Origin of the sequence: Agrobacterium sp. RC10-4-1, assembly GCF_014138475.1 — a bacterium.
GTDB classification, from domain to species: domain Bacteria; phylum Pseudomonadota; class Alphaproteobacteria; order Rhizobiales; family Rhizobiaceae; genus Agrobacterium; species Agrobacterium pusense.
Genome location: NZ_JACJIT010000002.1, coordinates 1 through 114815, shown reverse-complemented (window position 1 = coordinate 114815; position 114815 = coordinate 1). Strand labels below are relative to the sequence as shown.

107 protein-coding genes and 2 tRNA genes (1 of these 109 running past the window's edge) are annotated in these 114815 nt (G+C 60.0%); 61 read left to right on the top strand and 48 right to left on the bottom strand.

Annotated elements, in window-relative coordinates; all coding sequences use genetic code 11:
• Both FHW77_RS04895 and FHW77_RS04890 read right to left on the bottom strand, forming a co-directional pair.
• Window positions 1-763 carry the 5' portion of a TrmH family RNA methyltransferase gene (locus FHW77_RS04895; protein WP_004443382.1) on the bottom strand. The gene continues 92 nt to the left of window position 1, outside the view, so the window shows 763 of its 855 coding nt (coding positions 1-763); its start codon is at window positions 761-763; its stop codon lies off the left edge, out of view.
• On the bottom strand, window positions 753-1145 hold the full coding sequence (locus tag FHW77_RS04890; protein ID WP_004443384.1) for a hypothetical protein: 393 nt from the start codon (window positions 1143-1145) through the stop codon (window positions 753-755). The genes FHW77_RS04895 and FHW77_RS04890 overlap by 11 nt, the downstream gene beginning before the upstream one ends.
• A 38-nt stretch (window positions 1146-1183) precedes the next feature.
• On the opposite strand from FHW77_RS04890, the gene FHW77_RS04885 reads away from it, so the two are divergent.
• From FHW77_RS04885 to rpoH, 3 genes are all read left to right on the top strand, one after another.
• Window positions 1184-2206 (top strand): RluA family pseudouridine synthase, encoded by a 1023-nt coding sequence (locus FHW77_RS04885; RefSeq protein WP_004443388.1) that lies wholly within the window; start codon window positions 1184-1186, stop codon window positions 2204-2206.
• Between the two features lie 222 nt (window positions 2207-2428).
• On the top strand, window positions 2429-3253 hold the full coding sequence (locus FHW77_RS04880; protein ID WP_004443391.1) for a class I SAM-dependent methyltransferase: 825 nt from the start codon (window positions 2429-2431) through the stop codon (window positions 3251-3253).
• A gap of 166 nt (window positions 3254-3419) precedes the next feature.
• A complete protein-coding gene (gene rpoH / locus FHW77_RS04875) occupies window positions 3420-4322 on the top strand; it encodes an RNA polymerase sigma factor RpoH (protein WP_004443393.1) in 903 nt (300 codons plus the stop codon).
• A 430-nt stretch (window positions 4323-4752) separates the two neighbouring features.
• On the opposite strand, the gene FHW77_RS04870 is transcribed toward rpoH, so the two are convergent.
• Together FHW77_RS04870 and FHW77_RS04865 are read right to left on the bottom strand one after the other, a co-directional pair.
• The gene (locus FHW77_RS04870) at window positions 4753-7053 is read right to left on the bottom strand and encodes a hypothetical protein (protein WP_004443396.1); all 2301 of its coding nucleotides are present in this window, start codon (window positions 7051-7053) and stop codon (window positions 4753-4755) included.
• A 70-nt stretch (window positions 7054-7123) separates the two neighbouring features.
• Window positions 7124-8422, bottom strand: a complete 1299-nt coding sequence (locus FHW77_RS04865; RefSeq protein ID WP_004443399.1) for an adenylosuccinate synthase — start codon at window positions 8420-8422, stop codon at window positions 7124-7126.
• Window positions 8423-8664: 242 nt separating this feature from the next.
• On the opposite strand from FHW77_RS04865, the gene FHW77_RS04860 reads away from it, so the two are divergent.
• Window positions 8665-9552 carry a DMT family transporter gene (locus tag FHW77_RS04860; protein ID WP_006700330.1) on the top strand — a complete coding sequence of 296 codons (888 nt, stop codon included), beginning with the start codon at window positions 8665-8667 and terminating at the stop codon, window positions 9550-9552.
• Between the two features lie 51 nt (window positions 9553-9603).
• Here the strand turns inward: FHW77_RS04860 and FHW77_RS04855 are convergent, their stop codons facing one another.
• On the bottom strand, window positions 9604-10137 hold the full coding sequence (locus tag FHW77_RS04855) for a transglutaminase-like cysteine peptidase (RefSeq protein WP_034498831.1): 534 nt from the start codon (window positions 10135-10137) through the stop codon (window positions 9604-9606).
• A gap of 659 nt (window positions 10138-10796) precedes the next feature.
• On the opposite strand from FHW77_RS04855, the gene FHW77_RS04850 reads away from it, so the two are divergent.
• A complete protein-coding gene (locus FHW77_RS04850; RefSeq protein WP_004443407.1) occupies window positions 10797-11381 on the top strand; it encodes a transglycosylase SLT domain-containing protein in 585 nt (194 codons plus the stop codon).
• A gap of 244 nt (window positions 11382-11625) precedes the next feature.
• Here FHW77_RS04850 and FHW77_RS04845 read toward each other — a convergent pair whose 3' ends face one another.
• The 5 genes from FHW77_RS04845 to FHW77_RS04825 form a co-directional block, all read right to left on the bottom strand.
• Entirely contained in the window at window positions 11626-12240 is a 615-nt protein-coding gene (locus FHW77_RS04845) for an alpha/beta hydrolase (RefSeq protein ID WP_004443409.1), read from the bottom strand.
• A gap of 249 nt (window positions 12241-12489) precedes the next feature.
• Window positions 12490-13434 carry a VOC family protein gene (locus FHW77_RS04840; protein ID WP_034498700.1) on the bottom strand — a complete coding sequence of 315 codons (945 nt, stop codon included), beginning with the start codon at window positions 13432-13434 and terminating at the stop codon, window positions 12490-12492.
• A 160-nt stretch (window positions 13435-13594) separates the two neighbouring features.
• Entirely contained in the window at window positions 13595-14671 is a 1077-nt protein-coding gene (locus tag FHW77_RS04835; RefSeq protein ID WP_034498697.1) for a siderophore-interacting protein, read from the bottom strand.
• Between the two features lie 207 nt (window positions 14672-14878).
• On the bottom strand, window positions 14879-15571 hold the full coding sequence (gene ung / locus FHW77_RS04830; protein WP_004443416.1) for a uracil-DNA glycosylase: 693 nt from the start codon (window positions 15569-15571) through the stop codon (window positions 14879-14881).
• Between the two features lie 18 nt (window positions 15572-15589).
• Window positions 15590-15985, bottom strand: coding sequence for a VOC family protein (locus tag FHW77_RS04825; RefSeq protein ID WP_004443419.1), 396 nt, complete (start codon window positions 15983-15985; stop codon window positions 15590-15592).
• 247 nt (window positions 15986-16232) lie between these two features.
• Here FHW77_RS04825 and FHW77_RS04820 point away from each other — a divergent pair, with 247 nt between their 5' ends.
• Window positions 16233-16589 carry a YbaN family protein gene (locus FHW77_RS04820; RefSeq protein WP_004443420.1) on the top strand — a complete coding sequence of 119 codons (357 nt, stop codon included), beginning with the start codon at window positions 16233-16235 and terminating at the stop codon, window positions 16587-16589.
• A gap of 15 nt (window positions 16590-16604) precedes the next feature.
• On the opposite strand, the gene FHW77_RS04815 is transcribed toward FHW77_RS04820, so the two are convergent.
• The 3 genes from FHW77_RS04815 to FHW77_RS04805 are packed head-to-tail and all read right to left on the bottom strand — an operon-like array spanning window position 16605 to window position 19362.
• Entirely contained in the window at window positions 16605-17387 is a 783-nt protein-coding gene (locus FHW77_RS04815) for a heme ABC transporter ATP-binding protein (RefSeq protein ID WP_004443422.1), read from the bottom strand.
• Window positions 17384-18472 (bottom strand): FecCD family ABC transporter permease, encoded by a 1089-nt coding sequence (locus tag FHW77_RS04810; RefSeq protein WP_004443425.1) that lies wholly within the window; start codon window positions 18470-18472, stop codon window positions 17384-17386. The genes FHW77_RS04815 and FHW77_RS04810 overlap by 4 nt, the downstream gene beginning before the upstream one ends.
• Window positions 18469-19362: a heme/hemin ABC transporter substrate-binding protein gene (locus FHW77_RS04805; RefSeq protein ID WP_004443429.1), complete on the bottom strand. Its 894-nt coding sequence runs from the start codon at window positions 19360-19362 to the stop codon at window positions 18469-18471. Before FHW77_RS04805 ends, FHW77_RS04810 begins: the two co-directional genes overlap by 4 nt.
• 186 nt (window positions 19363-19548) lie before the next feature.
• Here FHW77_RS04805 and hmuQ point away from each other — a divergent pair, with 186 nt between their 5' ends.
• From hmuQ to FHW77_RS04775, 6 genes are all read left to right on the top strand, one after another.
• On the top strand, window positions 19549-19896 hold the full coding sequence (gene hmuQ / locus FHW77_RS04800; RefSeq protein ID WP_004429958.1) for a heme-degrading protein HmuQ: 348 nt from the start codon (window positions 19549-19551) through the stop codon (window positions 19894-19896).
• Between the two features lie 9 nt (window positions 19897-19905).
• The gene (hutX, locus tag FHW77_RS04795) at window positions 19906-20430 is read left to right on the top strand and encodes a heme utilization cystosolic carrier protein HutX (RefSeq protein ID WP_004443430.1); all 525 of its coding nucleotides are present in this window, start codon (window positions 19906-19908) and stop codon (window positions 20428-20430) included.
• Between the two features lie 335 nt (window positions 20431-20765).
• Window positions 20766-21542: a YbaY family lipoprotein gene (locus tag FHW77_RS04790; RefSeq protein ID WP_004443433.1), complete on the top strand. Its 777-nt coding sequence runs from the start codon at window positions 20766-20768 to the stop codon at window positions 21540-21542.
• A 207-nt stretch (window positions 21543-21749) separates the two neighbouring features.
• On the top strand, window positions 21750-22634 hold the full coding sequence (gene purU / locus FHW77_RS04785; RefSeq protein WP_006700424.1) for a formyltetrahydrofolate deformylase: 885 nt from the start codon (window positions 21750-21752) through the stop codon (window positions 22632-22634).
• Between the two features lie 45 nt (window positions 22635-22679).
• Window positions 22680-22976 (top strand): type II toxin-antitoxin system RelE/ParE family toxin, encoded by a 297-nt coding sequence (locus FHW77_RS04780; RefSeq protein WP_004443439.1) that lies wholly within the window; start codon window positions 22680-22682, stop codon window positions 22974-22976.
• 4 nt (window positions 22977-22980) lie between these two features.
• Window positions 22981-23286, top strand: a complete 306-nt coding sequence (locus FHW77_RS04775) for an addiction module antidote protein (RefSeq protein ID WP_004443440.1) — start codon at window positions 22981-22983, stop codon at window positions 23284-23286.
• Between the two features lie 11 nt (window positions 23287-23297).
• Here FHW77_RS04775 and FHW77_RS04770 read toward each other — a convergent pair whose 3' ends face one another.
• Complete coding sequence (locus FHW77_RS04770; RefSeq protein WP_004443442.1) at window positions 23298-24692, bottom strand: sensor histidine kinase; 1395 nt, start codon at window positions 24690-24692, stop codon at window positions 23298-23300.
• Window positions 24689-25369 carry a response regulator gene (locus FHW77_RS04765; protein WP_004443444.1) on the bottom strand — a complete coding sequence of 227 codons (681 nt, stop codon included), beginning with the start codon at window positions 25367-25369 and terminating at the stop codon, window positions 24689-24691. Before FHW77_RS04765 ends, FHW77_RS04770 begins: the two co-directional genes overlap by 4 nt.
• A gap of 81 nt (window positions 25370-25450) precedes the next feature.
• Here FHW77_RS04765 and FHW77_RS04760 point away from each other — a divergent pair, with 81 nt between their 5' ends.
• The 10 genes from FHW77_RS04760 (at window position 25451) to dps (ending at window position 35083) form a co-directional block, all read left to right on the top strand.
• A complete protein-coding gene (locus tag FHW77_RS04760; RefSeq protein WP_006700422.1) occupies window positions 25451-26518 on the top strand; it encodes an ABC transporter substrate-binding protein in 1068 nt (355 codons plus the stop codon).
• A gap of 386 nt (window positions 26519-26904) precedes the next feature.
• Window positions 26905-27813: a Bug family tripartite tricarboxylate transporter substrate binding protein gene (locus tag FHW77_RS04755; protein ID WP_153776944.1), complete on the top strand. Its 909-nt coding sequence runs from the start codon at window positions 26905-26907 to the stop codon at window positions 27811-27813.
• Window positions 27810-28304 carry a tripartite tricarboxylate transporter TctB family protein gene (locus FHW77_RS04750; RefSeq protein ID WP_004443450.1) on the top strand — a complete coding sequence of 165 codons (495 nt, stop codon included), beginning with the start codon at window positions 27810-27812 and terminating at the stop codon, window positions 28302-28304. The genes FHW77_RS04755 and FHW77_RS04750 overlap by 4 nt, the downstream gene beginning before the upstream one ends.
• Window positions 28305-28408: 104 nt before the next feature.
• Window positions 28409-29926, top strand: coding sequence for a tripartite tricarboxylate transporter permease (locus tag FHW77_RS04745; RefSeq protein WP_004443452.1), 1518 nt, complete (start codon window positions 28409-28411; stop codon window positions 29924-29926).
• 129 nt (window positions 29927-30055) lie between these two features.
• Window positions 30056-30316, top strand: a complete 261-nt coding sequence (locus FHW77_RS04740) for a hypothetical protein (protein ID WP_004443453.1) — start codon at window positions 30056-30058, stop codon at window positions 30314-30316.
• A 342-nt stretch (window positions 30317-30658) separates the two neighbouring features.
• Complete coding sequence (locus FHW77_RS04735; protein ID WP_004443455.1) at window positions 30659-31597, top strand: siderophore ABC transporter substrate-binding protein; 939 nt, start codon at window positions 30659-30661, stop codon at window positions 31595-31597.
• Window positions 31598-31790: 193 nt separating this feature from the next.
• Window positions 31791-32756 carry an ABC transporter permease gene (locus FHW77_RS04730; protein WP_004443456.1) on the top strand — a complete coding sequence of 322 codons (966 nt, stop codon included), beginning with the start codon at window positions 31791-31793 and terminating at the stop codon, window positions 32754-32756.
• On the top strand, window positions 32749-33717 hold the full coding sequence (locus FHW77_RS04725; RefSeq protein WP_004443457.1) for an iron chelate uptake ABC transporter family permease subunit: 969 nt from the start codon (window positions 32749-32751) through the stop codon (window positions 33715-33717). The genes FHW77_RS04730 and FHW77_RS04725 overlap by 8 nt, the downstream gene beginning before the upstream one ends.
• Window positions 33714-34472: an iron ABC transporter ATP-binding protein gene (locus FHW77_RS04720; RefSeq protein WP_004443460.1), complete on the top strand. Its 759-nt coding sequence runs from the start codon at window positions 33714-33716 to the stop codon at window positions 34470-34472. The genes FHW77_RS04725 and FHW77_RS04720 overlap by 4 nt, the downstream gene beginning before the upstream one ends.
• 122 nt (window positions 34473-34594) lie before the next feature.
• Window positions 34595-35083: a DNA starvation/stationary phase protection protein Dps gene (gene dps / locus FHW77_RS04715; RefSeq protein ID WP_004443462.1), complete on the top strand. Its 489-nt coding sequence runs from the start codon at window positions 34595-34597 to the stop codon at window positions 35081-35083.
• A gap of 66 nt (window positions 35084-35149) precedes the next feature.
• Here dps and FHW77_RS04710 read toward each other — a convergent pair whose 3' ends face one another.
• A complete protein-coding gene (locus FHW77_RS04710) occupies window positions 35150-35371 on the bottom strand; it encodes a hypothetical protein (RefSeq protein WP_004443464.1) in 222 nt (73 codons plus the stop codon).
• Between the two features lie 368 nt (window positions 35372-35739).
• On the opposite strand from FHW77_RS04710, the gene FHW77_RS04705 reads away from it, so the two are divergent.
• Window positions 35740-35814: transfer RNA gene (locus tag FHW77_RS04705), tRNA-Gly, on the top strand.
• A 116-nt stretch (window positions 35815-35930) separates the two neighbouring features.
• Here the strand turns inward: FHW77_RS04705 and FHW77_RS04700 are convergent.
• Window positions 35931-36764, bottom strand: coding sequence for an aldo/keto reductase (locus tag FHW77_RS04700; protein ID WP_004443465.1), 834 nt, complete (start codon window positions 36762-36764; stop codon window positions 35931-35933).
• Window positions 36765-36825: 61 nt separating this feature from the next.
• Window positions 36826-38007 carry an MFS transporter gene (locus tag FHW77_RS04695; RefSeq protein WP_004443466.1) on the bottom strand — a complete coding sequence of 394 codons (1182 nt, stop codon included), beginning with the start codon at window positions 38005-38007 and terminating at the stop codon, window positions 36826-36828.
• Between the two features lie 163 nt (window positions 38008-38170).
• Between FHW77_RS04695 and FHW77_RS04690 the strand changes: the two genes are divergently transcribed.
• Window positions 38171-39070 (top strand): LysR family transcriptional regulator, encoded by a 900-nt coding sequence (locus tag FHW77_RS04690; protein WP_004443467.1) that lies wholly within the window; start codon window positions 38171-38173, stop codon window positions 39068-39070.
• A 3-nt stretch (window positions 39071-39073) separates the two neighbouring features.
• Here FHW77_RS04690 and FHW77_RS04685 read toward each other — a convergent pair whose 3' ends face one another.
• Entirely contained in the window at window positions 39074-39973 is a 900-nt protein-coding gene (locus tag FHW77_RS04685) for a LysR family transcriptional regulator (RefSeq protein WP_004443468.1), read from the bottom strand.
• 135 nt (window positions 39974-40108) lie between these two features.
• Between FHW77_RS04685 and FHW77_RS04680 the strand changes: the two genes are divergently transcribed.
• From FHW77_RS04680 to FHW77_RS04665, 4 genes are all read left to right on the top strand, one after another.
• Window positions 40109-40918, top strand: a complete 810-nt coding sequence (locus FHW77_RS04680; protein WP_004443469.1) for an alpha/beta hydrolase fold domain-containing protein — start codon at window positions 40109-40111, stop codon at window positions 40916-40918.
• A 116-nt stretch (window positions 40919-41034) separates the two neighbouring features.
• Entirely contained in the window at window positions 41035-42225 is a 1191-nt protein-coding gene (locus tag FHW77_RS04675; protein ID WP_004443470.1) for an efflux RND transporter periplasmic adaptor subunit, read from the top strand.
• A gap of 133 nt (window positions 42226-42358) precedes the next feature.
• Window positions 42359-45553, top strand: coding sequence for an efflux RND transporter permease subunit (locus FHW77_RS04670; protein ID WP_004443471.1), 3195 nt, complete (start codon window positions 42359-42361; stop codon window positions 45551-45553).
• Window positions 45554-45841: 288 nt separating this feature from the next.
• Complete coding sequence (locus tag FHW77_RS04665) at window positions 45842-46045, top strand: hypothetical protein (protein ID WP_004443472.1); 204 nt, start codon at window positions 45842-45844, stop codon at window positions 46043-46045.
• Between the two features lie 52 nt (window positions 46046-46097).
• On the opposite strand, the gene FHW77_RS04660 is transcribed toward FHW77_RS04665, so the two are convergent.
• Both FHW77_RS04660 and FHW77_RS04655 read right to left on the bottom strand, forming a co-directional pair.
• A complete protein-coding gene (locus FHW77_RS04660) occupies window positions 46098-46943 on the bottom strand; it encodes an endonuclease/exonuclease/phosphatase family protein (RefSeq protein ID WP_004443473.1) in 846 nt (281 codons plus the stop codon).
• Between the two features lie 13 nt (window positions 46944-46956).
• Window positions 46957-48417 (bottom strand): phospholipase D-like domain-containing protein, encoded by a 1461-nt coding sequence (locus tag FHW77_RS04655; RefSeq protein WP_004443474.1) that lies wholly within the window; start codon window positions 48415-48417, stop codon window positions 46957-46959.
• A gap of 264 nt (window positions 48418-48681) precedes the next feature.
• Between FHW77_RS04655 and pdxY the strand changes: the two genes are divergently transcribed.
• Both pdxY and FHW77_RS04645 read left to right on the top strand, forming a co-directional pair.
• Entirely contained in the window at window positions 48682-49557 is an 876-nt protein-coding gene (gene pdxY, locus FHW77_RS04650) for a pyridoxal kinase PdxY (protein ID WP_004443475.1), read from the top strand.
• Window positions 49558-49731: 174 nt separating this feature from the next.
• Entirely contained in the window at window positions 49732-50373 is a 642-nt protein-coding gene (locus FHW77_RS04645; RefSeq protein ID WP_004443476.1) for a carbonic anhydrase, read from the top strand.
• 177 nt (window positions 50374-50550) lie between these two features.
• On the opposite strand, the gene FHW77_RS04640 is transcribed toward FHW77_RS04645, so the two are convergent.
• Window positions 50551-51366 carry a lytic murein transglycosylase gene (locus FHW77_RS04640; protein ID WP_004443477.1) on the bottom strand — a complete coding sequence of 272 codons (816 nt, stop codon included), beginning with the start codon at window positions 51364-51366 and terminating at the stop codon, window positions 50551-50553.
• Window positions 51367-51587: 221 nt separating this feature from the next.
• Window positions 51588-52622 (bottom strand): aspartate-semialdehyde dehydrogenase, encoded by a 1035-nt coding sequence (locus FHW77_RS04635; protein ID WP_003522626.1) that lies wholly within the window; start codon window positions 52620-52622, stop codon window positions 51588-51590.
• Window positions 52623-53133: 511 nt separating this feature from the next.
• Between FHW77_RS04635 and FHW77_RS04630 the strand changes: the two genes are divergently transcribed.
• The 3 genes from FHW77_RS04630 to FHW77_RS04620 all read left to right on the top strand — a co-directional run bounded on the left by FHW77_RS04630 (window position 53134) and on the right by FHW77_RS04620 (window position 58250).
• On the top strand, window positions 53134-55017 hold the full coding sequence (locus FHW77_RS04630) for an MFS transporter (RefSeq protein WP_004443480.1): 1884 nt from the start codon (window positions 53134-53136) through the stop codon (window positions 55015-55017).
• Between the two features lie 192 nt (window positions 55018-55209).
• Window positions 55210-56784: a Re/Si-specific NAD(P)(+) transhydrogenase subunit alpha gene (locus FHW77_RS04625; protein WP_034498683.1), complete on the top strand. Its 1575-nt coding sequence runs from the start codon at window positions 55210-55212 to the stop codon at window positions 56782-56784.
• A 20-nt stretch (window positions 56785-56804) separates the two neighbouring features.
• Window positions 56805-58250, top strand: coding sequence for an NAD(P)(+) transhydrogenase (Re/Si-specific) subunit beta (locus FHW77_RS04620; RefSeq protein WP_004443482.1), 1446 nt, complete (start codon window positions 56805-56807; stop codon window positions 58248-58250).
• A gap of 144 nt (window positions 58251-58394) precedes the next feature.
• Here the strand turns inward: FHW77_RS04620 and rutF are convergent, their stop codons facing one another.
• The 7 genes from rutF to FHW77_RS04585 all read right to left on the bottom strand — a co-directional run bounded on the left by rutF (window position 58395) and on the right by FHW77_RS04585 (window position 63671).
• A complete protein-coding gene (gene rutF / locus FHW77_RS04615) occupies window positions 58395-58919 on the bottom strand; it encodes an NADH-dependent FMN reductase RutF (protein ID WP_004443483.1) in 525 nt (174 codons plus the stop codon).
• 26 nt (window positions 58920-58945) lie between these two features.
• On the bottom strand, window positions 58946-59536 hold the full coding sequence (locus FHW77_RS04610) for a malonic semialdehyde reductase (RefSeq protein WP_004443484.1): 591 nt from the start codon (window positions 59534-59536) through the stop codon (window positions 58946-58948).
• 17 nt (window positions 59537-59553) lie between these two features.
• Window positions 59554-60345 carry a pyrimidine utilization protein D gene (rutD, locus tag FHW77_RS04605; protein WP_034498679.1) on the bottom strand — a complete coding sequence of 264 codons (792 nt, stop codon included), beginning with the start codon at window positions 60343-60345 and terminating at the stop codon, window positions 59554-59556.
• 13 nt (window positions 60346-60358) lie between these two features.
• On the bottom strand, window positions 60359-60745 hold the full coding sequence (rutC, locus tag FHW77_RS04600; RefSeq protein WP_004443491.1) for a pyrimidine utilization protein C: 387 nt from the start codon (window positions 60743-60745) through the stop codon (window positions 60359-60361).
• A gap of 26 nt (window positions 60746-60771) precedes the next feature.
• Entirely contained in the window at window positions 60772-61512 is a 741-nt protein-coding gene (rutB, locus tag FHW77_RS04595; RefSeq protein ID WP_004443492.1) for a pyrimidine utilization protein B, read from the bottom strand.
• On the bottom strand, window positions 61509-62600 hold the full coding sequence (rutA, locus tag FHW77_RS04590; protein WP_004443493.1) for a pyrimidine utilization protein A: 1092 nt from the start codon (window positions 62598-62600) through the stop codon (window positions 61509-61511). Before rutA ends, rutB begins: the two co-directional genes overlap by 4 nt.
• A 459-nt stretch (window positions 62601-63059) precedes the next feature.
• The gene (locus tag FHW77_RS04585; protein ID WP_004443495.1) at window positions 63060-63671 is read right to left on the bottom strand and encodes a biliverdin-producing heme oxygenase; all 612 of its coding nucleotides are present in this window, start codon (window positions 63669-63671) and stop codon (window positions 63060-63062) included.
• A gap of 294 nt (window positions 63672-63965) precedes the next feature.
• On the opposite strand from FHW77_RS04585, the gene FHW77_RS04580 reads away from it, so the two are divergent.
• From FHW77_RS04580 to FHW77_RS04540, 9 genes are all read left to right on the top strand, one after another.
• Complete coding sequence (locus FHW77_RS04580) at window positions 63966-64850, top strand: dihydrodipicolinate synthase family protein (protein WP_004443496.1); 885 nt, start codon at window positions 63966-63968, stop codon at window positions 64848-64850.
• 20 nt (window positions 64851-64870) lie between these two features.
• Window positions 64871-65527, top strand: coding sequence for a GntR family transcriptional regulator (locus tag FHW77_RS04575; RefSeq protein ID WP_004443498.1), 657 nt, complete (start codon window positions 64871-64873; stop codon window positions 65525-65527).
• 100 nt (window positions 65528-65627) lie between these two features.
• Window positions 65628-66956: an ABC transporter substrate-binding protein gene (locus tag FHW77_RS04570; protein WP_004443500.1), complete on the top strand. Its 1329-nt coding sequence runs from the start codon at window positions 65628-65630 to the stop codon at window positions 66954-66956.
• The gene (locus tag FHW77_RS04565) at window positions 66956-67894 is read left to right on the top strand and encodes a carbohydrate ABC transporter permease (protein ID WP_004443501.1); all 939 of its coding nucleotides are present in this window, start codon (window positions 66956-66958) and stop codon (window positions 67892-67894) included. Before FHW77_RS04570 ends, FHW77_RS04565 begins: the two co-directional genes overlap by 1 nt.
• Before the next feature lie 14 nt (window positions 67895-67908).
• Window positions 67909-68730, top strand: a complete 822-nt coding sequence (locus FHW77_RS04560) for a carbohydrate ABC transporter permease (protein WP_169538611.1) — start codon at window positions 67909-67911, stop codon at window positions 68728-68730.
• 32 nt (window positions 68731-68762) lie between these two features.
• Window positions 68763-69821, top strand: coding sequence for an ABC transporter ATP-binding protein (locus FHW77_RS04555; RefSeq protein WP_004443506.1), 1059 nt, complete (start codon window positions 68763-68765; stop codon window positions 69819-69821).
• A gap of 20 nt (window positions 69822-69841) precedes the next feature.
• The gene (locus FHW77_RS04550) at window positions 69842-70801 is read left to right on the top strand and encodes a sugar kinase (protein WP_004443507.1); all 960 of its coding nucleotides are present in this window, start codon (window positions 69842-69844) and stop codon (window positions 70799-70801) included.
• 143 nt (window positions 70802-70944) lie between these two features.
• Complete coding sequence (locus FHW77_RS04545) at window positions 70945-72003, top strand: DmpA family aminopeptidase (protein ID WP_004443509.1); 1059 nt, start codon at window positions 70945-70947, stop codon at window positions 72001-72003.
• Window positions 72004-72023: 20 nt separating this feature from the next.
• A complete protein-coding gene (locus FHW77_RS04540; protein ID WP_004443511.1) occupies window positions 72024-72890 on the top strand; it encodes a D-amino-acid transaminase in 867 nt (288 codons plus the stop codon).
• A gap of 53 nt (window positions 72891-72943) precedes the next feature.
• Here FHW77_RS04540 and FHW77_RS04535 read toward each other — a convergent pair whose 3' ends face one another.
• From FHW77_RS04535 to FHW77_RS04505, 7 genes are all read right to left on the bottom strand, one after another.
• A complete protein-coding gene (locus FHW77_RS04535; RefSeq protein WP_004443513.1) occupies window positions 72944-73840 on the bottom strand; it encodes a LysR substrate-binding domain-containing protein in 897 nt (298 codons plus the stop codon).
• A 202-nt stretch (window positions 73841-74042) separates the two neighbouring features.
• Window positions 74043-75554, bottom strand: coding sequence for a serine hydrolase domain-containing protein (locus FHW77_RS04530; protein ID WP_004443514.1), 1512 nt, complete (start codon window positions 75552-75554; stop codon window positions 74043-74045).
• Between the two features lie 215 nt (window positions 75555-75769).
• Window positions 75770-76510, bottom strand: a complete 741-nt coding sequence (locus FHW77_RS04525) for an ABC transporter ATP-binding protein (protein ID WP_004443516.1) — start codon at window positions 76508-76510, stop codon at window positions 75770-75772.
• Window positions 76507-77337: an ABC transporter ATP-binding protein gene (locus FHW77_RS04520; protein ID WP_004443518.1), complete on the bottom strand. Its 831-nt coding sequence runs from the start codon at window positions 77335-77337 to the stop codon at window positions 76507-76509. Before FHW77_RS04520 ends, FHW77_RS04525 begins: the two co-directional genes overlap by 4 nt.
• A gap of 3 nt (window positions 77338-77340) precedes the next feature.
• Window positions 77341-78243 (bottom strand): nickel transporter permease, encoded by a 903-nt coding sequence (gene nikC, locus FHW77_RS04515; protein WP_004443520.1) that lies wholly within the window; start codon window positions 78241-78243, stop codon window positions 77341-77343.
• Window positions 78240-79253 (bottom strand): ABC transporter permease, encoded by a 1014-nt coding sequence (locus FHW77_RS04510; protein ID WP_034498671.1) that lies wholly within the window; start codon window positions 79251-79253, stop codon window positions 78240-78242. The genes nikC and FHW77_RS04510 overlap by 4 nt, the downstream gene beginning before the upstream one ends.
• A 2-nt stretch (window positions 79254-79255) precedes the next feature.
• Window positions 79256-80851: an ABC transporter substrate-binding protein gene (locus FHW77_RS04505; protein ID WP_004443523.1), complete on the bottom strand. Its 1596-nt coding sequence runs from the start codon at window positions 80849-80851 to the stop codon at window positions 79256-79258.
• A 231-nt stretch (window positions 80852-81082) separates the two neighbouring features.
• On the opposite strand from FHW77_RS04505, the gene FHW77_RS04500 reads away from it, so the two are divergent.
• Complete coding sequence (locus FHW77_RS04500; protein ID WP_004443525.1) at window positions 81083-82123, top strand: dipeptidase; 1041 nt, start codon at window positions 81083-81085, stop codon at window positions 82121-82123.
• Window positions 82124-82181: 58 nt separating this feature from the next.
• On the opposite strand, the gene FHW77_RS04495 is transcribed toward FHW77_RS04500, so the two are convergent.
• The gene (locus FHW77_RS04495) at window positions 82182-82475 is read right to left on the bottom strand and encodes a hypothetical protein (RefSeq protein WP_004443527.1); all 294 of its coding nucleotides are present in this window, start codon (window positions 82473-82475) and stop codon (window positions 82182-82184) included.
• 276 nt (window positions 82476-82751) lie between these two features.
• Here FHW77_RS04495 and mprF point away from each other — a divergent pair, with 276 nt between their 5' ends.
• The 5 genes from mprF to FHW77_RS04470 all read left to right on the top strand — a co-directional run bounded on the left by mprF (window position 82752) and on the right by FHW77_RS04470 (window position 91694).
• Window positions 82752-85352 carry a bifunctional lysylphosphatidylglycerol flippase/synthetase MprF gene (gene mprF, locus FHW77_RS04490; protein ID WP_004443529.1) on the top strand — a complete coding sequence of 867 codons (2601 nt, stop codon included), beginning with the start codon at window positions 82752-82754 and terminating at the stop codon, window positions 85350-85352.
• Window positions 85353-85363: 11 nt separating this feature from the next.
• Window positions 85364-86734, top strand: coding sequence for a virulence factor (locus tag FHW77_RS04485; RefSeq protein WP_034498668.1), 1371 nt, complete (start codon window positions 85364-85366; stop codon window positions 86732-86734).
• 224 nt (window positions 86735-86958) lie between these two features.
• Window positions 86959-88290: a telomere resolvase TelA gene (telA, locus tag FHW77_RS04480; RefSeq protein WP_182590356.1), complete on the top strand. Its 1332-nt coding sequence runs from the start codon at window positions 86959-86961 to the stop codon at window positions 88288-88290.
• 332 nt (window positions 88291-88622) lie between these two features.
• Entirely contained in the window at window positions 88623-91016 is a 2394-nt protein-coding gene (locus FHW77_RS04475) for a DUF1217 domain-containing protein (protein ID WP_004443534.1), read from the top strand.
• Between the two features lie 288 nt (window positions 91017-91304).
• Entirely contained in the window at window positions 91305-91694 is a 390-nt protein-coding gene (locus tag FHW77_RS04470) for a hypothetical protein (RefSeq protein WP_004443537.1), read from the top strand.
• Window positions 91695-91791: 97 nt separating this feature from the next.
• On the opposite strand, the gene FHW77_RS04465 is transcribed toward FHW77_RS04470, so the two are convergent.
• From FHW77_RS04465 to FHW77_RS04450, 4 genes are all read right to left on the bottom strand, one after another.
• On the bottom strand, window positions 91792-92412 hold the full coding sequence (locus tag FHW77_RS04465) for an outer membrane protein (protein WP_004443540.1): 621 nt from the start codon (window positions 92410-92412) through the stop codon (window positions 91792-91794).
• Window positions 92413-92669: 257 nt separating this feature from the next.
• Window positions 92670-94061 (bottom strand): sensor histidine kinase, encoded by a 1392-nt coding sequence (locus FHW77_RS04460; protein WP_182590434.1) that lies wholly within the window; start codon window positions 94059-94061, stop codon window positions 92670-92672.
• Window positions 94062-94096: 35 nt separating this feature from the next.
• Window positions 94097-94771: a response regulator transcription factor gene (locus FHW77_RS04455; RefSeq protein WP_034498660.1), complete on the bottom strand. Its 675-nt coding sequence runs from the start codon at window positions 94769-94771 to the stop codon at window positions 94097-94099.
• Between the two features lie 195 nt (window positions 94772-94966).
• Window positions 94967-95605 carry a TetR/AcrR family transcriptional regulator gene (locus FHW77_RS04450; RefSeq protein ID WP_004443549.1) on the bottom strand — a complete coding sequence of 213 codons (639 nt, stop codon included), beginning with the start codon at window positions 95603-95605 and terminating at the stop codon, window positions 94967-94969.
• Between the two features lie 143 nt (window positions 95606-95748).
• Between FHW77_RS04450 and FHW77_RS04445 the strand changes: the two genes are divergently transcribed.
• The 9 genes from FHW77_RS04445 to FHW77_RS04405 all read left to right on the top strand — a co-directional run bounded on the left by FHW77_RS04445 (window position 95749) and on the right by FHW77_RS04405 (window position 107388).
• Complete coding sequence (locus tag FHW77_RS04445) at window positions 95749-97785, top strand: NADH:flavin oxidoreductase (protein ID WP_004443552.1); 2037 nt, start codon at window positions 95749-95751, stop codon at window positions 97783-97785.
• Window positions 97786-98201: 416 nt separating this feature from the next.
• Entirely contained in the window at window positions 98202-100079 is a 1878-nt protein-coding gene (locus FHW77_RS04440) for a TRAP transporter large permease (RefSeq protein WP_004443556.1), read from the top strand.
• 65 nt (window positions 100080-100144) lie between these two features.
• A complete protein-coding gene (locus tag FHW77_RS04435; protein ID WP_004443559.1) occupies window positions 100145-101155 on the top strand; it encodes a TRAP transporter substrate-binding protein in 1011 nt (336 codons plus the stop codon).
• Between the two features lie 75 nt (window positions 101156-101230).
• Entirely contained in the window at window positions 101231-102034 is an 804-nt protein-coding gene (locus FHW77_RS04430) for an SDR family NAD(P)-dependent oxidoreductase (RefSeq protein WP_004443560.1), read from the top strand.
• A 1-nt stretch (window position 102035) separates the two neighbouring features.
• On the top strand, window positions 102036-102893 hold the full coding sequence (locus FHW77_RS04425; RefSeq protein ID WP_004443561.1) for an IclR family transcriptional regulator: 858 nt from the start codon (window positions 102036-102038) through the stop codon (window positions 102891-102893).
• The gene (locus tag FHW77_RS04420; RefSeq protein WP_004443563.1) at window positions 102890-104059 is read left to right on the top strand and encodes an acetyl-CoA acetyltransferase; all 1170 of its coding nucleotides are present in this window, start codon (window positions 102890-102892) and stop codon (window positions 104057-104059) included. Before FHW77_RS04425 ends, FHW77_RS04420 begins: the two co-directional genes overlap by 4 nt.
• The gene (locus FHW77_RS04415; RefSeq protein WP_004443566.1) at window positions 104056-105696 is read left to right on the top strand and encodes an acyl-CoA synthetase; all 1641 of its coding nucleotides are present in this window, start codon (window positions 104056-104058) and stop codon (window positions 105694-105696) included. Before FHW77_RS04420 ends, FHW77_RS04415 begins: the two co-directional genes overlap by 4 nt.
• A gap of 31 nt (window positions 105697-105727) precedes the next feature.
• Entirely contained in the window at window positions 105728-106507 is a 780-nt protein-coding gene (locus tag FHW77_RS04410) for an SDR family NAD(P)-dependent oxidoreductase (protein WP_004443568.1), read from the top strand.
• Window positions 106504-107388 carry a PPC domain-containing DNA-binding protein gene (locus FHW77_RS04405; protein ID WP_004443571.1) on the top strand — a complete coding sequence of 295 codons (885 nt, stop codon included), beginning with the start codon at window positions 106504-106506 and terminating at the stop codon, window positions 107386-107388. Before FHW77_RS04410 ends, FHW77_RS04405 begins: the two co-directional genes overlap by 4 nt.
• Window positions 107389-107438: 50 nt before the next feature.
• Here the strand turns inward: FHW77_RS04405 and FHW77_RS04400 are convergent, their stop codons facing one another.
• Window positions 107439-107846, bottom strand: a complete 408-nt coding sequence (locus FHW77_RS04400; protein ID WP_004443574.1) for a PPC domain-containing DNA-binding protein — start codon at window positions 107844-107846, stop codon at window positions 107439-107441.
• Window positions 107833-108399 carry a PPC domain-containing DNA-binding protein gene (locus FHW77_RS04395; protein ID WP_004443577.1) on the bottom strand — a complete coding sequence of 189 codons (567 nt, stop codon included), beginning with the start codon at window positions 108397-108399 and terminating at the stop codon, window positions 107833-107835. Before FHW77_RS04395 ends, FHW77_RS04400 begins: the two co-directional genes overlap by 14 nt.
• Window positions 108400-108560: 161 nt before the next feature.
• Between FHW77_RS04395 and FHW77_RS04390 the strand changes: the two genes are divergently transcribed.
• A complete protein-coding gene (locus FHW77_RS04390) occupies window positions 108561-109052 on the top strand; it encodes an Lrp/AsnC family transcriptional regulator (protein WP_004443579.1) in 492 nt (163 codons plus the stop codon).
• Window positions 109053-109287: 235 nt separating this feature from the next.
• Here FHW77_RS04390 and FHW77_RS04385 read toward each other — a convergent pair whose 3' ends face one another.
• Window positions 109288-109947, bottom strand: coding sequence for a hydrolase (locus FHW77_RS04385; RefSeq protein ID WP_004443583.1), 660 nt, complete (start codon window positions 109945-109947; stop codon window positions 109288-109290).
• Window positions 109948-110098: 151 nt separating this feature from the next.
• Here FHW77_RS04385 and FHW77_RS04380 point away from each other — a divergent pair, with 151 nt between their 5' ends.
• Entirely contained in the window at window positions 110099-110983 is an 885-nt protein-coding gene (locus tag FHW77_RS04380; protein WP_004443585.1) for a LysR family transcriptional regulator, read from the top strand.
• A 24-nt stretch (window positions 110984-111007) separates the two neighbouring features.
• Here the strand turns inward: FHW77_RS04380 and FHW77_RS04375 are convergent, their stop codons facing one another.
• Entirely contained in the window at window positions 111008-111964 is a 957-nt protein-coding gene (locus FHW77_RS04375; protein ID WP_004443587.1) for a quinone oxidoreductase family protein, read from the bottom strand.
• A gap of 165 nt (window positions 111965-112129) precedes the next feature.
• Window positions 112130-112870, bottom strand: a complete 741-nt coding sequence (locus tag FHW77_RS04370) for an SDR family NAD(P)-dependent oxidoreductase (RefSeq protein ID WP_004443589.1) — start codon at window positions 112868-112870, stop codon at window positions 112130-112132.
• A 196-nt stretch (window positions 112871-113066) separates the two neighbouring features.
• Here FHW77_RS04370 and FHW77_RS04365 point away from each other — a divergent pair, with 196 nt between their 5' ends.
• Both FHW77_RS04365 and FHW77_RS04360 read left to right on the top strand, forming a co-directional pair.
• Window positions 113067-113936, top strand: a complete 870-nt coding sequence (locus tag FHW77_RS04365) for an AraC family transcriptional regulator (RefSeq protein ID WP_234794421.1) — start codon at window positions 113067-113069, stop codon at window positions 113934-113936.
• Window positions 113937-114164: 228 nt separating this feature from the next.
• Window positions 114165-114509, top strand: a complete 345-nt coding sequence (locus tag FHW77_RS04360) for a EutQ-related cupin domain-containing protein (RefSeq protein WP_004443592.1) — start codon at window positions 114165-114167, stop codon at window positions 114507-114509.
• A 211-nt stretch (window positions 114510-114720) separates the two neighbouring features.
• Here FHW77_RS04360 and FHW77_RS04355 read toward each other — a convergent pair.
• A tRNA-Met gene (locus FHW77_RS04355) sits at window positions 114721-114797 on the bottom strand.
• Between the last annotated feature and the right edge of the window lie 18 nt (window positions 114798-114815).

The following is a 114815-nucleotide window of genomic DNA, read 5'->3' as shown; positions in this document are numbered from 1 at the left end:
TCCGCGCCGTATGAAACCGCGACAGCACCGATTGCGGCAACCCGTCGCCTTCCGTGCCGATGACGAGCGCCATGCGTTCAGCGCGGGGAATATCGCGGATTTCGGTCTCGCCACCGGGCGAAAGGCTCCAGATCGCAAAACCGGCTGCCGCGAGCCGCTCCAGCATCTCCACTGCCCCGCCGCCGCGATGATAGGGAACCGACAGCACCGACCCCACGGAAACCCGCAGCGCCTTGCGATAGAGCGGGTCGCAGCACGTCTCGTCCAGCAGCACCGCATCGGCATAAAAGGCTGCGGCGTTGCGAAACATCGCGCCGAGATTATCGTGGTTGGAAATGCCGCAGCCAACGAGCACCAGGGAGGACGCAGGAAGTGCTGCCGTCATCTCTTCCAGGCCGTCATCGCGCACCCGCCGCCCGAGCGCCAGAATGCCGCGATGCAGGTGGAAACCGACGATACCATCCAGCACCGGCGCTTCGGCCACATAAACGGGCACATCTTCGGGGAAATCGGAAAGAATATCCGCAACGCCGGAAAGCCGGTTGCGCAGGATCAGGATGCTCTCCGCCGCAAAGGCCCCACCCGCCTTGTGGGCGGCGGCCAGCATGCGCAGCACCACCGTGCCTTCGGCGATGAAACGCCCCTGCCGGCCGGTGAGATCACGCTCGCGAATATCGCGAAAGGCGGCAATGCGCGGATCGGCCGGGTCATCGACCGGAATCAGCGCCCGCCCATCCAGCAGGTTATTGACCTCACTGGCCATCAACAGTCACGTCGGCCAGGAACCGGCCGCTGGCGACGTTGAAGACCAGCGCCTTGCGCGTGCCGTTGGCCAGCCGGCCGTAAAACAGCATGTCACCGCCGGAATAGCTGACATTGTCGATCGTGAAGCCCTGCGGCAGGCTGGCGGTGACGGCCATCGGGCCACTACCAGTGGGAACGGCGAGGTTCGGCGCTTCCGTCTGCGTCTGAACGGCCTTCGACGGCCCCATCGCCTTGTAGACAACCGCACCGAAGACAGCCATAAGGCTGATAAACATCACGGAGCCCGACACGATCTGCAAACGGATCATCTTGCGGCGAACTTTTTCCATGGCCGGATCAAGCGGCTTGTCTTCCTGTTCGTCTTGCTCGATCTGCGTCATCGGGTTCCCTGAAATGCTGATGGATCGGAAAAATAAGAATGAACGACCCCTTTAAACAAGGCGGAGACGCAAGGAAAGTCCTGATTGCCGGGGAAGACGCCGAAGGCCGCCTCGATTCCTGGCTGGCGGGCGAAGTGGGCAGCGACTTCTCCCGCAGCCGCCTGAAGGCGCTGATCGAACAGGGCGCGGTTTCCCTCAACGGCAAGCCGGTGACCGAGCCGAAAAAGAAGGTGCATCCCGGCGACCGTATCGAGATCGTCATGCCCGAGCCGGAAGACCCGGAACCCAAGGGCGAGGACATTCCCCTCAACGTGGAATATGAGGATGAAGACCTGATCGTGCTCGTCAAGCCCGCCGGCCTCGTCGTGCATCCCGGCGCCGGCAACTGGACGGGAACGCTGGTCAACGCCCTCATTCATCATTGCGGCGACAGCCTCTCCGGCATTGGCGGCGTCAAGCGCCCGGGCATCGTACACCGGCTGGACAAGGAAACGTCAGGTGTCATGGTCGTTGCGAAGAACGACAACGCCCACCGGCATCTGGCCGCGCAATTTGCCGACCATGGCCGCACCGGGCCGCTGGAACGCGCCTACAAGGCCATCGTCTGGGGCCGCCCGCGCACGCTGCGTGGCACAATCGACGCAGCGCTCGGCCGCAGCGTCGACCGCACCAAACGCGCCGTCAAGCACGAGGATTCGGATGATGCCCGCGAGGCAATCACCCATTACGAGGTAGTCGAGCGTTATCACGAGCGGCCGGACGCCACCTGTCTCGCCTCGATGGTGGAATGCCGTCTCGAAACGGGCCGCACCCACCAGATCCGCGTGCACATGGCCCATATCGGCCATCCGCTGATCGGCGATCCCGAATATGGCGCGGCCTTCCGTACCAAGGCGAACCTTCTGGAAGAACCGGCAAAGAGCATCGTCGGGCGCTTTCCGCGCCAGGCACTGCATGCCTATCTGCTCGCTTTCGAACACCCCCGCACCGGCGAGGTGATGGAGTTCGAAACCGAGCTTCCAGAAGACATGGAAGCCTTGGTCGCCGCATTGCGTGCCTGAAAACGCCTGGCGCAGTTCCAAAAAACTGCGCCGCACATTTCGCCGGAAGCTTCGGATAACAAAAAAAGATTAGCGGAACGCGATATTCTGCCGACGGTCCTCTTCATAGACCGCCCCAATTTCGCTTTAATCCTCGCACCTCCTTTGCCTCGCAAAGCCTTGAACCGCCGCACGTTCGAACTGCCTTGAACGGAGCCGGCACGATGACGGGATCGCGTGCGCATGACGATTAAAGACCGCCGGTTTATATTCCAGGAGCTGCGCAGCGTCGAAGGTTACATCGACCCGCCGGATGCGCTCGTCTTCAAGGCACTTCTGCAGGCGCAGACGAAAAGCGCCCTTAGTGGCGGCATCGCGGAAATCGGCGTCTATTACGGTCGCTCCTATTTCCTGCTGCGCAAATTCGCGCAGAGCCAGGAAAAGGTGCTGGGCGTCGATCTTTTCGATCTGGACCCGCCGCAAGACGGCAGCCTCGACCAGTATGAACGCCTGATGGAAAACGGCCGCCGGCTGGGTTTCACAATGGATCGGGACCTTATCATCAAGGGTGACAGCACGCGGCTGACACCAGACGACATCACGTCCCGCATCGGTCCGGCACGCTTTTTCAGTATTGATGGTGGCCATCACCTGCATCACGTGCTGGCCGATGCGAAACTGGCCATGGAGGTGATCGCGCCGCACGGCATCATCGTTTTTGATGACACCTTCAACCCCGCCTGGCCGGAAGTGACGGTGGGTGTCGCCGATTTCCTGCGCACCCACGGCCACAGCCTCGTTTGCTTCGGCATGACGAAATACAAGACCTATGTGTGCCACCGCGAATTTCACGCAACCTATGCGCAGGCCATTGCCATCGATCCGGACCTGCAGGCGCTTGCCCATGTCGAGACGCAGTTCCTCGGCGCGAAGGTGGTGCGTCTGCACAATCCGATGCGCAGACGGGTGATGTATGAGCTGATGGTGCGCTCCGGCCTTGGCGGTTTTTCGGAACGAATTTACCGCTCGAAAGTTAAACAGATCAAAGAAGGGGTCGCCTCGACATAACGCATGTGTGAACGCAGCGTTCGCTTGAAACGCGGCGTGAGCGTACATATCTGTCACATGGGTTCGTGCGGGGTCGGTAACGACCCGCAACTTACGGCGCGCCTCCGGCGGGTTATTCGCCGATCAAAGAGGGTGCCGTTCCAGACCATAGATAAGGGGGTGCTTTATGGCCCGCAATAGTTTGCCTACGATTACAGCCGGCGAAGCCGGTCTCAATAGATATCTCGACGAAATCCGCAAATTTCCGATGCTGGAGCCGCAGGAAGAGTACATGCTTGGCAAGCGTTACGCCGAGCATGGCGACCGCGACGCCGCCCACAAGCTCGTCACCAGCCACCTGCGTCTCGTTGCCAAGATCGCCATGGGTTACCGTGGTTACGGCCTGCCGATCGGCGAAGTCGTTTCCGAAGGGAATGTCGGCCTGATGCAGGCGGTGAAGAAATTCGATCCGGAACGCGGATTCCGTCTGGCCACCTATGCAATGTGGTGGATCAAGGCCTCGATCCAGGAATATATCCTGCGCTCGTGGTCGCTGGTGAAGATGGGCACAACCGCCAACCAGAAGCGTCTGTTCTTCAACCTGCGCCGTCTGAAGGGCCGCATCCAGGCCATCGACGATGGCGACCTGAAGCCGGAGCATGTCAAGGAAATCGCGACGAAGCTGCAGGTGTCGGAAGAAGAAGTCATCTCGATGAACCGCCGCCTGCATGGCGACGCATCGCTGAATGCGCCGATCAAGGCGTCCGAAGGCGAGTCCGGCCAATGGCAGGACTGGCTGGTGGATGACCATGACAGCCAGGAAGACGTGCTGATCGAGCAGGACGAACTGGAAACCCGCCGCCGCATGCTGGCGAAAGCCATGGGCGTGCTGAACGACCGCGAACGCCGCATCTTCGAGGCCCGCAGACTTGCCGAGGAGCCGGTGACGCTGGAAGAACTCTCCTCAGAGTTCGACATCAGCCGCGAGCGCGTTCGCCAGATCGAAGTCCGTGCCTTTGAGAAGGTGCAGGAAGCGGTGCAGAAGGAAGCGCTGGAAGCGGCGCGCGCCCTGCGCGTGGTGGATGCGTAAGACAGCCCGCTCATGACGCCAATGCGCTGACCATGAATCATCCTCGGCCTTCGGCCGGGGATTTTTTGTTGGTAAAAGGCGGGCGATAGGAAATGGTCTGCCTCTGAGACCGACGATAGTGCTGGAGGAAAACCGGTAGGAAAAATATCGATGCTTCAGAGGATGCCGCTTACCCCCCTCTGCCCTGCCGGATATCTCCCCCACAGGTGGGGAGATCGGCAAGACGCGCTACCGCCGCTTTATCCTCGGCCGTTGAGTTGGTCGAGACCTCGCGGCATATCGATCTCCCTCCCTGTGGGGGAGATGCCCGGCAGGCAGAGGGGGGGGTGAGCCGCACCCACCAACATCCCCGAAACCCATCACCTGACACAGCAAAGACACCGCCGTAGCCATGTAACGAAAAGGGCGGCCTGAGCCGCCCTTTCAATCCTTATTGACCGCCCGTCGCCGGCGCTGATGCCGCCCATTCGCTGAGCGCCTTGTCGAAAGCGGCGATGCCGTCATTGCCCTTTTGCAGGGTCAGCAGCGCACGGCGGCCATTGCGGTAGGACACCGGAATATCGATCCAGTTGCGGCTCTTCAGAAGCTCCAGATTGGTCTTCATCGCATCCGGGAAGTCGTTGAGCGCGATCATGTGGAAATCGTCGGTGATCTTGGCCGGAACGGCGATCAGCGCGTTGCCGCGATCCTGCTCGGTGCTCTTCATCGCAATACGCTGGACGCTGTCGATCGCGCCGCCTTCAAAGCCGGGCGAAACCGAGAAGACGATTTCGATCAGATGGCTCGCCGGCAGCGACGGATCGGTGTTGCGTTTGAAGGTGATCAGCGCGCTGAGGCCACGGCCGGGAACGGTAATCTGCCCCTGCACGGTAGGCGAAGGCTTGCCTTCGGCATCATTTTCCTGCTGCAGCGACCAGGACACGCTGCCCTGAATCGCGGTCGGAACCGTCTGGCCCAGCACTTCCTCATAAAGGAACATGCGGTCGCCGGAAGCCGCGGCAGCAGGTTGCTGTCCGGCGGGTGCGCCAGCCGGTGTGCCGGCAGGCGCACCTGTATTGCCGGCCGGGCTTTCGCCTGCCGGTGGAGGCGCAACATTCTGCTCGTAGACCGACTGACCTTCCGCCGTGACGGGCTGGCCGTTCGCGCCCGGTGCCTGGCCCTCGTCACGCTCGGTGCCATCGGCCAGAAGCCGCTGGGTGAACTTTGTGCCGGTAACCGAACCGTCATCGCCATGCGACTGGTTCGGGTGGTTGTTTGGTGTGGCCGTCGGTTGCTGCTGGCCGGCCGCAGGCGGCTGCTGGGTCGCGGGCGGCGTGGTGGGCTGCGTCTGCGCCGTCTCCGGCGAAGATGTCTGGGTACCACCGTTCTGGGCAGAATTGACCAGCCCGCCGACCATGTCGTTCAGCGCATCGCGGTTCAGCCAGAAGGCATAACCACCGCCGGCAAGCAGCGCCACGCCCACAAGTGCCAGCACCACGGAGGCATAGTTGCGGCGCGGCTTCTTCTTGACCATGTAGGCAGGCGTTGCCGCAGCCGCGCCGAGGCCGGGCGTTTCATCCGAAGACTGGCGGGTGGTGGACGACGCGCCGTCGTAACCGATCAGCTCGTCCAGATCATCCCAGGGCGTACGCTCCCTGTTGTCCTTCGCCTGCGCCTGATCGCCGAAGGGATCGTTATCGGCACGCGGCAGGACGGGGGCGTCTTTGGCGGGAATGGCGATATCCGCATCCTGAAAATAGGACGAGAAATCTTCCACGACGGCCTTTTTCGGAGTGGCCTCCTCGCTCTGTCGCTGCTCGGACAACTCGTCCCGGGCGCCGAAAGCCGGAGTCTGGCCGAACCGCTGATCCGCATCGTCCCGCCTTTCGGGATCCAGCGTCACTTCCGGTTCCTGATAATGATGCGCGGGATAATCGGCAACGAGCGGATGCTCATCCGCCTCGGCGCGCCTGTCGGCATAATCGTCCGCCGCGCGCAGGTCCTCGTCCCGCGCCTCATCCAGCTTGCGCCAGTCATCTTCATCCACCGGCTGCGCCCAGTGGGCCGGAACGGACGCATCCTCTGCGAGCGGTGCGGTTTCGAATTCACGATCATGCTCGTCGGCCGAACGATAGGCCGGCTCTTCCTCCGCACGGGTGAAATAGGTTTGATGCACCTCGTCGGAAGCGACGGGCGATATCGGCGCCACGGGCGCGGGCGCCTCATAAAGCTCTTCCGGCTCGGCTTCGCCATGCTGTTCTACGCGCGGCTGTGGCTCAGCGTAAACCTGCTCATCCCGCTCGGCTACGGGCGTTTCACGGCCGGGTTCTTCTTCGGTGGCCTGCTCTTCGTAGACCGGCTCGCGCTCGTCGGCCTCGACGGGGGCGGGCTCCTCATAAACCTGCTCCTGCTCTTCGTGCGTAACAGGCTCGGCCGCATGCGCCGCGCGGTCGTCTTCTTCGATTTCGTGCTGGTGGTAAGGCGCAGCCGCGTCTTCGGCGACGGGGGAGAACGCGTCATCCTCCTCCAGCGCCGGAAGCGCCTCGGCATATTCGCTGTCCACCTCGGCAATGGCGGCGTCCAGCTTGGCGATCTGCCGGCGCAACAATTCTTCCGGCGGACGTGGCTTCATATTCTCGAGCTGGCGCACAACCGCACTGCGCGCCTTGTCGTAAACCTTCGCCCGGTTTTCGGGAGTATTGTTCGCCAAGCCATCCACGGCCTTGCGAATGACTGCTACAAAATCCGCCATAAGCACTTTCTCGTCGTGACCGGCGACGTACCGGCCCGATATGGTTTATGAATCTAGATCGCCGAGGACATTAATCCTCAAACGGATCAGTCACAAGTATGGTGTCGTCACGCTCGGGACTTGTCGACAGAAGCGCAACCGGCGCCCCGATCAGTTCCTCCACCTGCCGGACGTATTTGATTGCCTGAGCAGGCAAATCCGCCCATTTTCGGGCACCGACGGTAGATTCTTTCCAGCCTTCCAGCGTGATGTAGATCGGCTCCACACGCGCCTGCGCGCCCTGGCTGGCCGGAAGATGATCGATTTCCTGCCCGTCAAGCTTGTAGCCGACGCAGATTTTCAGCTCATCCAGACCGTCGAGAACGTCAAGCTTGGTGAGCGCAATGCCGGTAATGCCGTTGGTGGCGACCGACTGGCGCACCAGCGCGGCATCGAACCAGCCGCAACGGCGCTTGCGGCCCGTGACGGTGCCGAATTCATGACCCTTTTCACCCAGGAACTGACCGATTTCGTCATTGAGTTCGGTCGGGAACGGGCCTTCGCCAACGCGCGTGGTGTAAGCCTTGGTGATGCCGAGGATATAACCCAGCGAACCAGGACCCATGCCCGAGCCGGCAGCGGCCTGGCCGGCAACCGTGTTGGAAGAGGTCACATAGGGATAGGTGCCGTGGTCGATATCGAGCAGCGAACCCTGCGCGCCTTCAAACAGGATGCGGGCACCGGCGCGGCGCTTCTTGTCGAGCAGCAGCCACACGGTTTCGCTGAACGGCAGGATGCGCTCGGCAATCGAGCCCAGCTCTTCCATGATCGTTTCATGCGAGACTTCGGCCGCACCGAAACCGCGACGAAGTGCGTTGTGATGCGTCAGGATGCGATCGACCTTGGCGGAAAGCGCCTCCATGTCGGCGAGATCCATAACGCGGATAGCGCGGCGGCCAACCTTGTCTTCGTAAGCCGGGCCGATGCCACGGCGTGTGGTGCCGATCTTGGTGCCGCTGTTGGAGGCGGCGTCTTCGCGCATGCCATCCAGTTCACGGTGCAGCGACAGAATGAGCGTGGCATTGTCGGCGATACGCAGGTTTTCCGGGGTAACCTTGACGCCCTGCGCTTCCAGACGGCCGATTTCGGCGATCAGCGCATGCGGGTCAACGACGACACCATTGCCGATGACGGCGAGCTTGCCGGGACGCACGACGCCGGACGGCAGAAGCGAAAGCTTGTAGCTGACACCATCAATGACAAGCGTGTGGCCGGCATTGTGACCGCCCTGGTACCGCACGACGACATCTGCCCGCTCGGACAGCCAGTCAACAATCTTGCCTTTGCCTTCGTCGCCCCATTGCGAGCCGACCACCACAACATTCGTCATTTCTTGCTTTCCTGCTCATGGCGCTTGCACGCCCGATAACCCGATGGGAAACCCAAACCCGCGAATGTATACTGTGTTGTTTTACGGAAAGCGACCCTGTTTCTTATGGAGAATTTTGCTTTTTCCGTGACAAGCCGCGGATTTCCCGCATTATCTCGCCCCGTGGGCGGCCAAGCGCGGGTGCAAGGCCGCCGCTCACCCCTCACCGTTTTCCCGCCCTTATGAAGAAGCGAAACATCAGCGTGCCTTCGAAAGCCTATATCGCCCTCATCATCGCCACGCTCTGCTGGGGCGGCAACACCGTTGCCGGCAAGCTCGCCGTCGGCCACATCAGCCCCATGGCCTTCACCTTCCTGCGCTGGGTCTTCGCCGTCGCCATCATCTTTGCCATTTCAGTGCCGCAGTTGATCAAGGACTGGCCGGTGGTGAAAAAACGCCTGCCCTATTTCTTCGTGCTCGGCAGCGTCGGTTACACGGCCTTCAACGTATTTCTCTACACCGCCCTGCAGCACACCTCGGCCATCAATGCCGCCGTCATACAGGCCGGCATTCCCATGGTCATTTTTGTTCTGAACTTCATCCTGTTCCGTACCCGGGTGCTGTTCGGCCAGATCGCCGGTTTCTGTCTGACCATTGCAGGCGTGGCGCTGCTCGCCTCGCATGGCGATCCGGTCTCGCTGCTGCAACTGGAAATGAATGTCGGCGACGCCGTCATGCTGCTCGCCGTGCTGGTTTATGCCATCTACACCGTCATCCTGCGCTGGAAACCCACGGTCGACTGGCGGACGCTGATGGCCATCCCCGCCTTTTTCGCACTGCTTACGTCTGTACCGCTGGTCTTCTGGGAAATGTCGCGCGACAGCGTCGTCTGGCCGGATCAGAAGGGCTGGGTGCTGGTGGTCTATGCCGCCATTTTTGCGTCACTCATCGCACAGATCCTTTACATCAAGGGCGTCGAACAGATCGGCGCCAATCGCGCCGGCCTGTTCATCAATCTGGTGCCGGTTTTCGGCACGTTGCTGTCGGTCGTCGTGCTCAGTGAGACCCTGCACACCTACCAGATCGCAGCACTCATCATGGCGCTGGCCGGCATTGCCGTGGCGGAACGAAAAAAATCGCCGGCTTCCTGAACCCACAGGGTCAGAAAACCGGCGCAGTCTGGCAGGCATGAAAGGATGGGTTTAAAGCGCGGTTTCGCGCTCGACCGGAGAAAGGGCGGCATTGCCAAGGACGATATCGCCCTTATCGGTGGTGACGATGAGCACTTTTTCGAGCGATCCGTCATTGTTCAGCGAAAAGGCAAGGCGCAACGCACTGGAAGACCAGCCAGCGCCGGCAAGGGCGGCGCGCTTGATCGCGGCGCAGTCACCGCAATCTCCAAGGTTTGCAGAAGGCGTTGCCGGAAGATCGGTTGCGAGACCGGAAAAATAATCGTCGAGCGCGCCCATGGTGGTGTTCACATCGCGGTTGACGCGCAACAGTTCCTCACGGCGCTCGGCCGTCAGCGGCGCCGCGATGGTCGAAACGCATTGACCGGCGGAAAGGACGCAGCCATCGAAACCATCAGGTGCGGAAACACCAATCTGCGTAACGGCGGACTTCTCGACGGCGGCAAAACCGCGGGCAAAACCGGCAGCGCCAGCCGCGTCGGCATGGTTGGACATGGAAGCAACGGCAATTCCGCAGATGGCGGCAGCAATAATCTTCTTCAGCATTTTCATACCCCGTTTTGCGATCCGCCGGCTTGTGCCGGTCTCGATTTAGTTGTGGAGCGTCTCTTTCAAGGGACGCTCTCCGTCTGTGATCCCACAATGGCACAACACTGTTTTCAGCCGCTTTAAGCCGATTGCTACAATTTTACCGGTTTTCATTTTTGTACAGCGGGCGCGATTTATGAACATGCGCCGGTATCGTCGCCGCGGATTCCGCGGCAACGTCGGGAAGAGCAAAAGGGGCCGCATCGCTGCGGGGTATCAAAGGGTGGTAGAGGGTTTTGCAAACGATGCAGCCCCGGCTTCAAACACATGACCCGCCCGCCAAACCGGTTCCTGTTTGGAGGATGGGCATATGCCGGCCGCCCTGACCGTGACATCGGGAAACTCCCCGGTTTAGGCCGCCTGCCCCGCCCATCCTGCGCCGCGCGCACGCCTGATGACCGGTATGGGCAAAGTATAATCTGGCTGGCAGCACCGGGGACGCGCGGGGATGACGCATTCTGAAAAAAGGCGCCGGGAGGCGGCTTCGCCCCATCCCGGCCACAGGAATTTTCAGCGGGTTAACGACCGCCCGATCGGCAGCATTTGAATTAACCTTGTCTTAAAACCCGACGTTAATGGTTAGCAATTTAAGAATAACGGAACGAAAGGGTTCCGTTATGCGTGGCGTATTTGCCGTTGTTTTCCTGATGCTCGTTCTCGCCGGCTGCGCCACCGCACCGTCGCAGGTGACCAATGCCTGTGCGATTTTCGAGCAGCGCAACGGCATCTTCAACAATTGGCGGCGTGATGCGAAAGCGGCAGAACGAGAGTTCGGCGTGCCCGTGCCTGTCATGATGGCGACGATCTATACCGAATCCGCCTTCCGCCCTTATGCGCGGCCTCCGCGCACCAAGCTGCTGGGCTTCATTCCCTGGAAACGGCAATCGACGGCCTATGGCTACGCCCAGGCACTCGACGGCACATGGAGTGTTTACCAGCGAGAAACCGGCCGCTGGTCGGCAAGCCGCACCGATTTCACCGATGCCATCCACTTCGTCGGCTGGTATCACGCCAAGAGCCGCCGCGAAAACGGCATTGCACTGAACGATCCCTATAACCTCTACCTTGCCTATTATTCCGGCCATGCCGGTTATGCGAAGGGCAGCTGGCGCAACAATTCAGCCGTCCAGAAGGCTGCCCGCCGCTCCGCCAACATGGCGTTGCGTTACGAGGCGCAGTTGCAGCAGTGCGGGTATCGTTGAGGCTGGGCGGGACGAGGCTGGTCTAGGGATTACTTGACGGAGCAGTAAATCCCTCCTCCGTCATCCTCGGACTTGACCCGAGGATGACCTTGAGTTTGGGCGAATGCACATCATCCGCGCCCCGTCACCCCGGACTAGATCCGGGGTCCAGTGCCATCAAGTCCTTGATCGCGAAAGACTCTTTTCACGGCACAGACGCGCCGTGGCTGATGCCGGGTCAAGCCCGGCATGACGGAAGACAGCATCACTCCCCGTAAACCGAGAGAAATTCCCGCACGGCATCAATCTCGCTGGAGCGAATTTCATGCCCGCCCGGATGCCATACCGTCTCCGCGGCTCCACCCTGCGCCTTCAGGCTCTGTTCCAGCGCCTTGGTCAGCGGCACCGGGCAGATCGGATCGCGCTCACCCGCCGTGATCAACACCCGGCGCGTGGCTTTGGCAGGGGAAATCTTCGGCTCGAACGGGATGAGCGGATGCATCAGCACTGCGGCATCGAAAAGCCCGGGCTGTTCGATCAGCACATTGGCGAGAATATTTGCGCCATTGGAAAAGCCGAGGCCGATGACCGGACCGGCCTGATAATGTTCCCGGTTGGCCTTGACGAAATCCGCAAGCTTCCCGGTGGCCCGGGCAAGATCGGCCATGTCGTACACGCCCTCGCCGGTGCGGCGGAAAAACCGCGCCGCGCCGTGTTCGGAGACATCACCGACAGGCGAGAGGATGGTTGCCTGCGGCAGGAGACGCGAGCCGAAATCGAAGAACTGGTTTTCATCACCGCCAGTGCCGTGCAGCAGGACGAAAAGCGGTGCACCGACAGCACCGGCGCGGGACTTGTGGAAATAGCTGTCCTTGGTCATCGAAAAATCCTTTCTGGAAGGAGAGGTTCAGTGGCATCCACGCGGCTTTTTCAGCCGAACGGAGCATTCCCATGTGGAGCAAGTGCCGCTTGCTTCTTCTCCCCGAGGGGAGAAGTCCGCGGCAGCGGGATGAGGGGGCGAGGGTGCGGTCTATCGCTGGCGTTGCCCCCCTCATCCGTCCCTTCGGGCCACCTTCTCCCGCAGGGGAGAAGAAAGCGCGGCAACATCCTGCCAAAAGCCATCGAGCGATTAAGCAGCCTTCTCATCCCCCAGCGGCTCCAGATGCTCTTCCAGCACGGAGCGCAGATGCGCATGCTGGGTCGGCAGCTTCAGCGCCTCGCCGAGATGGGCGGTGTCCTCGTCGCGGTCGAAACCCGGCTCGTTGGTGGCAACTTCAAACAGCACGCCGCCCGGCGTGCGGAAATAGATCGCCCAGAAATAATCGCGGTCGATGACGGGTGTCACCTGATAGCCGGTGTCCATCAGCGCCTTGCGCACCTCCAGCTGCTTTTCGCGGTTTTCGACCGCAAAAGCGATGTGGTGCACGGAGCCAGCACCCAGCCGCGCGCCTGATATATTCGGCATGGTTTCGATGTCGATGACATCGGCACCGTTGCCGCCGGGCATACCAAGGCGCAACACGCCGTCCTGACGGTCGACTTCCTGATAACCCATGAATTTCAAAAGCTCGGCCGTCGCACCTTCATCGCGAAGTCGCAGCGACGCACCCTGAAAACCATGGATCGCCTGATCCTGACCGACGCCATTGCCGATCCACTGCGCACGGTTGTCATCCCTGACCTCGACCAGCGCAAAACCGTCACCATCGGGGCCTGCGAAATGCAGGCGCTTGTTTCCAAAGGCGTCGTCGGCCTTCAGGCCATCCACGCCGGCCTTCGAAAGACGCTCCTGCCAGTAGCCGAGCGACCCGTCCGGTACGGAAAACAGCGTCGTGCCCACTTCGCCGGTGCCGGGACGGCCGCGGGCGATATGTGGAAACGGGAAATAGGTCATGACAGAGCCGGGCGTGCCGACTTCATCGCCATAATAGAGATGATAGACATCAGGCGCGTCGAAATTGACCGTCTTCTTTACCCGGCGCAGGCCGAGCGTATCGGTGAAAAAACTGTTGTTCTGGCGCGCGCTCGCCGCCATGGATGTGACGTGGTGCAGGCCCTTGATCTGGTTGAGCATGATAAACCCCTTCTTGCCTGGCGGGCCGCATGGTTGGGCCCGTCCTCTTCATGGCGTAAAGATGGGGTAACAGTACTCTCGGGCATAGAGTGGACAACGGGAACGGATTGTTCCCGAATGGTGAACGATAAAACCGACTGTTCAACGACCGATGAGCCAGTCAATGATCGTCCGCGACACCCAGGCTCCAGTAACCGACCGCGCGCAGAGCAGCTTTCGGCACGGAAATCTCGTCGGTAAGGAAGGATTTTGCCGCCCTCGCCTCGGATTTTTCGCAGGCGACAAAGACGTGCAATCCTTCATGATCCCCGCTCCAGGCATGGTCGCGCAGCGCTTTTTCAATAAGGCCGGCGGTGCCGGCGGCCTTGCCGCGACGATAGAGCCATGTCCACTCGACATTTGCCGCGCAAACGATTTCCTGCCGCTCGGCTTCGTCATCGATCTCGGAATAGACGCTGAGCTTCTTCCCGGCCGGCATTTCGGCCGCCATGCGCAGCATCACCGGCAGCGCCGTCTCATCGCCGGCAAAGACATAACGTTCGGCCTCCGGGCAGACACCGCTCGGGCCGATGATGCCGAGAACATCACCGGGCTTGGCCGTTGCGCCGAATGTCGCGCCCGGCATGTGGTCACCCTCATGCATGACGAAGTCGATATGGACTTCACCGCGCGCGATATCGCCGGAACGGATGGTGTAGACGCGGCGCGTGAGAAGATCCTCGCCCGAGGGCCAGACGATGGCCCCGGTGGGCGCAAGATAAGGCCAGACCGGCGCTCGGGCCTGATCCGGGACCAGAAGCAGCCGCACATGCATGCCGCCCGTCATCAGCCTTTCAATGCCGCTTTCGACGGAAACCACCAGCCGGCGCATATGAGGTGTCAGATTATAGGCGCGGGCAATCTTGCCGACGAAAAGATTGGGCAGTTCGCGCTGCTGCGCGCCATGGCCGCTCCAGCGGAAATCCAGCCCCGTCTCCCCGGAAAACTCGACAATATGCTCGGCCACCATGGCCTTGACCGACATCAATATATGTTCGGAAATGCAGCTGACGCTTGCGGCGAAACGACCGCCTTCTGCGCTGAAACGGCCATGGCCGTATTCGGTCTTGAACCGCACTGTCGCGCCTTCGCGCTCCATCTCCATATGCTCGGAAAAATGATCCTCGAAAGCATCGACGATCGACAGCGGATCGGGCAGCGAGACGGAGGTTTCGGCAGACAGGAGAGACACGGGCATAATCCTTCACTTCATAGTCTAGTATTCTTTAGACCGGAGGTTGCCGCGCGTAAAGACATTTTGGTTTTGAATCCCGTCATGCCGGACATGATCCGGCATCCAGCCAGCCCAAGTCTTTGGGCTGAAAGGACTCTTCTCGCCGCGCAGACGCGCGTCGGCTGGATTCCGGCTCACGGCCGGAATGACGGAAGTATATGCAGGGAGGGCTTACACCGATTCCGGCAATTGCCAGTCGATCGGGTCGCGGCCATGGGAGATGAGAAAGGCATTCGCCTTGGAAAAATGGCCATTACCGAAAAAGCCGTTATGGGCGGAAAGCGGTGACGGGTGCGGCGAGCGCAACACCAGATGTTTGCGCTGGTTCACAAAGGCCGCCTTCTTCTGGGCATACGAACCCCAGAGCAGGAAGACGACATGGTCGCACTCGTCGTTGACGGCGCGGATGACGGCGTCGGTGAATTTTTCCCAGCCCTGCCCCTGATGCGAGGCGGCGCGGGCCTCTTCCACCGTCAGCACGCTGTTGAGCAGAAGCACGCCCTGTTTCGCCCAGCTTTCCAGAAAACCGTGGCCGACCGGGCGAATGCCGAGATCGGCCTGCAATTCCTTGTAGATATTGACGAGCGAGGGCGGGATGCGCACGCCGGGCTGCACGGAAAAGCACAGTCCATGCGCCTGGCCGGCGCCGTGATAGGGGTCCTGCCCCAATATGACGACCTTCACCTCATCGAGCGGTGTCAGATCGAGAGCGCGGAAATAGTCCGCGCCCTTCGGGAAGATACGCTTGCCGGCTGTCTTTTCCGCAAGCAGGAACTCTTTCAGCTTTTGCATGTAGGGGCTGGCGAATTCTGCGGAAAGCACGCGCTTCCAGCTGTCTTCGAGTTTAACGCCTGCCTCTGCCATGCCTGCCTCCATCAGAGCTTATTTGAACCGGTTGCCGCGCTGCAGCACTTCGATCTTGTAACCATCGGGATCGCAAATGAAAAAATATTTTGCGAAAGGCTGGCCCTTGTAATCGGCCTCGATGATCTTGCCGGGGGAAAGCCCGATCTCGTTGAAGCGCTGATGCTCGGCGTCAACATCGGCAACGCTGACGGCGAGATGGCCATAACCGTCGCCCAGCGCATAGGGCACTTCGCGGCCACGGTTGACGGTCAGCTCCAGCTCGAAATCGCCCTCGGCATTGCTGAGATAGATCAGCGTGAAATTCTCGAACTCGGCGCGTTCCGCCACTTCAAGCCCGAAAGCCTGTTTGTAAAATTCCACCGAACGCTTTTCGTCCAGCACCCGGACCATCGAGTGGATCAGCTTGGCCATGGTGTTTTCCTTCTTCTTCCTGTTGACGGCCCGGTTATGCTCCGGGCATCGCGGCCAAGGGGATAAAGACAGTGTGCGGCGCTTTCAACCCTAAAGGCACGACACAGGGCCGGGGAGAACGCAGATCACGGCAAATGTGATGGCAAAAGCTGCCGGTTTCCGGTGCGGTGGAGCCTGCGGCAACGGGACCCATCCTTTTCGGCCCACCGCTCTATCCTGAGTGGTAAAGTCATGATACCGGCTAGGCATGCGCCTTTTATACCTCTGTCTTGGCTGGCTTATGGTCGCGACCGGCATTGTCGGCGCGTTTCTTCCCGTTTTGCCCACCACGCCTTTTCTGCTTCTGGCGCTCTGGTGTTTTTCCCGCTCCTCGCCAAAACTCGAGGCGTGGCTTCTCGCCCATCCCAGATACGGCCCTTCCCTGCGGCGATGGCGCGAACGCGGCGCAATAGCCCGCAAAGCCAAGATCGCGGCGCTTTCGGCCATGTCCGTCAGCTACGCCGCTTTCTGGTTCCTGAGCGAGCCGCCGCCGTTGCGCGCAGCCGTCGTCGCCGCCGTCATGCTGGGCTCCGCGCTCTTCATCGCCACCCGCCCGGAAAATTGAGGCGGAGGACAGCCCCTATCGGTGGCGAGACTGCGGAAGTACGTAGGGAATATGCCGCGCCGGCAGCCGGCCGACGACACCACCAATGCCATAGACCCTTGCAATGGTCTCATCGCTGATCGTTTCCAGCGATGGGCCACTGGCCGTCACCCGGCCGCCATGCATGACGATAAGTTGATCGGCAAATTCCGCGGCCAGATTGAGATCGTGCAGGATGGCGAGAACCAGCCCGCCGCCGCTTGCAAAATCCCGCGCCGTTTCTAGCACGGCGATCTGGTGGCCGATATCGAGACTTGCGGTGGGCTCGTCGAGGAAGAGCGCCCTTGCCTCGCCATTTTCAACCGGGTTCGGTACCTGCGCCAGCGCCCGCGCAAACTGCACCCGCTGCTGCTCGCCGCCTGAGAGCATATTGTAGGACCGCTGTTCGAAACCGCGCAGCCCGGCCTTGGCAAGAGCCCGGCGGGCCTGCTCTTCCGGCGCACGCGACCCCTGCGCGACCGCCCCCATGCGGACGATTTCGAGCGCAGTGAAAGGGAAGGCGAGCTGGGTGCTCTGGGGCAGCACGGCGCGGAGCCGCGCAAGCTGGACCGGCGTGAACACCGGCAGGTCGACATCATTATAGGTCACCAAACCGGCCTCAGCGCGCATCTCGCCCGAGAGAACCTTCATCAGCGTGGATTTGCCGGCACCGTTGGGACCGATGATGACATTGACCTTGCCGGGTTTCAGATCGACGCTGACTTCATCAAGCAACCGACGGCCGGAGCGGATGAGGGTAAGGTTTTCGGCCCGGATCATGACATGTTCCGCATGGAAAAACCGCCGCGTCCCAGCAGCAGGAACAGAAAGACCGGCGCACCGATGAGCGCCGTGACGACGCCGATCGGCAGTTCCGCCGGTGCGGCCACCGTGCGGGCGAAACTGTCGGCCAGCAGCAAAAGCGCCGCCCCGCCAAGGGCGGAGGCCGGCAGCAGGAAACGATGCGACGGGCCGATGGCGAGGCGAAGCAGATGCGGCACGACGATACCGACAAAGCCGATGGAACCCGCCGCCGCCACGCTCGCCCCGCAGGCGGCGGCAACGGCCAGAATGACGACCCGTTTCAGCCGCTGCACCGGTATTCCCATATGGAAGGCGGCCGCATCCCCGAGGATCAGCGCATCCAGCCCGCGCGCGACGAAGGGAATGATGGCGAGAACGACGATGATGAAAGGCAGGGTGGCCAGTACCTTGGCGGGCGTTGCCCCGCCGAGTGAACCGAGCGACCAGAAGGTGATGTCGCGCAGCGCCCGGTCATCGGCGACGAATATCATCAACCCGGTCATCGCACCGCTGATGGCCGCCACCGCAATGCCGGCCAGAATGAGTGTGGTGGTTGAGGTCGCGCCGTCCTTCGTGGCGATCAGATAAAGCACCCAGGTGTTCAGGAGCCCGCCGAAGAAGGCCATGATCGGCAGAAAGTGAGGGCCGAAAAACAGCGCGACCGTGGCAAGCGCGCCTTCCCCGAGCGAAATGGCGGCAACAGCAAAGAGCGCAGCGCCCGAGGTGACGCCGACAATACCGGGATCGGCCAATGGATTGCGGAACAGGCCCTGCATCATTGCCCCTGAAACAGCGAGTCCCGCGCCGATCAACATGCCGAGCGCCGTGCGCGGCAGGCGCACCGCCTCGAGAATGATCCTGTCGCGCGCATCGAGCTGATTCGCGCCGCCGGTGAGATAGGCAAGGAGTTCAGACATGCCGACGCCCGTGGGTCCGCTGATCAGCGATACGCCACAGGCAAACAGCAGGATGCCGACGAGCACGACAAGGGCAACAACGCCCTGACGGGATCTGTCGCCCGCAACGCTGCCCTCGGTCGAACTCAAGACGGCTAGGCTCACGGCTTCACCACATCAGGATAGAGCTTGTTTGCCAGCTCCCGGCCTGCAGCGGGTGTACGGGGGCCGAAACCGATAAGATAAAGCCCATCCATGCTGATGAGCGCCTTGCTGGCGGCGGCGGGTGTAGACTGGAACGCGGGAAGCGCGAAAGTCTCATCCGCCTTGGCGGCGTGGTCGCCGCGCGCCATTGTGAGCACCACGTCGGGCGCCGCGGCAATGACCGCCTCGTCCGTCAGCGGTTTGTAACCGGTAATGTCCTCCGCCGCGTTGATACCCCCAGCCATTTCGATGATCGCCGCCGCCTCAGTATCCTTGCCCGCCGCCATGACGCGGCCACCGGCAGTGGAAAGCACGAACAGAACGCGTTTCCGGCCCTGTTCCGGCACGGCGGAGACGTCCTTGGTGAGCGCATCAAGCCCCGCCCTGGTCTCGGCAGCCAGCGCCTTCGCCTTGTCAGAGAGCCCCACGGCCGCACCGACATCCTCGATCTTTTTAGGGATTGCATCGCCGCTCGGCGGCGTATCGACGGTGACGAAAGGCACCGCGCTGGCTTTCAGGATGGCGATGACGTCCGCAGGGCCTGAGCCGTCTTCGGAGAGAATGAGATCGGGTTTCTGCGACAGGATACCTTCTGAAGACAGTGCCCGCATATAACCGACGTCAGGCTTTGCAAGCGCATCGGCCGGATAGCTGCTGGTGCTGTCGCGCGCCACGATACGGTCTCCTGCACCCAGCGCATAAAGGATTTCCGTAACCGTACCGCCCAGGGCAACGATGCGTTTAGCCTCCGGATTACCCTTGTCCGAAGCCATGGCGGCCGGCGCGGCAAAGGCAATTGCGGCGGGCACGAGGGCGGCGAAAACAAAGGAACGAAGACGGGAATTCAACATGGCGTGATCCTGAAAAACGACCCGGCGCAGGTTCACCCGCGCCGCTAATCTTGAGTTATTTACACATGTTTATACGCCGCGCAATCGATAAGTGGAGTATTTTTGTTCGCTTTGGCGTGAACCCCTTCCCAACCCCGTCCGCGGACGATATCCTGACTGAAACAGGAAACTTAAAGGGAGACTTTCATGTTTATCGCAATGAACCGCTTTCGCGTCGTGCCGGGTTACGAAGACACGTTCGAATCCATCTGGCGCGAGCGCAAATCGCATCTGAGCGAATTGCCGGGCTATATCGAATTTCACATGCTGAAGGGCCCGAAGGCGGACGATCACACGCTTTATGCCTCGCACACCGTCTGGGCCACCAAGGACGATTTCCTTGCCTGGACGAAATCCGAACAGTTCCGCGCCGCCCATGCCAAGGCCGGCGAGAACCGCGGCAAGGTGGAATATCTCTCCGGGCCGCATTTCGAAGGCTTCGACGTCATCATCCACGAAGACAAGAATGGCGAGCGCCGTTCGATTGCCGCCTGAGGCTACCCGATGAGCATTGCAGTCCAAAAGACGGACGACGACAGGCGGGCACGCGCCGCCGCCGCGCTCGCTGAAAAACCTGATGGCATCGTGGAGGCCATCGCCGCCAAGGCCGAGGTGACACCGGCTGAAATTCTGGCGATCCTGCCCGAAGGTGCCGCCGTTTCCGCTGCCGCCGACCGCTTCGACACCATCTGGAGCGAGATGCGCGGCTGGGGCGAAGTCCTGATGATCGTGCAGACAGGCGATATCGTGCTGGAAGTGCCGGGCCATCTGCCTGAAGGCACGGAGAGTCACGGCTGGTTCAATATCCACGGCGACAGTCCCATCGGCGGTCACATCAAGAAGGACAATTGCGCCGGCATCACCTTCGTCGACCGCGGCTTTCACGGACGCCGCTCCTGTTCCGTCTGGTTCATGAATGCCGCCGGCGGCGCCATGTTCAAGGTGTTCGTCCGCCGCGATGAGAACAAGGAGTTGCTGGCCGAACAACTGGCGAAGTTCGAAGCGCTGCGGAACGGTTTCCGCGGCTGAGAGCTGAGCGGAGGCCGCCGGCAAGGAGTTGCTCCCTTGGACGATGCGGCCTCCCACCACCCTCATTCCTGTGCTCGTCACAGGAATCCAACCAGCCCAGGTCCTTCGGCTGAAAAGAATCTTCCCGCCACGCAGACGCGTGTCGACTGGTGTCCTGTGACAAGCACAGGAATGAGGGCGGAGGGGATTCAAATGGCATAGATCCTCCCGTTGGTCCCTTGCCATCCACACCAAATGTCCACCTGACCGGATTTGAAAATCCGGTTCATCGCACGTTCAGTGCCGTTTTTTATCATCCGGTTCAATTCCACCGGAACCAGCACGGAGCAAGCACCATGACCGACCACCAGCCCCTTCTTTCGCGCCGCAGTTTCGCCGGTCTTCTCGCGCTTGCCCCGCTCTTTGCGGCAGGCGGGGCGGCGGCGGCACCGGCGAGCCTGCGCGGCAGCGTCTCCTATCGCGAACGCATCGCCCTGCCGCCGGGCGCAACCGTTACCGTGCGCCTGATCGATGTGTCGCTGGCGGACGCGCCGTCACAGACGATTGCCGAAACCACCATTCGCCCGCGCGGCCAGGTGCCGGTGCCCTTCGTGCTGCGTTATGACGACCGCGACATCCGTGGCCGCCGCTCCTATGCGCTGAGCGCCGAAATCCGCGACCGCGACCGGCTGCTCTTTACCACCACCCGGCGCTATTCCGTCCTGACCGGTGGCCGCGACGAAACCGATCTCGTGCTGGAGCGCGTCGGCGCCGGTCCGGGCCGCCCGGAGCCGGAAGCCGGTATCGAAGGGAGCTGGCTGGTCGAGGAAATCCGCGGCGAGAGGGTTCGCGGCCGCCGGCAGGCGACGCTGGAAATCTCCCGCGAAGGCCGCGTTTCCGGAAATGCCGGCTGTAACGGCATTGGCGGTGAAGTGAAGATCAACCGTAACCGTGTCGATTTCGGCCGGATGATTTCCACCCAGATGGCCTGCGCGCCAGACATCATGCGCCAGGAGCGGCAGTTCATCGAAGCGCTGGAAGGCGCCCGCTCCTTCAGGCTGGAGCCGCGCCGCGGCGCGCTGGAACTGCTCGACGGCCGCGGCCGCACGGCAATGCGCCTGCGCCGCGCCTGAGGTTGGCGACCGCCCCGGCAAAACACCCCGCGTCGCCGTGCTGGCCATGGAACATTCCATGTCGCTTCCGGCACGGCGCGCTTCCCTTTCCCGCCCTATGACTTTGACTGCGTTCGTCTTGACGCTTTGCTCCACCGCGGAGCTGCGCTATGGAACGCGCCGAACTGCGTCGGCTGATACCGGCGCGACGTCTCTGAGGGAAAACGAATGACATCCTATGTTCTGACCGTAGCCTGCAAATCGACCCGCGGCATCGTCGCCGCGATTTCCGGTTATCTGGCGGAGAAAGGCTGCAATATCGTCGACAGTTCGCAGTTCGACGACCTCGAGACCGGCAAGTTCTTCATGCGCGTCTCCTTCATCTCGGAAGAGGGCGCCTCCCTTGAAGCCATTACCGACGGGTTCCGGCCGGTGGCGGAAAAATTCGGCATGGAAGCGGATATCTACCCGGACGGCCAGCGCATGAAGACGCTGCTGATGGTGTCGCGTTTCGGCCATTGCCTCAACGACCTGCTCTATCGCTGGAAGATCGGCGCGCTGCCGATCGACATCGTCGGTGTCGTGTCCAACCATTTCGATTATCAGAAAGTTGTCGTCAACCACGACATCCCCTTCCACCACATCAAGGTGACGAAGGAGAACAAGCCGAAGGCCGAAGCCCAGCTCATGGAGCTGGTCGAGACAACAGGCACGGAGCTCGTCGTGCTCGCCCGCTACATGCAGGTGCTCTCCGATGACCTCTGCCGCAAGATGTCAGGCAAGATCATCAACATCCACCACTCCTTCCTGCCGAGCTTCAAGGGCGCGAACCCCTACAAGCAGGCCTATGAGCGCGGCGTGAAGCTGATCGGCGCGACAGCGCATTATGTAACAGCCGATCTCGACGAAGGCCCGATCATCGAGCAGGACACGGTGCGGATCACCCACGCGCAATCAGCCGATGACTACGTTTCGCTTGGTCGCGACGTGGAAAGCCAGGTGCTTGCCCGCGCCATCCACGCCCACATCCACCACCGCACATTCATCAACGGCAACCGCACCGTGGTCTTCCCGCCAAGCCCGGGAAGCTATGCTTCCGAGCGGATGGGGTGAGTTAACCGTCATTGACGGAATGACAACCAGGGTTTACATTCGGCCATGCTCACGATCCGGGAAACAAGCGAGTTTGCCGATTGGCTTGCCGGTCTGCGCGATCTGCAGGCGCGTGCCCGCATCGCACGGCGCATTTACAGGCTGGCAGACGGCAATCCAGGAGACGTAAAGCCGGTCGGCGAAGGCGTCAGTGAGCTCAGGATCGATTTTGGACCCGGATATCGGGTCTATTTCTTCCGGAACGGCGATGTCGTGATCATATTGCTGTGCGGTGGCGACAAGGCATCACAGTCCCGCGATATTGCCAAAGCCAAGAAATTGGCCCGAGCACTCAAGGAATGAGACCATGCCACTTGTGACACGCGATTACGATGCTGCCCGCTATCTTGATAGTGACGAAGCACTTGCCGCCTACATAGCAGACGCCACTGAGAACGGCGACGCACAGGAGCTTGCCCACGCTCTCGGCGTCGTGGCGCGAGCCAAAGGCATAACCGATCTTTCGAGACAGACCGGCCTTCCCCGTCAGACGTTGTACAAGGCGCTCAGCGGCGAGGGAAACCCCGAACTGGCAACGATCGCCAAGGTCGCCGATGCATTGGGCTACAAACTTTCCCTGGTGGCGAAATCACCTGCGGATACAGCCGCCTGACAACCCGCAGTCTACGATGCGTTCTCCGCTCCATCAAACACCACCCGCGCTCTCAGCCCACACCCACCCGCACCATCCTCCAGCATCAGCCGCCCGCCGAACAGCCCGGCGATCTCCTCGATGATCGCAAGGCCGAGGCCGGCGCCGGGGGCCGCGTTTTCTTCGCCGCGGGCGAAGCGCTGGCGCACCATGGCGCGTTTTTCAGGCGGGATGCCTGGGCCGTTATCTTCCACTTCCAGCCAGACGACGCCCGTCTCCCTGCCCACGCGCACGGTGACTTCCGCGCCGCGACCGGCATAATTGATGGCGTTGGAAACGAGGTTGCCGATCAACTCGCCGATCAAGAGCGGTTCGGCGAGAATGGTCGCCTCGACCTCGCCTTCGAAACCGAGATCGATACCCGCCTCAGCGGCCCGCGGCACGAAATCGGCCGTCACGTTCTGCGCCACAGCCACGAGGTCTATCGCGGAAAAATCATGTTTCTCGCTGGAGCCGGCAGCATCGATATTGGCCATGCGCAGAAGTTGGGCAAGGATATGCTCGGCATGGGCGACCGATGCCCCACCCTTCAGCGCCGCCGCCTGCGCTTCCTCAAGGCTGGCGGCGCGGGCGGAAAGAGCCAGCTGGGTGCTGATGATGGCAAGCGGTGTGCGCAGCTGGTGGCTGGCATTGCCGGTGAAATGCCTGAGCGCATCCAGCGCCGATTGCAGCCGCACCATGAAGGAGTTGACCGTCTCCACCAGATTTTCCACCTCGACAGGCACGGATTGGCGGATGGGGTGCAGATCGTTCGGGCTGCGCTCGGCAATGGCTTCACTGAGCCGGTAAAGCGGGCGCAGCGAAATCGTCACCGCGATCCAGACGATGATCGCCGCCCCGACGATCATCAAAAGCAGGCGCAGCGCCGAGCGCAGGATGATGGCCTGCGCCAGCTGGCTGCGGGCAATGGTGGTTTCGGCAACCGTGACGGAAAAGGGCACGGAATTAATGCCAGTGGAAGCGAAACGCCTGATGGCAGCGATGCGGATCGGTTCATCGCGAAACACGGCATCACGATAGGCGGGCGTATCACCCTTCGGGTTCGCGACCGTCGGCAGGTTCTGATAGCCGGTGAGGAATTGCCCGTTCGGCCCGTCGACACGGTAAAACACCCGGTCCTGGGCAGCCGATGTCAGCATTTCCAGCGCCACATAGGGAATGTCCACTTCCAGCGAACCGTCCTCGGCCACCACCACCCGCTCGGCAATGGCGAGCGCGGAACCGGAAAGCACCCGGTCTGAAACCACATTGGCGGTGTTGACCGCCTCGCGCCAGGTATCGGTCAGCGCAACGCAGCCGATGATGGCGGTGGAGATGAGGAGCCAGCCTAGAAGTCGCCGCCTGAGCGAATAGGCGGCCTGTATCATTCAGCCATCTCCGGCAGCTTTTCGAGATAATAACCGATGCCGCGCGCCGTCTTCACCGTCAGCCCGTGCGGCGCGAGCCGCTTGCGCAGGCGGCTGACATATTGCTCGATGGCATTTGCGGAAATATCGTCGTCGAAACCTGTCAGTGACTGCACGATCGCCTCTTTGGCGACAACCTTGCCCGCCCGCATGAACAGCACCTCCAGCAGCGCCACTTCGCGCGCCGGAATATCGAGCGGGCGACCGTCCGCCGAAAAGGTGCGGGAATTAAGATCGAACAGCACCTTGCCGAAACTCAGCGCCGAAGAGCGCAGCCCGGCATTACGGCGCAGAAGCACCCGCACCCTCGCCTCGAACTCGGTGATATCGAAGGGCTTGATCATGTAATCGTCGGCACCGAGATCGAGCCCCTTGACCTTTTCTTCCGGCGTGCCGCGCGCCGTCAGGATCAGCACCGCCGCCTTGTCCTGACGCGATCGCATGGAGCGCAGCACCTCGATGCCATCCATTTCCGGCAGGTTGAGATCGAGAATGACCAGATCGAAACTTTCCGCCGTAATTGCCGCATCGGCGGAGGCGCCATCAGAAACCACATCCACCGCATAACCGCTGCCCCGCAGAAGCGCCGAAAGCCCTTCCGACAGCACCTGATTGTCCTCGACCAGCAAAATACGCAAATCTTCCTCCTGCAACATTGCCGAGTTTAACCAGACCCTTACCGCTTGTGAATGGCCAGCGCCTGCGGCATGATCTTTTCCATGCGTATCTGCCTTCTTCTCTGTCTCTGTCTCTGCATGGCCTCGCCTGCGCTTGCCCAGGCCGTCGTTTTTCCGGCTCCCTCCGGCAAGGCGGATGCGCAGACACTGGTGGTCTATTCCTCGCTCGACGAACCGCTGGCGACCCCGATGATCGAGGGTTTCCAGAAGGCCAATCCCGATATTGCCGTCCATTATGAGGATATGCTGACCGGCGAAATCTACGACCGTATCGTCAAGGAAACCGATGCTGGCAAGAAGACCGCCGATTTCGCCTTTTCCTCGGCCATGGACCTGCAGGTGAAGCTGAGCAATGACGGTTATGCCCAGCGGTCGGATCTCGCCATGAGCGCCCGCTGGCCCGCCTGGGCGAACTGGCGCAACACCGCCTATGCGCTGACCTTCGAGCCGGCGGTTTTTGTCTATCACAAGCCAAGCTTCACCACCGAAAAGCCGCCCGCCACCCGCGCCGAATTTGTCGATTATCTCGAACGCCACGCCAAAGAGGTGCATGGCCGTATCGCGACCTATGACATCGAACGCTCCGGCGTCGGCTTCCTGTTCATGTCACGCGATCAGGAACAGTTCGGCGATATATGGAGCGTCATCAAGGCCATGGGTGCCGCGGGTGTGAAGGTTTATTCCACCTCCTCGGCCATTCTGGAGCGCGTCTCCGACGGCCGCTTCGTGATGGGTTACAATATTCTCGGCTCCTACGCGGCAGACTGGGCCTCACGCCACCCGGATGTCGGCATCGTTCTGCCGAAGGATTATACCGTCGTGATGTCGCGCATCGGGCTGGTTCCGGAAGCCGCAGCCAATCCTGAACTCGGCCGCCGCTACCTCGAATTCTTCATGTCCAAGGAAGGTCAGACGATCATGGCCCGGCAATTGCAAATCCCCGCCGTCAGCCCGGAAGTGGCGGGCGAAAACACGGCGAACACCATGCAGGCCATCCACGGTGCGCAATTGCGGCCGGTCCCGGTCAGCCCCGGCCTGATGGTCTATCTGGATCAGGTCAAGCGCACCCGCCTCATCGAGCGTTGGAACGAGGCGCTGCGGTCGCAGTAGGTTTGAGCGCCCCCACCATCCCTCAGTCCTGTGCCTGTCACAGAAATGAGGGTGAAGCAGGCTTCAAAGGCGCAAAATAAAGCCGTCCACACGCCACAGTGGACGTCCGGCACAAATTAATAGAGAGTAAATGCGCAAGGACTTGCGTTGCGTCAGTTAGATGACAGCTTTTTGTGATGCTCTGCAATCCTTCTTCATTCCGTGGAGGCGGAAGAAGATGCGGGAGGAAATCTTGAGGATTGCCAAGGCCCAGCGTTGAGTACTCAGCGTCGGCACAGATGCGCCCTGAAGCCCCTTCCGCATAAACGAAAAACGACGCCCAAAAGGGCATCCTGAGGAGGGTTTTCTACGTGAAACATTTTCTTATCGGCACATTTCTGGCGGGCATGATCGCGCTTCCGGCGGCTGCGGCAGATTACACCGTCATCGCACCGGCCAATCCCGGTGGCGGCTGGGACCAGACCGCGCGCTCGCTGCAGAGCGTGCTGCAGGAAGAAGGCATTTCCAAGAGCGTTCAGGTGCAGAACGTACCGGGCGCCGGCGGCACCATCGGTCTTGCGCAATTCGCCAGCCAGCAGAAGGGTAACCCGCACGCCCTCATCGTCGGCGGTTATGTCATGGTCGGCGCGATCCTCACCAACAATGCGCCCGTGACGCTGAAGGAAGTGACCCCGATCGCCCGCCTGACCGGCGAATATGAAGCGATCGTCGTTCCGGCATCCTCGCCGCTGAAGACCATCGGCGATCTCATCGACCAGCTGAAGAAAGACCCGGGCAGCGTTTCCTGGGGCGGCGGCTCTGCCGGCGGCACCGACCATATCGCCGTTGGCCTGATTGCCAAGGCGGCCGGCGTCGATCCGACCAAGATCAACTACATCGCCTATTCCGGCGGCGGCGAAGCACTTGCCTCGATCCTCGGTTCGCAGGTCACCGCTGGCGTTTCCGGCTATGGCGAATTCGAAGGCCAGGTGAAGGCCGGCACGCTGCGCCTTCTCGCGGTCACCAGCGAAAACCGTCTTGAGGGCGTCGACGCACCGACGCTGAAGGAAAGCGGCCTCGATGTCGTGGTTCAGAACTGGCGCATGGTTGCGGCCGCTCCCGGCATTTCCGCCGATCAGGAAAAGGCCATCAATGCCGACGTCGAGAAGCTGGTGAAATCCGCCAAGTGGCAGGAAACCCTGAAGACAAAGGGCTGGATGGATACCTATCTCGCCGGTGACGCCTTCAAGGAACAGCTTGCCAAGGACACCGCCGCCACCGAAACCATCCTCAAAGACATCGGACTGGTAAAATGAGCCAGGGTTCCAACCCTTCGCATGATCAAAAGCGTCGCCCCGACCGGGCGGCGCTGGTCATCGCCGTCGCCCTCGTCGCCGTTGCCAGCGTCATCTTCTGGGATAGCGCCCGCCTTGCCAGCGTCACCGGTTATTCCCCTGTCGGCCCGTCAACAGTACCCTACGCCATCGCCTTCTGTCTTGTCGGACTGGCGATCTGGACGGCCGTCGAGGCCTGGCGCGGTGATTTTCCCGAGCGCGACAGGCAGGAAATCGCTCCGGTCGTGTGGGTCATTGCCGGCCTTGCCGCCCAGATGCTGCTGCTGACAGTTGCCGGCTTTTCCATTGCCACCGGTCTGCTGTTCGCCTTCACGGCACGCGCTTTCGGCAAACGCAAGCTCTGGTTCTCGATACCGGTCGGCATTGTGCTGAGTTTTGCCATCTGGATCGTTTTTGCCCAGCTGCTGCAGCTTTCGCTGCCCGCCGGACCTCTGGAACGGCTGTTCTTCTGACAGCCATTCCAACCATATTCGAGATCACAGGAACCGCCGGCGCGCACTGACGCCAAAGCCAGCCGTTCCGCCCGCCCTTCCGCTCGACAGGGGGACATCTGTCCATGAGTACCTTTGAATTCCTGCTGCACGGTCTTGAGGTTGCTGCCCAACCCATGAACCTGCTCTACGCGCTGATCGGCGTGACGCTCGGCACCGCCGTCGGCGTTCTGCCCGGCATCGGCCCCGCCTTGACCGTCGCGCTGCTACTGCCCGTCACTTACCGGCTCGATGCTGCCGGTTCGCTCATCATGTTCGCCGGCATCTATTATGGCGGCATGTATGGCGGTTCGACCACCTCCATCCTGCTCAACACGCCGGGCGAAAGCGCCTCGATCGTGACCGCGCTAGAAGGCAACAAGATGGCCCGCAAGGGCAGAGGCGGACCGGCTCTTGCCACCGCCGCCATCGGCTCCTTCGTGGCCGGTCTCATCGCCACCATCGCGCTTGCCTTCGTCGCCCCCTACATCGTCAAGCTGGCGCTGGTCTTCGGCCCACGCGAATATTTCGCGCTGATGGTGCTGGCTTTCGTCACCGTTTCCTCCGCCTTCGGCGATTCGGCGCTGCGTGGTCTCACCTCGCTGTTCATCGGCTTTGCGCTGGCCATCGTCGGCATCGACCAGCTGACGGGCCAAACCCGCATGAGCTTCGGCATCCCCGACCTGCTCGACGGCGTGGAAGTCACAACGCTTGCGGTCGCCATGTTCGCCATCGGCGAGACCCTGTTCATCGTGGCGCAGGGCCAGAGCGGCGACGACAAGGTCGAAGCCGTCAAGGGTTCGGTCTGGATGAGCGCGCAGGACTGGGCGCGTTCGTGGAAGGCTTGGCTGCGCGGCACCCTGATCGGCTTCCCGATTGGCGCGATGCCTGCCGGCGGCGCTGAAATCGGCACGTTCCTGTCCTATGCCACCGAAAAGAAGCTGACCAAATATCCGGAAGAATTCGGCAACGGCGCGATTGAAGGCGTTGCGGGTCCGGAAGCGGCGAACAACGCCTCGGCTGCCGGTACGCTGGTGCCGCTCCTGACGCTCGGCCTGCCGACGACGGCAACAGCGGCCATCATGCTCGCCGGTTTCCAGCAGTTCGGCCTGCAGCCCGGCCCCCTGCTGTTTGCCACCAATCCGCAGCTGGTCTGGGGCCTGATCGCCAGCCTCTTCATCGCCAACCTGATGCTCTTGGTGCTCAACCTGCCGCTCGTCGGTCTCTGGGTGAAGCTGCTGACCATTCCGAAGCCCTGGCTTTACGCCGGCATCCTGCTGTTCGCAACGCTCGGCACCATCGGCGCCAACCCGTCGGTGTTCGAACTCGGCATGCTGCTCGCCTTCGGCATCCTCGGCTACATCATGCGCATCTTCGGGTATCCGATCGCGCCTGCGGTTGTCGGCCTCATCCTTGGCCCGCTCGCCGAACAGCAGCTTCGCCGCGCACTGGCCATCGGCCAGGGCGACCCGACCGTGCTGTTCACCTCGCCGATTGCCGTTGGCCTGTTCATCGTCGCGGCAGCCGCCTTCATCATTCCGCTCATCATGCGTATCCGCGGCCGTGGCGAGGTGCTGACGCAGCTTGCCGCCAACGAGGATTGAGAACCAAAGAACCTCCCAAGGCAACTGGCCCCGTATCTCCGGATACGGGGCTTTTTTTGTGGAACGTTATGGATTGCGGCGAGGTTGGGGGCGGCATAGATTTTATGAAACCCTCTGAGGAACCCTGTCATGCGCAGCCTTGCAATCCTGACCATCCTTGCTTTAACCGGTTGCACTACCGCCGCCCCCGATGTGGAACCCATTCCCGGCAGTATCACCTATGGCGGGCAGCCCCGTACCAAACTGACAAAGTCCCCCGTCGGCAGTACGCTCAGCAACGAATTCGTGATGGGCGACGGAAGGCTGGCGATCGAGACTTACCGGGTGCAGCCGGACCGATCGTTGAAACTGGAGAGGCGCGAAATCGTCGGCGACTGGCCACCGGATTGACAGCGGCTGTCACGTTGGTCGTGATGGGTAAAACAGACGGGTAAAAGGCACCGACCAAAGTGACGCCGGCCTTTCCTTCCCCTCAACGTCACCTCGGACTTGATCCGAGAATCCATCACCACCAACGCAGTAGGATACTCGGGTCAAGCCCGAGCATGACGGGGAAGAGGTTCGAGCAGATGTTTCATCTGCCCCCGCATTTCCCGCTCACGGCAATTCAGAACCATTCTAAAACATAATTTTGATTTCCGCCCGCCTTGCCAATAAAGCTGATAACGGACATCAAGTTAACCGGACGGAAAGCTTTCCGCCGGTCCGGAACCATTCGCAAGGGACATATTCGTGGCCATCAACTTCACCTTCCCCGTTCGGCTGCTGGCGGCAGCGGCCTTCAGCCTTGGCGCGATGACCGCAAGCGCTGAGGAAATGACGATCAAGCACGCCCAGGGCGAGACCGTGCTGAAAGCCGCGCCGAAAAAGGTTCTGGTTCTTGATGTTCCCTCGCTCGACAATCTCGATGCACTCGGCGTCGAGCCGACGGGCGTCGTCGGCTCCAACCTGCCGACCTATCTGCAGAAATATGCCGACGGGAAATATCTGAAGGTCGGCACGCTGTTTGAGCCCGATTACGAGGCGATCAATGCGGCAGAGGCCGATCTCGTCATCGTTGGCGGCCGTTCGCGGGCAAAATATCCGGATGTTGCCAAGATCACACCGGCCATCGACATGTCGGTGGATTCCAAGGAATTCATCGGCAGCGTGAAAGCCAACATCGCCAAGCTTGGCGATATCTTCGGCAAGCAGGAAGAAGCCAAGAAGCTCGATGCCGCCATCGATGAAAAGGTGGCGAAGCTGAAAGAGATCGCCCCCAATTCCGGAACGGCGATGATCCTCGTCACCAATGCCGGCAAGGTCGGCGTTTATGGCCCAGGCTCGCGCACCGGCTGGCTGCACACCGAAATCGGCTTCAAGCCGGTCGCAGCCGACATCGACGACCGCTTCGACCGCGGCGACGTCGTCTCCTTCGAATATCTGGCCGAGGTCAACCCCGAATGGCTGTTCGTGATCGACCGCGATGCCGGCATCGGCCGCGCCACCGATCCCGGCAAGGCGGCAGCCCAGGTGCTGGACAACGAGCTGGTCCACCAGACCAACGCCTGGAAAAAAAAGCAGATCGTTTACCTCGACCCCCAGGCGGCCTATATCGTCAGCAGCGGTTATACGGCGCTCACCACCCTGCTAGATCAGGTCTACAAGGCTGTCTCCGACAAGAAATCGTAAAAGCCTCTAGGCATGCGCTTCTGAAGGCTGCTCCATACTCGACGTCATCCTCGGGCTTGACCCGAGGATCCATCGCGCGTCAGGTTGTGGATCCTCGGGTCAAGCCCGAAGATAACCAAGGAGAGGTCGGACACCTGTTTCGGCAGCCTGCCAGGTTACGGGGGGCTTTTACCATTTACGAAAAACTGCCAACGTGAAATCCCTGTCTCTCATCCTTGTCCTGTTGCTAGCCCTGGTGCTCGCCATCACCAGCCTGTTCGTCGGCGTGAGCAACGTTTCGCTCGCAACGCTTTTCGCACCCGACACGAGTGCAGACGCGCTGCGGGTGCTGCTCGTCAGCCGTATTCCGCGCACGCTCGCGCTGATCCTTGCGGGAAGCTCGATGGCGATTGCCGGCCTCATCATGCAGATGCTGGTGCGAAACCGCTTCGTGGAACCTTCCACGGCAGGCACGACGGAATCCGCCGGCCTCGGCCTGCTCGCCGTCACCCTTTTGGCACCGGATACACCGATCTTCGGCAAGATGCTGGTGGCAGCAGCTTTTGCTCTCGCCGGCACTGCGCTGTTCCTGCGCATCCTGCGGCAGGTGCCGCTGCGCGACGTGCTGCTGGTGCCGCTGATCGGCATCATGCTTGGCGGCGTCATTTCCGCCGTCACCACCTTCTTCGCCTATCGCTTCGATCTGCTGCAATCGCTCGGGGCATGGATGACGGGGGATTTTTCCGGCGTACTGCGCGGCCGTTATGAGTTGCTGTGGATCGGTTTTCTCTTCGCCATCGCCGCCTATCTCGCCGCCGACCGCTTCACCGTGGCGGGCATGGGCCGGGACTTCACCACCAATCTCGGTCTCAACTATCGCCGGGTAATGGCGCTCGGCCTCACCATCGTTTCGCTGGTCAGCGCTGTCGTGGTGGTGACGGTGGGCATGATCCCCTTCCTGGGCCTCATCGTGCCGAATGTCGTGAGCCTGATGATCGGCGACAATATGCGCCGCTCGGTGCCATGGGTGGCGACGCTTGGCGCGGTCTTTGTGCTCTCCTGCGACATCATCGGCCGGACCGTGCGCGCGCCTTACGAAATACCCATCGGAACCGTGGTCGGCGTCATCGGCAGCGCGCTGTTCCTCTATCTCCTGCTGCGGAAACGCAACCATGCGTGAGAGAAACCCTGACAGGCGCGCAAAAATCGTTCTGCTTGTGCTCGCCGCACTGGCGCTCATTTCCATGACCGCCTTCATGACGCTCGGCGCCAGGGGAAGCTGGAGTTTCGTGCTGCCGTTTCGCGGCATCAAGCTCCTGTCGCTTTTGCTGGTGGCCTACGCCATCGCCGTTTCCACCGTGCTGTTCCAGACGGTCACCAACAACCGTATCCTCACCCCTTCGGTCATGGGTTTCGATTCACTCTACGTGCTGATGCAGACCGGGCTGATTTTCGTCTTCGGTTCGGCAACAGTCGTGATGATCGATCCTCAACTGAAATTTCTGGTGGAAACCGGGCTGCTCGTCGCCTTTTCCGCCCTGCTCTATCGCTGGCTTTTTGTCGGAGCGGAACGCAGCCTGCATCTTCTCGTCCTGGTCGGTATCGTCTTCGGCGTGTTTTTCCGCAGCCTCTCGGGCTTCATGCAGCGGGTCCTCGATCCGAACGAATACACGGTGCTGCAGGATGTGCTTTTCGCCAGTTTCAATTCCATCGATCCGACGCTGCTCACTGTTTCCGCCATCATCATCGGCGTGGTGACCATTATCGGGCTGCGCCTGATGCACACGCTCGACGTGCTCTCGCTCGGCCGCGCGACGGCCATCAGCCTCGGGGTCGAATACAAGTACACCGTGACCATCATCCTCGTGCTGGTCTCCGTACTTGTCGCCGTCTCCACTGCGCTCGTCGGCCCGGTCATGTTCTTCGGCCTGCTGGTCGCGGCCCTCGCCCATTATCTCACCGGCAACGGCAAGCATGCCTATGTGCTGCCTGCGGCGATCCTCATCGCCGTGATCTGTCTCGTCGGCGGTCAGGTTGTGCTGGAGCGGGTTTTCGCCTTCGATACGGCGCTCTCCATCATCATCGAATTTCTGGGCGGCATCGTCTTTATCGGTCTCATTCTGAAACGAGGTGCGCGATGATCATCGCCAGTCAGATCAGCAAATCCTATGGTGATAGCGTCGTCATCGACGGCGTCTCGGTTTCCATCCCGGCAGGCGGCGTCACCTCCATCATCGGGCCAAACGGCGCGGGTAAATCCACGCTCCTGTCCATCGTCGCAAGGCTGATGTCCATGGATACGGGAACCGTCACGGTCGACGGGCTGGATGTCACGAAAACCCCCTCCGATACGCTGGCGAAGCGGCTCTCCATCCTGCGGCAGGACAACCACATCTCCTCGCGCCTGACCGTGCGCGACCTTGTCGGCTTCGGCCGCTACCCCTACTCCAAGGGCCGCCCCACCATCGAGGACAAGGCCCATATCGACCGGGCGCTTGAATATCTTCACCTTGAAAATCTGGCCGACCGGTTTCTGGACGAACTGTCCGGCGGTCAACGCCAGCGCGCCTTCGTGGCCATGGTGCTTTGCCAGGATACGGATTATGTGCTGCTTGACGAGCCGCTCAACAACCTCGACATGAAACACGCCTCCAGCATGATGAAAATCATGCGCAAGGCGGCCGACGAGCTGAAGAAGACCGTGGTTCTGGTTCTGCACGACATCAACTTCGCCTCCTGGTATTCCGACACCATCATCGCCATGCGCGAGGGCCGCATCTGTCATCAGGGTCCTGCGGAAGAGATCATCCGTCCCGATATTCTCAAGGAAATCTATGACATGCCGATCAGCGTCAGTGAGATAGACGACCGGCGCATCTGCCTGTTTTACGAATGACATGATGATTGTGCAGGATTTTTGCTGTCCCGTCGCCTAACATGGAACAGGGCCACAGGCCCGCACGTTAATCGACGGACTTTTCCAAAGCGGCATTCCGTCCGCAACTTCAGGAGACATCGATGAAGACGCACAAGACGAAGAACGACCTGCCTTCAAACGCCAAGTCGACCGTTATCGGCATTCTAAACGAATCGCTGGCTTCGGTGATCGACCTTGCGCTCATCACCAAACAGGCGCACTGGAACCTGAAAGGCCCGCAATTCATCGCCGTGCATGAACTTCTCGATACGTTCCGCACCCAGCTCGACAATCATGGTGACACGATTGCCGAACGTGTGGTCCAGCTTGGCGGCACGGCGCTCGGCAGCCTGCAATCGGTCTCCTCGACAACCAAGCTCAAGGCCTATCCGACCGACATCTACAAGATCCATGACCATTTGGACGCCCTGATCGAACGTTATGGCGATGTGGCCAACATGATCCGCAAGGCCATAGACGATTCCGATGAAGCGGGCGACCCCACGACGGCCGACATCTTCACCGCCGCCTCGCGCGATCTCGACAAGGCGCTCTGGTTCCTCGAAGCGCATGTGCAGGAAAAGAGCTGAGCGGAAATCCGCCCACTTCAAAAACAAAGCGCCCGGATATCCGGGCGCTTTTTTTCTTCTCAGGCATCAGTGCCGCCGCAAAACGGCAAGCCCGATGTCCCGCAACATCTCATGGTCGAGAATGCCGCGCTGGGCGCTGCGGATAAGAACCGCCGCGCACTCGTTGGCAACGTGGCTGCTGCGATCTTGAAGGCACTCGAAACATACGCCATCGAAAATATTCTGCAGATCGGTGATCTGCTCCGGCGACAATTGTGCGCCAACCCGTTCAAAAGCTGCATACGACAAGGCTCATCCTCCTGATGATATGCCAAGTATCGTTTCTTTTTTTCGTGGACAGGAAATTTGTACACCCGAACGAATCACTTGTCGAATCAGATTTTAACCAAATGTAAATAGATTATTTCCTGGCACCGCATCTGGGCGCTCCATTGTGAGACGGCAATAAAAACCAGATGAAACAATATCTTCGCTCAAATATCCATGGCGTCCGAGCCCGCCGCTTCCCGGAAGGGCAGATAAATTCGCAGGCAGGCGGATTTCCACCGAAACCGCAAAAGAAACTGTTGCATTCCAAAAACGATTGAGCGATATAGCACCCGTCGCCGCTTCGGCGGCCCACGGTTCAGCATACTACCCCGGACCGGTGGATTTGAGCGGGTGTAGCTCAGGGGTAGAGCACAACCTTGCCAAGGTTGGGGTCGAGGGTTCAAATCCCTTCGCCCGCTCCAGATTTCCAGAACAGGCCGATAAATCTCTGGCGTGCCCGATGCGAGGCGCATCGCCATACGCGAAAATTTCTCGCGAAAAGAAACCGGGAAGAGAGTTCTCTCCCCGGCCCTCATCGTCAGGCGGCCTCGTCCCAGACGGGCGCAAGCCCTTCCGGCGAAACGATGCGGCCATCCGGTCTGGCAAGCGCACGGATTGCCGCCATTTCATCTGCCGAAAGCTCGAAGTCGAAGATGGCGAGATTTTCCTCGACCCGGGCCTCACTCACCGTTTTCGACAGGGCGACGACGCCCTGCTGCTGCACGAGCCAGCGCAGAACCACCTGTGCTACCGACTTGCCACGGCCCGCGGCAATCTCCTTCAGCACCGGATCGTCAAACACTTTACCATCGGCCATGCCGTAATAACCCGTCACCAACATGCCCGCAGCTTTGGCGGCAGCGATAACCACATCCTGATCGATGTAGGGGTGGTATTCGATCTGGTTGGTCACGATCGGGGCATCGGACAGCTTCACCGCTTCGGCCATCAGCGCCGTGCTGAAGTTGGAAACGCCGATATGGCGCACCTTGCCGGCCTGCCTCACCGCGTTCAGCGCGCCGATCTGCTCGGCAAGCGAAACCGCCTCGTTCGGCCAGTGCAGCAGCAGCAGGTCCACATGGTCGGTCTTCAGCCTTTTCAGGCTATCATCGACAGAGGCGAGGAAGGCATCGTGCCTGTAGTTCTCGACCCAGACCTTGGTGGTGAGAAACACTTCGCCGCGCGCAACGCCCGAAGCAGCAATGGCTTCACCGACCTCGGCTTCATTGCCATAGATCTGGGCGGTATCGATATGGCGGAACCCGGCCTTCAGCGCATGGGGAACGATACGCAGCACATCGGGGCCGGGAATGCGAAACGTGCCGAAACCAAGCGCCGGGATTGACGCGCCGTTTGCAGTGACATCAAACATATATTTTCTCCTTTGAGGTGGCCCGGCCGGCTTGGGAGCGGCCGGGTATTTCATGAAAAGCTCAGGCAGTTTTCAGTGTCAGCGCGGCGCGGCGGTCGAGCGCGCTGCTCCAGATGGTCAGGAGCAGGGCAACCGCGACGAGGATGGCGCCGACCCAGGGTGTGGCACCCAGGCCCAACGGTGATTCCACCACCAGACCGCCGAGCCACGCGCCGATGGCGATGCCGAGGTTGAACGCGGCGATGTTGAGCGCCGAAGCGACATCGACGGCGCCGGGACGATGCTCCTTGGCAAGCTGCACCACATAAAGCTGCAGGCCGGGAACATTGGCGAAGGAGAGGAAACCAAGCGCGGCAAGCGTGATGAGCGTCAGCACCGGCGAAACCGCGGTGAAGGAAAAGACGAGCAGCACGATGGCCTGCGCCAGGAAGAGGCCAATGAGGGCCCTGGCCGGATTATGGTTGGCGATCCGGCCGCCACCGATGTTGCCGGCCGCGATGGCGATACCGTAAAGCACGAGGATCAGGCTGACGCTCTTTTCCGAAAATCCGGTCACATCCTGCAGGATTGGCGCAAGGAAGGTGAAGGCGACGAAGGTGCCGCCGTAACCAAGCGCGGTCATGGCGAAAACGATGAGCAGGCGGCCGGAGCCGAGAACACGGACCTGATCGAGCAAGCTTGCCGGCGGCGCCTTCTTGAGTGTGTTCGGGAGAAGCGCTGCAATGCCGAGGAAGGCAATGACACCAAGGGCAGCAACGGCCCAGAAAGTTGCGCGCCAGCCGAAGACTTGGCCGATATAGGTGCCGAGCGGAACACCGGTGACGATGGCGACCGTAAGGCCCATGAACATCATGGCAATGGCCGAGGCGCGACGGTTTTCCGGCACGAGATCGGCCGCGATGGTGGAGCCGACCGAGAAAAAGACGCCATGGGCGAAGGCGGCAATGACGCGGGCGACCAGCAGCATCTCATAATTGGGTGAAAGTGCTGCGAGACTGTTACCGACGATGAACAGGGCCATCAGGCCGAGCAGCAGCGGCTTCCTCTCTATCTTGCCGGTCAATGCGGTCAGGATCGGCGCACCAAAGGTCACACCCAGTGCATAGACACTGACGATGAGACCGGCGAGCGGCAGGGTGATATGGAGATCGTTTGCGACAGTCGGCAGCAGACCGACAATGACGAACTCCGTTGTTCCGATCGCATAGGCCGCGATCGTCAGGGCAAATATGGCCAATGGCATGACGAATACCTCTTCGCCCGCAGCTGGATCGCGGGCCTTCTGGACAGCGTGGGGCTGCCCGGTTGGATCAAATTGTATGAGCGCAATATGGGCAAAGGGGACTTGCATGATAATCGGCAAAGCCGGATAAATACCTTTGAATTGATTTCATAGGTGATGCGCGATGGATAACAGGGCCGGAGAGATGGAAGTCTTCGTGGCGGCGGCGGAACTCGGCAGCTTTTCAGCCGCCGGGCGCAGGCTGAAGCTTTCGCCCTCGGCCGTCAGCAAACTTGTCACACGTATCGAAGACCGTCTCGGCACCAGGTTGCTGGCCCGCTCCACCCGGCTCGTAACGCTTACGCCGGAGGGCGAGGTCTATCTGGCGCGGGCCCGACGCATTCTCGCCGACATAGCCGAGACCGAGCAGATCGTGGCGAGCGGCGGCAAGGTGGTGCCGCGCGGGCTGCTACGGGTCAACGCGACGCTGGGCTTCGGCGAACGTTATCTCCTGCCGCTTGCACCGGAATTCCTGTCGCTTTATCCGGAAATCGAGCTGGATATTTCGCTGACTGACGGTGTCATCAGCCTGATCGAGGAACGCACGGACATTGCCATACGCTCCGGCGCCATGGGCGATTCATCGCTGAAGGCAAGAAAGCTAAAGGAAGTACGCCGCGTTATCGTCGCCTCCCCCACCTATATCGAACAATACGGCATGCCGGAAACGCCGCAGGATCTGGCGCGGCACAATTGCCTGAGCTTCAATTTCAGTCGCAGTCTCAATGAATGGCCGTTTCGCGACCCCGGTTCTGCCGATGTCTATCGCCTGCCAGTCACGGGCAATGCCTCCGTCAATAGCGGCATGGCCATGCGCAGGCTTTGCCTATCGGGGCTTGGGCTCGGTCGGGTCGGTGAATTCCACGTCGAACCCGATATTAGGGCTGGCCTGCTCGTTCCCGTACTGGAAGACTATAGCGCCGAGGACATGGAGGTGATCCACGCGGTTTATGCCGGCCATGAGCATCTCGCAGCCCGCGTGCGCGCCTTCATAGATTTCCTTGCCGCAAGGGTCGGGCGCTGATTATCACACCAGCCCATGTACCAGCTTCGCAAGCCAGTCGACAAATACGCGGACCTTGTTGGTCACGTGCCGGGTCTGGGGATAGACGACATAGATCGGCATCGCCTCCCGTCGCCATTCGGAAAGCACCGGCACCAGCTCTCCGCGCGAAAGGGCGTCGCGCACCATGAAGATCGGCAGCTGCACGATGCCCATGCCGGCGAGCGCCGCATTCAAGTAGGTGCGGCTGTCATTGACGGAAACGACGTAGTTGGGCGTCAACTCGACGCTGCGTATGCCATTGTCGAAGGAGGCCGGCATGATCTGACCGGTGGTGGCATTGAGGTAACCCACCGACAGATGATCCTTCTCCAGGTCCTCCGGTTCTCGGGGCATGCCAAAATTTTCGATATAGGAAGGCGACGCAAATGTTTCGAACCGGAGTTCGCCTACTTTTCGGGCAATCAGCGACTGATCGCGCAACACGCCTACGCGTAGCGCGCAGTCGACATTTTCCGCGATATAATCGACCAGACGGTCGCCGACACCGAGATCGAGACGGATTTGCGGATAGCGCTGGTAAAATTCGCAAAGATGTGGGATAACCACAAGGTCCGCAAAGACACCGGCCATTTCCACGCGCAACCGGCCGGATGGCTGCACCTGCGCGCTGGACATGCTGCCGTCAAGTTCTTCTATTTCCGATAAAATCTGCGATGCACGCTCATAATAGAGAGCGCCGTCCGTTGTCAGCATCACTCGCCGCGTCGTGCGGTTGAGAAGCGTGGTCTGCAAATGCGCCTCGAGCGCCTGGACCATATTGGTGACCGTGGTTTTCGGCATGTTCAGCGCTGTCGCGGCGCGGCTGAAATTGCCGGTTTCCACGACACGCGTAAAAACCCGCATGGCGGAGAGCTGATCCATGATGAGATTATCCGTCTTTTTGGAATAGTGTTTTCATTTTGGCATACTTGATCGTTTTTCCCCGAACAATAATATGAATTTCAGATTTTGCAAATGTGATGCACTGCTCAAGGTGGTGCAACGGGACCGGATCAGATGAACGCGCACTGGGAGAATATCAAAAGCTGTGGGGGCTTCGCGTCCCAGCTTTCCGTGCGCCGATATGAAGGTTCGAGCCTGTGCAGCCAACCGCCCGTCGTACTTTATCTGCGCGGCGGTTCGTTTCTGGAACCCGGCCTGGAGCCGGGCGGCAATTGCCCGGAACTTCCGGTCGCGCGCGCGCTTGCAGAAAGCGGCGCGGTGGTCGTGGAGGCCGATTACAGCAGGCCGTCCGGCAACGAGTTTCCGATGGTTATCGACTGCGCTTACGAAGCGCTCGATCGCCTGAGCCGGGATCGCAAGCATTATGGCGGCGCGAAATCGCTGCTGTTCGTGGCCGGCGAAGAGGCAGGCGGCAATGTGGCGGCGGGGCTTGCCTTGAAGGCCCGTGACCGCATGCCGGGCAAACTTGCCGGTCAGATACTTCTGTCGCCCATGATCGATCCGATGATGACGACGGAATCCTTCCGCGACGCGGACAGGATCGGCATGCGCCAGCGCTGGGCGGATGGCTGGAGCCATTACCTTGCCAAGGCGTGCGGGTTTTTTCACCCCTATGCCGCACCCTGCCAGTGCACGCGGCTGAACCGGGTGGCGCCGGCGCTGATCTTTACCGCCGAGGACGACCCTCTGCGCGACGAAACGGTCAATTACGGAGACCGCCTCATCGCCTCAGGCGTTAGCGTTAGGCAGCATGTTTTCCCCGCCGGCGTCGGCTGGACGGGGCTTTATCAAGGAGAGGGCGGCGGATGGGTCTCATCCGTCTGTTCGGAGTTCAAGACTTTCGTTGACCAGTTAAACCACTGAAATTTCGCATTTTGAGCATGTCCAGTAAAAGTGCGTAGCGGTTTTACGTCCGGATCATGCGACGAAGTAAAAATAGATGAACGACCTGCTCCCGATCGGGGGCGAAGGAGATACCCATGACGCTGAACACAAAGCGCCGGGCCCTGACGGGCGCCGGTATCGGGCTTGCCATGTCCGTTGCAGCAGCAGCACTGTTTTTCGACCTCCCCACCAGTCGCGATGCAACGGCCGCTTCCACGCCTGCTGAAACACCAGCGATCCCTGTCACCGTTGCCAAGGTTGAAAGCCGCGACGTGATGCGCTGGGAGGAATTTTCCGGCCGTCTGGAAGCCGTTGACCGGGTGCAGATTCGCTCCCGCGTCGCCGGCCAGATCAAGGCCGTTCACTTCCGCGAAGGTGCGCTGGTGAAGGAAGGCGATCCCCTCTTCACCATCGACCCGGCCCCCTATCAGGCCGCTGTCGCCGGCGCTGAAGGACAGGTTGCCTCCGCCGAAGCCAAGGTCAGCCTTGCGAAAACGGAACTCGACCGTGGCCGCCGGCTTTCCGACAACCGCACCATCTCGCAGAGCGATCTCGACCAGCGCCAGAGCTCGTTTGCGGATGCCGAAGCCCAGCTTCGCGCCGCCCGCGCAGCACTCACCACGGCGCAACTCGATCTCGGTTACACCGAAATCCGCGCACCTGTTTCAGGCCGCGTCGGCCGCATCGAAATCACCGCCGGTAACCTCGTCGCCGCCGGTTCCACCTCGCCGGCACTGACGACCCTCGTGTCGGTCAACCCGATCTATGCGAGCTTCAACGCCAGCGAAGGCGTGGTGGCCAAGGCTCTTGCCGAGCTGCCGAAGACCGATGGCGCCCTGCCGGCTCTCGAACAGATCCCAGTGGAAATCGGCACGCTTTCGGATGAAGGCACGCCGATCAAGGGTACGCTGCACCTGATCGACAATCAGGTGGATTCGGCAAGCGGCACCATCGGTGTGCGCGCCGTCTTCGACAATCCCGATGGCAGGTTGATCCCCGGCCAGTTCGTGCGGGTGCGCATGGGCGAACCGAAGCCGGAAAACCGCATCGTCATCAGCGATCGCGCCATCGGTACGGATCAGGACAAGCGCTTCGTCTTCGTGGTCGATGCCGAAAACAAGGTGAGCTACCGCCAGATCAAGCCGGGCGCGCCGGCCGATGGCCAGCGCATCATCGAAAGCGGCCTTGCTGCCGGTGATACGATCGTCGTCAACGGCCTGCAGCGCATCCGTCCCGGCGCAACCATTGCACCGCAAGCGGAAGATAAGGTTGCTGCCTCGCAGTAATCCACCTCTTTGATCAATAAGCGTCCCGCGCTTTCGCGAGACGCGCATTCAGACAGAACCGGCCTTCACCGGCGGCAGAATTGCCGCCGGAGCGGCCTTCGCATTCCAAAATATACCCGGAGAGGGACTGGATATGAATATTTCCAGATTTTTTGTCGACCGGCCGGTATTTGCCGGCGTCTTGTCGATCCTGATTGTGGTGGCAGGCCTTCTTGGCATGCGCGCCCTGCCGATTTCGGAATATCCCGAAGTCGTTCCGCCATCCGTCGTCGTGCGCGCCACCTATCCCGGTGCGAACCCGACCGTTATCGCTGAAACCGTCGCGACACCGCTCGAAGAACAGATCAACGGTGTCGAAGACATGCTCTACATGGGCAGCCAGGCGACGTCGGACGGCGTGCTGACGCTCACCGTCACCTTCAAGCTCGGCACCGATCCTGATAAGGCCCAGCAGCTTGTGCAGAACCGCGTCTCGCAGGCCGAACCGCGCCTGCCGGCGGAAGTGCGCGCGCTCGGCATCACCACGGTCAAGAGCTCGCCCGACTTCATCATGGTCGTCAACCTTGTCTCCAAGACCGACGCCTATGACATCACCTATCTGCGCAACTATGCGACGCTGAACGTCAAGGACCGTCTCGCCCGCATCGAAGGCGTGGGTCAGGTGCAGGTCTTCGGCGCGGGTGACTATTCCATGCGCGTCTGGCTCGATCCGCAGAAGGTGGCCGAGCATGATCTCGCCGCCAGCGACGTCTCCGACGCCATCCGCCAGCAGAACGTGCAGGCCGCGGCCGGGGTCATCGGCGCTTCACCAAGCCCGAACGGTGTCGACCTGCAGCTCAACGTCAATGCCCAGGGCCGTCTGACGACGCCGGAAGAATTCGGCAACATCATCGTCAAGAGCGGCGCGAACGGCGAAATCACCCGCCTGCGCGATGTCGCGCGCATCGAACTCGGAGCAGCCGATTACACGCTGCGTTCTCTGCTCGATGGTGAGCCGGCCGTGGCCGTCGCCGTCCTCCAGGCGCCCGGCTCCAACGCCATCGAAATCGCCGACAATGTCCGCGCCACCATGGATAATCTGCAATTGGCGATGCCCGATGGCGTGAAATACGAGATCGTCTACGATACGACGAAATTCGTGCGCTCCTCCATCGAGAAGGTTGTCGATACACTCCTCGAGGCCGTTGGCCTCGTGGTGCTTGTCGTCATCCTCTTCCTGCAGACGTGGCGCGCCTCGATCATTCCGCTGATCGCCGTTCCGGTCTCGATCATCGGCACCTTCGCCGTCATGTATGCCTTCGGCTTCTCCATCAACGCGTTGACGCTGTTCGGCCTTGTGCTCGCCATCGGCATCGTGGTGGATGACGCGATCGTGGTCGTCGAAAACGTCGAGCGAAATATCGAAAACGGGCTCTCACCGCGTGACGCCACCTATAAGGCGATGCGCGAAGTCTCCGGTCCGATCATCGCCATTGCGCTGGTACTGGTCGCCGTCTTCGTGCCGCTCGCCTTCATCTCCGGCCTGTCCGGCCAGTTCTACCGGCAGTTCGCGCTGACGATTGCCATCTCCACCGTCATTTCGGCCATCAACTCGCTGACGCTGTCACCCGCACTTGCGGCCCTGCTGCTGAAGGAACATGGCGCACCGAAGGACTGGCTCACCCGCTTCATGGACAATATCCTCGGCTGGTTCTTCCGCGGCTTCAACCGTGCCTTCGGCGCGGCCTCGAACGGCTACGGCAAGACCGTCGGCGGGCTGGTGACGCGCAAGAGCCTCGTCATGATCGTCTATATGGCGCTGGTGGCCGCCACCTATGGCATGTTTACGACAGTTCCGAGCGGCTTCGTGCCGGCGCAGGACAAGCAGTACCTCATCGGTTTCGCGCAGCTTCCTGATGGCGCAACGCTCGACCGTACCGAAAGCGTGATCAAGCGGATGAGCGAGATCGCCATGGAAACGCCCGGTGTCAGCCACGCCATCGCCTTCCCCGGCCTGTCGATCAACGGCTTCACCATCGGTTCCAATTCCGGGATCGTTTTTGCGGTTCTCGACGACTTCGAAAAACGCAAGACACCGGAACTGTCAGGTGGCGCCATCGCCATGCAGCTGAACCAGAAATATGCCGGCATTCAGGACGCCTTCATCGCCATGTTCCCGCCGCCGCCGGTCAACGGTCTCGGCCAGACAGGCGGCTTCAAGCTGCAGATCGAAGACCGCGCCGGTTACGGCTACCAGACGCTGGACGAAGCGGCGAAAGCCGTTATCGCCAAGGCATATCAGACGCCGGAGCTGGCAGGCATTTTCTCCAGCTACCAGATCAACGTGCCGCAGCTCTTCGCCGATCTCGACCGCGCCAAGGCGGAACAGCTGGGCGTCTCCGTCAGCGACGTCTTCCAGACGCTGCAGATCTATCTCGGCTCGCTCTATGTCAATGACTTCAACGCCTTCGGTCGCACATACAGCGTCCGTGTGCAGGCGGATTCACAGTTCCGCGCCCACGCCGAAGATATTGGCCGCCTGAAGGTTCGCTCGGCAACGGGTCAGATGATCCCGCTGTCGACGCTCCTGAAGGTGAATGCGACGACCGGACCGGAGCGCACCAACCGTTATAACGGCTTCCTTGCGGCCGATATCAACGGCGGACCGGCACCGGGCTTCTCCTCGGGTCAGGCACAGGCCGCGATCGAAAAGATCCTCGCCGAAACCCTGCCCGCGGGCGTCGATTACGAATGGACGGATCTGACCTATCAGCAGATTCTCGCCGGCAATTCCAGCATCGTGGTTTTCCCGCTGGCGCTGCTGCTCGTCTATCTCGTGCTCGCTGCGCAATATGAAAGCCTGACCCTGCCGATCGCGATCATCCTGATCGTCCCGCTCGGCGTGCTCGCAGCCCTCACGGGCGTCTGGCTGACGGGAGGGGATAACAACATCTTTACGCAGATCGGCCTTGTCGTCCTTGTCGGTCTCTCGGCGAAAAACGCGATCCTGATCGTGGAATTCGCCCGGGAACTGGAATTCGAGGGACGAACGCCGCTTCAGGCGGCCATCGAGGCAAGCCGGCTTCGCCTGCGCCCGATCCTGATGACCTCGCTCGCCTTCATCATGGGCGTGGTGCCGCTGGTCGTCTCGACAGGTGCCGGTGCGGAAATGCGCGCCGCCATGGGTGTCGCGGTCTTCTCCGGCATGATCGGCGTGACGTTCTTCGGCATCTTCATGACTCCGGTCTTCTATGTGCTGGTGCGCAAGCTGGCGGGCAACCGTCCGCTCATCCAGCACAAGCAGGAAGAACCGGCCAATTCGGACTACAAGCTCGAAAAGGCCGGCTGATACCGACACCTATCCACCGCAACCTTCGACGCAAGCCCGCCGCGCATCCCGAGATGCGCGGCGTTTTATATGGAAAGATGTGTATGCGCCTCTTCTGAAATTGAATCAGTTTCAAGTGCTTAACGGTAATACAGGCTGCGTTCTGCGCCGCACCACAATTGGCAAAAGTCAATATAGATGTTGGTGACTGCGCGCAGAGGAAGAAACAATGATATTTTATGCTTTGTATTTTGTGTTACTTTCCAAGAACAGGGTGATTCGGACTAAATGATTTAGTTCAGGGGCGACATGATGGAGCAGGATTACGAGAACTGGGCGACGACCGTTGCCTATTCGATAGTGATGCATGAGGGTCTTGATCTCGCGCTTTCCGCGCAAAATCTCGATAGAGGCAAGACCAGAAACAATCGTGAGCGGTTGATGGAAGCCATTCGCACATCCTTGCTGGAAGCGCGCTCACGCAGCCACGTGACAGCGGCGCAACGGGTTTAAGCCAGCCTCCTGAGATTGTTGCGGCAGCTTTCCTGGGCACGCCGCTGCAAGATCAGGCCGGAAGCAGGTCGGTCCGCACCGCGGCTTTCAGCGGCAGATGATCCGAAGCGATACGCGCCAGTGCGCTGTCATGCGCTTCGACCTGCTCGATCAGCCCTTCACGATTGGCGATGATCCGGTCCAGAGCCAGCACCGGCAGGTTGGACGGAAAACTGGGTACGGCTGGCGGCAGAGCGCCGAAAGCATCGCGAAACGTATTGAGTGATGAACCATTGCCGAGGCGCCATTCATTCAGGTCTCCCATGAGAATGGTCGGGCATTCATCCCTCGCTTCAAGAAGGCCGATCAGAGCCTTCGCCTGCTGGGCGCGGGAATGCCGCAGCAGCCCGAAGTGAGCGGCAATGACCCGCAGGGTGCCGCCGCGCTTCAGATCCAGTTCAACAACGAGCGCGCCACGCGGCTCAAGCCCAGGCAGCTTCAGGGTATGAACCTCCTTGACCGCGCCCTCCTTGAACAGGACGACATTGCCATGCCACCCATGCGCCTTCACCCCGACCTGGACAGGCACGGGGACAAGGCCGCTTTCCCTTTCCAGCCGGGCGAGATCGAGCAGCCCGGTGCGTTCGCCGAAGCGGCTGTCGGCCTCTTGCAGCGCAATGATATCCGCCCCGATTTCCTGAATCACGCGACTGGTGCGATCAGGATCGAACTTGCGGTCCCGGCCCACGCATTTATGCACGTTGTAGGAGGCGATAACGGGAAAATCATGCGCCTTTTCCGCAGGCTTGGCATTCTGCCGCTGACGGTGATTGCGCAGCGAGTCCATCACAAAGGCCGGCAGGCTGGTATTCCGCGCCAGTACCGCTTTTTCGTTTTCCAGCACGCCGTCTTTTTTCACACGTCATCTCCGCTCAAAGATAGGGCGAGGCCAGCCACAGTACCCGTTCCACAAAACGAACAACGAACGGACGCGCTTTCAGTTCGCTCAGTCTCACAGGTATTGCGGCGTCGCGCGCCGTCGAGATCGTCTGCGTGATGGCCTGTCCGAACGCTTCGTCCATAACCTCCAGATCGATCTCGAAATTCAGACGCAAAGAGCGGGGATCGAGATTGGACGAACCGATGTAGCTCCACCGTCCGTCGATCACCAGCATCTTCGAATGATTGAACGCTCCCGTCGCCCTCCATATCCGGCAATAGTTGCGCAACATCTGATCGAACTGCGCCGTCATCGCCCTGTCGACAAGCACCAGATTATTGCTTTTCGGCACGACGATATCAACGACGACGCCGCGTCGCGCCGCCGTAATCAGCGCCGAAATAAGCTCCCGATCCGGGAGAAAATAGGGCGACATGATGAGAATCGACGACCTTGCGATGGAAAAAGCGCCGGTCAGCATCTTGTGATTGGTCTCGATGCTTTTGTCCGGCCCGGAGGAGCAAACGCGGGCAACGATCTGCGAGCCCGGCACGCCTTCGGGAATGGCGATATCCCAGACCGGCGTGTCCAGAAGTTCCTTTGTCGTGAAACGCCAGTCTTCCGCCGCAATGGAGAAAAAATCCGCTACCACCGGTCCGCTGATCTTGAAATGTGTGTCGTGCGATTGTCTTCCCTGGCCGAATTCCTCGGTAAAGCCCTCGCGTATGTTCATGCCGCCACTAAAGGCGACACGCCCGTCCACCACGAGAATCTTGCGGTGGGTGCGCAGATTGGCGTAGGGCAGCCGCAGCCCCATGATGACGTTGCCGTTGAAGACGTTGGCGACGATGCCCCTCTCCCGCAGCGTCGGCAGGATGCTCGGAACCGAATAACGCGCGCCCACGGCATCGATGAGCACCCTCACCTCCACGCCGCGCTGTTTTGCCCGCTGGAGGGCGGAAACGAAGCGGGCGCCGATCCGGTCATTATCGAAAATATATGTTTCGAGGATGATCGACCGTTTCGCCTGCTCGATCGCTTCCAGCATCGCCGCATAGGCGGCGTCACCCGTGGCGATGGGCTCGATGCTGTTGCCAGTCGTCAGTGCATGGCGGGTCACCCGGTCACCCAGTACCTTCATCGCCGCGAAACGGCGGCCGAACCGCTCGGCCACCAGCTCACCGCCAGCGTCGAAACGGGCCACGCGGTCCATGATCTCGTCCTGCATGAAGGACCGCTGCTGGGTAATGTTGGACCGGCGGATGCGGTTGATGCCGGCAATGGCATAGATGACCGCACCGACGATGGGCGACAGCACGATGACGCCGACCCAGCCCAGTGCCGAGCGAACTTCTTCCTTCGTCATGGTGGCGTGCACGGCCGCCACGGTTCCCATCAAAACGGAGAGAACGGCAAGAATATGCGGCCAATAGGCGATGATGAGAGCGAGCATGAATACAACTATAGGGCATCAGGCGGAAAAGTGTAACGCGGTTTTCCGAAAGCCGCCGCCTTAACGAGAAATCGGTGCAGCGATCCCGCAACGAGAGGCGTTCCCTGACGGCGGCAAAACGACCGCCATGCTTTTGCGGGACAGACCCTTGCGGGATTAACGGTGGAAACTGGTCTTGCGATATGTCATGAGAGCGCATCTTGATCTTTGGGCGGGGGCAGCATTGGTGGGCTTTCTGCCGCGTTTGAACGCAAGAAGGCCGTGATGCAGGACAATACCCAAGGCGCCGTCATCGTCATTTCCAGCCATGTCATGCGGGGCTCCGTGGGCAACCGCGCGGCAGTCTTCGCGCTGGAGACACTCGGTTTTCCGGTCTGGGCAGTGCCCACCATCGTCATGCCCTGGCATCCCGGCCACGGACCATCCACCCGCATGCGCTTTCAGGACGAAGACTTCGACAAGGCGATGACCGACCTCGAAAACGCCAAATGGATCGGCGAGGTCAAGGCGGTTCTGACCGGTTATTTCGGCAGCGCCGCGCAGGTGCGTGCCGTCGCAAGGCTGATCCGAAATCTCAAGGAAAAGAACCCGGCGCTGATTTACGCCTGCGATCCTGTCATGGGTGATCTGGGCGGACTTTATATTCCCCTTGAGACCGCCGAAGCCATCCGCGATCACCTCATTCCGCTTGCCACGGTCGCCACGCCCAACCGATATGAACTCGCCTGGATGAGCGGCGCCGCGCTTGAGACCAACAGCGCCATCATGGATGCAGCGCTTTCCCTCGGCCCGCCAAAAATGCTGGTCACCTCGGCGGTGCCGATGATGACGGGCGGCACCGGCAACCTTTACCTCAGCGGCCGCCACGCGCTGCTCGCCGAACATCGCGCCATTGAAAATGCGCCTAACGGCCTCGGCGACCTGATGTCGGCGCTGTTTCTTGCCCGCCTGCTGGAAGGTCTGGATGACGAAAAGGCGCTGCAGCTCGCAACCGCCAGCGTGTTCGAAATTCTGGCCCGCACAAAAAAACGCGACATGAACGAACTGACGCTGGAGACGGATTCTTCAAGCCTCTCCACACCCATGGCCATGGTGCAGATGCGTCATCTCTTGCATCCTTCGCGCAGCAAGCGCAAATAGCGGCTAGAGCATTTCCGTGAAACGTGGCCCTCGGTCTTCGTCCGGAAATGCGACAAGCAAGGAGTTGGAGCGGTTTCACGGCTCGAAGAAAACCGAAAATGCTCCAAAGGATTGGTCTTCAACGCACCGAGTTCTTCCCTCGATCTCGGTCCAACCACAACGGTACTGCGATAGATGAAAGATTTTCCGGAAAACCTTCTCAACGGCTATAAGAACTTCATGAGCGGTCGTTATGCCGACGAGCGCGAAAGATACCGCGTTCTGGCCGATACCGGACAGAAACCGCAGACCCTGTTCATTGCCTGTTGTGACTCCCGCTCCGCGCCGGAAACCATTTTCGACTGCGGCCCGGGAGAGCTTTTTGTCGTCCGCAATGTTGCCAACATGGTGCCGCCCTTCGAGCCGGACGGACAATATCACGCCACCTCGGCGGCCATCGAATATGCGGTTCAGGTGCTGAAGGTGAAGGATATCGTCGTCATGGGCCACGGTCGCTGCGGCGGCATTCAGGCGGCGCTCGATCCCAATCTGGAGCCGCTGTCGCCCGGTGATTTCATTGGCAAATGGATGAACATGGTCAAGTCGGCCGCCTCGCAAATCCAGAGCAACGACGTCATGACCGCCTCTGAGCGGCAGACGGCGCTGGAACGCGTTTCCATCCGCAACTCCATCGCCAATCTGCGCGGCTTCCCCTTCGTCAAGGCACAGGAAACCGCCGGCAAGGTGAAGCTGCACGGCGCGTGGTTCGATATTTCGACCGGCGAATTGTGGGTGATGGACGGTAAGACCGGCGACTTCCGCCGCCCGGATCTGTGATTGGCAGGTAATAGCTACCGGCCAAACTCAACGCTCGTCACCCCGGACTAGATCCGGGGTCCAGCGCGATCAAGTCCTTGAGCGCCAAATACTCTTTCACGGCGCGGACGCGCCGTGACTGGATGCCGGATCAAGTCCGGCATAACGGAAGTGGGAATTCGCGCGTGGAAAGCGGCCTTATTGGCCGTCAATCGCCTTGCCGATGAAGGCGATCGCCTGCTGGTAGACACTTGCGGCGTTCCAGCCCTGAATTGCCGCGTAATTCGCCTGCCCCTGCTGGTAGCCTGCACCGCGCTGCCAGCCATGGCCGACGAGGAAGTTTGCGGTGGACGCCAGCGCGTCGGCGCGCGAACCGACGAGATCAATCCGACCGTCGCGGTCGAAATCCACGCCGTAGCGCACGACGTTCAGCGGCAGGAACTGCGTCTGGCCGATTTCACCATGGGCGGCACCCTTGGCGTTGACATTCAGCGAGCCGCTGCCGACGAGTTTCAGAGCCGCATAAAGCTGCTCGGTGAAATAGTCCGAACGGCGGCAGTCAAAAGCAAGCGTTGAAACGGCGGAAAGCGTGTGCTGGTTGCCCATGAAACCGCCAAAGCCTGTTTCCATGCCCCAGATGGCGAGCAGCGGACCAGCCGGCACGCCATAGGCACGCTCGATGGAGGCGAACAGTGCGGCGTTGTTCTTCTTCATGGTCTTGCCGCGCGAAATGATCGTCTGACCGCCGCGCTTCTGCATGAACTGCTCGAAGGACAGCTTGAAGCTGTGCTGACCGCGATCGGCGCGGATCGTCGCCTGGTTGTAGGAGACGCCGGAGAAAGCCCGGTCGAGCACCGAGGCGCTGACGCCGCGACCCGCCGCTTCCTGCTTGAAGGCGCTGACCCAGGCATCGAAGCCCGCCGAAGTGTTGCCGCATTGCGCGGCCATAACCGGCGTCGCTGCCAGAACCGAGACCATGGCCACACCAGCCAGAATTACCTTCATTGCCCGCATCAAAATCTGCCTTCGATATCCTTTGGGGAGTTTTTCCCGAGAACCAAACCGTCAATACTGTATGATTCAGGTGCCAAAACTGTCTTTTGGCGGCCTAAATTGCCTTTCGGCAGCAAGGCCTGCAAATAAACTGGCCGTGATCTCGCCAATTATAAAACCCGCCTGCCCCACACAGAACAGACGGGTTATACTTAACGAACCTTAAAAATTCGTATCTCGGATCAGGCGGCCGCCTTGCGCGGCTTGATGAAGCCACGATTGATCAGCAGTTCGGCGATCTGGACGGCGTTAAGGGCAGCACCCTTGCGCAGGTTGTCAGAAACAACCCACAGGTTGAGACCGTTTTCGACCGTCGCATCTTCGCGGATACGCGAGATGTAGGTCGCGTCTTCGCCAGCGGATTCAACCGGCGTGATGTAACCGCCGTTTTCGCGCTTGTCGATCACGAGGCAACCCGGTGCTTCGCGCAGGATGTCACGGGCCTGATCGGCAGTGATCTCGTTTTCGAACTCGATATTGACCGATTCCGAATGGCCGATGAAGACAGGGACGCGCACGGCCGTGCAGGTCACCTTGATCTTCGGATCAAGCATCTTCTTGGTTTCGGCCAGAACCTTCCATTCTTCCTTAGTGTAGCCGTCTTCCATGAAGACGTCGATGTGCGGGATAACATTGAAGGCAATGCGCTTGGTGAACTTCTTGGCTTCGACCGGGTCGGCCACGAAAACGGCGCGGGTCTGCTGGAAAAGCTCGTCCATGCCTTCCTTGCCGGCACCGGACACCGACTGATAGGTGGAGACGACGACGCGCTTGATCTTGGCGAAGTCATGCAGCGGCTTCAGCGCGACAACAAGCTGCGCCGTGGAGCAATTGGGGTTGGCGATGATGTTCTTCTTGGTGAAGCCTGCAACAGCATCGGCATTGACTTCCGGAACGATCAGCGGAACGTCCTGATCGTAGCGCCATGCGGATGAGTTATCGATGACGACGCAGCCCTGCTGGCCGATCTTCGGCGACCACTTCTTGGAAACATCGCCGCCTGCAGACATCAGGCAGATATCCGTGTCGGAAAAATCGTAGTTCTCGAGGTTCGAGACCTTCAGCGTGCGGTCGCCATAGGAGACTTCCGTGCCCTGCGAACGGGCGGAAGCGAGCGGCACGACTTCATCGGCGGGAAAACCGCGTTCGGCCAGGATATTGAGCATTTCGCGACCGACGTTACCGGTGGCGCCTGCAATTGCAACTTTGAAACCCATGATCAAGCTCTCTTTCTGTCTCTCCTCTTTTTGGTGAGGTGGGAACCCGCATCATCAGATCGCGGCTTCCTCGATCCCCAGCCAAACCGGGGAGAGAGCGGTGGCCAGAGACGTCAGACGGTTTTAATCGTCGTTTTGGCCGTAATTCGGATAGAATAAGAAAGGCGCGGATCATCGCCGGCGGATTGTGCCGGTCCTTCCATGACGAACATGTCTGCAACATGCATGCGCAAGGTGATGCTCCTTCTTCGCGAGAAGCTATTAGAAGGTTTCTCGGTTCTGTCAAGGAAAAAGGCGCGTCATGCAGCCACTCGGACCAAAGCACAAATCGCCGCAGCGACATATTCGGGACGTTTAACATTAGACTAAAGTCATAATCCGAAAGCATCGCTCTTATTGGGGTTAATTTTCTGTCACTCTCATGATCCGCGCATTGCAGCCGCAAGGTGAGTCCAGAGGAGAGAGTTGGACTCCGCAATGCGTCGATTGGGACATCTGTGGAGGACAGACAATGGCAAATGTTGCAGCCGTAAGCGGCGCCGCCCGTCCGATGACGGGTGAAGAGAAGAAGGTGATTTTCGCCTCTTCTCTCGGAACAGTCTTCGAATGGTACGATTTCTATCTCTATGGCTCGCTGGCGATTTACATCGGCGCGAACTTCTTCAGCCAGTATCCGGAAACGACGCGTAACATCTTCGCTTTGCTGGCCTTTGCCGCTGGCTTCCTCGTCCGCCCCTTCGGCGCGCTGGTCTTTGGCCGCCTCGGTGATATCGTCGGCCGCAAATATACCTTCCTCATCACCATCCTCATCATGGGTGTGTCCACCTTCCTCGTCGGCGTGCTGCCCAGCGCATCGCAGATCGGCATCGCCGCTCCGATCATCCTGATCGTCCTGCGCATGCTGCAGGGTCTTGCACTCGGCGGTGAATATGGCGGAGCTGCAACTTACGTGGCCGAACACGCACCGAACGGCCGCAGGGGCTATTACACCTCCTGGATCCAGACGACGGCAACGCTCGGCCTGTTCCTGTCGCTGGTGGTTATCCTCGGTGTGCAGTTCGCGCTCGGCAAGGAAGCTTTCGCTGCCTGGGGCTGGCGCATTCCCTTCCTCGTTTCCGTTCTGCTGCTTGGCGTATCCGTCTGGATCCGTCTGAAGATGAACGAATCCCCCGCCTTCAAGAAGATGAAGGAAGAGGGCAAGACGTCGAAGGCGCCGCTCAGCGAAGCCTTCGGCCAGTGGAAGAACGCCAAGATCGCGCTCATCGCGCTTGTCGGTGCCGTCATCGGCCAGGCCGTTGTCTGGTACACGGGCCAGTTCTACGCCCTTTTCTTCCTGCAGAGCATTCTGAAGGTCGACGGACAGTCGGCAAACATCATGGTGGCGGCAGCGCTCATTCTTGGCACCAGCTTCTTCGTTATCTTCGGCTGGCTTTCAGACAAGATCGGCCGCAAGCCGATCATCATGGCCGGCCTCATCCTTGCCATGCTGACCTACTTCCCGCTGTTCAAGGCACTGACCTGGGCAGGCAACCCGGCACTTGCACAGGCACAGGCGAGCGTTCGCGCCACCGTGACCGCAGCCCCGGGCGACTGCAAGTTCCAGTTCAACCCGACGGGCACGGCGAAGTTCACCACGTCCTGCGATATCGCCACCTCGTTCCTGACACGCAACTCGGTGCCTTATGACGTGGTTGCGGGCGCAGCCGGCCAGCCGGCCACCGTGAAGATCGGCGACGCCACCATTACCAGCTACGACGCCGTCGCCGCCGGCGCGGATGCGGCAGCCAAGGACAAGGCGTTCCAGAAGCAGGTCAACACGGCGCTCCACGATGGCGGTTACCCGCTGGTGCGCGGCGCGGCACAGGTGCCGGACGCGAAACTGGACGCCTTCATTGCCGCAAACCCGGAACTGAACCTCAATGCAGACGCCGTTCGCGCTGCCGACAAGAAGATGGTTGCGACCGACAAGCTGGTGGCTGACAAGCTGCTGACCCCGGCCGAAACCGGTGGTGCAGCCGAAATGGCCGTTTACACCGTGGCCGGCGGCGGCGCCTTCTCCATGGTGGCCGATCCGGCTGCCGTGAACTGGGTTGTCATCATCGCGGTTCTCACCGTCCTCGTGATCTACGTGACGATGGTCTATGGCCCGATCGCAGCTTTGCTGGTCGAACTGTTCCCGACCCGCATCCGCTACTCCGGCATGTCGCTGCCATACCACATCGGCAACGGCTGGTTCGGCGGCCTTCTGCCCGCCACCGCCTTCGCCATGAGCGCGGCCAAGGGGGACATCTATTATGGCCTCTGGTATCCGATCATCTTTGCAGGCATCACGCTGGTCATCGGCATGCTGTTCCTGCCGGAAACCAAGGATCGTGATATCCACGCCATGGATTGAGTGGCAGTCGATGAAACGCAGCAATCACCCGGCGCTTCGGCGCCGGGTTTTTTGTTGCCGCCGTACCGCCATCGCCGAAAATGGGCTTTTCCAGCCTGTCAATCCGCCGCAGGTAGAAAAACAGCAAGAACAAGACAAAAACACTCGAAATGGGCTATGACGGCTTATCAGGACGGGAATGGGAGAGCAGTTTTGAGAATCGGGACACCTAAGGAATTATATGAGGGCGAAGCCCGCGTTGGCATGACGCCGGATAGCGCGCAGGCTTTGCAGAAACTGGGATATGATTGCGTCATCGAAGCCGGCGCCGGCAAGGCGGCCGGTTTTTCTGACGACGCCTATCGCGCCGCAGGCGTGACCGTGGTCGACAGCGCTGAGGCGCTTTACACCGGCTCCGACATCATCGCCAAGGTTCGTCCGCCTGAAACCTCGGAGATTGATCGCCTGTCTTCTGACAAGACGCTGATCTCGTTTTTCTATCCCGCCCAGAACAAGGACCTTCTGGAGCAGGCGAAGGAAAAGGGCGCTAACGTCATCGCCATGGACATGGTGCCGCGCATTTCGCGCGCCCAGAAAATGGATGCGCTCTCCTCCATGGCCAATATCGCCGGCTATCGCGCGGTGATCGAGGCGGGCAATAATTTCGGCCGGTTCTTCACCGGGCAGGTCACAGCCGCCGGCAAGGTGCCGCCCGCCAAGGTGCTGGTCATCGGTGCCGGCGTTGCCGGTCTTGCCGCCATCGGCACGGCCACATCGCTCGGCGCGATCACCTATGCCTTCGACGTTCGCCCTGAAGTGGCCGAGCAGATCGAATCCATGGGCGCGGAATTCGTCTATCTCGATTTTGCCGACCGGCAGCAGGATGGCGCAGCGACCGGCGGTTATGCCGCCCCCTCCTCGCCGGAGTTCCGCGAGAAGCAGCTGGAGAAATTCCGCGAACTTGCACCGCAGATCGACATCGTCATCACCACGGCGCTGATCCCGGGCCGCGACGCGCCGAAGCTGTGGCTTGCCGACATGGTGGCGATGATGAAGCCGGGTTCGGTCATCATCGACCTCGCCGCCGAGCGCGGCGGTAATTGCGATCTGACGGTTCCCGACCAGCGCGTCGTGTCCGACAACGGCGTCATCGTCATCGGCTACACCGATTTCCCAAGCCGCATGGCGACGCAGGCCTCGACCCTCTACGCTACCAACATCCGTCACATGATGACCGATCTGACGCCTGCCAAGGATGGCAAGGTCGTTCATAACATGGAAGATGACGTCATTCGCGGCGCGACGGTAACCTATGGGGGCGAAATCACATATCCTCCGCCGCCACCCAAAATTCAGGCCATTGCCGCGCAGAAACCGAAGGAAAAAGCAAAAGAGCTGACGCCGGAGGAGAAACACGCCAGGGAAAAGGCCGAGTTCAAGGCACAGACCAAGAACCAGGTCGGGCTTCTGGTCGCCGGCACGGCCGTCTTGCTGCTCGTTGGCCTCTACGCGCCGGCAAGCTTCATGAGCCACTTCATCGTCTTCGTGCTTGCCTGCTTCGTCGGCTTCCAGGTGATCTGGAATGTCAGTCACTCGCTGCACACGCCGCTGATGGCCGTGACCAACGCGATTTCCGGCATCGTCATCATCGGCGCGCTGCTGCAGATCGGCTCCGGCAACTGGCTGGTGGTGATCCTTGCCTCGCTTTCCGTCCTGATCGCGACGATCAACATTGTCGGCGGTTTCCTCGTGACACGGCGCATGCTCGCCATGTTCCAGAAGTCCTGAGCGTGCGGGGATTTAAATAAATGACCATTGGTATTGTTTCCGCGGCCTATGTTGCCGCAGCCGTTCTTTTCATCCTTTCGCTAGGCGGTCTTTCCGGACAGGAAAGCGCCAAACGTGCCGTCTGGTACGGCATAACAGGCATGGGCCTCGCCATCATCGCCACCGTCTTCGGCCCTGAAATCAGCAAGGGCGTCGGGCAATGGCTCGTCGTGCTCCTGATGCTGGCGGGCGGCTCCGTCCTCGGTTACTTCGTCGCAAGCCGTGTACAGATGACCGAGATGCCGCAGCTTGTGGCGGCGCTTCACTCCTTCGTTGGCCTTGCCGCTGTCTTTATCGGCTTCAACGCCCATATCGAGGAAGCGCATGTCGCCTCGCTCGATGAAACCGCGCGTTCCTTGCTGACGGGCTTTTCCGCCATCCTCGCCCACAAGACGCCGGTGGAACTGGCGATCATGAAGGTCGAGGTCTTCCTCGGCGTCTTCATCGGCGCGGTGACCTTCACCGGCTCTGTCGTTGCCTTCGGCAAGCTTGCCGGCAAGGTGGATGGCAAGGCGAAGAAGCTGCCGGGCGGGCATCTGCTGAACGCCGGTGCTGCGATCCTGTCGCTGGTGTTGCTCATCATGTATTGCAACGGCGCAGGCGCATGGACGCTCGTCCTGATGACACTTGCCGCCTTCTTCATCGGTTACCACCTGATCATGGGCATTGGCGGCGCCGACATGCCTGTCGTCGTCTCGATGTTGAACAGCTATTCCGGCTGGGCGGCAGCAGCCATCGGCTTCACGCTCGGCAACGATCTGCTGATCGTCACGGGCGCGCTGGTCGGCTCCTCGGGTGCGATTCTCTCCTACATCATGTGCAAGGCGATGAACCGCTCCTTCATCTCGGTCATCCTCGGCGGCTTCGGCAGCACGACGGGCCCGGCGATGGAAATCGAGGGCGAACAGGTCGCGATCGACGCCGAAGGCGTGGCCGCAGCGCTGAACGATGCCGACAGCGTCATCATCGTCCCCGGTTACGGCATGGCGGTGGCGCAGGCGCAATCGGCCGTATCGGAACTGACCCGCAAGCTGCGCGCCGACGGCAAGACCGTGCGCTTCGCCATCCATCCGGTGGCTGGCCGTCTTCCGGGCCACATGAACGTGCTGCTCGCCGAAGCGAAGGTGCCTTACGACATCGTGCTCGAAATGGACGAGATCAACGACGATTTCCCAAGCACCGACGTCGTCATCGTCATCGGCTCCAACGACATCGTCAACCCGGCAGCGCAGGACGACCCCAACTCGCCCATCGCGGGCATGCCGGTTCTGGAAGTGTGGAAGTCGAAACTCGTCATCGTCTCCAAGCGCGGCCAGGGCACGGGCTATTCCGGCATCGAGAACCCGCTGTTCTACAAGGACAATACGCGGATGTTCTATGGCGATGCGAAAAAGTCGATCAACGATCTTCTGCCGTTGATCAAGTAAATGAAAAAGGGCGTTTCCGGGAGACCGGGAGCGCCCTTCGAATTTCTGAGAAACGACGATACGTTTCGTCCGGGGTGACGGTGTGCGGATGCTATGGCCTCGCCAAACAGAATTGTCCCGCGGGATGTTGTCGATAGACCGCCTTCAAAGCACCCGGTAACGCCGGTTGAAATACATCAGCGCCTCATCACCCGCATTGATCTTCATATCCACAACCTCGCAGATGAGAATATCGTGCGTGCCGCCGTCATGGGCCTCGCGGATGCGGCAATCGAAAGAGACGAGCGCATCTTCGAGAACCGGCGCACCGGTTTCGAGCACGCCCCAGTTGCCCGCAGCGAAACGTTCCTCGGCAGGCGTCTTGCCGCCGAAGAGCGTGCTCAGCACCTCATGATGGGCGGCGAGCGTGTTGACGCAGACCACACCATTGGCCTTCACCACCCTGTAAGCGGAAGAATTGCGGTTGAGGCAGATGAGAAGCGTGGGCGGATTGTCGGAAACGCTGCAAACCGCCGTCGCGGCGAAGCCTGCCCGGCCTGCGGCGCCATCCGTCGTGACGATATTGACCGCCGCACCGAGCCGCGCCATGGCGTTTCTATAATCGAGGCTGCGTTGCTCTGCAGTCTTCGTCTCCATTGCCGCTTCCTTTTCAAGAGACATCATCTGCATCTAACTCATCCTTCCTTAACAGGCCATCAAGCCAGCACACAGGCGTCGTCAAAGCCAAGGCGCGGCAGGCGGCCAAAGAGCTTTGACGGATCGCCATGACCGAGATTGATCAGGAAATTGGATTTCCACGTCGTGCCGGCAAAAAACGCCGCATCCACCTTGCCCTTGTTGAAACCGGACATGGCGCCGGTATCCAGCCCCAGCGCGCGGGCGGCAAGGATCAGATATCCGGCCTGAAGCGTGGCGTTGCGAAAGGCAGTTTCTTCGGCCACGGCAGGGCTGGAGGTAAACCACGAACGCGCATCGGCGTGCGGAAACAGTTCCGGCAGTTTCTCGTAAAATTCGCTGTCGATGGCAGCGATGACCGTGACCGGCGCGGCCATGGTCTTTTCGAGATTGCCCGAGGAGAGTGCCGGCCGAAGCTTTTCCCTGGCTTCCGGGCTGCGCACAAAGACGAAACGTGCCGGCGAGCAATTGGCCGAAGTCGGTCCCATCTTCGTCAGGTCGTAAAGCGCGTGCAGCGTCTCGTCACTGATCGGCTTGTCCGTCCAGCCATTGTGGGTGCGTGCTTCGGTGAAAAGCGTTGCGAGTGCTGCATCATCCAGTGCTTTCGTCATCGTGCTCTAAAATCCTGTCAGAATGTTTGGTCAACCGGCAGCAGAAACCGCAAAAGCCGGGCGTTGAAAAGGTCGGGTTCGGTGATATTGACCGCGTGAGCCCCGAAATCGAGAAGGCAAAGCTCGCTTTGCGGCAAACCGTCGGCAAGACGCAACGAGCGGGTATAGGGCACCAGAATATCGTCCTTCGTCGCCACCACCAGCACCGGATTGCCTATCTCGCCAAGCCGTGCGTCCACATCGAAGGCCCGCAGCGCCGTAATGCGGCGAAGCACATTCTCCTTGCCCTGAAAATGCGCCACGCCATGGGCATCGTCCCGTGCCAGCCGCTCCTGATTTTCAGACATCCACGCCGCCGGATAAAGGAACAGCGGCTGCGCTTTGACAAAAGCCTCGACACCCGACTTTTCCAGAAGCTCGATCCGCACATCAAAGCAGCGCCCGGAATGCGGATCGGCCTTGCTCCACGCGTTGATAAGCACCAGCCGGTCGATAAGGCCGGGCCGCCGCAGCGCGATATCAAGGCCGATCAGGCCACCGAGGGCATGTCCCATGAAGTGGAATTTTTGGAGGTTCAGGGCCGAAACGATCTCCAGCACATCATCCGCCATGGCGGAAATGCCGCCATCGAGCGGCACCTCGCCACCGGTCCTGCCTGTTCCGCGATGGTCATAGGTGACGACCCGGAAATGGCCGGAAAGAGCCTCGATCTGCGGCGTCCAGTAAGCACCCGATCCGCCCAGTCCCGAGGACAACAGAATAGTGGGGGCCTCAGGCTCGGTGCGACCATGAACCTCGAAATGCATCATCTGCCTTTTCGCCCTATTTGCCGATATGGGCGACGGTGGCGATTTCCACCAGCGCATCGGGCTTGACGAGGCCGCACTGGATGCAATAACGCGCCGGCTTGTCGCCGGGGAAATATTCCGCATAGACTGTGTTGACGGCCTGATAATTCGCCCAGTCGGTGATGAAGATGTGGTTCATCGTCACGTCTTCCATCGTGCCGCCGGCGGTCTCGATGACCGACTTGATGGTTTCGAGAACATGGCGGGTCTGCGCGCTGGCATCGCCCACATGCACGACATTGTTGTCCTTGTCGAAGGGCAGCGTGCCGGACACGTAAACCACGCCATCGGCGAGGGTTCCCGGCGAAAAGGGAGCGATGGGTTTGCTGGTGCCAACAGGTACGATGATCTTTTTCGGCATTTCGTTCTCCTCTTTGTGTTTCTCAATCAATCGGTGACAGGTGCTGCCTGCGAGATGACGCCGCAGAAATCATTGACGGTGGCGACCCAGCCGAAAAACTTCTCGACATTGTAGACCGTCGCCTGCTGGATAAAGTCCGGCCCGAGATGATGCGTGGCATCCTCCAGCATCACCCCGAAATATTCGAGGTGGAAAGCATCGCGCAGCGAGCTTTCCACGCAGACATTGGTGGCGATGCCGACAAAGACCAGATTGCGGATGCCGCGGGCGCGCAGCACGCTATCCATATTGGTGTTGAAGAAACCGCTGTAACGCGTTTTCGGTACTAGAATATCGCCGGGCTGCGGTTGCAGCTCGTCGACAATGGCGTAGTCCCATGTGCCCTTGGCCAGCAGCTGGCCCTGCAGTTCCGGCCTTTTGCGCATGGTCTTCAGCGCATTGGACTTGTGCCAGTTGGGCGAACCCGGCCCGCCCGCCTCGACATAGTCCTTGTCCCAGCCATTCTGGAAATAGATGACCTGGACACCGGCGGCCCGCGCCGCATCCAGCGTCTTCTTAATGTTGGCGATGGTGCCCTTTGCGCCTGAGATGTCGAAACCGGCCAGATCGACGTAACCGCCCTCGGTGGAATAGGCGTTCTGCATGTCGACCACGACAACGGCGGTCTCGCTGGGTTTCAGGGTAATCGGCTCCGGCCTTGCGGGAAGCGTCACGCTTTCCGAACGGCTCTCCGGGCCCTTGTAACCTGCCACGACGGCTTCGCTCATTCCGCTGCCTCCAGTGCCGCTTGAACATGCGCGCGGCTCTTCATCAGCGGCTGCACGTATTTGCCGAATTTTTCGACCCCTTCGAGGAAATCATCGAAGGTCAGCATCACGCCGCCCGTTCCCGGCACCTCGCTCATTTCATCCAGCATGGCCGCCACTTCCTCATAGGAGCCGATCAGGGTTCCCATGTTGATATTGACCGCAGAGACGGGGTTGGACATATGCCGGACATTGGTGTCGGAGCCGGATTTGGTGTCAACGGCGCTCTGCAGGCCGAGCCACTTGATCGCGTCCTGATCCGCACCAGCCTTGTAATGCTCCCACTTCGCCCAGGCATCCTCGGATTTTTCCTCGGCTAGCACCATGGTCAGCACCACGGACTTAACCTCGCGGCCGCTCTTTTCCGTTGCCGCCAGAAGCCGCTCATTGGTGGGCGCAAAGGCCTTGGGTGTGTTGACACCAACGCCAAAGCAGAAGCTGTAATCGGCGAACTTGGCCGAAAACGCCATGCCGGAATTGGACGAACCGGCGCAGATGAGCTTCACATCACCCTGCGGCACCGGCTTCATGCGGCAATCGTCCATCTGGAAGAACTTGCCCTTGTAGTCCGACTGACCTTCCGTCAGCAGCTCTTTCAGCACAGTCGTATATTCACCGAGATATTCGTAGCGATCACCGAAATAATCATCGCCCGGCCAAAGACCCATCTGGCTATATTCCGGCCGCTGCCAGCCGGTAATGAGGTTGATGCCGAAACGGCCACCGGAAATGGAATCGATCGTGGTCGCCATACGCGCGACGATGGCCGGCGGCATGACCAGCGTCGCGGCGGTGCCGAACAGCTTGATCTTGGAGGTGACGGCGGCCAGCCCCGCCATCAGCGTAAAGGATTCCAGATTGTAATCCCAGAATTCGGTCTTGCCGCCAAAGCCGCGCAACTTGATCATCGACAGCGCAAAGTCAAAACCATACTGCTCCGCTTTCAGCGTGATCGCCTTGTTCAGATCAAAGCTCGGTTTGTATTGCGGCGCGTTTTCGGAAAGAAGCCACCCATTGTTCCCGATCGGGATAAAAACACCAACTTCCATTTTGCTGTTCCCTTTTTTGCGTCAGGTGTCTCCTGACTTGAGAAAAGAGTAGCAGGTTCTGTGCCAGACCAAATACAATAATTTTATCAAATGGATAAAATTTTGGGCTGCGTAGAGCGTTGATCAAAAGACAAAATTTTTATCATTTGGTAAAAATATTTGCCTGTTTATTCGGCAAATATTGAGAGCGGCACATCAAAGGCGAGTGGCCCTTACCCAGTCGCAGACCGATTTAAGAAATCCGAAGGCCCTCCTCCGTCATGCCGGACCCGATCCGGCATCCATTCACGGCGCGTCTGCGCCGTGAATGGAATCTTTCGCGATCAAGGACTTGATCGCACCAGACCCCGGATCAAGTCCGGGGTGACGGCGGTAGGGAGTTAAGACTCAATCAAATGCGCACGCGCGAGGGGGCATTCTGCGCGATGAGGACAACAACCGCGCAGTTATGCGAAACCCTCAGCCCATCCGCTGCTGCGCATAAGCATGGACCGCCCGAAACGCCTCTTCAGCGCCGGCAACAACACGCTCTTCTTCTTCCACCGTCAGCGAAATTTCATCGAGGGCCGCAGTAAACGTGCGCCAGTGCAGGCCGCGCCCTTCCGGTGCGCCGGCCAGATGGCGCGCGCCGAATTCTTCATCCAGACCGAGCTTGGCTGCATCCTTCAGCAGGAAGGCAGCGCCAAGATTGGAGCCCTCGACCACGTAAAGCCAGCCCATGGCCTCCGGCAGATCGAAGGGCGTTTCGGCGGTAAAGCGCGGTTCGGACGTTTCCGGAATAGCAAGACCGAGATCGGCAAGGTCCTGCTCGATCATGGGAAGACGACGACGGCCCTTGAGGTCGGGGAGCAGACCATCAAGCGTGTGATTGGAAAAAAAGGCATCGAGATCGCGGTGGAAGAGATATTGCGTTTCCACGAATTTGCCGAAGTTCTCCCGGCTCTCGAACGGCTTCGCCGCCATGATGAAGGCATCCAGATCGCCATGCGCACCGCGCGTTGCAGCTTTCAGGCGCTTGACGCGGCTCTGCTCGATCTCTGCTACAGGCGCTGCCGGCTCGGCGATGGTCATGATGATGGTCCCTTTATCCCTATATTCAGACTGCCTGATAAAAATCTTTACTCCAACAGTCAAATTTATTTTCGCACTATCGACACGCCTTGGAAAGAGCATGGGGCCGCCATCTCCCTGGCAGGACAGCCTACTCTAAGCTTCCTTGACCCTTCGTCTCAACACCTGACGGCGCGGCCTGAAACGAAGAGAAACCTCAAATCGCACTTCCGGACAATCATATTGCAATTAGCTCTTTACAACTAACATGTCAGCATGCCATCAATTCGTAGTCACCTTGGAGGAGCATCTTAATTGACCCAGAAATTCGGCCTTTCGGCAGCCCTGACAACCCCTTTCAAAACGGACGGAACGGTCGATATCGATGCCATGATCGCCCATGCCCGCCGCTGCCTGTCCAATGGCTGCGACAGCGTGACGCTTTTCGGTACGACAGGCGAAGGATGCTCGGTCGGCAGCCGCGAGCGGCAGGTCATTCTCTCCCGCTTCATCGAGGCGGGTGTTGCGCCTGCCCGTCTGGTCACCGGCGTTCTGATGGATTCCATCGAGGACGCGGCCGACCAGTCGGCGGAAGCGCTGAAAGCCGGTGCCCGCAATATTCTGCTCGCGCCCCCCTCCTATTTCAAAAATGTCAGCGATGACGGCCTGTTTGCCTGGTTCTCGGCGGTGTTCGAAAAAATCGGTAAGGATGCACGCGACATTCTCGTCTACAATATTCCTTCCGTAACCATGGTCACCTTGTCCGTGGAACTGGTCGGAAGGTTGAAAAAGGCATTTCCCGGCGTCGTCACGGGCGTGAAGGATTCCTCGGGCAACTGGAGCCACACCGAGCGCCTGCTGAAAGAGCACGGCGATCTCGCCATCCTGATCGGCGATGAGCGCGACTTGGCCAAGGGTGTTCGCCTCGGCGGTCAAGGCGCCATCTCCGGCGTCGCCAATTTCCTGACCCAGGAAGTGCGCGCCATGGCCGTCGACGGCAAGGATGACAAGCGCGTCGAGGATCTTGTTGTGGAACTTCTGAAATTCCCGGTTACACCAGCCGTCAAGGTGCTGGTATCACACACGACAGGGGAAAATATCTGGTCGGATGTGCGTGCACCGCTGGTGGCGATTTCACCTGAGGATCGGCGGCAGATCGAAGGCGCTTTCGACGCGCTGTTTCGCAAACAGGCCGCCTGAACGGAGCTGAAAGGTTGAGCATGGACGATACCGGCGAACAGACATTGCGGGAACGGGCGTATGAGAGCTTTACGCATCACCTTCTCTCGCGTGATGTTCGCCCGGGGCAATTCATCTCGCAGCGCCGCCTTGTGGAACTGACGGGTCTGCCGCTCGGCGCAATCCGGGAGGCAATTCCGCGGCTGGAGGCGGAAGGTCTGATCAAGACCGTGCCGCAGCGGGGATTACAGGTTGCCCATATCGACATCAACCTCATCCGCGAAGCATTCCAGTTCCGAATCTTCCTCGAAAAGGAGGCCGTGGCGCTGTTTACCCGTTCTGCCTCAGACGCAGCTATTGCGAAACTGTTGAAACAGCACCGCGATATCGCCGAAGCGGCCGAAAATGGCGGGGAATCGCCGGAACTTGAGCAGCACGCGCAGCAGGTGGACTGGGGCATGCACGATGCCTTCATCGATGCGCTCGGCAATTCGATCATCTCGAATGCCTACCGGGTCAATTCCATCAAGATGCGCCTCATCAATCAGGAGCGCTTTCGCATCGCCGGCCATGTGAAGTCGGTCATGAAGGAACATCTCGCCATTCTCGAAGCCATCGAGAGGCGATCCGTGGAAGACGCCGTGGAACGGCTGACCGCCCATATCCGCAACGCAAGGGACAGGGCGCTGGCGGTTTAGGGCAAATCCGGCGGGACAAAGAGGGTCTGCGCCGGCCTTGCAGGGAATAAGCAACAAGCCGGGGTGAGGAGAATTTCCGGCTAACTGGAGGAGAACAGACATGACGCATTCATTGCTCAACCCCACGCGCCGCGCCTTTCTGGCAGGCACGGCGGCGCTTGGCGGCAGCGCGGTGCTCGGCATTCGCCCGGCATCGGCGGCGGTGAACTGGAAGAAACACGCGGGCACTACCCTTGAAGTCAATCTCGTCAAAAGCCCGCGCAGCGAAACGCTGATCAAATATCTCGGCGAGTTCGAAGAGCTGACCGGCATCAAGGTCAATGCCGAAGCGACACCGGAACAGCAGCAGCGCCAGAAGGTGGTTATCGAACTCTCCTCCGGCAAGCCGAGCTTCGACGTGGTGCATCTGAGCTACCATGTGCAGAAGCGCCAGTTCGAAAAGGGCAAGTGGCTGGCTGATATCAGCGGCTTCCTGAAAGACCCGTCACTCACCGATCCGTCGCTTACCGAAAAGGACTTTGCCGAGGCCGGCATGCTGTTTGCCAAGGATAGCGACGGCGTGCTGCGCTCGCTGCCCTTCTCGGTGGATTACTGGATCGTCTACTGGAACAAGGAGCTCTTCGAAGCCAAGGGCCTGAAATACCCTGAAACTTTCGAGGAGCTTGTAACGGCCGCGGAAAAGATCACCGATCCCGCAACCAACACCTATGGTTTCGTGGCGCGTGGCCTCAAGAACGCCAATACACCGGTCTGGACCTCGCTGATGCTCGGCTACGGCGCAAAGCCGATCGTCGACGGCAAGGTCAACACCGAGTCCAAGGAGGCGGTTGAAGCGGCCAAGCTCTATCAGCGCCTGATGACCAAAGCCGCGCCTCCAGGCGTCTCCGGCTTCAACTGGGCGGAAGCGCAGTCGGCCTTCCTGCAGGGCAAGATCGGCATGTGGTTCGATGGCGTCGGTTTTGCCCCGCCGATCGAGAACCCGGAAAAATCCCGTGTCGTCGGCAAGGTTGGTTATGGCGTCATGCCGAAGGGCCCGGCAGCGCAGGCCGCTGGCACATTCGGTGATGGCCTCGGTGTCGTCGAAGCCAGCAGCAAGAAGGAAGCCGCTTACCTCTTCTGCCAGTGGGCGATTTCGCATGAAATGGGCGCTCGCCTTTTGCAGGCAGGTGCAGGTGTCCCGTTCCGCCAGTCCATCCTCGAAGACCAGAAGGTGCGCGAGGGCGTCAAGATGCCGGCTGCCTGGCTGGATGCGGTCGTCGGTTCCGGCAAGGTCTCGCAGCTTGCCCTTCCCGTTATCATTCCGGTGACGGAGTTCCGCGACATCTACGGCGTCGGCCTCACCAACATGATCGGCGGCGCCGACCCGGCGGCGGAACTCAAGAAGGCAACGGAACAGTTCACACCCGTTCTGGCGCGTAGCGAGGGATAATGGCCTCCGTGAGCATCGAAAACACCAAGACAGGCGCCAGTCGCAAAGAAGGGAGCAGGCCGGCAAGGCTTGCTCCCAACTACTGGCCTTTCGTCATACCGGCACTGGTCGTCATTTCGGCTGTCATCGTTTTTCCATGGGTCTTCACCCTCTGGATGAGCGCGCATCGCTGGACGCTCGGGCAGGAGCAGAGCTTCATCGGGTTCGAGAACTACGTAAGGCTCGCAAGCGACGCCAGGTTCTGGGAATCGCTCTGGCACACGCTCGTTTATACCGTGCTGTCAGTTGTCGCTCCGCTCTTCCTCGGAACATTGGCGGCGCTGGTTTTCGATGCGCAGTTTCCGCTGCGCGGTTTTCTGCGCGGCGTTTTCGTCATGCCGATGATGGCGACCCCGGTCGCCATCGCGCTCGTCTGGACGATGATGTTCCATCCGCAGCTCGGCGTCCTGAACTATCTCCTGTCCTTCATCCACATCGGCCCGCTGGAATGGATCTACAATCAGTCAACGGTCATTCCGTCGCTGGTCCTTGTGGAAACCTGGCAATGGACGCCGCTCGTCATGCTGATCGTGCTCGGTGGGTTGGCGGCCGTTCCACGCGAACCCTATGAAAGTGCGGAAATCGACGGCGCCAATGCCTGGCAGAAGTTCCGTTATCTCACCATGCCGATGATCGCGCCGTTCCTGATGATCGCCGTCATCATCCGCTCCATCGATGCCGTCAAGAGCTTCGACATCATCTATGCGATGACCCAGGGCGGACCCGGCACGGCCTCCGAAACCATAAACATCTACCTCTACAATACGGCGTTTGCCTATTACGACATCGGTTACGGCTCGGCCATGGCCGTCGTCTTCTTCATCATCATCGTGGCGCTTTCCTTCGTGCTTCTGATGGTGCGCCAGCGCTCGCAATGGAACGAGATGGAGGAACACTGATGTCCGCAAAAATCCTGAAACGCAGAAATCTCGACCGGCTCGGCCTGTTCTTCGTGGCGCTGGTAATGATTTCGCCTGTTATCCTGTTCTTCATCTGGATGATCTCGCTGTCTCTGAAATATGAAATCGACAACGGCGCCTATCCGCCAATCCTGATACCCGAACGTTTCGCCTGGTCGAACTATGTGAAGGTGTTCGAAGAGAACAATTTCTTCCTCTATTTCTGGAATTCGGTCCTCGTGACAGGGGCGGCCACCATTCTGGCGCTCGTCATCGGCGTTCCCGCCGGTTACGGCATCGCGCGGCTGAAGGCGGAAAAGTCGGCGGTCGTCATCATGATCGCCCGCATGACACCCGGCCTTTCTTTCCTCATTCCGCTGTTCCTGCTGTTCCAATGGCTGAACCTCTTGGGCACGCTCTGGCCGCAGATCATCATCCATCTTGTCGTGACGGTGCCGATCGTCGTCTGGATCATGATCGGTTATTTCGAGACGACACCGAAGGAGCTGGAAGAGGCCGCAAGCATTGATGGCGCATCCTCCTGGCAGGTGTTTCGCCTCGTGGCGCTGCCGATCGCCAAGCCCGGCATCGTCGTCTCCTTCATTCTGGCGGTCATCTTCTCGTGGAACAACTTCGTCTTCGGCATCGTGCTGGCCAGCCGTGAAACCCGCACCCTGCCGGTCGCGGTCTACAACATGCTGTCCTTCGAACAGGTGAGCTGGGGTCCGCTGGCTGCAGCCGCGTTGATTGTGACGCTGCCGGTGCTGCTGCTCACCATGTTCGCACAGAAACAGATCGTGGCGGGCCTGACCGCCGGCGCCGTCAAGGGCGGCTGAACCATCAAACAAATAAATACGGGAACCTGCACATGGCACCGGTCAATATCCAAAACGTCCAGAAGCGCTTCGGCTCCGTCAACGTCATCCACGGCATCGATATCGACATCAAGGATGGCGAATTCGTGGTCCTGGTTGGCCCTTCCGGCTGCGGCAAATCCACCCTGCTGCGCATGATTGCAGGGCTGGAAGAGCTGAGCGATGGCGAAATCCATATCGGCCCGCGCGAGGTGAGCCACCTGCCCGCCCGCGACCGCGATATCGCCATGGTCTTCCAGAACTACGCGCTTTATCCACACATGACGGTCAAGGACAATATGGGCTTTGCGCTGAAACTGAAGAAGGTGAGCGCCGAGGAAACCAAGGCCAAGGTGGACCGGGCCGCCGCCATTCTGGGCCTGGAAAAACTGCTCGACCGTTATCCGCGCCAGCTCTCGGGCGGCCAGCGCCAGCGTGTCGCCATGGGCCGCGCGCTGGTGCGCGATCCGCAGGTCTTCCTGTTCGATGAACCGCTTTCCAATCTCGATGCCAAGCTGCGCGTGCAGATGCGCGGCGAGATCAAGGCCATGCACCAGCGCATCGGCACGACGACCATCTACGTCACACACGACCAGGTGGAAGCCATGACCATGGCCGACAAGATCGTGGTGCTGCATGACGGCGTGATCGAACAGATCGGCGCGCCGCTCGAACTTTACGACAATCCCGCCAACCTCTTCGTTGCCGGCTTCATCGGCTCACCCGCCATGAACTTCATTCGCGGCCGGGTCGAAGAAGGCGTCTTCCGCACTGCCAAGGGCCTTAGTCTGCCGTTGCCCGCCCATGCCGATATCGGCAAGCTCGGCGGCCGAGACCTGGTCTACGGCGTGCGGCCCGAACATATCCGCGCGGCCGAGACCGGCATCGAAGGCCGCGTCGAACTGGTCGAAGGCACCGGCTCGGAAATCTATGCCAAACTCGATTGCAAGGGTGACGACATCGCCTGCCTGTTCCGCGAGCGCCTCAATGTCCGCTTCGGCGATACGATCCACATTGCCATCGATCCGGCAACCGTGCATCTGTTCGACAAAGACAGCGGTAAACGCATCTGAGCGCAACGGGAGCAAAGAGAATGGCGAAAGAACAGGCCGGCAAGCATGTCCTCTGCGTGGGGGCAGCCGTGCTCGACACCCTGTTTCGCGTTCACGACATGCCAAAGGGTGAAGGCAAGGTCCTGCCCTATGAAATGCTGCAGATCGCCGAAGGCATGGCGTCCAGCGCTGCCTATGCCGTGCATCGCATGGGCGGCCGCGCCAGCCTGTGGGGAGCGGTGGGCGACGATGAGACCGGAAGCCGTATCCTGCGCGATCTCAGCGAAAGCGGCATCAACACGAGCGGTATGACGGTCGCGACCGGCGCACGCTCGGCCCTGTCAACGATCATCATCGATAACAGGGGAGAGCGGCTGATCGTGCCTTTCTACGATCACCGGCTGCACGAGAAGAAGCGGTCCTGCACGCCGCAAGACATCGCGCCTTTCGACGCCGTTCTGGTGGATGTGCGCTGGCCGGAACTGGCGCTTGATGTGCTCACGGTGGCGCGCACGCTTGGCAAACCCGCCATTCTCGATGGAGACGTTGCACCCGTCGAAATCCTTGAGAAGCTTGCGCCAGCCGCGAGCCATATCGTCTTTTCCGAACCCGCAGCTGCCCGGCTGACGGGGCTTGAAACGGTGAAAGACATGCTGCCGGTGCTGCATGCTCGCTACCCTGAGACCTTCATCGCTGTTACCGCCGGACCAGCCGGTTGCTGGTGGACCGAGCCCAATGATCCCACGGTGCATTTTCAGGAGACGATGTCCATCGAAGCAGTCGACACGCTGGCGGCGGGCGATATTTTCCACGGCACGTTTGCGCTCGCGATGGCTGAGCGCATGGAAAGCCGCGCCGCCATCCGCCTCTCCTCCGTTGCTGCCGCGCTCAAATGCACAGTCTTCGGCGGCCGGGCCGGCGCACCTACGCGCGAAGAGACGGAAGACGCAATGCGGCACTGGCTGGAGCGTGATGGCGAACCCGCGCTGCGCGCCTCCTGAGGGCATCCATTGCCCGCATAAAACTATTCCATTTTTGCGATGCCGTTTCCCGGCGAACTAGGCTAACGTCAAGTCAGAGCAAAGCTTTTCGCAAGATGCGCTCGCCTCGACCTCAGCCCGCATTCCGCAAAAGTGATCGCCCGATGCATCAGACGACCCGCCCGAGACTGCGCGATATCGGTTTCCGGCCCGGCCATTTCGAAACCGGCCGGCTCAACGCCATCACCGATGTCGAAGGGGTGGCCGTTGGCCATTCGACCGTCATCGAAGGAGACAAAATACGCACCGGCGCAACCGCGATCCTGCCGCATGACGGCAACCTGTTTCAGGACAAGGTGCCCGCCGCCTTCGCCGTTTATAACGGCTTCGGCAAATTTGCAGGCTCAACCCAGATTGAGGAATTGGGCGAACTCGAAACGCCAGTTATCCTCACCAATACGCTGGCAACCGGTCGTGCCATCGAGGCGATCAACCGCCATACGCTGGCGCAGCCGGGGAATGAAAAAGTCGTCTCGATCAATGCCGTCGTCGGCGAGACCAACGATTCCCGCCTGAACGACATCCGCGCCGGCCGCCCGACCGTCGAGGAAATCTCGTCCGCGTTGAAAAATGCGACCACCGGCCCCATCGCAGAGGGCGGGGTGGGCGCAGGAACCGGCACGGTCGCCTTCGGCATGAAGGGCGGCATCGGCACCGCCTCCCGCATCGTCACCATTGCCGGTGATGCTTACACCATCGGCGTTCTCGTACAATCCAACTATGGCGGCCATCTGCTGGTCTGCGGCAAACCCTATGTCAGCCCTGATCACCAGGACAAGGATGGCTCCATCGTCATCATTGTCGCCACCGACGCGCCGCTCTCTTCCCGCAATCTGAAGCGCTTGGCGGCCAGAAGCTTCGGCGGACTTGCCCGCACGGGTGCGGCACTCAGTAATGGCTCCGGTGATTATGCGCTGGCATTTTCCACCGATCAGCGCCTGCGCCGCACGCCTGCGCGCCGCAAGGCCGTTACGGACTACCCCGAGCTTTCCAACGACGCGATCTCGCCGCTCTTCGAAGCCACGATAGAGGCGACGGAGGAAGCGATCCTCAATTCGCTCTGCGCAGCAGAAACGACAACCGGCTTCAATGCCGGCACCGGCAAGGCCTCCACGGTCGAAGCCATTTCCATCGACACCCTCAAAACCCTTCTTTCAGCCTGACTTTTCCAGACGGAGTTTTCATGACTAGCCCATCCGGTCGCATCGTTTACGTCAACGGCGAGTTCCTGCCCGAAGCGGACGCCCGCCTTTCCATCTTCGACCGAGGATTCCTGTTTGGCGACGGCATCTACGAGGTCACCTCCGTTCTGGAAGGCAAATTGATCGACAGCGACCTGCATATGGCCCGGCTGGAACGCAGCGCCCGCGAGATCGATGTCGCCCTGCCGGTCACGACCGGCGAGATCGTCGAGGCCGAACGTCGCCTGATCGCCGACAACAATCTCGTCGAAGGCATGATCTATCTGCAGCTGACGCGTGGTGCGGAAGATCGCAACTTCCTGTTCTCTGCCGATCTGAAGCCGACGCTGGTCATGTTCACCCAGGCGAAGAAGCTGATCGGCACTCCGGTCGAAGAGGTCGGGATCGCCGTCAAGTCGGTTCCCGACCAGCGCTGGGAACGCCGCGACATCAAGACCGTCTGCCTGCTTCCGCAGGTCATGGCAAAGCGCATCGCGAAGGCCGAAGGCTGTGACGAGGCGTGGATGATCGAGAACGGTTTCGTCACTGAAGGCGCGTCCTCCACCGCCTATATCGTCACCGCCGATAAGAAGATCATCACCCGCGGCAACAGCAACAAGACCCTGCCCGGCTGCACCCGCCTCGCCGCCCTGCAACTGGCAAAGGAAGCAGGCTTCACGCTGGAGGAACGCCCCTTCACGCTGGAAGAGGCGCTGAATGCCGATGAAGCCTGCCTGACCAGCGCCTCCAACTTCGTGGTTTCGGTCACGAAGATCGACGGCAAGCCGGTAGGCAACGGAAAGCCTGGACCGATGGTAAGCCGCCTGCGCGCGCTCTACCTCGAAAACGCACGCCGCACGGCGATCTGATCGAACGCGTTTTGTTTATCACATTCCAGTCGGAGAACCGCGGCCGGAATGCTCTAGTCTTCGAGAACCGCCCAGATGCGCTCGACAACGGGCCGGCGGTTCTCCTTGGAGCGATAGAGCCTGATATCGACCGCGATATCGTAGGTCGGGTCTGCGGCCCGCACCAGAGCGCCGCTATCAAGCTCGTGCCGCATCAGGCTTTCCGGTACCCAGGCCACACCCCAGCCGGCCATCGCCATGGCCTTCAGCCCCACCGACATGCTGCCCTCATGCACCCGCTCGAATTGCGGCAGCCGCGCGCTCAGGAGATCGCGAAGCAAAGGCCCGAAGAAAGAGGCCTTTTCATAATCCAGATAAGCAAAGGGTTTTCGCGCATTTTCAACCAGCGCATGCAGCGGCGAGCCATCATTCGCAGGCGCGGATACCGGGATGATGTTCTCGGCGCCCAGCACGCGGAATTCGAAAAGCTGCGCATCGAGCAACATCGGCACTTCGGGATGGGCATAGGTCAGAAGGAAATCGCTTTGCCCGTCCACCAGTGAGTTGAGGTTTTCCTCCATGCTGCCGGAATCGGGCCGCAGAACCGAAAACAGCGGCCCGGCCTTCTCGTTCACCCGTTTCAGCCAATCCGGAAAGAAGGTGAAGGATAAAGTATGCAGCGCCGTCAGCCGCACCGTCCTGGCATCCGCCCCCTCCTCCTGAAGAAGCGTGCGCCGTGCGTGGTAAAGCTGTTTCAGCGTTTCCTGGGCGACAGGCACGAATTTCGCCCCCGCCTCTGTCAGCCGGGAAGGATAGGATGCCCGATCGACCAGCGTCGCGCCCACCCAGGCTTCCAGCTGCTTGATGCGCCGGCTGAAAGCCGATTGCGTCACATGCCGCTCATCCGCCGCCTTCGAAAAATTCAGCGTTCCGGCCAATGCCAGGAAATCCTCGAGCCATTTGACTTCCAAGGGTCTGTTCTCCCACAAAGATGCCATCCCGGCCTGCCGGGAACACGGCTCTTTATTAGGAGGAATAGGAGCTGATTGAAACCCGTTAGGAGGTTTCAGGCTGTTGAGGAAATAGCCCGAGCCCCATTCTCGTCATCCCTCGGCTTACACATCCTCTGGACAGGTCCGAGCATGTGGCGCGCGACGGGGTGGGTCTCAGTCGTTAGCGGCTCCGTGAATATTCAATCATCCGCGCCCGGCTGCAAACCAGCTCGATCCGGTCGTCCCCCAGACGATTGAGGCAGACACGCTTCGTCCATGGCCCATCAATCAGCGTGAAGAGGAAACGACCATTGCCGAGCGCCTTCAAGGGCATGCTGCGGCGGACGGGGCCGATGCCCATCGTCAGTGAGGAGCCGTTGATCGAAAATTCAGCGCCCTCATCCGAACGCCACGACCCCGACAGATCATCCGGCACCGTATGCTCCCCGACCGGTAGGAAACGGCGCGTCGCGTGGCCGGCCTCGCCGACGATTGCATCGCCCTCAAGCCTCAGACGCATGGGCGACGATGCGGAGCGGGAAGAAACCCAGCCATCGACATCTTCATAGAGCGTGTCATCGCCATCGATGAAGGTGGATGTGCTGCCCTTGATCTCCAGCCACCACGGACCGCTTTCGGTGACATAGAGGCCTTCCGGCAGGTTGGCGGCCGGCTTGGGCAAAGGCAGGCCGGTCAAAGCCGCCATGCTTTCAAGCGCGATCTTGAAACCGTTGGTATCTTCGCGATTGGACACCACGACGAATCCCGTGCCGTTTTCGGGATCGAGCAGGAAGTAAGTTTTGTAGCCGGGATGAGAACCGCCGTGGCCGACAAACCGGCGGCCGCCCAAATGCGACCAGCGCAGACCGAGGCCATATTCGCTCATCCGCCCGTCGGCGAGCGGCCGCTCAGCCGAAAGCCTGTCGAGAACACCCGCAAAGCTGCCCTCGCCCCGCATCAGCCCCTGCAGCCAGCGAGCCAGCGCGTCGGCACTGCCTGCAAGGCTGCCGGATGCGGAGATATGCAGTCCGGCAGCAGAAAGCTGCCAGTTCTCTTCAGACTTCCAGTAACCCGGCACCAGGCCGTTGACCGGATCGTTCCAGACGTCAGGCGCTTTCAGAAACACGTCGAACGGCGCGGCAATCTGCGTCTGCACGAAATCGTCGAAACGGAAACCCCGGCGCTCCAGCGCCGCTTCCACCAGACGGTAACCGGTATTGGAATAGGACACCTCGCTGCCGGCATCGAAATTCAGCCGGGTCAGCCGGGACAGGTATTCGAGAAGCGGTCCGGCCTTCGTTTCGGTATAGACGGAAAGCCCAAGCAAGGAGAGACACTCGCGCGTATCCGGCAGGCCGCCGCTCATGTCCAGCGCCTGCCCGACCGTGACATCGCGCAGCGGCGATTGCAGCTCCGGCAGATGTTTGCCGAGCGGATCGTCGAGCCCGATCAGATCTGCATTGGCCAGCACCATGGCGCAGAAAACGTGTTTCGTGACGGAGGCATACCGCACCACGCTCTGCGGCGTGAAGGGCGCAGAGGTCGAGAGGCTCTCGACACCGCCGGCATGGGTAAAACGGATACCATCGAGATCAAAACCGATGACCGCCCCGCCCGGCTCGTTGCCTGTCCACTGCGAGACGAAGGTCTCTGAAAGGGCTGACGCGGCGTTCCAGTCGAGTTGCTGTGGCATGGTTTGGTCTCTTATCTCGTCGTCTTTACAGAAAAGCCTCGGCACCGCCGCTTGTTTCTTCTCCCCGCCGGGGAGAAGGTGGCCCGAAGGGCTGGATGAGGGGGGGCGACGCCAGCGATATTCGGAGAGCTGGCCCCCTCATCCCGCTGCCGCGGACTTCTCCCCGGCGGGGAGAAGAAGCGAGCGGCACCCGCTCGATCCATGGTCGCGTGGACTCAGGCCGGCTCTTCCAGCCGGATGCTCAGGCTACGCAGCTCTTCCGTATGCGGATGTTTCGTACGTCCCTCGCGCAGATCACCCGCGCTCAGCTGCTCCACCATCTCCCCATTCAACATCACGCCCACCTGCGGGCAAAGATGCGCAATGACTGCCAGATTGTGGCTGACGAGAATATAGGTAAGGTTGCGCGCTGCGCGCAGGTCCTGCAACAGGTTCAGGATTTCCGCCTGCACCGACACATCGAGCGCTGAAGTCGGCTCATCAAGCAGCAGCACCTGCGGATCGGCGATCAAGGCGCGGGCAATCGCCACGCGCTGGCGCTGGCCGCCGGAAAGCTGGTGCGGGAACCGGAAACGCACCGCCTGCGGCAGGGCGACGTCCGACAAAGCCTGCTGGATGCGCTTTTCGATATTGTCCATGCCGTGCACCAGCGGCAGTTCGCTGAGGATACGGTCGATGGTCTGGCGCGGATGCAGCGACCCGTAGGGGTCCTGAAACACCATCTGCACCTGCCGGAAGAATTCCGGTGTGCGACGCAGGGGGGCATCCTTGCCGGCAAAGGCGATACGCCCTTCCCAGCTTTCATTGAGGCCGGCCATGGCGCGCAGGATGGTGGACTTGCCCGAGCCGCTTTCACCGACGATGCCGAAGCTGCCGCCCTTTTCCACCGAAAAGGAGACGCCCTTCACCACTTCGCGGTCGCCGAACTTGATACGGAGATTATCGACGTCGATCATTGGCTGGACCACGCTGCATCACGGTTGAGAACGGGAAGACGCTCGCGCGGATGCGTCAGCGAGGGAATGCAGTTCAAAAGTCCCTGCGTATAAGGATGCTGGGCTTTCAGAAGCTCGGAAGCCTTCAGCTCCTCCATCACCCGGCCGGAATACATCACCGCAACACGATCGCAGAAATGAGAAACGAGCGGCAGGTCATGGCTGATGAGGATAAGACCCATGCCCCGCTCCGACACCAGCTCCTCAATCAGCCGCAGGATTTCCGCCTGCACCGTGGCGTCGAGCGCGCTGGTCGGTTCGTCGGCAATCAGCAGCTCCGGATCGGGGGCAAGCATCATGGCGATCATCACGCGCTGGCCCATACCGCCTGAAACCTCATGCGCATAGGACGAGGCGACCTGACGCGGATTGCGGATTTTCACCTGATCGAGCAGCGCGATTGCCGCTTCCATGGCGGCTCGCTTGCTGCCGCCCTTGTGGGTGCGCCATGCTTCGGCTACCTGCGCACCAATAGTCTTCACCGGGTTCAGCGAATATTTCGGGTCCTGCAGGATGAAGCCGGCCCGCTTGCCGCGGATCTGGCGCATCTGCCTTTCGCTGGCGGACAGCACGTCGATGCCATCGAAGGCGAGCTTGTCGGCGCGGATATCGGCATTGGAGGGCAGGAGCTTCATCAGCGCCCGCGCCGTCAGGCTCTTGCCGGAACCGGATTCGCCGACGATGCCGAGTTTTTCGGTTCCGAGTTTCATGGAGACACCACGCACCGCCTCGAAACGGCTGGTGCGGGTCTGGAAGGCGATCTTCAGATTTTCGATTTCGACCAGCATGGCTCAATGTCCCTTCGGGTCGAGAACGTCGCGCAGGCCATCGCCGAGGAAGTTGAAGGCGAGCGAAACGAGGAAGATGGCGATACCGGGAATGGTGGCGACCCACCATTGTTCGAAGATGAAGCGCTTGGCTGTCGCAATCATCGCGCCCCATTCCGGCGAAGGCGGCTGCGCGCCCATGCCGAGGAAGCCGAGGCTGGCGGCGGTGATGATGATGGAGCTCATGTCGAGCGTGATGCGAACGATAAGGCTCGGCACGCAGAGCGGCGCGATATGCCGGGCGATGATGCGCCAGGCGGAAGCACCCGTCAGGCGATAGGCCGCGACGAAGTCGCTGCCGCGAACCGTCATGGTTTCAGCGCGCGCCAGACGCGCATAAGGCGGCCAGGCGGTGAGCGCGATGGCGAGAATGGCGCTTTCGACGCCCGGTTTCAGCGCCGCGACAAAGGCCAGCGCAAGGATGAGCCGCGGAAACGCTAGAAACACGTCCGTCACGCGCATCAGCACCGTATCGACGATGCCGCCGAAATAACCGGCGATGCAGCCGATGGCGAGACCGATGGGGGCGACGAGAACGACGACGGCAATGACCATGCCAAGCGTGACGCGACCACCGTAGAGAATACGCGAGAGAATGTCGCGACCAAGCTCATCCGTGCCGAACCAGTGCTCGGCGCTCGGGAACGCCAGGCGGTTGCCGAGGTTCTGCGTCGCCGGATCGTAGGGAGCGAGCAGCGGCGCCAGCAGCGACAGCGCGATGAAGAGGACGATGATCGTTAGACCGACCACCGCCAGCGGATTGGACTTGAGGTTGAGCCAGATGCGATACCGGTTGCCCCAGGCAGCCTGTGTTCGCGAATGCGGCGTTTCATCCAGCGCCCAGTTTCTGAAATTAGCTAACATCATCGAACGCGAGGATCCATAACTCTGTAAAGCACGTCTGCGAGCAGGTTGAGGGCGACATAGATGAAGCCGATCAACAGGGTGGCTCCGACGACGGGGTTCATGTCCGCGTTCATGAGCGAGACGGTGAGATATTGACCAAGGCCCGGCCAGCTGAAGACGGTTTCCGTCACCACGGCGCCTTCGAGAAGGCCGGCATAGGTGAGCGCGAGAACCGTGACGAGCTGCACGGCGACCGTCGGGAAGGCGTGTCCCCAGATCACGGTCATGGCAGAAAGCCCCTTGGCGCGGGCGGTGATGACATATTCGCCCTTCAGCGCGTCGATCATGAAGGCGCGCGTCATGCGGGTGATATAGGCCATGCTGAAATAGGCGAGAATGCAGACGGGCTGCACCATATGGGCGATGGCGTCGTAAAAGGCGTCCCAGTCGCCCGCAAGCAGCGTGTCGACGGTCATCAGGCCGGTAACCTGCGTGATCATGCCGTCATAGATGATGTCCTGACGCCCCGGCCCCGGTGCGACGCCAAGCGTGGCGTAAAAGACGAGCAGCGAAATCAGCGCCAGCATGAAAACAGGCACCGAGTGGCCGGCAAGGCAGACGACGCGGATGACCTGATCCGTCAGCTTGCCCTGCTTGACGGCGGCCCAGACACCAAGCGGAATGCCGATCAGCGCGGCAAGAATGAGCGCTGCGGTGGCAAGTTCGAAGGTGGCGGGGAAAACGCGCTTGATATCGATCCAGACCGGATTGCGGGTCAGGATCGAATTGCCGAAATCGCCATGCAGAACCTGCGTGACATAATGGAAAAACTGCACGACCAGCGGCTGGTCGAGACCCATTTCGGCCCGGACCCGCACGATGACGTCTTCGGGCGCATTGTCGCCGACCGCCGCGATGACGGGATCGACGGGCATGACGCGCCCGATCATGAAGGTGATGATCATCAAACCGAACAGCGTCAGGAGGACGCTGCTCAGTATCGACGATATGCTTTTAACGCGCTTGTTCAATGTCACGCTTTCTTCGCATCGTGGTAGGAATTGCCCTCAGAGAGAACGCCGAGTTCGAAACCGGAAACGCCCTTGCGGAAGGCTGCCGTCTTGGTGGTCTGGAACATGAACACGAAGGGGCTGTTTTCCATGTGTTCGCGCTGCAGGGCTTCATAAAGCTCCACGCGCTTTGCAGGATCCTTCTCGTCACGCGCGGCTTCCGCCTTGGCGGCAAAGTCGTCGTTCTTGAAGCGCGAACGCCACAGGAAGGGCTTCGACTTGGCGTCGTCGCCATTGTCCTTGTTGATGTTGAAGACATCGGCGTTGGAATGCGGATCGAAATAATCCGTGCCCCAGGCCGACAGCGCCATCTGGTGTTCGCGGGCGCGCATCTTGGTCAGAACCTGGCGGTTCTCGGCCGATTGCAGGCGTACCTTGATGCCGATATCGGCAAGGTTTGCCTGGATGGCCTGCGCCAGATCCGGATAAGGCTGGGCGGAATAATGGTCCATGCTGATTTCGAAACCATCGGCAAGGCCGGCTTCGGCCATCAGTGCCTTGGCCTTTTCGACATCGCGCTGGAACGGAATGTCGTTGACGGCGCCGGGGAAGCCCTTCGGCTCGAAGCTCTGGTGGATTTCGTGCGTCAGCGGCACGATGTTTTCCTGCATGCCCTTGTAGTCCAGCGCCCACTTGATCGCTTGCCAGACCTGCGGCTTCGCAAGGTTCTCATTGCCCTGGTTGAGCGAGATCAGCACCAGCGAAGCGATGGACTTGCGCTCCAGCTCGATATTGGCGTCGTCCTTGACGGTACGCAGCTGCTCCGAGGTCAGGTCACGGGCAATGTCGATATCGCCCTTCTGCAGCATCAGCAGCTGGGAAGACGGATCGGTGACGTGGCGCAGGATGATACGCTTGATGTTGCCCTTGTAGGGACCGTTCGGGTTGACGTTGAGCGCGACGCTTTCGCTTGGTTTCCAGGCCTGCAGCACGAAATCGCCGGAACCGGCGCTGTTCTTCTGCAGCCAGCCATTGCCGAGGTCTTCACCGGAAGCATTGGCAAGAACCACCTTCTTTTCGACGATCGCGCCAATATTGGCCGAGAGGCAATAAAGCAGGAAGGAGATGGCGGTCGGCCTCGCCGTCGTCAGCTTCACCGTCTTCTCGTCGGCGGCAACAATGGTCGTCTCGACATTGTCAGGCGCAAAGCCGAACTGGCTTATGATGAAGGCCGGGCTCTTGTTCATCTTGATGGCGCGCTGCAGCGAGAAGGCAACGTCTTCCGCCGTGACCTTGGCGCCGCTCGAGAAGGTCGCGTCGTCGCCGATGGTGAAGGTGAAGACCTTGCTGTCCGCATCGGCTTCCCACGACTTGGCGATGACGGGATCGACCTTGGTGGAATCCTCGCGGTTGGCGCGCACCAGCTTCTGATACATGTTGGAGATGATTTCACCGCCGACAGCCTCGAAACCTTCATGTGGGTCAAGGCTCGTCATGTTGTCCAGCTGCTGCGCAACGACCAGAATATCCTTCGGCGTGGCGGCGAAGGCCGGGATGCGCGCATAGGACAGGAACGGAACGGCGGCGCCGGCAATCAACAGGTTGCGTCTTGAAATCATCGAAAATCCCCTTTCGGACCTTATTTTTCGGAAAATGGTGGGTTTGCCCCAATCCAGTCGTTTTTTTTATGTTTTCCCGCGATTACCACGAGCAAACGAGGCCCGACCAATTCCAAATTTGGCAGAGCCTATGCACGGATTGCATTTGCTCCCGCCTTGACCTTTCCTCTACCAATTCCGAAAACTTGTCCGCAGGCGCGTCCGCGCAATCCCATTTCCGAAGGTGAGACCATGACTGATCAAAAAACCGTACCCGTCTTCGACGGCCACAATGATGTGCTTTTGCGGTTATGGCGATCGGGCAACGCTTCTCCCGAAACACTTCTGATCGAAGGCGATACCGTCGGCCATATCGATCTGCCTCGTGCAAAAAAAGGCGGCCTCGCCGGTGGCCTCTGCGCCGTCTATGTACCTTCGCCCAGCATGGATAAGGACGCCAACGGCGACTACCCGACGCCCACCGAGGCGGATGCGCTGAAGGCGACGCTTGCCATGGCGGGCCTTTTGTTCCGGGCCGAGAAGCAGTCAAAGGGCGCGCTGAAGGTCTGCCGCACGGCCGCCGATATCCGCAAGGCCATGGCCGAGGGCGCCTTCGCCTCCGTCTTCCATATCGAAGGCGCAGAAGCGATCGGTGCTGATCTCGATGCCCTCCACGTTCTTCACGAGGCGGGCCTGCGCACACTCGGACCGGTCTGGAGCCGCCCGAACATCTTCGCCTACGGCGTTCCCTTCCGTTTCCCCTCAACACCGGATATCGGCCCGGGCCTGACGGATGCCGGCAAGCGGCTGATAAAGACCTGCAACGAACTGAAGATCTTGGTCGACCTGTCGCATATGAACGAACAGGGTTTCTGGGACATCGCCAGGATATCGGATGCACCGCTGGTGGCATCACACTCCAACGCTTACGCAATCTGTAACCACAGCCGCAACTTGACGGATCGTCAGCTGGACGCCATCCGCGATACGGGTGGCCTCGCTGGCATCAACTTTGGTGTCTTGTTCCTGCGTCAGGACGGCGTGAAGAACCCGGATACCGATCTCAACGAACTCGTTCGCCATGTGGACTACATCGTGAACCGCATCGGCATCGATCACGTGGCGCTCGGTTCGGATTTCGACGGCACCACCATACCCGCCGCCATGAAGGATGCGGCCGATCTGCAATTGCTGGTCGAAGCGATGCGCAAGAGCGGTTATGACGACGTGGCGCTTGCCAAAATCTGCCACGGCAACTGGATTCGGGTGCTGGAAAAGACCTGGGGCGCGTGAGCCAAAAATAAAGTTTCATCCCCGGCGCAAAGCGCCGGAGACAGAAAGCGGCGGGCCTTCAGGCCTTTGCCGCTTTTTTCCTGCCGGTCGCACGGAAGGTCAGAAGCCCGGCCACCAGCCCGATCATGGCCCATTTCATCGGCAGCACGTCCGCCGTCTCGCTGCGGATCGGCAGCACGGTTACGGTTCCCGGCTGCGATTCATAACCCATCTGGCCCTTTGCCTTAGCCTCGGCAATCTGCTGCGGCGAAACGACCCATTCGGCACCGCGCATCTTGTCCACCGCCATGTATCCGGCGCCCGCCACGAGCGCGACGACGAGTGAAACGACTATTCTTGTGGGCGTGTTCATTGGTATCTCCTTCAATCCAAAGGAGCGTGTAGTTGCATCAAATGCCGCCACCAAGCAACCGGCGCGATCAATTTCGTCGCGTTTTCATCAAACTCGGAAATCGCACATTTCGTGGTTGCATTCATCGGAATATAATTGGCAAAATCATCCGGAAACCTGTCCAAACTTCACATCGACACGTCACGCATTTCTGCTAAGCAAATTTCCGCAACTGAAACGAATTAGCGACACAATCCTGTGGTTCGCCAACCGACGGGACGGCGCTGGAAAAGATAAATGGCAGACAAGAGCGAAATTACAGAGACCGATATTGCCGACTCCGCGGTTGAAAGCTTTTTTGCCAGGAACCGTGCCTACCTGACGGCCGCGGCCATAACGCTCATCTTCGTGATGATGACGTTTGCAATTTATCGTCTCACCTCGGAAGTAAGATACGACGATGTGATTGCGGCCCTTCTCGACACGTCTTTTTCCTCGGTTCTTCTTGCTATCGTCTTTACCGCGCTGAGCTTCCTGTCACTGATTTTTTATGATGCCAATGCCATCGAATATGTCGGCAAGAAAGTGCGGTTTCCGTCAATGGCGGTCACGGCCTTCGCGGCCTATGCCATCGGCAACACCGCTGGCTTCGGGCCGCTGAGCGGCGGCGCCATCCGCTTCCGCGCCTATTCCCGGCTGGGGCTTTCCCCGGGAGACATCGCACGGGTCATCGCCTTCGTCACGCTGTCGTTCGGCCTTGGGCTTTTGTCGGTGAGCGCGCTTTCAACCTTCATCGTCGCGCCCCGCATCGCCGCAATCATCGGTTTCGACCCGCTCGTGCTGAGAGGCGCGGCGCTCGCCGTCATCGCCATTCTCGTGGCCACGGCCTATATCGGGCGCAATGGCAGGGCGATACGCCTCGGCAAATGGCGGCTGCGCCTTCCAGACAGCCGTACGTCTTCGCGGCAGTTCCTGGTGTCTGCATTCGACATCGCCGCTTCGGCTTCCGTTCTTTACGTGCTCTTGCCGGAAACGCATCTCGGCTGGCCGACCTTCTTCGCGATCTATGCCACGGCCGTGGGGCTTGGCGTTCTCAGCCACGTGCCCGCCGGCCTCGGGGTCTTCGAAACCGTGATGGTTGCCGGTCTCGGCAATGCGATCAGCGTTGATCAGCTGCTCGGAAGCCTCGTTCTCTATCGCGTCATTTACCACGTGCTGCCGCTGGTGGTCGCCATTCTGGTGATGATCGTTTCGGAAATGAAGCAGTTTGCGGCAAAGCCCGTTGTATCCGATATCAGCCAGCTTGCCGTGCGGCTGGCGCCACCGCTGCTCTCCACATTCGCGATCATTCTCGGCACCATGCTGATTTTCTCGAGCGTGACACCGACGCCGGGCAGCAACCTGGATTTCCTCTCGAACTTCGTCCCGTTGCCTATCATCGAGGCCGCTCACTTTCTGACCAGCATTCTCGGCCTTGGCCTCGTCGTCGCCTCCCGCGGCTTGGGGCAGAGACTGGATGGCGCATGGTGGATCGCCCTCGTTGCGGCATCTCTGGCGCTCATTCTCTCGCTTCTCAAGGCGATCGCGGTTTTCGAAGCGATCTTTCTCGGCTTGTTCATCGTCGCGCTCGCCGCCAACATGCGCAGCTTCAACCGTCACGCTTCTCTGGTCAAACAGGCGCTCGGGCCAAGCTGGCTCGCGGCCATGGCCGTCATCGTCGCCGGCGCGGCCACCATCCTTCTCTTCGTCTATCGCGATACCGATTACAGCCATACGCTCTGGTGGCAGTTCGAATTCTCCGAGGAAGCGCCACGCGGACTGCGCGCCCTTTTAGGCCTCGTGCTTGCCTCCTCCACCATCGCCATCTTCAGCCTCATGAGGCCGGTAGCCTTCCGCCCGGATGCCATCAAGGCCGAAGATATCGCAAGTGCTACAGACATTGTCATGAAGCAGGATGCGGCCGATGCCAATCTGGTGCGCATGGGCGACAAGCACGTGATGTTTTCCGAAAGCGGCAATGCCTTCATCATGTACGGCATTCAGGGCCGCTCATGGATCGCGTTTGCCGATCCGGTCGGCGATGAAGATGATTTCCCTGACCTCGTGTGGCAATTCGTCGAAGGAGCCCGTGCCGCTGGCGCACGTGCCGCCTTCTATCAGATTTCGCCCTTCCTGCTGTCCCATTGCGCCGATGCGGGTCTGCGCGCCTTCAAGCTGGGCGAACTGGCCCTGGTCGATCTCACCGCATTCGAACTCAAAGGTGGCAAGCTTGCCAATCTTCGCCAGTCGCTGAGCCGCGGCGCGCGCGACGGGCTGACCTTCGAGGTCATCGAAAAGACCCAGGTGCAGGATGTTCTGGAAGAGCTGAAACAGGTTTCCGACGGCTGGCTCGCCCACCATAACACCCGCGAAAAACGCTTTTCGCTCGGTGCTTTCGAGCCGGACTACATTCTGTCGCAACCCGTTGCCGTGCTGCGCAAGGATGGAAAGATCACCGCCTTCGCCAATCTGATGGTGACGGATACGAAAAAGGAAGCCACCGTCGATCTCATGCGCTTTTCCCCGGATGCGCCGCGCGGCTCGATGGACTTTCTCTTCGTCAGCATCATGCAATATCTGCGCGAGGCCGGTTACGAGAGCTTCAATCTCGGCATGGCGCCCATGTCCGGCATGTCTAAACGCGACGCGGCGCCCGTCTGGGACCGGATCGGCAGCACACTGTTCGAACACGGTGAACGATTCTACAACTTCAAGGGGCTTCGCGCCTTCAAGGCCAAGTTCCACCCGAAATGGGAACCGCGTTACCTCGCCGTACAGAACGGTGCAGATGCCGCTCTGGCGCTGATGGATGCGACGGTTCTGATCAGCGGCGGTGTCAGAGGAGTGATCGGAAAATGAGAAGATTCAGCATGCTCAAAGCAGTTCTGGCCGCCTCCGCCCTGTTTGCATCCCCCTTGTTCGTTTCTGGCGCCGTTTTTGCTGAGGACAAGCCCGCATACGAAACCGGCATGATCCCCACCGGGCACATCATGGTGCCTGATGGCGACATCCTCGCCAGCGTCTTCCTGATTTCCGATGCGGACGGATGGTCGGCGGCCGATGAGACCCGCGCCAAGGCGCTGGTGGAAAAGGGCGCCGCCGTGGTCGGCATCGACTTCAAGGAATATCTGAAGGCGCTCGAGGCCGACGATGACGAGTGCATCTATATGATCTCGGACATCGAGTCACTCTCGCAGCAGATCCAGCGCACCGCCGGCACCAGCAGCTATCGCCAGCCCATCCTTTCCGGCATCGGCAAGGGCGGAACGCTGGCGCTGGCGATGATTGCGCAGAGCCCTGTCTCCACCGTGCGGGAGGCCATCGCCGTGGACCCCAAGGCCGGCCTGCCTCTCGAGAAGATCCTCTGTACCCCCGCCACCAAAGATAAAGTGGATGGCGAAACCGTTTATGGTCTGACCGACGGTCCCCTTCCTGCCCCCGTCAGCGTGCTGTTCACCTCTGCTGCGGATCAGAAGGGCCGCGACCACGTCAACGCGCTCGTGAAGCTGCATCCCGATATCGACGTGACGGATGTGGATGACAAGGCGGACGAGGTTCTGACCCAGACCCTCTCCGACCAGGTCGACGCCGCAGGCGACACCGACAGTCCGCTCGGCCTGCCGATCAAGGTTCTGGAAACCAGCCCTGTCATGGACACCATGGCGGTGATCTATTCCGGCGACGGCGGCTGGCGCGATCTTGACGAAGAAGTGGGCGGCGCCTTCCAGAAGGAAGGCATACCCGTCATCGGCGTCGATTCACTCCGCTATTTCTGGAAGGAAAAGAAACCACAGGAGGTCGCAAGCGATCTCGGCCGCATCATCGATACCTATCGCAAGGAATGGAAAGTCCGCAATGTGGTGTTGATCGGCTATTCCTTCGGTGCCGATATTATCCCCGCCACCTATAATCTGCTGCCCGACCGCGACAAATCGCATGTCGTGCAGCTGACCCTGATGGGTCTTTCCACCGAAGTGGATTTCGAAATTTCCGTCGAAGGCTGGCTTGGCGTGGCCGGCGAAGGCAAGGGCGGCAAAACGGTCGATGACATCGCGAAGATCGATCCGAAGCTGGTGCAATGCATATATGGCACGGAAGAAGAAGACGAAGACCCCTGCCCCGGCCTGAAAGCCAAGGGCGTGGAGGCGGTCGGCATCGAGGGCGGCCACCACTTTGACGAGGATTATGAAGGGTTGGCCAAGCGTATCGTGACGTCGCTGAAGACCCGGCTGTCGAAATAACGGCGTCTCACTCACCACCTTGACCCGGGCTACGACAGGAGCCCTCGACAATCCTTGGCGGCGAATGGACCGCCGACGCTTTTCCGCATCGCGCTTGCGGAATCGCCTAAACTATTATTCAAAAGAACCGGACTGCAGTGGATGTTGATCTATTTCTGCAACCCTGCTGCTGTTGATCGCAAACCATCGATTTATATATCCGGACCGGTTCAGGGAGCCGCCGCATGCTTTCCTCAAAACGAAAAACAAAAACGCCGGTCCTGGTGGAACGCATCGACCACTTTGTCGCACAGGTCAAAGAGGCGATGAAAAACGACGACGCCTCGCGCAACAGAAAGATCCGCGATCTGTGGGACGCCGAGGTCCGCTACCATTTCGACAATGGGCGCACCGAAAAGACTCTCGAACTTTACATCATGAAGTACCGTAACGCCTTGAAGGCCGAATTCGGTCCCAAGAGCACGCCGCTTGCCATTTGCAACATGAAAAAACTGCGCGAGCGGCTGAAAACCTACATCGAACGTGCCAACTATCCGAAAACGGGCGTAGCAACCTCGATCGTCGAGAAAATCGAACGCGCGGAATTTAATACAGCCGGCCGCAAACCCACCGTTCTTCTGCGCATCGCGGATTTCATTTCTGCGATGAACGGCATGGGCACGAAAGAAGAGATGCAGACCCTGTGGAATGCTGAAATCAGCACCATGAAGGGCAGAGCCCAGACAACGATCATCTCCTACATCACCAAATATCGCAACGCCATCCGCGAGGCGTTTGGCGACGATCACCCGATGCTGAAAATCGCCACCGGCGACGCTGCGATGTATGACGATGCGCGACGGGTGAAGATGGAGAAGATCGCCAGAAAGCACGGCGCGCTGATCACCTTCGAGAATTACCGCCAGGTTCTGAAGATCTGTGCCGACAAACTCCTGTCAGCCGATCCCCTGATGATCGGCATCGGCCTGATCGGCATGACCGGACGCCGACCCTACGAAGTCTTTACCCAGGCGGAATTTTCGCCTGCTCCCTATGGCAAGGGCATTTCCAAATGGAGCGTCCTGTTCAACGGCCAGGCCAAGACAAAACAGGGCGAGGGAACGAAGTACGGTGTGACCTATGAGATCCCGGTGCTTGCCCGCTCGGAAACCATTCTTGCCGCCTACAAGCGCCTGCGCGAAAGCGGGCAGGGAAAATTGTGGCACGGCATGTCGATCGATGATTTTTCATCGGAGACGCGCCTGCTGCTCAGGGACACGGTTTTTAACCTGTTCGAAGATCTCTGGCCGAAGGAGGAGCTTCCCAAGCCCTATGGTCTTCGGCATCTCTATGCGGAGGTGGCCTATCATAATTTCGCACCTCCCCACGTGACCAAGAACAGCTATTTCGCCGCCATTCTCGGGCATAACAACAACGATCTCGAAACCTCCCTCTCCTATATGACCTACACGCTGCCGGAGGATCGAGACGATGCGCTTGCACGGGCAAAGCGCACGAACGAGCGGGCATTGCAGCAAATGGCCGCCATTGCGCCGGTTTCCCGCAGCAATCCATAACGCAGCCGCTCCTGCCTTGCGGCCAAGCACGCGATGGATAACCCAACGCGCAGGACTGTCCCCGCGGAGATTTCGACATGTCGTTGCGCCCCGATCCGGGCGCGCGCTCCTGTTCCCCTGCTTTGGATAAACCGCCGATTTTTCTACCACTTCCAGCGACGATGTATTGTACCGACACCGCTACGAACAAAAGAACTAAATGAATCAATATTTTATAAATTAAACACTAAAGAATTATATGAAGTATAAATTAAATAAATACAGCCACACGCAAGTTATATCCGAGACAATATTGACAGTTTTCACAATTGAATATTGTCCGGAGGCTTGGGGTGCTGCCCGCATATACAACTTACACCCTCTATAATCGCGACCTGGCATCGTCACTGAAACGCGTCGCAAACGATCCGATCGTATCGCGCGACGCCAAATATTACGCCGACAATATTGGCAAGATCAAAAATCTCTATGAGTTTCTGAAGGACCACAGGCTATATTCCTACGCCATTAAGGCCTATGGCCTCGGCGAGATGACCTACGCCGCCGCCTTCATGAAGAAGGTGCTGGAAAGCAATCTCAACGACCCGAACAGTTTCGCCAACAAGCTGAAGGACACCCGCTACCGCGACTTTGCGGCGGCGTTTGATTTCGGCACTATCAAATCGGAAAAAACGGTTCAAACGCAAACCCAGCAGGACCGACTGGTTGCCGCCTATCACGATGCACACAAACAACGAGACGACGAACTGAAGGAGGAAACGCGGTATTACAACATCGTCATCGACACGGTCGGCCATGTGGATGACATCTTCAAAAACACGCGGTTGCGGGACTATGTTTTCAAATCCTTCGGCATCGACGCCGAAGCCTTCAACTACAAACATCTGCGGGATGTTCTGACCAGCGATATCAGCAGCGCCGACAGTTACGTCAACAGAACCTACAAACCTCTGGTCGAGGAATGGCAGGCAAAGACCGCCGATCTGCGCATCGAACGCGCAAAAGTCCCCTCCGCCGATAAGGCGTCGCTGGCCAAAATCGATTATCTGCTCGGCCAGTACAACAAGCGCATCGCCAATGCACACAAGCTCTTCGAAATGGCGGCAGCGTTTAATTTCCGCGATGACGGTTTCGTGGATGACGGCACGAAAGCGCAGACGGCAACCCAGAAGCGGCTGATCAACGAAACCTATGTTTTATCGTATCCTCGCCTGACGCAGACCGGCGCAGTTCTCAATCGCGACTTCTTCGCGCAAAAGATGGACGAGATTATCGATGCCGGACAACTCATATCCAATTCCCGTCTTAGAACGATGTTGATCGTCGCCTTCAACCTCAGGGACGACACCGATACCGACAAGAAAATCCAGTGGGCGCTTCGCGAAAATCCCGACGATCCGCAAAGCGCGCTTCACACCGAGAAGGACAAAGGCTTCATCGATCTTGCGAGAGCGTTCAATTTCGACGGGGAAGGCAAGATCGCTGCCGGAAAGACGATCCAGACCGCCGCCCAGCTCAGTACGATGATGACACTTTATTTTAGCCGCTACGACGACGCACAGGAGGCGGCGGACCAAAAGACGATCAAGGACTACAAACGCTATATCGGCCTGACGAAAAACCTGGAGGACTTCCTCTCCGCTGCACCGGCAGCCGTTACCATTCGCAATTTCGCGCTGAAGGCATTCAACATCAGCCCCGAAGAGGTTTCCACGTTCAAGTTGAAGAAGGTCTTCACCAGTGACCTGTCGGACCCGAAAAGTTATGTCCGCAGCCTCAAAGACGAAAGATTCGTTCGACTGGCGAAAGCCTATAATTTTGATGCCGAAGGCAGGATTGGCTCGCCACGGCTGGCCCAGGCCGAAAACGAGATTACCCGTATCTCCCGGAACTACGTTCTCGAAATGACCCGATGGAACACGGCCTCGAAGAGCAGGGAGACAACAGGCAAGCAGGATGAGGAACTCGCCGCCTATCGCCAGAAAAACAGCAAAGACAAGATAAAGGAAAAGGCAAAGACGGAGGCCGCCTATTACCGCCAGCAGATGGAGACGTTGGAAACCGTTGATCAGTTGCTTGCCGATCGCCGTCTGGTGGATTTCATGCTTGTTGCCGAACGCATCGACCCCAAATCGGTCAGCACCGATTATCTGAAAAAGATATTCAAATCCGACCTCAAGGACCCGAAAAGCTTCGCCAACACCGAAAAGGATCCCCGCTTTCGCGCGCTTGCCGGTTCCTTCAACTTCGACACCAAGGGGAATATTCGCGCGACAGCCAGCCAGCATGTCCAGAACAACCGCGGCCTGATGGAAACGCGTGACAAATACGTTCGGCAGACGCTGGAGGAAAGGGCGGGAGAAGAAAACGCCGGTTTTCGTCTTGCTCTCTATTTCAAGCGGATGGCCGGCGGCATTTCCAATGCCTACGACATACTGGCTGACAATGCGCTTTCGGAATTCACCCGCACCGCCCTTGGAATTCCCGCGGAAACCGCGAATTCCAAGGTCGAGATGCAGGCAAAGATGATCGAAAAGAAACTGAAGATGAGGGACCTGCAGGACGCCGGCAAGATCGACAAGCTGATTGACCGCTTTTTGCTGAGGTATGAAATGAACAATTCACCTTCCGATCCCCGTCTCGACTTGTTCGGCAATGGCAAAACGTCCATCAGCGGCAATACGCTGGCAACCCTCGCCCAGCTTCGGAACGCCCGCAGCCGCTAACTCGTCTGCCTGAAAAGGCTGGCTGGCTCTCGGATGGAAGCTGATACTGGCTCCGGCGGCCAGTGTCAGGGCGGTCAAACCTGCCCGTAGCCCTGGTGCTGTAGAGCAGTATCATCACAGTCAACAACAGCCTGTCAGCGCACCAAAGCCGAAATTCCGTTCAGGTGCGCCCCGCTGAAGCACGGGCCCGTCGAGACGACCGTCCATCGCGCCGTCTGCTAGTGTAATGTACCTGCAATGACCTGTTCCTATCCCTGCTGAAATTTACCGCAGCTGAAAGGAATTCCCATGTCCGACAGGTCATCACTTGCAGTCCCGCCAGCAATCACCCTCATCGCCGCCACATCGCTCTTGCTCACAGCCTGCGCATCAACCGTGATGAAAACTTATGTCGGCGCACCCATCACCAGCGTGATGCTGGACTATGGGCCGCCTGACAATGTCTATAGCCTCGGCCCCGGCCAGCAGGCCTATCAGTGGCGCAAGAACAAGACGCAGGTTGTGGCCGGATCATCAAGCGGCGAGGTCCGCTCGACGCGGCATGGCGAGCGTTACGAAGTGTCCGAAACGCCTGGTTATGTCGAGCGCATCGATTGCTACTACACTTTCTACACCCGCGGTTCCGGTAACGACTGGTATGTAACGAGCTTCCGGCAACCCTCACTCGAATGCGAATGAACCTCTTACGGCCCCCTCGCCGTTCGAGCCATTTCCCCTTACCGCCGCTTCGACCCGAAAGCGGCGGTCTTATGCTTCTGGGGCACATGTCAGCGGATCAGAAACGATAGTTCAGGCCCGCCTTGACGACGTGATCGCTGACATCCGTCTTCGATCTGCCGCTGGAGGTCGTCGTCGATACATTTCCCGTGTTCACGTAGTTATATTCAAACTTGGCCGACAGGCCGCCGCCGAAACTCTGTTCGACACCCGCTCCCACGAGATAGCCCCGCTTCCAGTCATCCGGTCCGGTAACGCCGTTTCCATCCTTGAATTTCGTCGTGGTCAGACCTGCGGTGCCGTAAAGAAGGGTACGATCAAGCGCCACACCGGCCTTTAGCTTGGCGGCGCCACGAAAACGCTCTCTCAGGCGGCCATTCGGCACCCGCGCCTCGTTGCCGAGATACGAGCCCTCCAGCTCCGCCCCGACGACACCGGAGCCGAACTGGAAATTGTAACCGGCCTGTACGCCACCCGTCAGACCACGGCCACTGGCCAGAGGATTGACTTTTGGTGAGGCGACGCCGCCATGTGCGCCGATATAAGCCCCATCCCAGGAAAAGGCTGGCGGACTGCTATAATCGAATTGCTGCGCATTGTAGTTGGCAAGATCAGCGGAATAGGCGCTCGGTGCCGCCATAATACTGATGGCAACAAGCGATTTTGCAATGAACGACATGAATGACTCCAGACGAAACCAGGGGCGTCTCAATCTGAGGCGCCAGGGTTTCCGTTCGCGTTGAAGAACCGGAAACCGGCTCCCATGGTCTCCTGTGCGAATGAGCGCAGCAGATACGGGCATTTTCCGCGCGAGAATTGCGCCTGGATTACACGCGCCTTTTTTATTTAAATATAATTGTTATTTTTCATGTGCTTATACCTATTTCTTTAATCTTATTTTAAGAACTTCAAGAGTCCGGACTTCCCGGAGGCGATTCATGGCCCCGCACCGCTCCCTGGCGTGACGGAGCGGATCTCCAGCCGAACGCAGAAGCCGGGATCAAGGTCGAGGAACAGCACCCTGCCCCCATGCAGCTCAGCCGCTTTCTGCACGAGATTGAGGCCAAGGCCGGCACCGGAGGAGCTGGTGTTGATGCGATGGAACGGTTCGAACACCTGCTCGCGTTCGTCAACGGGTATGCCTGGACCTTCATCGCAGACATCTATGGTTCCTGCTGCACCCACCCGGACGACAATGGCGCCCCTGCCGCCGCCGTGATCGATGGCATTGCGGATGAGGTTGACGACCGCCATCTCAATGATCGACGTCTGGACCGTCAGCAGGGCTTCTTTTTCGCTCGGCTCGAAATCGAACTCGTAACCGGCATCCATCGCAATCGGGGCAAGATCGGTCGCGATGCGTTCGACGAGAACATTCAAATCCTGCTCTTCCGCAGGCAGGTCTACCGCGCCCACCGCCTGCATTTCGAGAAGCTGGTGTGCGACGCGGGTAAGCCGGTCGATATCCGCCCGCAGCTGCCGGCTCAGCGCGTCATCGGGAAGAAGATCGGCGCGGACGCGCACGATCGCAATCGGCGTCCTCAGTTCATGGGCGGCGTCGGCCAGGAAGCGGTTGCGGCGATTATAGCCCTCGTCCAGTTTCGAGAGGGCAACATTGAAGGCATCCACCAGCGGAATGATTTCACTCGGCACCTTCGAGCGAGCGATACGGGCGGACCGGTTCTCAAAATTGATCGACTGCGCTTGGGTGACCGTTTCCATGAGGCCACTCAGTGAACGGCCGACCGCACGTGGGGTCACCAGCAACGTCGCAATACCCGTCAGCAGCAACATGGGCACCACAGCCACAAGAATGATGAACCCAATTCCCGGCAGCACGGTCAACCAGCGAATGGCACCATCCGCATCCTTTTCCAGATCCAGCTGTATGTTGATCCAGATATTCACGCCATCATTCGCGAGACCTTTTTCCGTCCCGGCAATAAACTGCAGCCGTCCGGCGGGCGTATCGCGGTTCTCCATCGTGGCCCGGACTGTTTCCCCAGCCTCCAGACGCGCCCTTTCGATGCCCAAAGGAAATGCGCCCGTCACGACGGAAGTGGGGATATCTCCATATCGAAGGACGATTCCTTCCGCGTCCCGCACCATGAACCAGAGGTTGCGATAGCGCTGTTTCAGCGCCTCCAGATCGGGTGTAGCCGACACCTGTGTCCGCCCCTGCCCATCCTTTGTCACGCTTTCCGCAATGGTGCGCACAGCCTCTTCATTGGCGCCTTCCAGCCTTGGATCGATGGTCCAGATCCAGCCAACGAGAAGAACGACGAAGAGAACGAGCAAGAAAGCCTGCAGGACGAGAAGGCGCTTCATCAGCCCCCAACGCAGGGATTGGTTGTGCTGCGAACTCATGACTTTGCCCGAATGAGATAACCGATATTGCGCACGGCTCTAATCTCCACCGCGGCTCCCGCCTGCGCCAGCTTCTTCCTGATACGGGAGATGTGGGCATCGAGCGCATTGGACTCGATCTCGTCGTCGAGCGTATAAACCGCCTCGATCAGGTTGGACCGCGTCACGATACGGTTCGGGCGCCGCATCAGGGCTTCGAGCGCCAGATATTCCCGACGTCGCAACTCGAGGATGGAGCCGGCAACGCTGACTTCATTGCTTCTTTGATCAATGCTCAGATTTCCGAAAATCGCATATCTGTCGGAAATGGAAGGGCCGCGCCTGTGAAGGGCCCTGAGGCGGGCGAGCAGTTCCTCTATCGCAAAAGGCTTGGCGAGATAGTCATCCGCGCCGGCATCCAGCCCGTCAACGCGGTGATCGACACTTCCAAGCGCCGTCAGGACAAGGATCGGTACGGAATGTTTGCTGCGGCGAAGCGCCGATACAAGGTTCAGCCCCTCACCATCGGGCAGGCGGCGATCTAGGACAAGCACATCGTAGGAGCCGTCACGCGCAAGGACATCGGCATCGCTGATGGTACTGACATGATCGGCAAGCACATCGCGCCGGCGCAAGGCTTCGAGCAGCGCACGCGCCATTTCGGGTTCGTCCTCGAGAAGCAGGATTCGCAATGACTTTCCCCCAAAGATGAGCTCTTGCCATCCCCACCACTGATTGGTGAATGTTGCAGATAGATTGCAGCCCGGCCGCCCCTTCTTCTTGTACCATCCCAAACGGCGTAATCCGACTGGCATCGAAGGCGTTGGCCGCGCCACTTATCGCTGTCCCGAGGGTTGTCCGCGCTTGTCGACATCCGCACGCAGGGGTCAGGCCCCGGGGCCTGGCCTGTATCCGTGCCTCGCATAAAAACGATCAAGCTCCCGTTGTTGCGGCACCTCGCCGGTATAGATGGCGATGTAATCCGCAATTCTCTTCATCCGCACTGCCACATCTTCCTCGGCCTGCATGGAAATGTAGCCGATCTGCACAAGATAAGTGGTGCGGGCGCGCACATCCGCAGTATTTTCGGGATGGCCGAAACGGACGAACATGCGCGAAAGCGCCTCCATTCTCACAGCATCCGCCTTGCGAACCTCGGCAAGGGTATCATCGGACTGCAGCGCCCAGCTGCGCACCGCGAATTCGAATTTGCTGTCAAAAAGCGAGGGATCCAGCCAGCAATCGAAGACGTTCAGCATCGCCTCGGCCAAGGTTTCCGCGTAGGCCTCCGATTGCCTGAGGATGCTTCCCGTGTTCTTGTCGCGCCAGCGGGACAAAAGCGCCGCCAGCAACTCCTCCCGATCCTTGAAGAACCAGTAAAAGCTGGTGCGCGAGAGATTGAGCTTCTTCGCCAACGGCAAAATCTTGACGGAATCCACCCCCGATTCCAGCAGGGACTCGTAGGCGGCCTCAAGCCAACCCTCCTGCGATCCACGCCAACCGGTTTCGTTTAATGTCGCGTCCATGACAGTTGAGTACCAAATCAGTCCCTGCGCGACAAGGCGAGGCGTACACTCTTGTCTAACTTATAGACACTGGTGTTTTGTTAATTGACACATATGTACATTTTCTCTTAGCCTCGCACCATACCCCCCCTTGGAGCAGGCCCATGTCGAACGATCCCCTTCTTCAACCCTATCAGCTGAAGCACCTGACGCTGCGCAACCGTATCATCGTGACGTCGCATGAGCCCGCTTATCCGGAAGACGGCATGCCGAAAGGGCGTTATCGCGCCTATACCGTCGAGCGTGCGAAAGGCGGCGTGGCGTTGACGATGACCGCAGGCTCAGCCGCCGTTTCGAAAGACAGCCCTCCCGTCTTCAACAATTTGCTCGCGTACAAGGATGAAATCGTTCCGTGGATCAGGGAAATGACCGACGCCGTCCACGAGGCGGGGTCGGCAATCATGATCCAGCTCACTCATCTTGGCCGGCGCACCCGGTGGGACAAGGGTGACTGGCTGCCGGTGCTCGCACCTTCACACCAGCGGGAAGCCGCTCATCGCGCCTTTCCGAAAAAAATCGAGGATTGGGATATTGAGCGTGTCATCAAGGATTTCGCCGACGCCGCCGAGCGTATGAAGGCTGGCGGCATGGACGGGGTGGAGCTGGAGGCCTATGGTCATCTCATCGATCAGTTCGCCTCCCCGCTGACCAACGAGCTGGATGGCCCCTATGGTGGCTCGCTTGAAAACCGCATGCGTTTCTGCCTCGACGTTTTCCGGGCGATACGCAGGCGCGTGGGTGAGGACTTCATCCTCGGTGTTCGTTACACCGCCGATGAATGTCTGGAGGGTGGCACCGGAAAGGCAGAAGGCCTCGAAATCTCCAGACTGCTGAAAGAAAGCGGTCTGATCGATTATCTCAACGTCATCAGGGGGCATATCGATACCGATCCCGGCCTGACCGACGTTATTCCGATTCAGGGCATGGCAAGTGCGCCGCACCTCGATTTTGCCGGGGAAATCCGTGCAGCGACACGTTTCCCGACCTTCCATGCCGCCAAAATTCAGGACGTTGCCACAGCCCGGCATGCCATCGCCACCGGCAAGGTGGACATGGTCGGCATGACCCGCGCGCACATGACCGATCCGCATATTGTGCGCAAGATCATGGAAAAGCGGGAGGACGATATCCGTCCCTGCGTCGGCGCTAATTACTGTCTCGACCGCATCTATCAGGGCGGCCTTGCCTTCTGCATTCACAATCCGGCAACCGGCCGCGAGGAAACCATGCCGCACGCCATCACCAGGGCCGCGAAAAGCCTGAAGGTGGTTATCGTCGGCGCCGGGCCGGGAGGCCTCGAAGCCGCAAGGGTCTGTGCCGAACGCGGCCATACGGTCGTGGTCTTCGAGGCAGCCAGCCATCCGGGCGGGCAGATTCGCCTCACCGCGCAGAGCGAACGCCGCCGGGAAATGACCGGCATCATCGACTGGCGCATGAGCCAGTGCGAAAAGCTCGGCGTCGTCTTCCACTTCAACAGCTGGGCGGAAGCGGACACGGTTCTCTCGCAAAAACCCGATGTGGTGATCATCGCCACAGGCGGACTGCCGCATACCGAGGTGCTGTCTAAGGGCAACGAACTGGTCGTCTCCGCGTGGGATATTATTTCCGGAGACGTCAGGCCGGGTGCCAATGTTCTCGTCTATGACGACGCGGGAGACCATGCCGGCCTTCAGGCGGCCGAGCTCATCGCCAAGGCTGGCGGCAAGGTGGAAATCATGACACCGGATCGCTCCTTCGCCCCTGAAGTCATGGCCATGAATCTCGTTCCCTATATGCGCTCGCTGCAAAAGCTCGACGCCACATTCACCGTCACTTACCGGCTGGAAGCAGCCGAAAGAAGCGGCAACCAGATCGTCGCCCACGTCGGCAGCGACTATGGCGGCATTTCCAGACAGCGCACCGTCGACCAGATCGTCGTCAATCACGGAACAGTCCCGCTGGACGAACTGTATTTCGAACTTAAGCCCGGCTCGACAAATCTCGGGGAGGTTTCCTATGACGCCCTGCTCGCCGGAGAGGCTCAGACCGTCGCGCGCAATCCGACAGGCACATATCGGTTGTTCCGCATCGGCGATGCCGTCGCGGCGCGCAACACCCATGCGGCGATCTACGACGCCCTGCGGCTCGCAAAGGACATTTGAGGCGCGGGTCGCGTTGCGGCCCGGCCCCAGGGAGCATCGAGGGATCATTCGATGACGACGATGTTCACTTCAGGCAGGATGGCGGCTGTCGCCCGGATCATCGCACAGGCACAAGCTCGAATGGGCCAAAGTAGGATCCACTATATGGACCTCTATACGCGAGTCTAAAACTGCGTAATTGCGGCCTTTTACTATTGATTTTATCATTCTTCCTGTGTATCCCGAACGTATGGTTTTGTAACGGTCCATATCGTGGAGGCGATATACCGATACGCTCAGACTTTTGGAGGGGTCTGGCCGGTCTTGCGATGACAGATATATCCTGATGCCGGCCATGATCGTGGCTGGGGCCCGGACATTCTGCCTTGCTGACCACCATCCATTGCGAAGGTTGTTCTGCGGGAGAGGAGGCCCCAATGACCATGACCGCAAACGCGAATGACGACGTCTTTGTGCTCGACGGCGAGCTACTGCACACGGAGCCGGTAACTGGCTCGTGGTTCATGCGGCCGGTCGAGGCCATGGCAGCCATTCTTTTGGCGCTGATGATCGGCCTGCTTCTGCTCGGCGTGACATCACGTTATGCCTTGCATCTGCCGATTGTCTGGATCGATGAAACGGCGTCGTTGTGCTTCCTGTGGTTTGCCATGCTGGGTGCGGCCATTGCCATCGACCGTAGCGAGCACCTGCGCCTGACGCTGTTCCTCAACATGTTTCCGCAGCGTTTTCTGGGTTACATCAATTCTTTGGCGCTGGTGCTGGTGGCGACATTTCTTGCGGCTATCATCAAGCCCGCAATCGAATACGCCATCGAGGAATGGGTCGTCACATCGGCGGCGCTGAACATTCCCATGACTTTCCGCGCCGCAGCCCTGCCATTCGGCGCCTCCCTGATGTTGCTCCTGGTCATGAACAACCTCTTCCGGAGGGAAAGGCTGCGGGACATCGTCGCTGCTATCGTCACGGTTGCGGTGGCTGCCGGCCTGCTGTTTCTGGCGTCGCCCACACTGGAATCCTTTGGCAATTTTAACCTGGCGATCTTCCTCGGCCTGTTCGTGGCGGTGTTTCTGGCGCTCGGCGTGCCCATTGCCTTCTGTTTCGGCCTTGGAACATTGTCCTATCTGACTTTCACCACCTGGGTTCCGATGATCGTTATGGTCGGGCGCATGGATGAAGGAATGTCGGGCATCATTCTGCTGTCGGTGCCGGTATTCGTGCTGCTGGGCTGCGTCCTTGACGCAACCGGCATGGGCAAGGCGATCGTCGAACTGCTGTCCTCGATGTTCGGCCACATCCGCGCGGGCATGTCCTATGTTCTGCTCGGTTCGCTGTTTCTGGTCTCGGGCATTTCCGGCTCCAAGGTTTCAGATATGGCAACGGTCGCACCTGCGCTGTTTCCGGAAATGAAGCGACGCGGCCACAAACCCAAGGAAATGATCGCACTGCTGGCCACCGGCGCCGCCATGGCGGATACCGTTCCGCCGTCCATCGTTCTCATCGTCCTCGGTTCGGCAGCGGGCGTGTCGATTGCCGGCCTGTTTACCTCCGGCTTCATGATCGCCATGGTGCTGCTTCTGGTGCTGGCGGTATTGGCACGGTGGAAAGCGCGCAACGAAAACATGGATGGCGCCAGACGCACTCCGTGGCCGCTGGTCGGCAAGGCGGCACTGGTTGCCGCACCCGCTCTGGTTCTGCCTTTCCTCATCCGCAGCCTTGTGGGCGGCGGTGTGGCAACGGCGACCGAAGTATCCACCATTGCAGTGCTCTATGCCATGATTATCGGCGCGGTGCTTTATGGCGGGATCAGCCTGAAAAAACTCTACTCCATGCTGGTGGAGACAGCGGCGCTCTCGGGCGCGATCCTGCTGATCCTCGGCTGCGCCTCCGCCATGGCCTGGGGTTTGACGCAAAGCGGTTTCGCCTTCGAATTGACCGCGATGATAACCGACCTGCCGGGCGGCTGGATGACCTACATGATCGTGTCGATCCTGATCTTCATGATCCTCGGCTGCGTGCTGGAAGGACTGCCTGCAATTGTTCTGCTCGCGCCGATCATGTTCCCCATTGCCCGCACGCTCGGCATCAACGACATCCATTATTCGATGGTCGTGGTGGTCGCCATGAATATCGGCCTGATGGCGCCGCCCATCGGCATCGGCTTCTACATTGCCTGCAAGATCGGCAATGTCTCGCCCGATGAAGCCATGGGTGCCATCTGGCCCTATCTCGCAGCCATGGTCATCGGCCTGCTGCTGATTGCCGGAATTCCGGGTCTGTCCACAATTCTGCTCTGACACCGTGGCGGGTCCGCCCGCCATGCCGACGAACGACACGTGCTTTTATTTGGGAGGAGAAAGCAATGATCATCAACAGACGTACCATGCTCGCGGGCGCCGGTTCTGCCGTTCTTGCCACCGCATTCGTATCGCGCGCACGCGCCGCGGAATTCAGCTACAAATATGCCAATAATCTGCCGGCTGCGCACCCCATGAACGTGCGCGCGAAGGAAGCGGCCGATCGTATCGAGAAAGAAACCGACGGGCGGGTCAATATCAAGATATTCCCCAGCAGCCAGTTGGGGGCCGATACCGACATGCTGAGCCAGGTGCGTTCCGGCGGCGTTGAATTCTTCACGCTCTCGCCGCTGATCCTGTCCACGCTGGTACCAAACGCGTCCATCAGCGGCATCGGCTTTGCCTTCCCGGATTATGATTCCGTATGGGCGGCCATGGACGGCGATCTCGGCAAATATGTACGCGGTGAAATTGCCAAACAAAATCTCGTCGCCATGGATACGATCTGGGACAACGGTTTCCGCCAGATCACCAGCGCATCGAAACCCATCACCACGCCTGCCGATCTCGAAAGTTTCAAGATCCGCGTGCCGGTGAGCCCTCTCTGGACCTCGATGTTCAAGGCCTTCAAGTCGGCTCCCGCTTCCATCAACTTCGCGGAAGTCTACACCGCGTTGCAGACCGGCGTCGTCGACGGCCAGGAAAACCCTCTGGCCATCATTTCCACCGCGAAGCTCTTCGAAGTGCAGAAGTTCTGCTCGGTTACCAATCACATGTGGGATGGTTTCTGGTTCCTCGCCAACAAGCGCGCGTGGGAGCGGCTGCCGGACGACCTGCGCACCATCGTTGCCAAGAACCTCAATCAGGCCGGCAAGGATGAACGCGCCGACGTGGCGAAGCTCAACGCCTCGGTGAAGGAAGACTTGATCAGCAAGGGCATGGCCTTCAACGATACTGACGCATCGCTCTTCCGTGCAGCCCTCAAGGAAGCCGGATTCTATTCCGAGTGGAAAAGCAAATATGGCGACGAAGCCTGGGCCATTCTCGAAAAGGCCGTTGGCGCCAGCCTGACCTGACCGGTCAGCAAATAATCGGTCCCGCCGCAAGCGGGGCCGATCCGATCACTTCTGGCTGTTTTAATGGAGACTGTTTTGACAGGTCGCCTGACGGGAAAACGCGCGCTTGTATTTGGCGCAGGATCATCGGGGCCGGGCTTTGGCAATGGCAAGGCTGCGGCCGTGCAATTTGCCCGTGAGGGCGCGCGCGTGGCCTGTGTCGACCTCTCCGCCGGCGCGGCTGAAGAAACCGCGCAGATCATCCGCGAAGAAGGTTTTGAGGCAATCGCCGTTGCCGCCGATGTCACGAAGCTGGAATCCGTATCAGCGGCAGTTGCACGAACCTGCGATGCCTTTGATGGCATCGACATCCTGCACAATAATGTCGGCGTGACGCATATGGGCGGGCCGGTGGAGCTGGATGAGGAGCGCTTTCGCGCCTCCGTCGATCTCAACATCGGCTCTGTCTATCGCACCGCCAAGGCTGTTCTGCCGGTGATGCTGAGGCAGGGCGGCGGCGCCATCGTCAATATTTCCTCACTCGCCTCGATCCGCTGGACCGGCTATCCTTATTTCGCCTATTACGCCATGAAGGCCGCGGTCAACCAGGCCACCGTGGCGCTGGCGATGCAATACGCACGGCAAGGTATTCGCGCCAATTGCGTTCTGCCGGGCATGATCGATACGCCGCTGATCTACAAGCAGATCAGCAACCAGTACGCCTCCGTCGAGGAAATGGTGGCGGCGCGTAATGCCGCGGTGCCCGTGGGGCGCATGGGTGATGCCTTCGATATCGCCCGCGCCGCCGTTTTTCTGGCATCCGATGAAGCAAAATTTATCACGGGCATCTGCCTGCCGGTCGACGGCGGCCAAAGTTGCGCAGTGGGGGCGTTTACCTGATATGGCCACGGTGGTTGCGGCGGAAAACGATCTGACAGGGGCACGTGCCGTGGACCGGGCGCTGGCGCTGCTGTCCATGGTGGGGCGGCACGCCGAACGCGGTGTGTCGCTTTCCGGCATCGTCGCCGAAAGCGGGTTGAACAAGCCAACGGCCCGCCGCCTGCTGCTGGCGTTGATCCGGGCAGGCCTCGTGGAACAGGACGAGGAGACACGCCGATATTATCTCGGCGAGGAAGCCTACGTGCTGGGCAGCCTGTCATCACGCCGTTTCGGATTGTTGCAGATGGCCCAGGACGGACTGACGCGTATTTCCCGCCGTACCGAGGATTCGAGCTTCCTTTCGGTACGCCGCGATACGTTTTCTCTCTGCCTCTATCGCGAGGAAGGCACCTGGCCCGTGCGCACCCATGCGCTCCAGGCCGGTTTCGAGCACCCGCTGGGTATCGGCGCCGGATCTCTCGCCATGCTGGCCGCCCTGCCCGATGCCGAAGTGGATAGCGTCATCGCCGCCAATAGCGGCCTCATCGCCGCGAATTATCCCGGCATCACGCTCGACGGGCTACGCCGTGATGTCGAATTGACCCGGGCGAACGGCTACTCGCTCAATCCAGGCCTCATCCTTTCCAATTCATGGGGTATCGGTGTCGCAATCCGCACGCCGGATGGAGCGGTGGCGGGAGCGTTGAGCATCGCCGCCGTCGATAGCCGCATGCGGCCGGAGCGTCAGCCAGAACTGGCGGCGCTGCTGCGCGAAGAGGTGACACGTATCGAAACACGCATCGCAGAAATGATGGCCAGCCGCGCACGCACGCGCGGAGACGGCGAACCGAAGCGACAGGCAAGGAGAACGAGCAAATGAGCAAAGCGCAGATCGTCGGCTGGGCGCATTCGCCTTTCGGCAAATCGACCCTTGAAAATACCGAACAGCTGATGGCGTCAGTCGTCGCGCCGGCCATAGACCATGCGGGCATCGACGTTGGCGATATCGACGGCATTTTTGTCGGTGTGATGAACAATGGTTTCTCGAAACAGGATTTTCAGGGCGCCCTGGTGGCAATGGGTGATGAAAGACTGGCCTATACGCCCGCCGTGCGCTTCGAAAATGCCTGCGCGACGGGATCGGCCGCCCTGTACAGCGCGATGGATTTCATCGAGGCGGGGCGGGGCCGCATTGCGCTCGTCGTGGGCGCCGAAAAAATGACGGCGCTTCCCACCGCCGAGGTAGGCGACATTCTGCTCTCTGCTTGCTACCGCGCAGAAGAGGCCAATATCCCCGGCGGTTTTGCCGGCCAGTTCGGTCGCATCGCCCAGGCCTATTTCCAGCGTTATGGCGATCGCTCGGAGGAGCTTGCGATGATCGCCGCCAAGAACCACGCCAACGGCGCGGTCAATCCCTATGCCCATATGCGCAAGGATTTCGGCTTCGAATTCTGCAACACCGTGTCCGATAAGAACCCGTATGTCGCAGGCCCGCTACGCCGTACCGACTGCTCGCTGATTTCCGACGGCGCGGCGGCCATCGTTTTGGCCGACGAAGAAACCGCAGCCAGCCTCCACCGGGCGATCGGCTTTCGGGGCAGAAAACAGATCAATGACATTCTGGCGCTGAGCCGCCGCGACCCGCTGGCCTTCGAGGGCGCCCGCCGCGCATGGGCCGGCTCGCTGGAACTTGCGGGCGCTACGCTCGACGACCTTTCTTTCGTTGAAACGCACGACTGCTTCACCATAGCTGAACTTATCGAATATGAGGCCATGGGGCTCGCAAAACCAGGCGAAGGGCACCGGGTCGTCCACGAAGGCACCGCGCTGAAGACCGGCCGTTTGCCAATCAACCCTTCGGGGGGACTGAAATCGAAAGGCCACCCGGTCGGAGCGACCGGCGTTTCCATGCATGTAATGGCAGCGATGCAGTTGATGGGCGAGGCTGGAGACATGCAGATCCCCGGCGCCTCGCTTGCCGGCGTTTTCAACATGGGCGGCACCGCGGTTGCCAACTATGTTTCGATCATGGAGCGCGTGAAATGAGGACACCTGGCCCCGTGCAGCATCCTCCGGGCGGTGTCACACCATCAACCACGCGGGTGATGAACCTTTCGCATTTTCTGACGCAGGCCGCGCGCCGCAACCCGCATCATATCGGCTTCGTCTGGGGTGAAAAGACCTGGAGCTGGGCGCAAATGGAAGCCCGCGTCGACGCCATGGCGCATGCGCTGGTCAATGAATTCGGTGTCGTCAAGGGTGACCGTATTCTGGTGCAGTCTTCCAACAACAACCAGATGTTCGAATCGATGTTCGCCTGCTTCCGGGTGGGCGCGGTGTGGGTGCCGACCAATTACCGCCAATCGCCAGATGAAGTCGGCTACCTGGCGAAGGCCAGCGGCGCACGCGGCATGATCTGCGCCAGCGCTTTTCCCGAACATGCGAAAGCAAGCCGTGAAGCCGCAGCGATCGATTTCACCATCGCCATCGGTCAGGCGGAATTCGGTGAGGATTATGATGCGATTGTCGCCCGTCATCTGGGTCAGAAGGTCAAGGGCGAGGCGGTGGATCGCGACGATCCCTGCTGGTTCTTCTTCACGTCCGGCACCACCGGGCGCCCCAAGGCGGCGGTGCTGACCCACGGGCAGATGGCCTTTGTCATCACCAACCATCTCTGCGATCTGATGCCCGGCACGGGAACAGGCGACGCATCCATCGTTGTCGCTCCGCTTTCGCACGGCGCGGGCATTCACCAGCTGGTGCAGGTGGCGCACGGGGCAAAGACCGTGCTGCCGGCAGCGGAAAAACTCGATGTCCCAGCCGTTTGGGCGTTGATCGAGAAATGGCGTGTCACCAATGCCTTCACCGTGCCGACCATTCTGAAAATGCTGGTCGAAGACCCGTCCGTGGATCGTTTCGATCATTCCTCGCTGCGCTATGTCATCTATGCCGGCGCGCCGATGTATCGCGCCGACCAGAAACGGGCATTGGCAAAGCTCGGTCCGGTGCTGGTGCAGTATTTCGGCCTCGGCGAAGTCACCGGTAATATCACCGTGCTTCCCCCTTCCTTCCATAGCGCAGAAGACGGTCCGGAAGCGCGGGTCGGCACCTGCGGGTTCGACCGGACAGGCATGGAGGTGCAGATCCAGAACGACGCAGGCGAAGAGGTGGAGGCGGGAGAAACCGGCGAGATCTGCGTCATCGGTCCCGCCGTCTTCGCCGGTTATTACGACAACCCCGACGCCAATGCCAAAGCCTTCCGCAACGGCTGGTTCCGCACCGGCGATCTCGGCCACCGCGATGAAAACGGCTTCGTTTACATCACCGGGCGCGCCTCCGACATGTATATTTCCGGCGGCTCGAACATCTATCCGCGCGAGATCGAAGAAAAAATTCTCATGCATCCCGATATCAGCGAGGCGGCGGTTCTGGGTGTGCCAGATGCGGTGTGGGGCGAAGTGGGCGTGGCGGTCTGCGTGGCGAGAGAAGGCGCTGACATCACCGGCATCGACCTCAAGGCCTATCTGGAAGGCAAGATGGCCCGTTACAAGCTGCCCAAAACAGTCGTGTTCTGGGATGCCATGCCAAAATCCGCCTATGGCAAGATCACCAAGAAAATGATCCGCGAAGAGCTGGAAAGGCGTGGCCAGATGCCGGTTTTCGAGGAAAAGCGGACAGGCTGACGCGCGCGGCATTCAACCGGGAGGAGAGGGTATGACACAACGGACGGCAGGGACAAAAGGAGCTGTCGCGATCACCGGCGGAGCATCCGGCATCGGTTTTTCCACCGCGCAGCTGCTGATGGCGCGCGGATGGCAACCCTGGCTGCTGGATCTCAAGCGCGAAGCGCTGGACGCGGCCTGCGAGAAGCTCGGTATCGACGCCTCGCGTGGCATCGTGTGCAACGTGGCGGATGAAGCGTCGATAGAGGAGGCATTCGCCGCATTGACGGTGAATGGCGTTGAACAGGCGGTTGATCTGGTGGCCGTCGTCAACAGCGCCGGCATCGGCATCGACAAGCTTTCCGTCGAGACCAGCGTCGAAGAATTTCGCCGCATCGTCGACGTCAATCTCGTCGGCAGCTTCGCGGTGGCTCGCGCGGCGGCGCGTTACTGGCTGGACCGTGAGATTCCCGGCTCCATCGTCAACATCAGCTCGGTTTCCGGCATGTGTGGCAACCGGGGCCGCAGCGCCTATGGTGCCTCGAAAGGCGGCGTCAATCTCCTGACGATGGTGATGGCGAACGAGCTCGGACAATCGGGCATCCGCGTCAATGCAATTGCACCCGGCCCGGTCGATACACCGCTGACCCAGGCGGTCCATACCGAGAATGTTCGCGATCAGTGGCATAGCCGTGTTCCCATGCACCGCTATGGCAGAACCGATGAAATCGCCTCTGCCGTGGCGTTTCTGGTGTCGGATGATGCGAGCTACGTCAATGGTCAGGTTCTTGCCGTGGATGGCGGCTTCATCACCGCGGGGCTGGCGGTATGACGCCGATGGCACAGGCAGCGCTTCCGCGCAGCATCGTCCACCCCGGGCCGGAGACACCCGAGCGCTTTCGCGCCATCGGCTGCCGTGCCCATCCCGTCACGTTAACCGTCCGTGCGGGCATGTGCGTCAACGAAGCGATTGCCGCTGCCTTTGCGGAACGGGGTTTCGAGGGTGGCTACATCAGGCTGAAAAACGTGCCGATGAAGCGGCTGGAATACGTTATGCCCGCGGCCGCTCCTGATGCCTCCCATGCGGCCTGGTACAGCGAAACCTTTTCCATGCCTGAGGGCACGATCATCGATGCCGGCCTTCATATGGGACGTCGCGATGGCCAGCCGTTTCTGCACTGCCATGGTTCGTGGAAAAGTGCTCAGGGCGTCGTCTCCATGGGACACCTGCTTCCCTTCGAAGCCGAATTTGCCCAAGAAATACAATTTGAGGCGCTGGCGCTTGACGGAGCGATCCTCGACGCTCGGCAGGATGAGGAAACGAATTTTCCGCTTTTCACACCCATCCCCCGGCCGCGTAGGCATCAGGATGCGGGACTGAGGGCGCTTTTATGCACTGTTCGGCCTAACACCGACATCTGCCTCGCCCTCGAAGCGGCCTGCACGGAATTCGGCCTGCCGGAAGCCGATGTCAATGGCATTGGAAGCCTTATTGGCGCGGACTACGATGACGGAACGACCATTACCGCCTACGCCAGCGAAATCCTTATCCGCGCAGGCCATATCAGCTCCGACAGTGAACGCACGGCGCTGGATATTGCGATGGTCGATCTCACCCGCCACATCAGCGGCGGGCGGTTGGTGCGCGGCAAAAACCCCGTTTGCGTCACCTTCGAACTTCTTCTGACGGAGAAACGTGAGGCCGCAGCTTGAGCGGCGCAGGGACGTTTGGCGACACGGCGCCCCTGCTCGTCCCATTTTGTTCACGCCGCTTGCGATTTTTCCGTCGGCAGCCATTCCTCCAGCGTCACCTCGAAAGTCATGCAGACAGGGTTGGCGCCTGCGATGAAGGGGCCGCCGTAAACCGCACCCTCCGTATCGGCCACAACGCCGGTCAGCGCAGCGCGCAACGAGCCATCAGGCTGGGCGCGTACTTCGCCGGCTATCGAAACGATTTCAACGGCGGGGCCGCTTATCTGCAGAAAATCGCCGCTGCGGGTGCCGAGGCACGCATCCACCAGGCTGCCCAGCGCACCGCGCACGAAGGCATTGCGGAAGCCCTCGGCCAGGCACAGTTTCTCGACGCCGAGCACAAGATCTTCATTGGGGGCTATGCGGGCATAGGCCACGCGCCCCATGGAACCGGATTCGACAATATCATGCATGTTCATCGGCGCGCTCCATGCGATTTTTCGGTTGAAGAAGGGGAATATTCGTTTCTGGATCGAAAGACTGTTGCAACAGGAAACTGTCGAGCGAGGTCACAAGCGCGGAAATGCCACCCTCGCCGACAATGCAGGATTCTGTCAGCAAATGACCGCCTCTGACCAAACCCGCCGCGGTTCGCATGGCGGCGTGGCAATGCACGATCGGCTCGCCCTTCATGCTGCGCCCAAGCGTGGCGTTGCCGAAGATGAGCCACGCCGCACCGGCGTCGATGGGCTTCGTATAAGCGATGACGGCGTTGCCGGATGGATCAGGCGGAGCAACGCAATAGGACAATCCATCGAAGTGCCCTCCGAGTATGGTCAGGGAGGCGCTTTCAATGCCTTCCCCCGCAAGCGGCTGAACGATGCCGTCGTAAAGGCTGCGCCCCGGCTTGATGAACAGCCGGACATGGCGCGCCGAGGGCGAGCGCAGGCTGTTGATGCGCACAGGCGCGGAAATACCGGGATGGATCAACGTCCTGGGTCTTGGAAAATGCTGCTGCGATATCGGTGCCATGCCCGCTCCTCCCTGCTGCCTGTACCATGCAGTACGGTACTAAAAAACCAGCCGAAGGTGCTTTCGAATGGCGCAGCCAAAGCATCGAAACCAAGACACTTCTTTCGCACGCCGACGGATCGGCGGCAGATTTTTTCGCTGCATGTTTGGGAGAGACCGGCATGACGAAGCCGCTCGACAGGATCGACCGCAAAATACTCCGCGCCCTGCTGGAAAACGGCAGGCTGAGCAATACGGAACTATCCGAGAAGGTGGGACTTTCACCCAGCCCCTGCTGGCAGCGAGTCAAGCGGCTGGAAGAGGAAGGTGTCATCCGCGGCTATACGGCAATTCTCGATCAGGCGCAGCTAGGCTTGACCGAGACGGTAATCATCGAGGTCATGCTGGAGCGTCACGATGATGAGGTTCTGGAACGCTTCGGCGAAGCCATGGCGGCTCTTCCAGAGGTGCTGGAAGCTTATCTGACCACCGGCGAATATGATTATCTCATCAAGGTCGCGGTGGCGGGAACCGCAGGTTACGAGCAATTTCTGCGCCGCAAGCTCTACAAGATCGAGGGCGTGCGCCATTCGCGCTCCTGCTTTGCACTCAAATGCCTCAAGCACACCTTGTCGGTCGTGCCCGATACCGAGCCTCAGTCTAGTCCGAACTGAAAACACTTGTAGGTCGGATAAGCGCCCGTTGCACCACCCGTGATGCAACGGGCACTTTTAAGCTCCTGCCCGCGGCCCCGCACCATGGGTAAGCGACCCTTTCGGTAACAGCTTCATGACGAAACTCGCCACGGACGATTTCTCGTGCAATGCGGATGCAGGGCTGGGATGAAGAAGCTTGCGACGATGGGCCTTACGCAGCTCTCCGTCCCGCACCCCAACATCCCGCTCTATGTTAGTGGCCGCCCTTGGTGGACGGCGCCGGCGTGTTGAGCAACTGCTGCTCCCAGAGATAGGCGATGCCGCTGCCGCCGAAGTGCTGGATGAGAATTTCGGTCAGCTCCTCAACATGCTCGGTGCGGGCCCAATCGCGTTGCCATTCACCCGCAAGCGCCATTACCGTCATCACATTTGCGCCCGCCGCGATCATACGCTGGATGGCAACTTCATGAGATTCCTTCGAAATCCCGCCGGATGCGTCGGTAATCACGGTCACGTCCCAGCCTTCGCCGGCGGCCTGGATCACGGGCATTGCAACGCAGACTTCGGTCCACAGTCCGGCAATGATCAGCTGCTTGCGGCCGGTCGCCTTGACAACGTTCACTACATTCTCGTCCTGCCAGGTGTTCACCCAGGTGCGATCGATGACTTGCTGATCAGGAAACACGTCGGTGATCTGCTTGAAGAGAAGTCCGCCGCGTGCCGCAATTACGCTGGTGAGGACAGTCGGAACATCGAAGGCTTTGGCCAGCTTCGCCAGCGCCGTCGTGAGATTGACCACAGCCTGCGGATCGTGGCTGTTCAGGTTTGCGAGCTGATAGGGCTGATGATCAATCAGAACGAGGACGGAATCTTCGGGGCGGAGAAGTGAATCAAGGCCGTTACGAAAGGTCATGGGTTCATCCTGTGTTGGCGGTTTATCGAGGCGCTTGCGCAAGGGACCTGCATCCCTTCGGGCGTTGCCGCGGGAGGAAACTTGTCATTCCTGTTTATGATGCGGTAGTCCTTGTCAGCGTTGAGCTGTGTTGCAGAATGGGGAACGCAGAGTGGATATCGAAGACATCAGGACATTTGTCGAAGTTGCAGATGCGGGAGGTGTCTCTTCGGCCGCAGTGCGGCTCGGCATATCCAAGTCCATGGTCAGCAGGCGGCTGGCGCGGCTTGAGGCTGAACTTGGCGTTCAGCTTCTGGCCAGGTCCACACGCGGCGCTTCCCTGACGGAGGCGGGCGCCACCTTCCGGGACTATGCCGCCAGGATTTCAGCCGACATCGATATGGCGCGGGAGACGATTCTTCCGGCTGGTGAGCTTCGCGGGCGTCTGCGGATTGCAGCGCCGCTCTCTTTCGGCCCAACGCATTTCGCGCTCGTGATTGCGCAAATGGCGCGCCGCTATCCCCAGCTTCAGATCCAGACCTGCTACACTGATCGTTTCGTGGATCTGATCGCCGAAGGATATGATTGCGCGATCCGGGTCGGGAACCTCCCGGATTCAAGCCTCGTCGCCAGACGCGTCGGTCCGCTCTATGGAATTTTTGTTGCCAGCCCGGATTACATCAAGGTCCACGGCTCGCCGCAAACACCCGAAGAACTTGTGGCTCATCAGGCTCTCATGCAAGGCACGGAAACCTGGCAGGTGATGGACGGAGACAGGGTGATAACCGTTCGTCCGCAGGGACAGTTCAAGGCCGATAACGGAGTTGCTCTTGCTGTCGCCGCGGCGGCCGGATTGGGAGTCGCCGTGCTGCCTTACGACCTCGTCAAAAATTATCTGGCTGCGGGCGAACTGGTGGAAGTGATGAAAGGTCATCCTCCACCCCCGGCCGGGATATATGTCGTCCGGCCGCCGGGTCAGCATCCCGCAAGAAAAGTCCGGGTGCTGACCGAAATGCTGATCGAGTGCTTCGGCAGTGGGAAGGGCTCAAGCGCCTGACCGCATGAATGGGTGGCAGCAACCTCAAGGTGTCATCACGACGCGGCCAAGCGGCTTGGCTCTCTCCGCATACTCATGTGCCATCGAGGCGTCGCTCAACGGAAACACGCGGTCGATCACGACCTCCATGCGTCCCTCGGCCACGGCCTTGAGAAGCTGGATGACAGTTCCGTATACCGCCGTCCTCTCGAAGAGCGGCCCCATGAAGACACCGTGCAGCGTTTGATTGTTCTGCATCGGCGGCCAGAGATCGGCATGGAGGCTGCCGCCACCTGCATTCCCGACGAACACGAGGCGACCCTCGGGCGCGAGAGCGGATAAGGACGCTTGCAAAGTCGAACCGACAGGATCGATGACGAGGTCAGCCCCCATGCCACCGGTCAGCCGGAGAACCTCCTCAACGACATCCTTTTCCAGCCGATCGATGACATGTGATGCGCCGAGGCCGCGCAGGCGTGCCTGTCTTTCACTACCGCCCGCCGCAGCAATGACGGTCGCGCCCGCGTCACGCGCCAATTGGACGGCAGCCAGACCCACGCCGCCGGCGGCAGCCTGTATCAGAACTGTCTCTGCCTTTTGCAAGCCGCCTTTGGTGATCAGACAATGATGAGCCGTGCCGAACGAAATCGGCAGGGCCGCGGCCTGTGCCATTCCGACGCCTTCCGGCAAAAGCCACGTGCGCGAGGCCGGGACGGACCAGAGTTCTGCATGGGACCCCTGCATATCGAATGCAGCCACCCTTTCGCCGACCGCCCGGTCGCGGACATTTTTACCAACGGAAATCACGGTCCCTGCAGCGGCATAGCCGACAATCCACGGGGATTGCTGTGGTGTCGACCGGCGATTGATCAGATCGCCGCCTTCAATGGAAATCGCCTCGACGGCAATAAGCACATCATCCGGCCCGCAAACCGGATCGGGCACATCAGCATATCTCAAAACTGTAGGAGGACCGGGGTTGTCGTAAACTGCGGCTTTCATGTATTTTTCCTTGGCTGGCAGGGAGCATGATGCGACGCTATTTTTTCGCTTCGCGGTTCGGGAACGAAGGGATGTGCAGACTGCGCCGATTTTTCCACAGGGATCGGTTACCGATCGGTGCCCCGTCCGATTTTCATCGTGCGAAGCACCGGCTGCAGTGCGCTTTCACGCAAGCGCGCCGCCGTCGACGGTAAGGATCGTCCCTGTGATCTGCCGGGCGGCAGGCGTTGCGAGAAAAGCGACGGCGGCCGCGACATCTTCCGGCTGATTGAAGCGGCCAAGCGCGCTCAGGCTGCGCTGGTAGTCCGCTGATTCTCCCGTCTCGGGATTCGAATCGGTGTTCGTCGATCCCGGCTGAACGAGATTGACCGTGATGTCCCGAGCACCCAATTCTCGCGCAAGTCCGCGATTGAATGCCTGAAGCGCACTCTTGGTCATGTAATAGACCGTACCGGGGACGCCGACGATGCGATCCGCGCCCGCTGAGCCGATATTTATGATCCGGCCACCTTCCTTGAGGTGTGGAATGGCTGCCTTCGACGCCAGAACAGGCCCGCGGACGTTAACCGCCAGCAACGCGTCGAGATCCTCGACTGCGAAATCGGCAATATTATTGTATCGTCCTATCGCGGCATTGTTGACGAGAATGTCGAGGCCGCCCAGAGCCCGAACCGTCTCGTCCACGGCGTGTTGTATTGCGGCCGGATCGGCGCTGTCAGCCTGGATCGCGACGGCCGTGCCCCCCTCGGCCTGAATTGCCCGAACGAGTTGCGCGGCGCTCTCGGCTGACCGCTCATAGGTTATTGCTACATTCGCTCCCTTCCCAGAAAGAGCGCGCGCAATTGCTGCGCCTATGCCACGCGAACCACCCGTTACCAGAGCGTTCTTTCCAGCCAGTTCCTGCATAATCCGGACCCTTTCAATCTCATGTCGCCCCGATGCGCGGTCTCGAGGTATGTTCCACCTGATTACCGGGGATCGTGGCAGCTCAATTCGTTAAGCCTGAAGATAGGCGGGCACGGCGAAAGCTACATGCCCGATCTTCCCAGAGACTTGCCTGATCCTTCCAAATCACTACATGCCTGAGATGATGGCCGGCTCTGTGAAACCAATCACCCAACTGCTGAAGGACGTTGCTCCCTTTGTTGAGCGTCAGGGGGGAACCGTCGCCATCCCGACCCCTGTCCCGCGCCTGACGCTATGGACAAGTACACGCACCACGCCACCCACACCGGCGGTGTTCGAGCCGATGTTCTACGCCGTTCTACGGGGCACGAAGGTTTTGACCATGGGCGCCAATCGTTTCGAACTGCTGGCGGGCGACTGCGCGACATCGTCCTTCGGCCTGCCCTATATCCACCAGCTGACTGACGCGACGCCAGAGCTTCCCTACATCGGCATGAGCCTTCATCTCGATATCGGAATGCTCACGCGTGTCGTGCTCGACATGCCCAAGCATGAGGATCGCTGGACATGTGCGGTCGCATCAGACAATCTGAACGGACCTGTCGGCGATGCATTTGTTCGCCTTGTCGGACTTCTGGCCACGCCCGATGACGTCGGCGCGCTCGCGCCACACTACGAGTTCGAGCTCTATTATCGTTTGCTGCAAAGCTCGATGGGCGACACGCTTCGGCAGGTCGGACGGCGAAACGACCGGTTCCAGCAACTCAAGACGGCGGCCGACTGGCTTGCCACCAATCACAACGAACCGATTGTCATTCCCGAGCTGGCGGCCTCGTCCGGCATGAGCGTCACCTCTTTTCACCGGCACTTCAAGGCTGTCACGGGATTTAGCCCCCTGGCCTTCCAGCGTCATATACGCCTGCTGGAAGCCCGAAAGCTTCTCGCCTCTGGAAGCACCAATGTCTCCCGCGTGGCGTATGACGTGGGCTACGCAAGCCCTTCGCAATTCAGTCGGGAGTATAAGAGCATGTTTGGCACGGCGCCCGTCGCCGACCTGCAGCGCTGAACTCTTCCGGGAACGGCAGGCCAAAGCCTTCCGCAAGCAATAATCGTAAAACGGAACACTGAAGACCTATTCCGGTTATTCCCTCGGCGTGTTGATGATCAACGCTGCCATCCTGAATGAAGATTTTCGGCGTTATCGCCAGACAAGAAGCCTCTCGGCGGAGTGCACAAGCACGTGCTGCGGTTCAAAGCGGCTCCACGCACGGCAAAACCTTTAAGGAGACAATGTATGGTCATTCATAAATTCGCCATTGCTGATGCAGCATTTGAACGCTCGCCAGGACAAGACGGTGACATTTTCACCGCCAACCTCCTCGATCAGCGCCATGGCGGGCCGGTCACTATCGGATTCGGGCGTTATGGACCAAACCAGATTCTCGAAGAAACAATGGCCGTACACGACACGATGGTCATCCTGGAAGGAAGTATTACGGTTTCCGATAGCCACAAGACGGTGATGGCAGGTCCGGGAGAGATCATCGCCATGCAGAAAGGCGACAGGGTTACGATCCGGTCTCACGAAGAAGGAGCGTTGACTGCTTATGTGACCTATCCTCATTGGCAGCAGCCGTAGACGTGATCGGCACAGGTAAGCACGGCTTCGGGCCAGGGTCGCATCCGGGACTTTGTTAAGCCGGGTTGTTTTCGGAGTGTTCGACTGTGTTTGGGTGCATCCACTTGCGCGCGTGCTCGGGGGCGGATTTGTGCTATCGTAGAGCTATGCCCGAAACGCAAGAAAGCCCTCTTTTGGGAGAGGGCTTTCTTGTTTGCTTTCTTCGTAATTTTGGTTGCGGGGGCAGGATTTGAACCTGCGGCCTTCAGGTTATGAGCCTGACGAGCTACCGGGCTGCTCCACCCCGCGTCCAGCGCATTCGGCAAG

Excerpts from the sequence above, each read along its gene's own strand:
- FHW77_RS04755 (WP_153776944.1), top strand. The coding sequence starts at position 26,905 with ATGATCGCGCTTCCGGCGGCTGCGGCAGATTACACCGTCATCGCACCG.
- FHW77_RS04835 (WP_034498697.1), bottom strand. The coding sequence starts at position 14,671 with ATGCCCGTGTCTCTCCTGTCTGCCGAAACCTCCGTCTCGCTGCCCGAT.
- FHW77_RS04435 (WP_004443559.1), top strand. The coding sequence starts at position 100,145 with ATGATCATCAACAGACGTACCATGCTCGCGGGCGCCGGTTCTGCCGTT.
- FHW77_RS04540 (WP_004443511.1), top strand. The coding sequence starts at position 72,024 with ATGACTAGCCCATCCGGTCGCATCGTTTACGTCAACGGCGAGTTCCTG.
- FHW77_RS04845 (WP_004443409.1), bottom strand. The coding sequence starts at position 12,240 with ATGACCAAGGACAGCTATTTCCACAAGTCCCGCGCCGGTGCTGTCGGT.
- FHW77_RS04530 (WP_004443514.1), bottom strand. The coding sequence starts at position 75,554 with ATGCCACAGCAACTCGACTGGAACGCCGCGTCAGCCCTTTCAGAGACC.
- FHW77_RS04880 (WP_004443391.1), top strand. The coding sequence starts at position 2,429 with ATGACGATTAAAGACCGCCGGTTTATATTCCAGGAGCTGCGCAGCGTC.
- FHW77_RS04370 (WP_004443589.1), bottom strand. The coding sequence starts at position 112,870 with ATGCAGGAACTGGCTGGAAAGAACGCTCTGGTAACGGGTGGTTCGCGT.
- FHW77_RS04825 (WP_004443419.1), bottom strand. The coding sequence starts at position 15,985 with ATGGCCAAGCTGATCCACTCGATGGTCCGGGTGCTGGACGAAAAGCGT.
- FHW77_RS04695 (WP_004443466.1), bottom strand. The coding sequence starts at position 38,007 with ATGCCATTGGCCATATTTGCCCTGACGATCGCGGCCTATGCGATCGGA.
- FHW77_RS04390 (WP_004443579.1), top strand. The coding sequence starts at position 108,561 with ATGACGAAGCCGCTCGACAGGATCGACCGCAAAATACTCCGCGCCCTG.
- rutA (WP_004443493.1), bottom strand. The coding sequence starts at position 62,600 with ATGGAAGTTGGTGTTTTTATCCCGATCGGGAACAATGGGTGGCTTCTT.
- FHW77_RS04575 (WP_004443498.1), top strand. The coding sequence starts at position 64,871 with ATGGACGATACCGGCGAACAGACATTGCGGGAACGGGCGTATGAGAGC.
- FHW77_RS04675 (WP_004443470.1), top strand. The coding sequence starts at position 41,035 with ATGACGCTGAACACAAAGCGCCGGGCCCTGACGGGCGCCGGTATCGGG.
- rutF (WP_004443483.1), bottom strand. The coding sequence starts at position 58,919 with ATGCAGATGATGTCTCTTGAAAAGGAAGCGGCAATGGAGACGAAGACT.
- FHW77_RS04760 (WP_006700422.1), top strand. The coding sequence starts at position 25,451 with ATGCGTATCTGCCTTCTTCTCTGTCTCTGTCTCTGCATGGCCTCGCCT.
- FHW77_RS04725 (WP_004443457.1), top strand. The coding sequence starts at position 32,749 with ATGCGTGAGAGAAACCCTGACAGGCGCGCAAAAATCGTTCTGCTTGTG.
- FHW77_RS04485 (WP_034498668.1), top strand. The coding sequence starts at position 85,364 with ATGCTCAAAGCAGTTCTGGCCGCCTCCGCCCTGTTTGCATCCCCCTTG.
- FHW77_RS04680 (WP_004443469.1), top strand. The coding sequence starts at position 40,109 with ATGAACGCGCACTGGGAGAATATCAAAAGCTGTGGGGGCTTCGCGTCC.
- dps (WP_004443462.1), top strand. The coding sequence starts at position 34,595 with ATGAAGACGCACAAGACGAAGAACGACCTGCCTTCAAACGCCAAGTCG.
- FHW77_RS04865 (WP_004443399.1), bottom strand. The coding sequence starts at position 8,422 with ATGACGAATGTTGTGGTGGTCGGCTCGCAATGGGGCGACGAAGGCAAA.
- FHW77_RS04525 (WP_004443516.1), bottom strand. The coding sequence starts at position 76,510 with ATGATCGACGTCGATAATCTCCGTATCAAGTTCGGCGACCGCGAAGTG.
- mprF (WP_004443529.1), top strand. The coding sequence starts at position 82,752 with ATGGCAGACAAGAGCGAAATTACAGAGACCGATATTGCCGACTCCGCG.
- FHW77_RS04415 (WP_004443566.1), top strand. The coding sequence starts at position 104,056 with ATGAGGACACCTGGCCCCGTGCAGCATCCTCCGGGCGGTGTCACACCA.
- FHW77_RS04640 (WP_004443477.1), bottom strand. The coding sequence starts at position 51,366 with ATGCGGGCAATGAAGGTAATTCTGGCTGGTGTGGCCATGGTCTCGGTT.
- FHW77_RS04565 (WP_004443501.1), top strand. The coding sequence starts at position 66,956 with ATGGCCTCCGTGAGCATCGAAAACACCAAGACAGGCGCCAGTCGCAAA.
- FHW77_RS04550 (WP_004443507.1), top strand. The coding sequence starts at position 69,842 with ATGGCGAAAGAACAGGCCGGCAAGCATGTCCTCTGCGTGGGGGCAGCC.
- rpoH (WP_004443393.1), top strand. The coding sequence starts at position 3,420 with ATGGCCCGCAATAGTTTGCCTACGATTACAGCCGGCGAAGCCGGTCTC.
- FHW77_RS04840 (WP_034498700.1), bottom strand. The coding sequence starts at position 13,434 with ATGCTCAACCAGATCAAGGGCCTGCACCACGTCACATCCATGGCGGCG.
- FHW77_RS04375 (WP_004443587.1), bottom strand. The coding sequence starts at position 111,964 with ATGAAAGCCGCAGTTTACGACAACCCCGGTCCTCCTACAGTTTTGAGA.
- FHW77_RS04470 (WP_004443537.1), top strand. The coding sequence starts at position 91,305 with ATGTCCGACAGGTCATCACTTGCAGTCCCGCCAGCAATCACCCTCATC.
- FHW77_RS04450 (WP_004443549.1), bottom strand. The coding sequence starts at position 95,605 with ATGGACGCGACATTAAACGAAACCGGTTGGCGTGGATCGCAGGAGGGT.
- FHW77_RS04670 (WP_004443471.1), top strand. The coding sequence starts at position 42,359 with ATGAATATTTCCAGATTTTTTGTCGACCGGCCGGTATTTGCCGGCGTC.
- FHW77_RS04500 (WP_004443525.1), top strand. The coding sequence starts at position 81,083 with ATGACTGATCAAAAAACCGTACCCGTCTTCGACGGCCACAATGATGTG.
- rutB (WP_004443492.1), bottom strand. The coding sequence starts at position 61,512 with ATGAGCGAAGCCGTCGTGGCAGGTTACAAGGGCCCGGAGAGCCGTTCG.
- FHW77_RS04570 (WP_004443500.1), top strand. The coding sequence starts at position 65,628 with ATGACGCATTCATTGCTCAACCCCACGCGCCGCGCCTTTCTGGCAGGC.
- FHW77_RS04385 (WP_004443583.1), bottom strand. The coding sequence starts at position 109,947 with ATGACCTTTCGTAACGGCCTTGATTCACTTCTCCGCCCCGAAGATTCC.
- FHW77_RS04410 (WP_004443568.1), top strand. The coding sequence starts at position 105,728 with ATGACACAACGGACGGCAGGGACAAAAGGAGCTGTCGCGATCACCGGC.
- FHW77_RS04635 (WP_003522626.1), bottom strand. The coding sequence starts at position 52,622 with ATGGGTTTCAAAGTTGCAATTGCAGGCGCCACCGGTAACGTCGGTCGC.
- pdxY (WP_004443475.1), top strand. The coding sequence starts at position 48,682 with ATGCAGGACAATACCCAAGGCGCCGTCATCGTCATTTCCAGCCATGTC.
- FHW77_RS04780 (WP_004443439.1), top strand. The coding sequence starts at position 22,680 with ATGCTCACGATCCGGGAAACAAGCGAGTTTGCCGATTGGCTTGCCGGT.
- FHW77_RS04665 (WP_004443472.1), top strand. The coding sequence starts at position 45,842 with ATGATGGAGCAGGATTACGAGAACTGGGCGACGACCGTTGCCTATTCG.
- FHW77_RS04745 (WP_004443452.1), top strand. The coding sequence starts at position 28,409 with ATGAGTACCTTTGAATTCCTGCTGCACGGTCTTGAGGTTGCTGCCCAA.
- hmuQ (WP_004429958.1), top strand. The coding sequence starts at position 19,549 with ATGTTTATCGCAATGAACCGCTTTCGCGTCGTGCCGGGTTACGAAGAC.
- rutD (WP_034498679.1), bottom strand. The coding sequence starts at position 60,345 with ATGATGCATTTCGAGGTTCATGGTCGCACCGAGCCTGAGGCCCCCACT.
- FHW77_RS04820 (WP_004443420.1), top strand. The coding sequence starts at position 16,233 with ATGCGCCTTTTATACCTCTGTCTTGGCTGGCTTATGGTCGCGACCGGC.
- FHW77_RS04790 (WP_004443433.1), top strand. The coding sequence starts at position 20,766 with ATGACCGACCACCAGCCCCTTCTTTCGCGCCGCAGTTTCGCCGGTCTT.
- purU (WP_006700424.1), top strand. The coding sequence starts at position 21,750 with ATGACATCCTATGTTCTGACCGTAGCCTGCAAATCGACCCGCGGCATC.
- FHW77_RS04395 (WP_004443577.1), bottom strand. The coding sequence starts at position 108,399 with ATGGCACCGATATCGCAGCAGCATTTTCCAAGACCCAGGACGTTGATC.
- FHW77_RS04720 (WP_004443460.1), top strand. The coding sequence starts at position 33,714 with ATGATCATCGCCAGTCAGATCAGCAAATCCTATGGTGATAGCGTCGTC.
- FHW77_RS04465 (WP_004443540.1), bottom strand. The coding sequence starts at position 92,412 with ATGTCGTTCATTGCAAAATCGCTTGTTGCCATCAGTATTATGGCGGCA.
- ung (WP_004443416.1), bottom strand. The coding sequence starts at position 15,571 with ATGGCAGAGGCAGGCGTTAAACTCGAAGACAGCTGGAAGCGCGTGCTT.
- FHW77_RS04440 (WP_004443556.1), top strand. The coding sequence starts at position 98,202 with ATGACCATGACCGCAAACGCGAATGACGACGTCTTTGTGCTCGACGGC.
- FHW77_RS04890 (WP_004443384.1), bottom strand. The coding sequence starts at position 1,145 with ATGACGCAGATCGAGCAAGACGAACAGGAAGACAAGCCGCTTGATCCG.
- FHW77_RS04360 (WP_004443592.1), top strand. The coding sequence starts at position 114,165 with ATGGTCATTCATAAATTCGCCATTGCTGATGCAGCATTTGAACGCTCG.
- FHW77_RS04885 (WP_004443388.1), top strand. The coding sequence starts at position 1,184 with ATGAACGACCCCTTTAAACAAGGCGGAGACGCAAGGAAAGTCCTGATT.
- telA (WP_182590356.1), top strand. The coding sequence starts at position 86,959 with ATGCTTTCCTCAAAACGAAAAACAAAAACGCCGGTCCTGGTGGAACGC.
- FHW77_RS04620 (WP_004443482.1), top strand. The coding sequence starts at position 56,805 with ATGACCATTGGTATTGTTTCCGCGGCCTATGTTGCCGCAGCCGTTCTT.
- FHW77_RS04585 (WP_004443495.1), bottom strand. The coding sequence starts at position 63,671 with ATGACCATCGCCGAGCCGGCAGCGCCTGTAGCAGAGATCGAGCAGAGC.
- FHW77_RS04750 (WP_004443450.1), top strand. The coding sequence starts at position 27,810 with ATGAGCCAGGGTTCCAACCCTTCGCATGATCAAAAGCGTCGCCCCGAC.
- hutX (WP_004443430.1), top strand. The coding sequence starts at position 19,906 with ATGAGCATTGCAGTCCAAAAGACGGACGACGACAGGCGGGCACGCGCC.
- FHW77_RS04770 (WP_004443442.1), bottom strand. The coding sequence starts at position 24,692 with ATGATACAGGCCGCCTATTCGCTCAGGCGGCGACTTCTAGGCTGGCTC.
- FHW77_RS04850 (WP_004443407.1), top strand. The coding sequence starts at position 10,797 with ATGCGTGGCGTATTTGCCGTTGTTTTCCTGATGCTCGTTCTCGCCGGC.
- nikC (WP_004443520.1), bottom strand. The coding sequence starts at position 78,243 with ATGATGTTAGCTAATTTCAGAAACTGGGCGCTGGATGAAACGCCGCAT.
- FHW77_RS04545 (WP_004443509.1), top strand. The coding sequence starts at position 70,945 with ATGCATCAGACGACCCGCCCGAGACTGCGCGATATCGGTTTCCGGCCC.
- FHW77_RS04425 (WP_004443561.1), top strand. The coding sequence starts at position 102,036 with ATGGCCACGGTGGTTGCGGCGGAAAACGATCTGACAGGGGCACGTGCC.
- FHW77_RS04855 (WP_034498831.1), bottom strand. The coding sequence starts at position 10,137 with ATGCTGAAGAAGATTATTGCTGCCGCCATCTGCGGAATTGCCGTTGCT.
- FHW77_RS04690 (WP_004443467.1), top strand. The coding sequence starts at position 38,171 with ATGGATAACAGGGCCGGAGAGATGGAAGTCTTCGTGGCGGCGGCGGAA.
- FHW77_RS04815 (WP_004443422.1), bottom strand. The coding sequence starts at position 17,387 with ATGATCCGGGCCGAAAACCTTACCCTCATCCGCTCCGGCCGTCGGTTG.
- FHW77_RS04505 (WP_004443523.1), bottom strand. The coding sequence starts at position 80,851 with ATGATTTCAAGACGCAACCTGTTGATTGCCGGCGCCGCCGTTCCGTTC.
- FHW77_RS04870 (WP_004443396.1), bottom strand. The coding sequence starts at position 7,053 with ATGGCGGATTTTGTAGCAGTCATTCGCAAGGCCGTGGATGGCTTGGCG.
- FHW77_RS04630 (WP_004443480.1), top strand. The coding sequence starts at position 53,134 with ATGGCAAATGTTGCAGCCGTAAGCGGCGCCGCCCGTCCGATGACGGGT.
- FHW77_RS04495 (WP_004443527.1), bottom strand. The coding sequence starts at position 82,475 with ATGAACACGCCCACAAGAATAGTCGTTTCACTCGTCGTCGCGCTCGTG.
- FHW77_RS04645 (WP_004443476.1), top strand. The coding sequence starts at position 49,732 with ATGAAAGATTTTCCGGAAAACCTTCTCAACGGCTATAAGAACTTCATG.
- FHW77_RS04700 (WP_004443465.1), bottom strand. The coding sequence starts at position 36,764 with ATGTTTGATGTCACTGCAAACGGCGCGTCAATCCCGGCGCTTGGTTTC.
- FHW77_RS04610 (WP_004443484.1), bottom strand. The coding sequence starts at position 59,536 with ATGACGAAAGCACTGGATGATGCAGCACTCGCAACGCTTTTCACCGAA.
- FHW77_RS04400 (WP_004443574.1), bottom strand. The coding sequence starts at position 107,846 with ATGAACATGCATGATATTGTCGAATCCGGTTCCATGGGGCGCGTGGCC.
- FHW77_RS04460 (WP_182590434.1), bottom strand. The coding sequence starts at position 94,061 with ATGAAGCGCCTTCTCGTCCTGCAGGCTTTCTTGCTCGTTCTCTTCGTC.
- rutC (WP_004443491.1), bottom strand. The coding sequence starts at position 60,745 with ATGCCGAAAAAGATCATCGTACCTGTTGGCACCAGCAAACCCATCGCT.
- FHW77_RS04445 (WP_004443552.1), top strand. The coding sequence starts at position 95,749 with ATGTCGAACGATCCCCTTCTTCAACCCTATCAGCTGAAGCACCTGACG.
- FHW77_RS04405 (WP_004443571.1), top strand. The coding sequence starts at position 106,504 with ATGACGCCGATGGCACAGGCAGCGCTTCCGCGCAGCATCGTCCACCCC.
- FHW77_RS04805 (WP_004443429.1), bottom strand. The coding sequence starts at position 19,362 with ATGTTGAATTCCCGTCTTCGTTCCTTTGTTTTCGCCGCCCTCGTGCCC.
- FHW77_RS04520 (WP_004443518.1), bottom strand. The coding sequence starts at position 77,337 with ATGCTGGTCGAAATCGAAAATCTGAAGATCGCCTTCCAGACCCGCACC.
- FHW77_RS04685 (WP_004443468.1), bottom strand. The coding sequence starts at position 39,973 with ATGGATCAGCTCTCCGCCATGCGGGTTTTTACGCGTGTCGTGGAAACC.
- FHW77_RS04740 (WP_004443453.1), top strand. The coding sequence starts at position 30,056 with ATGCGCAGCCTTGCAATCCTGACCATCCTTGCTTTAACCGGTTGCACT.
- FHW77_RS04775 (WP_004443440.1), top strand. The coding sequence starts at position 22,981 with ATGCCACTTGTGACACGCGATTACGATGCTGCCCGCTATCTTGATAGT.
- FHW77_RS04655 (WP_004443474.1), bottom strand. The coding sequence starts at position 48,417 with ATGCTCGCTCTCATCATCGCCTATTGGCCGCATATTCTTGCCGTTCTC.
- FHW77_RS04420 (WP_004443563.1), top strand. The coding sequence starts at position 102,890 with ATGAGCAAAGCGCAGATCGTCGGCTGGGCGCATTCGCCTTTCGGCAAA.
- FHW77_RS04555 (WP_004443506.1), top strand. The coding sequence starts at position 68,763 with ATGGCACCGGTCAATATCCAAAACGTCCAGAAGCGCTTCGGCTCCGTC.